Origin of the sequence: Nocardia sp. NPDC005998, from assembly GCF_040614395.1 — a bacterium.
Classification (GTDB): domain Bacteria; phylum Actinomycetota; class Actinomycetes; order Mycobacteriales; family Mycobacteriaceae; genus Nocardia.
Map to the genome: position 1 here is coordinate 57,672 of NZ_JBEXUI010000016.1, position 115,343 is coordinate 173,014.

The following is a 115,343-nucleotide window of genomic DNA, read 5'->3' on the forward strand; positions in this document are numbered from 1 at the left end:
CACCAGACGACCGGCTGGGCAGTCGCAATTCTCGCCATCTGCGTCCCTGGGTCCATGCGCTGGTGTGCGAAGCCCAAGGCCGTCCGGATCAGGCGCTGGAAGCGGCGTCGGACATCTGCGATCAACTCGCCGAACCGGCGGCTTCCGTCGCGGTGTATCCGCTGTATCCGGATCTGGCGCGGCTGGCAGTTGTGGCCAACAGGCTTGATATTGCCAGCAAGGTCGCTGGCGCTGCGGAAGCGCTGGAGGCGCGTTACTTCACACACAGCCGCCACGCGACTGCGGTGCTGTGCCGTGGGCTTGCCGAGAGCAGCATCGAACTTGTAGCCGAGGCCGTAGAGTCATTTCGGCGTGCCGGTCGGCCTTGGTATGAAGGACAGGCGAACGAAAACCTCGCCGTCTTGCTCGCGAGCAATGGCCGACTGGACGAGGCTCGGTCGGCACTGGAAAGGGCGATCGAACTGTACACGCGCTTCGAGGCCGAATGGGACATTGCGCGGGCCGAGGCACGTTTACGCGATTTCGGGATACGGCGCGGTCGCCGCGGGCCCCGCAACCGGCCCAAGACGGGCTGGGATGCGCTGACGCCAACCGAGCGGAAGGTCGTCGCGCTGGTGGCGCAGGGACGGTCGAATTCCGATATCGCGACCAGGATGTTCCTGTCCCCGCGCACTATTCAGTCACACGTCTCCAGCATTCTGGCGAAGCTGAATCTGCAGTCGCGGGTCCAAGTGGCGATCGGCTTGGCCGGGCAGAGCTCGTAATACGCCCGACTAATCGCAAATATGTGGGCGGATTGCTCGGCGATCTGGTCGGGGGATAGGGGCCGGTCGTGGTCGAGCCACCGGACGATTCATTGTATGAATCGAGATCGCCTGCGGCGCAAGACCGCCCACGCAGATGCTCGGCCCACTCTGTAGTACGGGCAACAGCTCTCAGCTAGTGCCCCGTCCAGACAGATTGCTGCGCTACCCACTTCGGCTGCTCATCGAGCGTAGTCATTGGGCGGTCAAATACAGCCTGCGCGAACACCATTCGACTACGTTCGACAAACCCCGGCCCAGGGCTGGATACGGCAGGAGTTATCTGGACGCGGCACTAGTAAGTGGTAGATTCCGTTGGTTGGGCGGCAGTAACAGGCTCGCAACGGCAATCGCGCAGGCGAGCCCCGCCGCCAGAAAGAAGACCAAATTATAACCAGCAGCGACGGCATAAAGGGAGGTCCCGGCTTCCCGCGCCACTGTGGCCCCGGCGGCAGTGGAGAGTGCAGCCAGGCCGATCGAGCCGCCCACTTGATTGCCGGTGGTTGCGAGGCTGCTGACAATCCCGGTATCGCTGTCGAGGGCATCGACCGTCGCCGTAGCCATGAGCGTTGGAAAGGTCAGCCCGATACCGACCGCGACGAGCAACGTCGGACCGAGCACGCCGAAGAGGTAGCCGCTGGCGGTGTCGGCTTGGGCGAGCCAGACGAAACCGGTTAGGAGACAAGCGCATCCGATCAGCACCAGCGGGCGCGGCCCTGTTCGCGGTAGCAGCGTCGCAGCCGCTCGCGCGACAATCAGGAATGTCATCGCGGCCGGTGTTTGCCCGAGTCCGGCGCGAAGTGCGTTGTAGCCCAGCACGTTCTGCAGGAACAGCGGCGTGAAGCACCACATTGCGATGGAAATTCCGCCGAGCAGCGCCAGCATGCCGACCCCGACGGCTACTCGCCGGATTCGGAGGAGCCGTACGGGCATCAGTGGCTGACCTGCAAAGCGCCCCTCTACCACGACAAAGACCGCGAGCAGCAGGAGCCCCGCTCCGATCGGACCAAGTACACGGGGTGAAGTCCAGACGTGATCGGCGGTTTGCATCGCTCCGTATATCAGGGCGGCCAACCCTGCCGTTGCCGTGATCGCACCGCTGAGGTCGAGCGATTCACTCCGGCGGGTTTGTTTGTTGGACAATGTAATTGACGCGAGTGCGATCAGAACCGCGCCGATCGGCACGTTGATCAAGAAGACCCACCGCCACGACAGGCCAGTAGTGATGACTCCGCCCGCGAGCGCGCCCATCGTCCCGCCCACGCCACCCGCAGCAGACCAGACACCGAAAGCCCTCGCCCGCGCATGCTTTTCGGTGAACCTGGTGTTGACCACCGCCAATGTCGCTGGTGCCATCATCGCCGCACCGACGCCCTGTACCACGCGGGCTGCCACCAGCATCTGCGGCGCACCCGCCAGACCACCCGTCAGACTCGACACAGTGAACAAAGCCAACCCGCCGACCAGCATCCGACGTTGGCCGAACAGATCGGTGGCCCGGCCGGCCAGCAACATGAATCCGGCGACGGTGATCAGGTAGCCGTCCACCACCCAGGCCAAACCGGTGGCGGTGAAACCGAGATCATGTTGGATCGTCGCCAACGCGATGTTCACGATGGACGCGTCGAGGATGACCATGAACTGGCTGACCGAAACCAGCGCCAGAACCAACCGTATGTGATCGGTGCGCGGATCGGCCTGGCTATCGACTTCGACCGGGGTGTTGTTGGACTGGTACAAGTTCGGTCACCTGAGCTGGCCGGAAAGGTGGAATACTGCACTCGCCGGGATGCCCAGGCGCTGTGACCATGCCACGGCTTCATCCAGAGACGGGGAGTTTTCGATCAGCCGAGCGGCGGCGAGAATGGCGGGGAGTTTTCCGTGGTCCAGGAGTATTCCCACTGATATGGCCGCCGAATTGCGTAGCTCCGGCAGATCAGCCAACACTTTCAAGTCGCGGACCTCGGCATTCGAGAGATCTGAGCTGCGAAGGGTCGAGACGGTGCGCAGCGGTGTGATATCGACAGCGGCCGTGGTCTCCACGACCTCGGGATCGCCTTGTACATCGGATGCCCCAGCGTCCTGCCCGCACACAATCAGTTTGGTTGGAGCTGGTCGACCGGTGCGGACCTCTGCGAGGTCAACTCGGGGTTCCGGTGGCCGATCACGAAATGCCTGCGGACGGTCTGCGTGGGACTTGATGTCGAAAGGTTTGAGTTCGCCGCGGTTTTGCGCATGATCCGGAGGATGCCGGGCTTCGTCCTCGACGGTGGGTGATAGTGGTCGATGTCGTCGACAATCCGACCGACCGCGTTATATGCGACCCCGGCCCAAATCATGGAGCGAGGACCCATTCCTTGTGCGGTCAGTCTTTTCGCGGACGTCCGGCACGAATCCAGCATCGGGCAGCTGAGGCAAGTGCTGATGGCCATATGCCAGGCCTTCTTCGAACCGACGTCGAGATCCCAGTTGTCCGGCCGCATCGAGCAGGGCGGCTGGTGGGCTGGTCGCGCGGAGTCTGCTGGTGTGATCGGAATACCTGGCATCGCAATTCTCGGTTCATGGACGGTTATGCAAATGCTATGAACGAGGCGGAGGCCGAAACATCCGCGAACATACGTAGATTCGCCGGCTGGGTCCGGTCGGACCCAGGTCACGGCGCTTCCCAAGTTTGGGGACAGGGGAGTCGCGGTCTCGGCGGATGTACCGTTTCGGACGTGAGCGAGCCGAATCTTCCAGCGGCGGATAGTACGGCGTTGTTCGTGGTCACGGCCGCGGGCGAGATCGTCAGTCCGGAACATCAGGTATGCCTCGACCCGGCCGAAATCGCCTTCGGCCGCGCGTGCTGAAACGGCGGTAATGCTATGGCCAAGAACAATCCTGTCGGCCAGATGGGGAACCAGTGGGCGCAGCTCGCCGAGAAGGCGGGTAATGGGGAGATCCGATTCGACCCCAAGGTCGCCGCCACCGTGGCGGCGAAGATCATCGCTGTTCTCGAACAGGTGGCACACGTCGAGAGTCAAACGGCCGCAGGTAGATTCGCCCTGCAAGACCGCTCCTTCGCCCTGCAAGCCGGCTCCTTCGGACTGCTGCCGTACGAGGCGGGCGATCGGCATCCCGGTGACTATCAAGGCGGCGGGCCGAGTCCCGGCGAGCAAACGCGGCTGATCTACACCACCCTTGCTTCGGACATCCTGAAGGACGGCCTGCTCAGCCATGCGAAGGTGCTCAACGAGATGTTGGACACCTATCTCAATATCGGCAAGATGTACCCGTCCACCGACGGCGCCTCGGCGGCGATCTTCGACGATGCCGCGAAACGGCAGGCGGCCCTGCTGAATCCGTCGGCCTCGACTGCCCCCGCCGGCGCGGTCACGTTGGACACGAATGCCCCTACCGAAAGACTGACGCAAGACCCCGGGCCGACGGCCAATTCGCATGACTACATCGACCGCATGGACCACGTCCAGATGGTGGCGGCGACCCTGCCCACGTACTACGGCGGCAAGGGCGACAACAAGACCGTCACGCCGCTGGACGCCACCCAGCTGAGCTATCACGATCTGTATTACCTCGGCCATACAATGGACCCGCAAGCCACGGCCTCGACAGCGGGGTTCTGGTGGCAGATGGCGGGCCAGCTGTATTCCCGTTTCGCGGAATTGAAGTCGGTGCTGGGCGACCAGAGTGTCACGCAAGCGTGGGACGGTGCGGGCTATTCGGCAGCCGTCAAGTCGATGTCCACCTACGGCGAGCAGCTCGATGCGCTGACCGGCGGCATGTACGGCGCGCACGACATGCTGATGCACGTGGCGAGCTGGATGAACGTCGTGAAGCCGCAATTGCCGCAGGATCCGGTTCCGCCAGAGCAGCAGAGCGTCTCCACCGTCGAGGTGCAGGCGCTGGGCACTGGGGACACTCGTCCCTACCTCGATGCGTACGAGAACGGATACGCGAAGAATGTCGTCACCGAACCGTCGTCATATGTGCCGCATATCCCGCCTGCCGCGCCGGTGACCTCTGCCGCGACGAAGGATCCGGGCCCTGCGGGTCCGCCTGGGCAACCGGTCGGCGGCTTGGACACCAGGGGCCCCGCTATCGGCGTGCTGCCGAACACCGGGCCCAGCATGACCGAGCGGCCGGACACGGGGCTGTTGGATGCGGACCAGTATCTCCACGACAGGCTTCGGGGCACGGACCCGAGTCAGCCCCCGCCCGCGGACCCGAGTCAGCCTCCGACCGCGAACCCCAGCGATCCAAGTAACCCGAGCCAATCGCCCTATTCTACGAAACCAGCGGCAAGTCCGTTGAGCCAGGCGGAAAACGGGCTGGGGCAGGCGAATTCGGCGGGACAGCGAGGGACGCAGCCGAATTCGCCGAGCGCGAGTAGTTTGGCGAATCTGACGAACGCTCATAAGGTGGCGGTGGGCAAGCCGAAAACCGGCGCGCTCGGTGGCGGTGGCGGGGGAGGCGGCGCGGGCATCAAGGCCGCCGAGTTGGCGAAAGAGACTGCGCAGGAAGCCAAGTTGTTTCCACGCGCCGCGGCCGAGGCCGAGAAGGACGCGCTGGCCGCGCGGGCAGGCATGGCACCGCAAAGCGGGTATGGGGGCTATCCGGGCGGCATGGGTGGCGCCAAGCCGGCGGGAGAGGACAAGGAGAAGAAGCGCGCCGAGTACCTGTCCTCGAAGCGGTATCTGGGGGAAGCCTTCGGCAAGCCGCCAGCGGTCGCGAAACCGGTTGTCGAACAATGACACTCGACACCGCACGGAAGTGGCAATGCGGCGATCTGGAGTTCCTGGAGCGGTGGCGGGCGTGCACGGGTGAGCGGTTTCCGCCGCCGCCGTTGACCTTCCGGACCTCGATCGTGAGCCCGGACGAGTTGAACCGGCTACGCGCGCAGGCTCGCGAGCGCGCACGGAAGTTCCCGGACCCCGTGTTGGACGAGGTGATCGATAGCATCGCCCGCCCCGACATCCGCGTCACCGCGCACGCCCTCGGCGCCGACCCGCTGGACACATCGCGGTGCCTGCGCATCCTCGCGACCCGGCGCGGCGGCTATGGCTACATCGTCACCCAGCGTTTGGGCGAAAGCATCTGGCACACAACGGGATACACGATCACCGAGTTTCCGGCGACAACCTTGGCCGACGTGGTGGTCGGGCACCTGCCGAAGGTCGAGCGGGGCCGCCATGCGGAGATCGACCTTTCACCGGTGGTGAGCCCGGACGACGTCGACCACTCCTACCGTCGTCCAGTGGCGACCGACTCCGTCGACGACTACGGCAGCGACACCGAGCGCGCCCGCTCGTTTGTCGAAGCGCCGGTGGATTCTCGCGGACTGATCGAAGTAGAGCAGGGAATCTCGAAATTCGGCCCACGCGGCCAGCTCCGGCTCCGGCTCGGCTGGCGCGACCTCGTCGGCGACGGCCGCTACGCGTTGCTCGACGAGACCCCGCCACTTGCCGTCGCCGTCGACGTGCCCCGCCTGACCGCCCTCATCAACAGCCGGATCATCACGGTGATCGAGACGATTAAGGACGAGAACCATGGCTAACGACGGCACGCCGCCCAGCACACCCGGTGACGCGACGTCGACCGCCAACGGAGCGCAATCGGGCTCGGACGGCACGTTCCTCGACAACGCGCCAGATAAGAACCCGAGTTTCACCAACCCTTGGGACGGTCTGGCGGCTCAAGGCAAAAGCAACACCTTGACGGTATCGCACGGGTCCGCGACCGTGTGTGCGGGCGTAGCGAAGGAGATGTTGGCTCGCGTCAGCCAAGCGAGGAGCCATGTGAGCGACCTGTTTTTGAACCCTACATCGACCGGATACCCGCCGACCGGGTGGCGTCAATCCGGAGCGGACTTGGCGGCAGCGTTCAACGGTCAGGCCGATCATTTGGACAACTGCTTGGCTGGGCATGAACATGCGCTGCAAGGGATGGTCGATACCTTCAAGCAAGCGGGTAAGGCCTACAACGACACCGAAAACGCCAACGCTGCAGCCTTCTACGCAATCGCACCGTGGAATGACGCTATGACCACACACAGCGTGCTGCCCGCGGGCGAGTATCTGTCGGCGGGCGACGAGGCACCTTTGACATCAGCTGAACAGTGGATTTCCTCTCGCCACGGCGACGCATACGCCTACAGCCACCAGCTCCCAGGAGTGGTATATGACCACGGAAGTGTCAACAGACTGCACGACGACCAATACGCGAAGGGTGTGTTGTCGTCGATGTCGACGGCCTCCCAGCAGATGGGAGCCGGGTTCAAGCCGACCAGGCCCTGGTCGTCAGATAACACCTATACGCCGTCAGTCGCCCTCGAACACGGCGATGCTTTCACCAATGACGGCTTTTACACATTCTATTCCACGATCGACTATTGGCCGGTGATGCAGGCGGGAGCTAGCTGGTTGTGGCTGGCCAAGGAGTTGGACGAAGGTTTCGGTGCGCTGCGTGGCGCATTCAACGCGGTGCTGGGCGGCGGTTCGACGGACGGAACCGGCGTCGCGTGGACAGGAAACGGAGCCGACGCGGCAAATCAGGCAATCGCCAACTATCTGAAGAGCGCACAAGACCTGACCTATTGCATGGGTCAGGTGGCATCGCGGCTCGCGTTTACCGCAGACTGGCTCAACCAATTCAAAATCGTGCTGCCGACGCACCCTGAGCCCGACGAAGAATTCATGAACAGATGGCGTGAACGGTACGACAATGTCTATTCGCAGGGTGCAAAACAAAGCGTCGCGAACATGCCTCAGATGCCGCTCGCTCTCGCCGTTACGCCGACATCCACCGGCAAACCGACCGACCCGGCCGCTGCTGCCGCCGCGGCGGCAGCAGCCGGATCGGGTTTTGACCAGAACACCCAAGACGCCCGCAAGGCCGTCGATGATGAATTCGCGAAGAAGCTGAAAGACAGTGGGTTGGACCAGTATCTGGCCGATGTCAAGAAGAATGCCGCTGGCGATGGGCATTACGGTGCGGCGACTGGTGGTGCAGTAGGCGGAGCGCTCGGCGGTAGTACGGGCAAGGAGGCGTCGGCGGGTCAACCAACCCCATGGGAGCAGCAGATTCTCACCAAATTGGACAAGCTCGAAGCCCAGGCGGCGCAACAGCAGAACTCCAATTACAAAGTGCCCACTGCGAACCCACCCGGCCCACTGGAGCAGATTGCTCAGCCAATTCAGGGAAGGCCGACCTCGCCGCCGGACGGGCAGACTCAATCTGGCACTGGCACAGCCCCAGGCGTGACTGGTAACGCCGGGGATCCGGTGTATCCGGCGAACTACAACCCCTATGCGGCGCAACAGAACCAGGCCGAGCTGAGTGCGTTGGCGAATATCGGGCAGCAGGTGGCCGGTGCGTTCCAGCAGTTCACGAATCTCCTGGCGCAGGAGGTTCAGCAGCTGACGCCGTCGATCGAGCGGGCACTGGACGCGGCGGCTCACCACGACATGATGGACCACGACGCGCAGGGACCGGGCGGACACGACCATGCTGGGCCGGACGAGCCTCCGCGGGCGCAAGCCCGAATGTTCCCACGCGACGGACTTCTCGACGACACGCCGATCGCGGCGGCCGAGCAGGCAGTAGACACAGCGACCGGTGGCACTGGTGCCGAGGATGACGCCACCGCGCTGGCCGACGCTACGGCGGAGCCGTCGGTCGACGCATGATCCGCACTTGGAACCTAACCGATTTCGAGCTCAATGTTCGATGGCGCGAGCTTTCCGCGGAGCGGCATCTTCCCAAGCCGTTGTACTTCACGTCGCGGATCATGATGGAAGACGACTACCAGCGGGAGATCGCGATCGTGAGCGATCAGCTGAAGGGCAGACTGGACCTGTCCTTCGACTCCGCGCTGAGCATCATGATCGACCCGAACGTGCGGTTGGGAGTGCACGGATTCGACGGTAGGGAGCCGCGCAACGCGGCGGGGCGTATCCGGGTAGCCGCGGCGCGCAAATGGGAGCGGTGCGTGGTCATCACCCAAATACCTGGCGAGACGATCTACCACAGTGGCGGCTATGCCGTGAGCGAATGTGAGTCCACGGAACTGGCACGGCTGCTCATCGAGCAGCTGCCCGACGTCGATGCGGGCAAGCGTGGTCGGGTGGAGCTATCGGGTGGCGCGGACTATTCGTTCGGCCGGTCGGTCGCCGCCGAATCGTCGGACGCCGATGAGTACGACACCGTCGCGGACCGCTCCGAGGCATTTCGCAGTACCCCGGCCACCACGATCGGCCAGATCGAAATCCGCCAGGGCAGTTCGCGTTTCGGGCCGCGCGGGGTGTCGCACCGCACACTGGAGTGGCGGGACCTGGTCGATGACGGTCGGTATGTGATGGATGACAATGGCACCGTCGCGGTTCCGGTCGACCGGGATCGGCTGCGCGCCATGGTCGACACCGACATCGGCATGGTGATCGGCGCGATCGAAGACGAGACCGGAGTCAGCGGGAGCCTGCACCTGCCCGACGACACGCGACGATTCTCGGTCACCGAAGAATCGTGGTGACCAGCCCACGTCGGCCGTGACGCGCCTCGCCGAGCCAATTCTCAGGATTGGGAACATCAGGCGATATCGGTAAAAGCCTGTCGTACCTTCCCTTTTGAAGGGCAGGTGTGAGATGTCAGCCTCGGAAATGGGACTCCTCGTCGGCACCGCCGAATCCGCCGCAGGCCGGATCTCGGTGGAGACAACGGAATTGGGATTGCCACTGTCGGTAGCCGTGGACCGAGCCGAGTTACGACACGATCCGGCCGGTTTGGCGGCCGAGATCGTCCGGTTGTGCCGTCAATCAGCGAATCGTGCCCGGCTGGCGCGGCGGGCGGAACTGGCGGAGGCCGGTGTGGCGCACGACGTGCTCGATCGGATGGGGCTGCCGACCGCGGACGAGGTCGCGCAGGCCGAGCTGGCCGAGGAGACCGAATACGAGTACGCCCCGCTGAGTTGGCTGAGGAGTGGCGGTGACTGAAGCGAATTTCGGTTATTTGACGGATGTTTCGGCCGCGGTGGACGCGTTACGGTCGCATGCCGAGCGAATGCTGGAGCTGAACGAGCGGATATGTGCCATCCGGGTGGAGGAGACATCACCCGACGGCGCGGTGACTGTAATTGTGGACGGTGAGGGCAGATTGGTGGATATTCATCTCTCCCATAGCATTTCCCGTTTGACACCGACCGAGTTCGGCCAGTGCCTCGTGGATACCTCGCGTGCCGCCGCGCGTCGCGCTGTGGAAACACAGGCCGCTCTGGTGGCGGCATTCAACGACACCGACGCGGATACCTCCAACTCCTCCTAGAACCCCCATGCCACGTGGCGTCGACGCAAAGGACAACCAGATGAATCAAGTAGCGGTCATTCCCGAGGCTTTCCGCGCGCACGGGGACATCAACGCGACCCAGGCGGGCATGGTGACGGTTGCGGGCACGGTGGACCAGGTCGCCGCCATCCAGGCAGCTTCGGCGGTGCTCGGGCCGATCGCGGCGGAGTTTCTCGCCGCCTTCGCGGTGGCGCAAGCCAACCACGCACAGGCGGTGGCCGAACTCGCGCACGTGCACGCAGCCACCGATGTGACATCGCATGCGGCGGCCGCCAGCTACGAATCGGCCGACGCCGGCTCCGCCGCCGGTTTCGACGGCCTCGCCTCGTTCGACAGCACGCCGGCGTTCGGCACCGACGATGGCGCGACGCCCGGCTCCGAACCGGAGAACGACACCATTTCCGATACCGCGCCGCAGCCTCCTGGGGAGAACATGTCGCCGGACGCTGCGTCGAGGTCCGGCGCGGTTTCCTCGGACTCGGTGCCGCTCCAGCAGACTTCCGTCGCCGCGGTGGCCGAGCACACCGTCGCACAGCCGCTCGCCGCTCCGGTCAGATCGGCAACGACTGGTGTGGAGACGATATGAATCCCTCATCCCTCGGTGTGCCCCCCGCTCCCGCTCCACTGCACCCTGATGTGTTGGACGTGTTGCGGCACAACGCAATCGCCCCACCAGGAAACCAGTCGTTGGATCAGATCCTGGCAGGTCTCGGATTGCCGCCGCTGCCGGACTTTCCGCCGCTGCCGCAGTTGCCGGACCTGCCGCCACTGCCACCGCTCGACCCGGCCGCGTTGATGCGGCCGATCACAGACATGCTCGGGAACTTCGGTACCGGCAATCTCGGGATAGGACCGCTCAACCCGGTCCAGTTCTTCTCACAGGTCCTCAACGGTCTCACCCAGGTGATGGCCCTGGGGTCGACGGCGATCAGCGCGTTGTCGGCGTTGCAGGGTGCGGGCACCCAAGCGGCGTTGACGAAAGCGTCGCAGGCACAAGACAATGCGGGCGCCATTACACAGCAGGCAGGCCAAATCCATTCGCTGCTGGCGGCTGCTGCGGTCGCAGTCCAGACTGGCAATGCCGAATTGGCTGCCATCGCCGCGAAATTGGCTGTCGAGATCGCCGCCGCCGCGGCGACACCGGGCGGACAGGCATTCATCGCAGCGGCTACGGCCGAGGCGGCGACCGAAGCGGCGGCGGTCGTGGCGCTGGTGCGCGCCGAACTGGGCGCGCTGACCAGTCAGATGACGGTGGCAGGACGACCGGTGCCGATCACGGCCGCGCCGAATCCCGCTCCCGCGCAGCTGCAGAATGTCGCCGGGCAGGTACCTCAGATGCTGGAACAGGCCGTGCAGCCGGTGACACAGTTGCTGCGTCAGGGCGAGAAGGCCATCGATCGGCAGGTGCGCTTGCGCCCGGAGCATCACGGGTATGTCGCCGAAGCCACCGCACACGGGACTGGTACCGGCGCGATAGGTGCGGTCACACCGATGGCGTTCGCCGCCTCCGGCGGTGGTGGGGTCGGGGTCGCACGGATGCCGCTGCAGCCGGTCGTCACCGAGACGCCTCTCGGCCCACCTGCCGAGGCGGTGGTGCGGGCAAGCGAGATGGATGCCGCTGCGGGCGCGGAACTGACGGCCGAGGAGTCCATAGCGGCGCGGGCAGGCACGCCGATGATGCCGATGGGCGCGGCGCTCGGCGCGCGTGCCGCCGAGACTTCGGTGGCCGCCCGGGAGTACCTGGTGAGCGCCGAGCACGGCGACGAGGTCGTCGGCGAGCTCGGGGATGTCGCGACGCCGGTGGTCGGCGGCGCGGCGGCGCGCCCGGCGGATTCACCGGACAAGGCATTGACGCTGTAGCCCAGTACCAGCACGACCAGGAAGAAGTCATGAACGGACACGTCGAATTCGATTCGGTGGCGGCCGATCGGGTTGCCGCGCGGCTGGACGCGTTGGCCGACCGGCTCGACCACACATTGAGCGGAACGCATTGCGCGCTCTCGCCTGCCCCGGCCGGGGTGGACGCGGTGTCGGCCGCCGCCGCAGAGACCTTCGGGGACGTCGGCGAGGGTTTCGGGCAGTCCTATGCCGGTGGCGTATACGAGCTGCGAAAGCTGGCCGCGCAGATGCGTTCTCATGCGCAGTCCTTCCGGAGCATGGACGCGCTCAACGTGACGTTGTTCGACGGATTGTGCTGAGCGGGTAGGAGATTGGCGATGGTCGAGCCGAACGGCTTCACCGGGCGGGTCTGGGAGGCGACGCCCGCAGACCAGCTTGTGCGCGATCTGGTCACTGGCCCCGGGGCGCTGCCCATGGCCGATGCGGGCGTGGCCTTCGGTCAATTGTCGGCGGTACTCGTCGAGGCCGCGGTGGAGTATCACGCGATCCTGGGCGAGCTCGGTAGCGCGTGGCGGTCGGCAGACAGCGATCCGGGGGTGCAGCGGCTCGCGGCGTTGCGGAACTGGATGGTCGAGGCCGCCGAAGCCGCCGCGACCAATGCTGCGCGCGCGGAGGCGCAGGCCATCGCGTACACCGTGGCGGCTGCCGCGATGCCGGGAGAGGCAGAGCAGGCCCTGTGGCAGGCGTTGAAAGACATGACGGCACAGGGTATTCCGCTGGGCGGACCAATGGTGGGCGCGGCCGCGACTCTGGAGGACCAGGCGCATGCGGCGAAAGCGCGTGCCGCGCAAGTCATGCAAGACTACGAGGCAGCGACCGCGCCGGTCGCGCAGCCCTGGACACCGCCCCCGGCGCCCGTGCTCATCAGCGACGCCGCACTGCTGGCTGAACAACAGCACGACGTGCCACGCTCGCCGATGACCCGTCCAGGTCCGGCACCGCTGCCCGCGTCCGCTGGATACCGCGGTCCGTCGATATCACCCGCGCTGCAGACGATTGCGCCCATCCCCGCCGCCGCGCTGGGCGAGACTGTGCTCGTCGACGAGCAGATCGTCACTGATCAGCGGATTATCGGAACAGCAGCTCCGGCAACGCAGGTCACGCAGGCGCCGATGGCACCGGGAACTATGGCAGCCGCGGCCGCGGCGGATGCGGACGAATACACCCCCGCACGCCCCGCCGCAGGGCCGGGCGGGGGTGCGGAGTTCGACGCGCTGGCTCCGGACGCCGGGTGGGCCGCCACGCCGCCCGTGCTCGGTGGAACCTCCGCACCTCAGGTACGGACGATCGGCGCGCGGGCGGAGCAGATATGACAATGATGACCGAAGACGCGCTCGAGGCCGCAGTCGACCTGCTCCAGATTCCCACTCTGCCAGTGGTATTGGCGCTCGAGCCGCGCCACGAGACGATCGCGGCGGCGCGGGCCGCTCACGAGGCGGCGCTCAGCACATTGCGGGAGCGTGGTCTGGTGGACGAATACGGCGATGTGGCAACCGAGGTGGCATCGGCCTTGTTCACCCTCGCGCAACCGGACCGGCAGTTGGTCGCCCGATCATTCGGGCAATCGGGAATTCGGCGCGTGTGCTTGGCGCGGCGTGGCGGTAATCACGCCCTGGCTGTCCGCGACGGCGACGATGTCGATATCCGGGAGGTGTGGGCCGACGATGACCCCGCCACGCTGGCGCGCACGTTGGGCTCGGCATTGGGTAGGCCTCCTGCCGCCGACATCCCGCCCTTTCGAGCACCGGCTGCCGAGATCGGCGAAAGACTCAACGCCGCAGCCGATTCAGCCGACTTCACGGACGTGGCCTACCACTTCGGCGCAGCCGGTCGGGAGGCCGTCGACTTCGGCATCGCGATGTCGAAGTGCCGCACGCACACCGAAATCGTCTGCTACGGAGAGGATTCCACGACCATGGTCGGCGCGGTCGCGGTGTACGACACCGACCGCGGCCGGATCCTCGCGGTCCCCGATCGGTCGCAGGCGGACACCCAAGCCTGGATTACCTTCGCGCCCGGCTCCGATCATCGCCTCGGCCAAGCGATCGCGACCCTGATCGAAGCCCTGCCGGGAGGAAGGTGGATGCCTTAGTCCCGCGCATCGACATAAACGAAGAAGCGAATACCGACAGTATTAGAAAAGAGGTGGCCACCGATGGCCCAAGATGTCTCCGTTGATCATGGCGCGTTCCTCAAGGCGACGGGCCAAATGCGGGATGTGATCCCGACGCTGGACCAGACCGCGAAGAAGCTGGACGCCAGCGTTCAGGCGGCCGAGGCAGGATGGAAGGGCGAGGCGAAGACCGCATTCGACCACTTCGCCACTCGTTTGCATGGATCGATCACGAATCTGCACAAGTCGCTGATCGACCTCACCACCGCGCTGGAGCAGGGCAACAAGCACCTGGGCGGAACCGACTCGGAGAACACTCAGCTCTTCGGCAAGATCGACACCGAGCTGTCCTCGCAGTCCTACACCAATCTTGTCTGATCTGCTTCACCGACCACTGTAAGAAAGGGACTTCGTCATGAGCTACGCGACAGACACCAGCGGCATCATGCAGTACAGCCCAGGGCACATCGAGGCGCTGCTCGGTGAACTGCAGGACTTCAAGACCGCGCTGCAGAGCTCGCATAGCGATGCGAACACTGCGGACACCGCGATTACCAATGTCTGGAAGGGAGCCTCGGCGCAGGCTTATCACACCGCCTTCGGCGCTGTCTCCCACAACCTCGACGACGTGATCAACGTGCTTCAGCAGGGCATCAACGGGGTGGAACAGGCACACAACAACGCCCAGACCACGGACAAGAAGGTCATGTCCATGTTCAACGGCGGTTGATAGCCAGTCGAGCCGGACGGCCGAAGCGCTCGCACCCCTCCACTTCGCGGCACACGTTGCAGAATCCGCGAAGAATAGACGGGTGCGAGCGCGTGCGGCTCGACAACGCGCGCAACACGATCGAAGTAGTTACGTGCGGTATGGAAGTGATCCTAGTGACGCTGCGGCCGGGTCTGCTCCATGCACAGACCGATGCACCGTTTGACCGAACACTCTGCGCCGCTTCCGGATTCGGCGGCCTTCGCTGACGGACTGGCATGCTCGGCTGGTGCGGTGATTGAAGCAACCTCAGCTGACTGCCCTGGCCGTTCGTCGGCATTCCTTATGACGATCGACTCGAAGCGCGGCGGTCCGACTGCCCGGTAACTGGCCGATTACCGACGTTGAACGGCGTTTAGATCACGCGGGTAGCACGCGGCCACAGTCGTACATCTTTCTCCAGCTCACGGACCTATTGGAGTATGTCAGGCGCCGCGCAGCCTCCGACGACCGCGCCAGCATGCGACCCACCCGGGGTGCCGTCGCCACCACGTCAGCACCCACACTGTGTGCACGCTGCCGAGAATGAGCAAGACGACGACGCTGTCGAGGTTGGTGATCAGCGATTGACCCAGGCCAATACAGGTGATCGCGCGCGAGATCAACGTCAGGTCGGCGGGGACGGTGAACATGGCCATCATGCCGAGACAGAGTGCCGTTCCGACGACCACGACGACGCTATAGATCCGCACCGCCCGGCGTTCGTGGTGCGGCAACCCGAGACTGGGGTCGACCGTCGCGGTAGTCGATCCGAAGATGGTGTGTCGCACCCGGTTTCCAAGGTAGCGGGCATACGCAGTGCCGTCACCGAACAGGTTGCGGCAGGCCAGGACGTCCTGCAGCACGTAATAGACGTCGGTGCGCATGAAGACCATGAACTCGAACGGCAACGACATCAGCGCGATCACCAAGGTCGCGGCCAGGATTCTGTGCACAGTGGTCGCTGGGCTCGTCGTCGCTTGGATCAGGACCGAGACCGCCGCGACCGACAGATTCGTCGCCATACCTGCCAGATATGCGGTAAGCCGATGCCTGCGGGGGGCGAATTCGATACCGCTGATGTCGGTTTCGGCAATCAGGAACTGCAGCCGCGTACTCAGTTGAATCCGGGCGTGCACGCCTGCCGCCCGGGCCGTGATGAAGTGAGCCAGCTCGTGGACATAGACAAGCAACCATCCAGCCCCTGCGCTCAGCGCCAATACCGCACTTCCCCGCGAACTCCACAGCAGCTCATGGAAACTGGGCAGCAGGCCGGGCCGGAGCACGAGTGCCACGGTTGCCACCAGCATCAAACCAATTAACAGGACAGGAAAGACCGGACTCAGTGCGAATCGGGCGTGTTCGGGCCGAATGCGGGGAAACGACGCCGGAAGCGGTGGCGCAGAGGCGACCGGACGGCCATCGATGTCGGCGACGAAACCGAGCGCCGCCAAATCCCGGGCGAAAGAGAGCACATCGAATACACAACCTTCCGTGTCAGCCATCCGCGTCGCGGCCTCGTCGATGCTGTGGCCGGCCCGGAACAGCTCGATCGCGACCGCGCCTGCACGGGGCAGCGCCACGAACCGGCGGGTGTCGAGTCTGCCCGTGATCCATTCATCGCCGTCCTGCCGAATCGCCATGTCGTGCAGACGCACCCGGCTCTCCGGAAGCACGACGGGCACGGGTTCGGTCACGACCGGTCCCCGCAGATCGCGCATTCCGCCCGGCGCCCGAGCCGAACCAGATTCGATTCGCCGGGAACTGCGAGATTGACCTCGTAGCAGAAACCCACCTCGATCGGTGGTGCGCCAGTGAGGACTGCGAGCACAAAATGTGTGACGAAACTGCCCGTGATCGCGGCCGACACGATGTTGACGGGATTCCAGGGCAATCGCGGGTCCAGGTCCTCGATGGACGTTCCCGGCGGCATACGCATGTCCGGTATGTCGGCTGCCTGATCATGCAGGCACTCCCAGCACGCGCCGGATTCGGGTCCGTGCACACCCACGGAAGCAATCGGGCCATGATAACCGCCGACCACCCACGTCACGCCGGCCTGGTGAAACGCCCGGTTGGCCCACCGGCGGATCACGCGCGGCTTGTCAGCGCACAGCGCCACGACGTCGTAACCTGGCTCGAGCAGAGCACCGAGATCGGCCTCACTCGTAATCCATAGTTGCTCGCCGCTGATCTCCACATCGGAATTGAGGTCACGCAGATGCTCCGTTGCGGCATCGATTTTCGACCTGCCGATGTCGGCCTCCCGATACAGAATCTGTCTGTTCAGATTCGAGAGCTCGACGAAATCCGCGTCGACACAGTGCAGGAAACCCACACCCGATGCGACGAGCCCTTGCGCAACAGCTCCCCCCACACCACCGAGACCGATCAACAGAACCCGGGACCGCCGCAACCCGATCTGGATATCCCACGAATTGGCACGCGGCGCCCTATCCATCCAGCGAAAAAACGGGATGCCACGAGAGTAGCGATCGCGCTCCCGGTCGGACAATTCCACCGGCACCGGCGCGCCGCAATCTTCCAGCAAGCCTGCATCGAGCAATTGCTGCATCGCATCGGCTATTTCTCGCGGTGATACGTCCACATGATCAGCCGAAACCGCCGAGATTATCTCGGCGGGCGATCTTGTTCCGTCGAGCGCGCCGACCAGGGCCTTGATTCTGCCGTCCGGATCGTCGATCTCAATCCCCAGCCCATACACCGTGGCACCGATTCTTACGGCGCGGTCGACCGTCACGTAGGGGCTCAGTTCCGGCTTGACCCGCGGCCTCGCCATGTCCACAACCTGGATTCGGCCGTTCATCGAGCCTCCAGAAATCAGCCAAGCGATCAAAGCGCAGCATTACCGGCGAATGATTCGCCTCCACCGAAAACATTCTCAGTGGAGACGAACCACACGCTACAAATTACTATCCGTTAGGCGCCGTTCCCGTTGCTGGGCATGCCAGCGGTCTCTTTCTTGTCCAGTGGGCGGATTGAAATCGGACTCGGACGCTTATCGGAGGAGCGAACTGTGGTTTCGATCTTCTTCATGACTGCACTCCTTAACTGAGCACTCGCAACCACCAACCAATTTCGGCGGGCGAGCGGGCCACTCGGCCGACACTACCGAGTCGTAACGGCCCAAATATCCGCCATAGTGCCCATATCTCGGGGTGGGCGGCCTTCGGCTTCCTCCGCGCTCGTTGCCTGGGCGAGTGCGGCATCCCCGCCGAGAAGATCTACATGGACAAGAAGACCGGGGCCATCCTCGACCGCCCTGGCATCACCGAGCTGCTGCGCTACGCGCGCCCCGGCGACACCATCGTCGCCGTCACTCTCGACCGGCTCGGCCGTAACCTGCGCAAATGTCTCAACATCGTGCACGACGTGTGTGAACAGGGCATCGGGATCGATACGCTGAAGGATCCGATCCCGATCGACACCAGCGATGACTCGGCTGTCGCCGAATTCGCCGCCACCATGCTCGTCTATTTGCGCACATGGAGCGGGTGTTCATGTGCGAACGCGGCGCCCACGCCTGAGAAGTTGGCATCCTGAATGCAAGGTGCGCTCAGCGCGATGAATCTTTGGCATTCCCAATCATGGGAATGTTCTTCCGGTCAGTCGTGGGTGAAGGCCGAGGTGAGGTAGCGCATTTCGTCGGCGATGGAGATCATGCGGACGGTGGTGGAACCGGTGGGGGTTCGGATGGTGACGATGTTGGCAGCCTCGGATTGGGTGAGAGTCACCTCGGCGTCGGGGTAGCGGGGTGCGGTGCCGCTGGGGTGCACGTGGACCGTGGTGGCCTGGGAGGCGTGCGCGGTCGGCGGAACACCGTCGTAGACAATGACATTCGGGGCGATCTGGGCCGAGCCCGCCGCGCCTGCGAGGCTGAGCGCGGCGGGCTCGGCGACTCCGGATACCAGGGAATGCCATGCATCAGGACGTGAGGTGTACACCAGCACGCGTGCGCCGGCCGCCAGGGCGCGCAGGAGCACCTGCTGGGCCAGTGGCACGCCGATGATCTCCACGCGACGCAGGCCCGGAGCGACTACCGGGATCGCGACACCGCGGCCGAGATCGTCGGCGCCGATGAGTTGGCCGACTCCGCTCGACGGAACCGCCAGCGCGGCAAGGGATTGTGCCGGGCCGAAGCAGACACTGGTGGGCGGGCCGAACTTCTGAGTGGTCAATGGCAGCGTGGCGACGAGCGCGCGGTACTGGTTGCCCGCGAGCGGGCGTAGTCCGGGCATCGGCGGGTGCTCCAGCGGCTGTCGAGTGTTGAACCGGACGAGCGTGGTGAGGGCGAAGTCGCCTTCGCGGCCGCCCGCGAGCGGCGCGGGGCGCAGTCGGAGCATGAGTGTGGTGGATACGCTCGCCACGGTCCAGACTTCGGCGAGGGCGGCGCTGTCGAGACGGGCCGAGTCGAGTTCGTAGGTGGTCAAGTGGATTCCGTCTTGCTCGGCGCCGCGCCAATGCTCGACCAGCGATTCGCCGCGTACGCCATCGGCGAGATGGCGTACGGCACGGTCGATTTCGTGTGCGGTGAGCACCGTGACCTCGAGTCCCCGCGCGGCGAGCCGGTTGGCGACTCGACAGGTGGCGATGGCGGCGGTGCGGGTCATACCCGCCTCGCCGCCGCCGCGGCCTGCGATGGCCTCGGCGTTGGTCAACGGGTTCAGCCGGAGAGTGAGCCACACGGTGAGCCATGACGGTGACGGCAGCGGCCCCAGCACCTGACTGTAGAGCCGGGCGATCGGGCCGCCCTCACCCGTCGCGCGGCCGCCTACGCAGTTGACGTCTATCGCGTCCAGGCCGATGTCGAACTGCGTGAGGCAGCGCGCGATCTCGTCCAGTGGCACGGCATTCTCGGTCGTGAGCACGCCGGGGCCGAGCAGGTTCACGCCGCGGGCGGGGCCGTCGATGCGCAGCATCGTGAGCAGACAGTCGCCGTCCCACCGGATTCCGTACTGACTGCCGTCCAGATCGGGTTGGGCGATATCGAACGGGGGGTGATAGCGAGTGGTTCTGAGATGGCGGCGGTTCCACTGATACCGCGCACGCGCGCCGATGTGGGCCGGAATGCCGCTGCCCCGGACCGGCACCACGCCGAGCAGGAACACCGTTGCGCCGACGGCCGCGACGACCAGCGGCTCGCTGTCGACGACGGCCGCGACCAGTGACGAGGCGAACGCGACTACGGCGGCCGAGAGTACGACCGGCAACGGCCATCGGCGGAACAGCCAGAATTCGGGTGAGCGCAGGGCACTCGCGGGGCGCTGCTCTTGGCTCGCCGAAGCCGTGTTCGGCCAAGCAGTCGGTTGGGTGGCCACCATTGGGGACTCTTTCCGTACCGGGAAATGTGGCACTACGGTACCGTGTCGAAAGCTTTGCAGTAACCACCGAATACGGTTCGCCGCGTCGAGAGTTGAATCACCCCAAGATAACTCGTCGCATCGAGAATCAAAATTGCCGAGGAGCGTTGTCGTGGCTTCGCAGTTGACAACTCGAGCGCAAGTCAACGGATATCGTTTTCTGATTAGGAGGCTCGAACACGCGTTGATCCGGCGGGACGTGCGGATGCTGCACGATCCCATGCGCGTGCAATGGCGTTCACTTGTGGTGGGTTTGGTGTTGGGACTGCTCGGGGTGGCGGGGGCCGCGATCCTGAGCTTTCTGCATCCGCAGGGTGCCGTGGACAATAATGCCGTCATCGTCGGCAAGGACAGCGGTGCGCTCTACGTGATGCTGAACGGGACGCTGCATCCGGCGTTGAACCTGGCCTCGGCCCGATTGATCGCGGGCGCCGATGCGGCACCGACGTCGGTCAAGGAATCCGAGCTCATGGGCTACCCGCGTGGCCCGATGCTGGGAATTCCGGGTGCGCCCGCGACGTTGCCGGGTGCGGCGGAGTCCGATTCGGACTGGACCGCGTGCGATACGACGACACCGGTCTCGGGCGCGTCGACGCTGGTGTTCGCGGGGCGGCCGCGACAAGATCGGTCGGTGCACCCACTGGGCCGCGATGAGGCGGTCCTCGTGTCCGTCCACGGCACAACCTATCTGCTGTACGACGGCAAGCACGCCCAGGTCGATCTCACCGACGACGTGATCGCCCGGTCATTGAAGCTCGCGGGCGCACAACCGCGCGCGGTGGGCGCGGGATTGCTCGACGCTACCGTCCCGGTGCCCGCGATTGCCGTACCCACAGTGCCGATGGCAGGTCAGCCAGGGCCGGTGATGGGCGCCAAAGTCGGCTCGGTGATCAAGGTCAATGGCATCAATTCCAGCGAGCTGTACGTGGCGGTGACAACCGGGGTGCAACCGATCTCCCCGTTCGCGGCCGAGGTGCTCCGCAACGCCAACTCGGTCGGGGACAGCGACGTCATCCAGGTGACACCGGACGCGCTGAGCGGTGTTCCGGTAGTGAACACGCTGGCGCTCAACGACTTTCCGGTACAGCGGCCGAAAGTGCTTTCGGCCGACGACTTCCCGGTGGTGTGCAGTTCATGGTCGAAGCCCGCTGACGACCGTGACGCGACGATCGGCCTGACCGCGGCCAAGACCTGGCCGCTGCCCGCCTCCGCGACACCCGTGCCGATGGCCAGCGGCGGTGTCGGTCCAGACCGAATCGACGCCGCCTACGTTCGCCCCTCGTCGGGCGAGTTCGTGCAGATCACCGGCATCGTGCCGGGCAGCGTCCGGCGCGACGGTCTGTTCTACATCGCCGACACCGGAATCCGCTACGGCATACCGGATCTGGGCACCGCGAGAATGCTCGGCATGCCTGCCGAGCCCAAGCTCGCCCCGTGGGAGATCGTCGGCCTGCTCATTCCCGGCCCCGAACTCACTCGCTCGGCCGCCCTCGTCGCTCACGACACCCTCCCCGACCCCCGCAAGTAAGCCCCAGGGCCGGTATCACGACACTAAGTATTGGGAGTCGATCGGTAACCGAACACCGATAGTTCATAGTTCCAGGATTCTTGGTCTGTGAGCGGCTGGCCGATGAGCACCGCGCACAAGGGAACGTTGATCGATTCCTGGCTGGTGCCGCGTCCAGCTGACTCCTGCCGTACCCACCCCTGGGCCGGGGTCTGTCGGACGTAGTCGAATGGTGGTCGCGCAGGCCGTATTCGACCGCCTGATGACACTCGGCGAGCAGTCGAAGTGGGTAGCGCAGCAATCTATCTGGACGGGGCACTAGGAGAGTGCTGAATAAGCGGGTTTTGGGGCGGGAAGAGCGCCGACAAGGCCGTCTGTGCGGTGTGTGAGGTCAGGCCCTCGTGAGGGTCGACAGAGTGGTCGTTCTTCCCGCCGGTATCAGTATGACGTGCGGGGCTGGTCGGGGTCGCGGGTTCACCGCCCTCAGGCGATGGCCCAGGTGTTGTTGATGCGGTCGAGTCCGAGGTTGAGCAGTCGGCGCAGGTTCAGAGCGGCCATGCGGGTGTGCAGCCATTGGTTGTTGGCGGGTATGCCTCGGTAGCGCAGTTTGAGGCAGCGTCCTTTCGGGCCGATCAGCCAGGCGATGGACCGTTCGACCATGGGCCGGTGGCGGCGGTAGCTGGTGACGAGGTCGGTGTTCTCGCGCCAGTCGTGGCGGGCTCGACGCAGGTGGGCGTCGTGTTCGTGCAGGTTGAGGGTGCGGCCGTCTGTTCGGGTGGTGCATTGCTGGCGCAGTGGGCAGCCGCGGCAGGCGACCCCGAAGACGACCTTGTGTTTCGAGGTGATCGAGCGTGTGACCCCGCCCGGGCAGGTCGCGGTGCGGTCGTGGTGGTTGAGGGTGAAGGCATCGAGGGTGAACCCGCCAGGGACCGCCGGGCGCAGCGGAAAGGGTTTGATGATCGCGGTGTGGCCCTGCCCGGCTAGTTCGGCGCGCATGTCACCGGTGCCATATGCGCTGTCGCCCAGCACCTCTCGTGGCTCGTTCTCCTCGGCGAGCAGGTCCAGGCCGATGACGGATTCGTGGTTGTCGTTGCCGTTGCCTTTGGCGAGGCGACCGTCGGTGAACAGTCCGGTGTCGGGTTCGACCGCGACGTGGGCCTTATAGCCGTCCTGTCGTTTGTGGACGGTTTTGTGGATGTGGCGGGCGTCGGGATCGACGACCGAGATCACCCGGTCGGTGGTGACCTTGTCGGCGATGCGCCACCGGCCGTCGGTGCCGTCGGAGTCCTCGGCGGGTTCGACGTCCTGGCCGGCGATCAACGCCAGCAACGCCAGCGCCTGCGATGCCTTGTCTCGGATATCTTCATCGAAGTCGTTGCCGGCCAACGTGTTCACGACCGCGTTCGCGTCGTTGACCAGCGCCGAGACCAACGCCTCCCGAGCCGCATTGTCGTCCCAGGCGATTGCGGGTTTGCCGGGATCGTCGTAGTCGTGGGCGCTGCACTGCGTGGCGATGACCGCCGCCGCGCCCGGCACCTCGCGCCGCACCCGCCGGATCGCCGCGATCAATTGGGTGACCGTATCCTGGGTGGCGACCGCATCGTCAAGGACCACCGAATCCAACGCCCGACGTGTCTTACCTTGCAGCACACCAGTTTCAGCGATAACGGTGCGGACCGCGTCGAAGATCCTGTTCGGGTTGTTCGACTTCGCCAACCGCCGCCGCCAATAGGTCAACGTGGACGGATCGAAACCCTCATCGTCCAACGCCAACCCGCAGGCCACTTTCCACCGCAGATCACACCGCAACGCCTGCACCGTCTCCCGGTCGGACAGATCACACAGCGCCTGCAGCACCATCACCGATGCCGCGACCTCGCACGGCAGGCTCGGACGCCCGGTCCGGCTTGGGAACAAGTCCTCGAACATCCCCGCAGGGAACAGCGAACGCCGATGCTCAGCCAGGAACGCGAACACACTGCCCGCCGGAACCAAATGCCCAACCAGCGCAGCAGCATCCATCAACTGCGGATCCGAACCACCCTCACCCTGCACCCCGCCATCCTCGTTGACCCAGCCCTGCGGGCCGGGTCAACACACCGAGTTATTCAGCACTCTCCTAGCCACCGAGGGACGCGAGGACGGAGTCGAGGGCGTTGCGCATGTCGGTGGCTTCGATGCGCATGAGTGCGGTTTCGTCGAGGTCGGATAGATCGAGTTCGGCACCGCCATCGGTGAGTCGGAATTCGCGTTCTTCTTCAGCGGTTTCGATGACGTTGCGGATGAATCGGCCATTGCCCGCGAGATCGATCGCGCGTCGGGGTGTGCCGGTGGCGTCGGGGCGTTGTCGTTCGTAGAGGTCTCGGCAGGCGTGTTCGAGGAGGGTGAGTGCGTCGGGGGAGAGCATGGAGTCGCGTTTGCGGGCGACGACTTGGCCGATCTGCGCGAGTTCGGTGGGGGTGTAGGACTCGAACTTCACCCGTTTGGCGAATCGGGAGGCGAGGCCGTCGTTGGCGGTCAGGAGCCGGTCGATTTCGCCGTCGTAGCCTGCGATGATGACGACGAGGCGGTCGCGGTCGTTTTCCATACGGGCCAGCAGGGTGTCGATGGCTTCGCGGCCGAAGGCGTCGCCGCCGGAGAGCCCGGTTTGGATCAGGGTGTAGGCCTCGTCGATGAACAGGACGCCATCCATGGCGGTGTCGATGAGGGCGGAGGTTTTGATGGCGGTGCCGCCGAGGTTTTGGCTGACGAAGTCGACTCGTTTGGCTTCGATGACGCGATCGGTGTGGAGCAGGCCGAGTCCTCGGTAGATCTTGGCGACGACGCGGGCGACGGTGGTCTTGCCGGTGCCGGGCGGTCCGGTGAAGGCAAGGTGCTGGCCGCGGGGGATGCTGGCCAGTCCCTTCTCGGCGCGGAGCTTGGCGATCATGGCGGTGGATTGGATTTTGGCGACTTGGGTTTTCACCGCGGTCAGGCCGATCTGCTCGTCGAGTTCGGCGCGCGCATCCAGCAGTGTCCGCTTGGCGATGTCATCCTGCTCCTTGCGTTGCGCTTCGGCTTCGGCCTTGGCCAGGTCGGGCGCGGAGTCGGGGTCCCATCGGTCGGTGCGGCTGTCGATCTGCTCACGAGAGGTCAAGGTGATGCGGAACTTCGGGTCGCGCATCGCGGCCGCATTCGCTTCGAAATCGGGGGCCTCGGAGTAGACCTGCTCGAAAATCTGCCGTGCCTGTTCTTCATGGCCCTGTTCGCGCAGACAGAGGCCGCGGCAATACATCGCCGCGGTGCGAGCCGCGGGGATCGGGCCTGCTTCGGCCTTCTCCAGACGGCGGGTGGCCTCGCCGAACAGCCCCAGCTGCGCGCACGCCGATCCGACCATGATGTTGGCGCCCGCAGCCAGATAGGCGTCGTCCCAGTCAGCCGAGCCCGCGAACACCGTCATCACGTCGTTCCACCGCTGGGTGGTGAAATGCAGGTGTGCTCGCACATAGGCACTGATCCGGTCGTCGAGCCCAGTGTCCGGCGTGGACGGCTGTGTGCGGCGGTGTGCGGCCAGTTCGTCGAGTACCCGCTCGGCTTCGTCGTATTGGCGTTCGCCGACGAGCTGTGTCGCCTGGGCCAGCCAGACCTCGGTGTAGCTGGACAACGGGTAGTCGATATAAGGCCCCACGACGAATCGACCCGCCAGTTGTCGCGGCCGCAGGCCCAGCCGACGCTGTTCGCGTCCCAGCGTCGATCCGCTGGTCCGATGGAGATTGAACAAGATCTCGCGCGTGACTTCGCCCGCGGCGGTGCGGCCGAGCCACGCGTCGGCCATGCTGGGATCCCACTCTGTCGCGCGTTGGAAGGCCTTCTTCGCGTATTCGAGGTCGGGCGTGCTCTGCTGCCCGTTGACGGCCAGCCCCAAGGACAACACACCGGCATCGAAGACTTGCTGTGCTTGCCGGACACCGGACATGTATGACGCTCCCATGAATGTGCTCGCCGGACCTCCCTGTGCCGGCAATATTTGACAGCTTAACCATCGGTGTGCCGATACACTTCCCAGGACCAAAATGTATGAGTATCACGGGATTTGACGATGACCGAAGCTTTGACGTCGGATCCGGTCGCCGCTGCGCCGGATCTGTGCCGCGTTTCCGTGGTGGGGGGCAACACGCAAATAGACGTGGGACTACCCGCGACCGTGCCGGTGGCCGAGTTCATGGCCGACGTGGTCGACATGATCGATTCGCGCGACCACGACCCCACCGAGTCCGAAGACGCGCCCGTCCTCGCCAGGCATTGGACGCTGGCGCGGTTGGGCCACGATCCGATTTCGCCGGACGCCACCCTGACCGACGCCGGCGTGTTCGATGGCGAGTTGCTGGTCTTGCGGGCGGCCGGTACGAGTGACGCGCCCGCCTTGTTCGACGACGTCATCGACGCGGTGGCGCGCCTGACCGAGAGCACCTTCCGTGGATGGAACGCGGCGTCGGCCGCGGTGATGGGCCAGGCCGCGGCCGTGCTGTCCGCTGTGGGCGCACTCGTGCTGCTCGTGGTGGCGAAGCAACGCGGCAGCGGTGTCGTCGCGGGGTCCGTCGCGGAAGCGGTTGGCGTGGCGGCCTTGGTCGCGGCGCTCATCATGGCGCGAAAGTATGCGGCGGGCACCTCGGAGCGAGGCAACGGCATATTCGCGAGCGCATCTGTCGTGCTGTCGTTGTGCGCGCTGGCGCTGGTGGGACCTGGTGCGGCACTGTTTGTTCCGGACGCGCTCGGTCCGCCGCACACTGTGGTGGCAGTGTCGGTGACATTGGTCGTCGCGGTAGCCGCCTATCGGCTGACGGGCGTCGGCGCGACGGTGTTCGCCGCGGTCATCACACTGTCGGTATTCGGCGTCGGCTTTGGTTTGGTGACCATGCTGTGGCACAACCCGCTCGCGAAGGTGGGCGCGGGATTACTGGTGGCAGCGCTCGCGGCGGTGTCGGCGGCCGCGCGGGTCGCGATGGCCGCCGCGCGGCTGCCGGTACCGCCCGTCCCGACAGCCGGTGGCGCGATTGATCCGGCCGATCACGAGCCGCGTCCGACGATCGAGGGCATCGGCGCGATCGGCGCGACCGCGTTGCCGTCGGCAGTGGGGCTGGCCGAGCGGGCCAGGGTCGCCAACGAGTATCAGTCCGGCTTTGTCATCGGCGCGACAATCGCCGCGGTCGCCGGTGCGGTCCTGGCTGCCGACCCTGCCGGTGAACCTCGTTGGCAGGGTGTCACTCTGGCGCTGGTCGCCGGAGTGCTCCTATGCCTGAGAGGGCGGGCGTTCGCGGACCGAACACAAGCATGCGCGCTGATCTCGGGTGGTTGTCTCACGCTGCTCGCGGTGCTGCTCGGCCTCGGATTCGGCAGCGGCGCGGGCCCGATCACGGCCGCTGGCGTATTGCTGGGTGCGGGTGCGATCGCCATGGTCGTCGGTTTCGGCGGGCCGTTGTTCGAGATCTCGCCGGTCGCCCGGCGATCCGGGGAGATCGTCGAGTACCTGATGATCGTGGCCATCGTGCCTCTGGTGTTCTGGATCATGGACTTCTACGCGGCGGCCCGCGGGTTATGAAGCCCCAGCGCTGGGTGGGCGCGGTGCTGGCGATCGCGGTGGCGGTCTTCGGAGTTCCGGTGGCGGGGGCGGTGCCGCCGCCGGTCGTCGATCCGGGCGCGGCGCCCCTGCCGGGGCTGCCCGCGCATCCACCGGAGGAGGCCGTGCAGCGCTCGCAGTGCGCGAAACCGGTGTTGACCGGCGGGCTGCCGAAGACGGCACCGCGGGCGCAGCGGATTCTGGACCTGCCGTCGGCGTGGAAGTTCAGCACCGGTGCGGGGCAGACGGTGGCGGTAATCGACACCGGCGTCAACCAGCATCCGCGGCTGCCGGCCTTGATTCCCGGCGGGGACTATGTCTCCGGTACCGACGGGACCCTCGACTGCGACGGGCACGGCACACTCGTCGCAGGACTGATCGCCGCGCAGCCGAGTCCGGACGACGCCTTCTCGGGCGTCGCGCCGGACGCGGCGATCCTGGCGATTCGGCAGCTGAGCCTGGAGTACGAGGCGAAGGACTACAACAACCGGCAGGGTCCAGTGACCATGTCGTCCGGTGGATTCGGCAATGTCTTCACCTTGGCTCTCGCCGTCGAGCGAGCGGTGGATCTACACGCCTCGGTCATCAATATCTCCGAAGTCGCCTGCGCGGCAGCCGGAACGGACCTCGGCGACGGCGCGCTCGGGGCGGCGGTGGAGTACGCCTACGAGCACGATGTGGTCGTTGTGGCCGCCGCAGGCAATGTGCAACAGGACGGCGCCTGCAAGACGCAGAACGACGGCACCGGCTGGGATGCGGTGAGAACGGTAGCCAGCCCGGCGTGGTTCAGCCCCTACGTCTTGTCGGTCGCCTCCACCGATGACAACGGTGAGCCGTCGTCGTTCTCGCTCGATGGCCCATGGGTGAGCGTGGCCGCGCCCGGCACGAATCTGTATTCGCTCGACAGCACTCCAGGTGGTACCGGACTTGTCAACGGCATCGCCGCCGCCGACGGAGCCACCAACGGCATCAACGGCACGAGCTTCGCCAGTGCCTATGTCGCGGGCGTGGTCGCGCTGGTACGGTCGCGATTCCCGAATCTGAGCGCCGCACAGGTGATGGAGCGGGTCGTGCGCACCGCCCATGCGCCCGGCCCTGGACGCGATGACCGGCTCGGGTACGGCATCGTCGACCCGGTCGCGGCGCTGACCGCCCAAATCCCCGACCTGTCTGCGGCCGACGGCGCGAGTCGCGCAAGAGCAGTAGCACCTCCGCAGGTCGCGCGTCCGGTCGACCCCCTCCCACGCCGGATCGCCCTGATCGTGGCGATCGCGTGCGCAGTGGCCCTCGCCGCTGGGGCAGCGCTGGCGGTCGCGTTCCGCGGTCGCCGCCATCGCCGACTCACTGAAGGCGTGGACTACTAAAGCGTGTCTCCCAACCCGGTTTGAGGGTTGGTGAACACCGTCCTTCTCGGACGTCCTCGACTCACACTAGTGCGGTATAAGTGTTGGTTTCCGCGTCACTCGGGCTGGTTTCACCCACACGGATGTGTGGGCCAGCGCCTTCCCGTCGGCGGACATTGATGACCGGGGCTCGCGCTTCGGGCGCCCGAGCCTGGGTGTTGTGATGTTGTTCGCCCCAGGCGGCGAGGTTGACCGCGGCGTTGTGATCGCGGTCGAGTCGATGTCCGTTCGTGCAGGTGAAGGTCCGGTCGGCCAGGGTCAGTTCGGTGTTGCGGTCACCGCAGCACGAACCGATCTGACTCGACGGAAACCAACGATCAGCGACGACAATCGAGCCGCCGCGCCAGGCTTGCTTGTAGCTGAGTATGCGCGCGAACTCGGCCCAACCGGCGTCACTGATCGCGCGCGCCAAACAGCGGTTGCTCAACATGCCAGCCGTATTCAAGTTTTCCAGAACGAGCCGGTCGTGGGTTTTGACCAACTCCGTGGTGACCTGATGCAAGAAATGACGACGAACATTGGCGACCCACGCATGATGACGACCCAGTCGCGCGACGGCTTGTCGCCTGTTGTTGGAACCCTTCACCTTTCGCGTGACCGATTTAGCGAGGCGACGTTGCTTGCGCATCCCCGCAACCATCGGCCTCGGTGGATCATCGACACGGGCGACTTCGGTGCCGTCACGCGTCGATGCGACCAGAAACGCCGACAACCCGCGATCCACCCCCCCCAACCGCCCCGATCGGTGGCCTGCCGAGCACTGTGATGCAGGCGCAGGTGCAGATCGGCCGCCTTCACATTCAGCGTGACCCACCACCGACCCGCCCGCGAGCTGATGGTGGCGAACAAGATCTTCGCCCGTCCCATCGAGAGCATCCGCCGCAGTCGGCGGGTGTCATCGTGGACCGCGACCGTACCGATGCCGGGCAACGTCACCGATCGCGGACGGTCGTTGTCACCGACCCGGATGGCGGGTAGACCGCTGCGAGAATGCTTGTTACGCAGCCGAAAAGACCCATACCCGGAGGTCTTCTTCTTGAAGCGTGGGAATCCCACGCGGCGACCTCGGCGAGTACCACGCCGAGAATCCGACCACGCCGCCAACGCACGACCACAATCCACCGCGGCCTCTTCGAAAACCTGCTGGCACACCCGGTCACGCCACACCAACCCGGTTATCGACATCGTGGCACTGCCGGTGGTGTCGACGATGAATACCCGCCCGGCCTGCTCGGATTTCTTCCACCGGTTGAAATGGTTGATCAAGTCGAAACCCGACCACGGCACTGATGTCTCCGGATCGGTGCGGCGAGCGGTCAACGCCGACTTCACGACGTGCAGGCACTGATTGAACGCAAACCGGGCAGCACCGACGTGACGTGACAGCACCGCTCGCTGCTCGACCGTAGGGTCCAAGCAGAACCGAAACGATGTATGCCGCACCACCACGACAGCATCCCACTAGCCACCGACAGAAATACCCTGACTGCGACGACCGGACCATCGCCGACAAAGGTCATAGGTGCAGTCTGAGCGTGAGGCCCGAAGCGGCAGCGAAGCGTAACCATAAGGGCCAAGAGAAAGCCACTATTCAACACGTCGTCCTCAGCGCCACACTCGTGGCGACAACGCACTCGGTATTCGACGAACTCGCGGGTATCTCGGATTTCTCAGGGTTGGGGAGATACGTCGACCTCGGAGGAGGGGCAGGCAACGATATGGCCCGCGGGTAGGGCGCTCGAGGTGAGGTGGAACGGGCTTGGCGACAGAGGGATTCGTGCGGCTGCCGAGGATCGCGCCACCACGCTCGCCCGGTGGGGAACTGGTGCTGAACGCGCCGCCTGAACTGTCGCGCACGCTGCCGGGCGGCCTACTGGGCAAGCTGATGCCGGTCGTCATGGTGGTCGCGATGGTCGGCATGGTGGCGATGATGGTCACCACTGGCGGGCGGTCGCTGCTGAGCAACCCGTATTCGTTGATGTTCCCGATGATGATGCTGATGTCGATGGTCGGCATGTTCGCCGGTGGCGGCCGCGGCGGCGGAAAGAAGGCCGCGGAGCTGAACGAGGAACGCAAGGACTACTTCCGCTACCTCGAACAGTTGCGCCATGATGTCCGCGGGACCGCCGCGACACAGCGTGAGGCTCTGGTATGGAGCCATCCCGCACCCGACGATCTGCTGTCGCTGGTGGGCACGCGGCGGATGTGGGAACGCAGGCCGACCGACCCGGATTTCGGGCACGCCCGCATCGGCGTCGGAAGTCATCGCATCGCAACGAAATTGGCCCGCCCGGAAACGGGCCCGTTGGAAGATCTGGAACCCGTCTCGACCGTCGCGCTGCGCCGCTTCGTGCGCACGCATTCGGTGGTGCACGGGCTGCCGACGGCCATCTCCTTGCGCGCATTCCCGGCGGTGAACCTCGAAGGCGAACGCTCGGGGACACGGGCGGCGGCGCGCACGATGATCATGGCGCTGTGCGCATTCCACGGCCCCGACAATCTCTTGATAGCGATCGTGTGTGCCGATCCTGACGGCAAGGTCTGGTCGTGGGCCAAATGGCTTCCGCAAGCGCAGCACCCGACTGCCCGCGACGGCATGGGCAGCGCCCGAATGCTGTACGCGTCACTGTCGGAGCTCGAGGCGGCGCTGGCGGACGAACTGCTCGAGCGCGGCCGGTTCATGCGCAACGCCCCGCCGACGCCGGGACGTACCCACCTGATCGTGGTGATCGACGACGGCTATGTCGACGGCTCTGAGCGGACGGTGGCCGAGGCGGGCCTGGACTCGGTGACGGTGCTGGACCTCACCGCGCCACCAGCGGGCCTGGCCGTGCGGCGCGGTCTGCAATTGGTGGTGTCCGATGGCACGGTGTCGGCGAAATCGGCGGGTGGGGTGGAGAAATTCGCGACCGTCGACAACGTCACACATGCCGAGGCGACGGCTTTCGCACGGCATCTCGCCAGATACCGCATCGCTACCGTCACGCAGATCGTCAACTTGGGCGACGAGACGCGCACGGATCCGGGTTTGATGAGCCTGCTGAAGATTCCCGACGCGGCGCAGATCGATCCGGACGTCGTATGGCGCCCGCGCAGTGGGCGGGAGCGATTGCGCGTTCCGATCGGCGTGACACCCGATGGCACGCCGGTCGAAATCGACATCAAGGAAGCCGCCGAGAACGGCATGGGTCCGCACGGGCTGTGCATCGGCGCGACCGGCTCTGGCAAGTCGGAATTCCTTCGCACTCTGGTGCTTTCACTGGTCACGACCCATTCGCCGGATCTGCTCAACCTGGTGCTGGTCGACTTCAAGGGCGGTGCCACATTCCTCGGCTTGGACCCGCTGCCGCATGTCGCGGCGGTGATCACCAACCTCGAGCAAGAGCTGTCGATGGTGGACCGAATGCGCGACGCGTTGGCGGGCGAACTCAATCGCAGGCAGGAGTTGCTCCGCTCGGCGGGCAATTTCGCCAATGTCACCGAGTACGAGCGCGCTCGCGCGGGTGGAGCGGCGCTCGATCCGCTGCCCGCGCTGTTCATCATCGTCGACGAGTTCTCCGAGCTGTTGTCCCAGAAGCCTGATTTCGCGGAGCTGTTCGTGATGATCGGCCGTCTGGGCAGGTCACTGCGGGTGCACCTGCTGCTGGCGTCGCAGCGGCTGGAGGAGAACAAGCTGCGTGGCCTCGACTCCCATCTGTCGTACCGGATCGGCTTGCGAACCTTCTCGGCCACCGAGTCGCGCCAAGTGCTCGGTATCTCCGATGCGTACCACTTGCCGAGCGTGCCCGGTTCGGCCTTCCTCAAGAGCGACGCGGCCGACCCGTTGCGGTTCAACACCACCTATGTCTCGGGACCGTATGCCTCGCCGCGTGGTTCGCGCCAGGCCGGTGGCAAGGCGATCGGCGGGCAGTCGGCGCTGCGGTTCACCGCCCGGCAGGTAGCGGCCGTCGAGAATGCTGTGCCCGCCGCTCCGGTGCGGGTGGAGTTGCCGGATCTGGACGCCTTGGTCGGCCCGGCGCCGGTCGGCCCGGAGCAAACCCTGCTGCAGGTGGTCGTGGAACGGCTCACCGGACACGGCAGGTCTGCGCACGAGGTGTGGCTTCCGCCGCTGGATGTCTCGCCGAGTGTGGACAAGATGCTGCCGAACCGGGACCCAATGGCGGAGTCGAATCGGCATGGGCGCTTGTGGATGCCGGTCGGCATCGTCGACAAGCCCTACGAGCAGAAACGCGACGTGCTCACCATCGATCTTTCGGGTGGCCTCGGCAACGTCGCCGTGGTCGGCGGGCCGCAGTCGGGCAAGTCGACCGCACTGCGGACGATCATCATGGCGGCCGCCGTGACGCACACACCGGAGCAGGTGCAGTTCTACTGTCTCGACTTCGGCGGTGGGACTCTGGCCGCGCTGAACGGCCTCGCCCATGTCGGTTCGGCAGCGGGCAGGCTCGAGGGTGACCGCGTCCGGCGCACCATCGCGGAGCTGATGACGCTGATGCGTCGCCGTGAGGAGCGGTTCTTGGCGCTCGGCGTCGAGAACATGGTGGAATTCCGCAAGCGCAAGGCCGAACTCGCGCAGCTGCCCGCCGTGGAGCGGGCCGCGCATCCGCTGTCGGAAGACCAGTTCGGTGACGTGTTCCTGGTGGTGGACGGCTGGGCTGCGTTCCGCGAGGAATTCGAACCACTCGAGTCGAGTGTGAACGCCATTGCCGGGCAGGGCCTTTCCTACGGCATCCATCTGATGCTGGCCGCGTCGCGGTGGCTGGAGATCCGTCCGGTGGTCAAGGACCAGCTCGGCACCCGGCTGGAGCTGCGCCTCGGCGACCCTGGCGACTCCGAGATGAACCGGCGGGCGGCGGTGCATGTCCCGGTGGGGCGGCCCGGCCGCGGCATCACGCCGCAAGGCCTGCACATGCTGATGGCGTTGCCGCGGTTGGATTCCGACACCGACGCGAGCACGTTGTCCGAAGGCGTGACTGCCGCGAAGGAGGCGCTGGCCGCAGCGTATCCCGGCAGGCGTGCGCCTGAGGTTCGGATGCTGCCCGCCCGGATTCCCCGTGGAGACATCATCGCCGCCGCGGCCGCGGCGGGCGTGGATCTAGGTCCCACCCGAGTGGCGATCGGTTTGGGAGAGTCCGAACTACAGCCGGTGGTCCTGGATTTCGATGCCCAGCCGCACCTGATGGTGTTCGCCGACGTGGAATCGGGCAAGACGACACTGCTGCGCACCATCGTCACCGGTGTGGTCGAGCGAAGCACGCCCGAGCAGGCGCGGGTCGTGCTCATCGACTACCGGCGCACCATGCTGGGCATCGTCGAGGGCGAGCACCTGGCCGGGTACTCGACCTCCGCGCAGACCTCTCTCGGGATGCTGAAGGAGGTCGCCGGGTACTTGGCCAATCGCATTCCGGGAGCAGACATCACACCGCAGCAACTGCGCGAGCGCAGCTGGTGGACCGGCCCGGAAGTCTATGTCGTCGTCGACGACTACGACATGGTTGCGTCCAACAACCCGCTGCTGCCGCTGCTGGATCTGCTTCCACAGGCCCGCGACATCGGCCTACATGTGATCGTCGCACGGCGGGCGGGCGGCGCGGGCCGAGCGTTGTACGACCCGGTGTTGGGGCCGCTGAAGGATCTGTCGGTGGACGCCCTGCTCATGAGCGCCCCGAAAGACGAGGGCGTCTTGCTGGGTGGGGTCAAGTCGACGAAGCTGCCGCCCGGCCGGGGCACGTTGGTGTCGCGAAGCCGGGACAACGAAATGATCCAGGTGAGCTATCTTCCGCCGTTGTGACGGTGGCCGGTTCGAACAGGAGCGACCATGCAGGACAGCACCGAAGACGGCGGCGTGCCGAGTCTGGCATCGGGCACCGAAGACGGCGGCGACCAGCCGGACGTCGGCGTCATACTCGGCCGTGGCGATCGTCGTGATGGTGCCGCCGATGCGGAGGTGAATGCTGACGAGCCGTTCCCTGAGGGGCAGCGGCTGTCGCGGCAGGCGTATCTCAATGGTTCGACATCGGCGGTGGTGAGCGCCCCCCACACAGCGGCCTCGGCCATGCTGCCCTGACGAGCGGCGGTATGGCCGCGCCTGTACCGGTGATTGCAACCGTCATGACCGGCGCGCCGGTGTCGTCGGTGCAGTCATCTTCGTCGCCTCCTGGCCGTCTCGGATCGACCTCTAGTCTGCCCAGGAAACCAGTGTCGAATGATCCGTGGTCTCACGGAGATACGGATTGTGATGCGAGACTTCTCGATGGTCGGTTGTGTTAAGGGCTTCGTCGAGCCGGAGGTTCGGGTGGTTGGAGGCAGGGCAGGTCGGTTTCCGATCAGCTCGGGATCGGCGGCGGGGTTCGGGTTCGATTCTTCGCAGGTGATCGGACGAGATGAGGAGCTCGGGCGGATCTCGTCGGTGGCGGAACCGGCCATCGCCGGCCGCGGCGGCATCGTGATGCTCAAAGGCGAGCCGGGCATCGGCAAGACGGCAATGCTCACGGTGATCTCCCGCGCCCTTGCTGAGCGAGGGATGCGGGTATGCCACGGCAGCGCACGGGAATTGGAGCAGGCTGTCGGGTTCGCGGCGATCGGTGCGTGTCTGGGATTGGAGCGGCCGTCGTCCGAGCCGATGCTGGAGCGGGCCAGAACGATATTGTTCGGCCAAATCGGCTCCGCGATGCCGCAATCCGGTCACGACTATGCCGTCGTCGAGACACTACTGTCGCTGATCGACACCTGGTGCAGCACCGGACCGGTCGCTGTGATCCTCGACGACGCGCAGTGGGCGGATCCGGCGAGCCTGATGACACTGCAGCGACTCGGCGAGATGGCGTTCGATCTGCCGCTGTTCGTCATGGTGGCCACGCGGCAATGGTCGGCCGGTCACCCGTTGGCGGCTTTCTGGCCGCGGCTCGAGGCCAAAGGGGCGGTCACGGTGCGCCTCGGCGCCTTGAGCGAGGCTGCCGTCTCGACATTGGTGGAGCGGACACTGGGTGCTCGCGCCGATCCATCGCTGATGGCAACGGTTGCCCGCGCTGACGGCAACCCGTTGTGTGTCGAGGTGCTGATGTCCGGATTGCTCGAGGACGGTGCGATCGCTGTCGTCGACGGAGTGGCGGAACCGAGCAGACAGATGTCAGCGGCGCGGCTGCCGAAATCAGTGACCGACGAGATTCGGCGCAGACTGGACTCGCTACTGGTGGGCGACCGGCATCTGTTGTCGATGGCCGCGGCGCTGGGAGCCAGCGTGGAGGTGGTGGAGTTATCCTCGATCCTGGGCGAGTCGGTGATCACGATCTGGAGTGCGATAGCCGCGGCCATCGAGGTGGGGCTCCTCATCCGGGATGATGAGCGCATCGCCTTCCGACACGATGTGTTCCAGCAGGCAATTGCCGATCGGCTGCCCGTCTCGTCCCAGGACTCGTTGCGTCGGCGCGCGGCGATCACCCTGATGTCGATGGAAGCTCCGGTCGAACGGGTCGCCGCGTATCTGTCGGCGGGACCAGGCCCGATCGAACCGCGAGGGATCGTCTGGCTGGCTGAATCGGTCGACGCCCTGCTGGTGCGTGCGCCGGAGACGGCGATCGGATTGCTGGAACGCGTGGTGAATACCGGCGGAATCGACACGTCCACATCGCAGCGACTCGAACTGGGTTATGTGCGGGCGCTGTTGCGCAGCGGCCGCCTGGTGGATGCCGAGTCCTTTGCCCGTCAAGTGTTGGCGCAGGATCGCGCGGAGGCCGATGAACCCACCGCCGTACATCTGGGTCTGTTGCGATGGCTGTTGGCACAGGCATGTTTCGCCCAAGGACGGATGGACGCCACGGCGGAGGTAGCCGAGGCCACCTTGGCTCGGCCGGGCATGACGCCCGAGGCGAAGGGGCGGTACCACGGGTTCTTGGCGCTGACGTATCTGTCCGGCGAACGGTACGACGACGTGGAGCAGTTCGGGCAGTTGGCCGTCTCGGTCGGAGACTCGTACGACGACCTGATCGCGACCGGCATGGGCTGCACCGCGCTGAGTGGATTGCGTTATGCGAAGGGCTATCTGGACGACGCCCTCGTCTTCAGCGATCGGGTCCTGGCCGCAGCGGCGAGGCAGGGCGGCGGCGCGGCGGATCAATTCGACGTCCACTTGATCCGCGGCAATATCCTGATCGAGCTGGATCGGCTCGACGAAGCCGACGGCACATTCACCGCGGCGGCCCGCGATCGCGAGCTGGTGTCGCACATGAGACCGGCACACCAGTTTTCGCGGGCACGCACCCGATTCGTGGCCGGCGAATGGGATGACGCCATCGCCGAAATGGCGACGTTGCAGGACTTCTCGGACAGCTACGGTTACGCCGCGCCGATGCAGAATCTGCGTGCGCTCATCGCGTTGCGTCGCGGCTCGGCCGTGCCCGACCTCGCTGTGCACGACGAATCCGATCGGCGTTTCGGCAACCGGACGTATCTCCATCTGGGCGCCTGGGTGCGGGCCGTGACGAGTGAGGGGCAAGGCAGACCGGACGAGGCCCTGCAGATCCTGGCCGAAGCCGTCCATCAATATGCCGACACATTATGTTCGGCAACCCTTTACTACATCTATCCCGACCTCGCCCGGCTGGCCGCGATGGGCCGCGACCCGCTGATCGCCGAGCAGGTGGCGGTGGCCTCCGAGGAACTCGCGCGCAGACAGCCGACCGCGAGTCGGCGTGCCACGGCCGCGTTGTGTCGAGGATTGCTAGCAGGCCGATCCGATCTGCTCGGCGCGGCCTTTGAAGCGTTTCAGGCGGCCGGGCGGCCGTGGTATGCGGCTCAGGCCCTGGAAAGCCTTGCGGCGCAGCTTGTCCACGACGGACAGGGGAGTGAGGCCAACCGCACGCTGGACCGGGCGCTGGGGTTGTATGCGGATCTGGGCTGCGAATGGGACATCGCCCGAGCCGAGACGCGATTGCGGGGGCTGGGCCTTCGGCGCGGTCGCGGTGGCCGGCGTAATCGGCCCAAGCATGGCATGGCGGCGCTGACCGTCACCGAACGGAAGGTGGCCGAGTTGGTGGCACAGGGCTGTTCGAACTCCGATATCGCCGAATCCATGTTCCTGTCTCGACGCACCGTGGAAACCCATGTGTCGAGTATTCTCGCCAAGCTCGGGCTGAATTCCCGTGTCCTCGTGGCCATCGCATTCAGTGCTGATTCGCGTAACTGACCGCGCGACGGCAGGTCGAGCTTGCCCAGGATGCTGGAGACGGTGAGCTCAGCGTACGACCGCGCTCGCGCCGAGGGGCCACGATGTCTCCATTTTGACTGCCGCACAGGTGATGGAGCGGGCCACCCGCACGTCCCACGCTCCTGGTACAGGTCGCGACGATCGGCTCGGGTATGGAATCGTCGACCCTGTCGCAGCACTGACAGCCCAGATCCCTGGCCAGGCGCCGGTCGACGGTTCGAGCATCGCCCATGCGGCCGCGCCCCGCACCCAGCGGCCCCGGTCGACCCTCGGCCGCGTCGGATCGCGGTGATCGTAACGATCGTCTGTGCAGTTGCTCTCGCGGTCGGCTCGGCTCTGGCGGTCCCGTTTCGCGGGTCGCCGATTCACCGACGGTGTCGACTACTGAATCGCGCCACACCCTCTCGGCTTCTCGCCACTGGGGAGATTTGTCGACGTGTGCAATTGACCGACCAACAATGTGGGTCTTGCGATGGGCACTAGCGGTGAGGTGGAACAGGCTTGGCGACAGAGGGTTTCGGGCGGCTGCAGAGGATCGTGCCGCCACGTCCGCCCGGTGGGGAGGTGGTGCTCAATCCACCGCCTGAGCCGACGCGCTCGCTGCCTGGTGGCCTGCTCGGCAAATTGATGCCGGTGGTCATGGTCGTCGCGATGGTCGGCATGGTGGCGATGATGATCACCGCGGGCGGGCGATCCGTGTTGAGTAACCCGTTGTCGCTGACGTTCCCGATGATGCTGATGTCGATGTCGGTATGTTCGTGACACCCCAGCAGCTGTGTGAGCGCAGCTGGTGGACCGACCATGAGGTCTGCATCGTCGTCGACGACAACGACATGGTCGCGTCGAACAATCCGCTGCTCGATCTGCTCCCGCAGGCTAGCGACATCGGTCTGCACGTGATCATCGCCCGCTGTGCGGGTGGGGCGAGCCGGGCACTCTACGACCCGGTCCTCTGTCCACTCGCGGAACTGTCGGTCGATGCTCTGCTGATGAGCCCATCAAAGGACGAAGGCGTGTTGGTGGGCGGGGGCAAGTCGACGAAGCTCCCGCCCGGACGCGGCACGTTGGTCTCGCGCACGAGAACGAGATGAATTCAGGTCAGCTACCTTCCGTCACTGTGACGGCGGATGGTTCTATTCAGGAGCCACGATGCAGGACACCCCCGAAAGCGAACTGGACGACAAGCCGGATGTCGGTTTCACCCTCGGCTCCGGCAGCGCCTCCAAAGACGGAGCTAGAGCCGAGCCGCCACACTCACCTGCGCCCGAGGCGCCGGATGAGCTGGGGGAGACAGCGGGTTCGCTTGAACAGCAGGCCGAGGAATTGGCCTACGACATCGGTAGGCAACTCGCGGCGGCCGCACCTCGGGGTTGGACGCGATTGGACGCGGTGTTCTCCGTGACGTTCACGGAGACGTTCCAGCGAGTGTTCTACATGGTCGCCGATGGGACTGTTGTTGAGGCTGTGCCAAGTGAGTTGCTGGTGATATCGGTGCGGGCCCAGCGGGAGTTGGTGGCCGAATTCGAGGGGGAGCCGTGGTGGCGGATGATCGTCGGTCTTAGTGTGGATGGTGAGATCACGGTCGACTACGACTATGGCGACGAGCCGTTTCCGGACGGGCAGCTGTTGTCGCAACAGGCGTATCTCAATGACCTCCAGGTGTTTCCACGCGAACGGGTGCCGCTGTGGCTGGCCGCCTACATCGCCGATGACGGTCGGCAGACCCGGACTGCCGAGCGGGCGGCGTTTCAGGCGGAGTTGGACCGCGTCGCTGGTGCGCGGGCCACGCTCACCGAGAACGAGTTTCCGCCGCTGGGTGTCTTGTGGGCGCGGTGGGCGATGTTGGCGGCGGTGTTCATGGCGACTGGATCGCGGCGAGGTCCGCGGATTCTCCCGTCGTTGGGGTGGTTCGAGGGGGCGGCGCGCAGTGGCAGCACGTTGTTTCTGGTGCCGGGTGGCCGTGCGGTGTTGTCGGGCGGTTTGTGGAACGCGCCCGAGTTGGAGGCGGCGTACAACGGCGTGGGTTCGATGCCTGAGTTGTATCGCGGTGCGCCGTATTGGGTTGCCAACCAGGTGCTCAATCCGCGTGCATCGCAAGGCATTTTGTCGTTCTGCTATTGGTGGGACGGAACCGGCTGGTACCGAGGCGATTCGCCGTCTGCGACCGAGTTCGCGTCAGCTATTCCCGGCATCTGGACGGCGGAGACGGTGGTCGATCTGGTTGCCGCGAGATTCGGCGACGAAGCTGACCAACGTGTCCGTGCCGCAGCGGGTGCCTTGTTGTCGGCGGCGGAACGGGCAGAGGTTGGCCGCGCGCATCTGGTGGATCTGCTCGCTGAGGACTCCGAATTCGACCTCGACGGTGCCTATTACCAGTTTTGCCTCGCGGGCCTCACTGCGCCCGAGATAGCCACGATCACTGCGGACAATGCCAAACACCTTGTGCGCCAATACTTCACAGACGCGGGGTTGGACGCTTCGGACTATCCGCTCGACGACCTTGTCGCCGAGCGGATCGATGTCGGCTGGATGCTGTGGGCGCCTACCCGCCCCGGTGAGATCGTGCTCGGCCGCGCGCTGTTCTACGTCGCGGACGACGGCATCGTCGACCGATCTTCCTCATCGCAGCCACCGCAGGACTACGCCGCCGAATTCGCCGAGAGATACCGCGCCCGTCTCGCCAGGGCGATCTAGTGTCCTGGTCCTGAAATCTTCGCCATATATTTGGCGAGGGAGTCGAGGATCTCCTCGGAGGTTTTGCGCCAGACGAACGGTTTTGGGTCGGCGTTCCAGTTGTCGATCCAGCTGTTGACGTCTTTTTCCAGTGCCGCAACGCTTTTGTGGACGCCTCGGCGCAGGAGTTGGTCGGTGAGGAACCCGAACCAGTGCTCCACCTGGTTCATCCAGGAGGAGCCGGTCGGGGTGAAATGCATGTGGAAGCGGGGGTGTTTGGCGAGCCAGGCGTTGATGGCCGGGGTTTTGTGGGTGGCCAGGTTGTCGCAGACCAGGTGCACGTCCAGTTCGGCAGGCACGGCTTTGTCGATCGCGACCAGGAATTCTTGAACTCGGCTGCCCGGTGCTGCGGGTAGAGTTTCGAGATCACGGTGCCATCAGCGATATTGAACGCTGCGAACAGGTCACTCACACCGTGACGTTGATAGTCGTGGCTGCGGCGTTCGGGCATGCCGGGCATCATCGGTAGCACCGGCTGGGAGCGGTCGAGGGCCTGCATACCGGATTTTTCGTCCACGCACAGCACGACCGCCCGCTCCGGCGGGTTGTGGTAGAGACCGACGACGTCGACGACCTTGTCCACGAATTGCGGATCGGTGGACAGTTTGAATCCGTCGACCAGGTGTGGTTTCAACTCGAATTTGCTCCAGATCCGTCCGATCGTCGTGCGCGAGAGGCCAGTTCGCTTCGCCATCGACGACCTGGTCCAGTGCGTGGCGTTCGGTGGCGAGAGTTCCAGGGTGGTGATCAGCACGTCTTCGACCTGGTCGAGCAGGATCGACGGCGGCCGCCCGGGACGGGGCTCGTCGACCAGGCCCGCGAGACGTTGCTCGACGAACCGGCGCCGCCACCGGGCCACGGTGGACTCCATCACCCGCAGATCGGCGGCCACCTGCTTGTTCGAACCGCCCGCGGCGCACGCGAGCACGATCTTGGATCGCAACGCCAACGCCTGCGCGGTCTTCGCCCGACGCGACCAGCGCGTCAACTGATCGCGCTCGTCATCGGTCAGCACCAACTCCGCTTTCGGCCGCCCCGCCCGCTCGCCGTCGCTCAATCCATCCAGCCGTGATTCGCGAAACCGCTTGCGCCACTTGCCCACCGTCATCGCGGTCACACCGACATCGGCGGCCAACCGCTCATACACCACGCCGGGTTCAGCGCACCCGAGCACAATCCGCGCCCGCACCGCCACCCGCGCCGACCCCGCCCGCGACCACGCGACAAGCTGCTCCCGTTCGTCATCGGTCAGCTCGAACTCGACATCGTCACGCCCGGAACCCGCCACCCCAACACCATCGATAATTAGAAGTCGAATTTCAGGACCGACACACTAGTCGACTGTTCAAATTAGTTCGTGGCAATACATACCCCCAGTGATATTCCCGCAGCCGGGAAGGTACTTCAGGCGTTTCCCGGGGTTGGGAACATCCGGTGACGCCTTTCGGACTGTTCGAGCACTGCGTCCGCATCGGATCGGCGTGATCGTGGCGCCTGCGGGGTTGACTCTCACCATCGGCTCGGCGCCGGCGATCCCGTTCCGCGGCCGCCTCCCCCGCCGGCTCACCGAAGGCGTCGACTACTGATTGCTTCTCAGCGGTGGGGAGATATGTCGACTTGGGGGAAGGCGTGGCCGACGATGGGATACCTGCGGACGGGCGCTCTAGGTGAGGTGGAACGGGGTTGGCGACAGAGGGTTTTGCGCGGTTGCCGAGGATCGCCCCCACGCGCGCCCGGGCGGGGAGGTGGTGTTGAACGCGCCGACGGAGCTATTCGCGGACGCTGCCCGGCGGCCCGCTTGGCAAGTTGGGCCCGCTCGTCATGGTGGGCAGGCGGCGATGATGGTCACCGACATCGGCGTGCACGTGATCTTCGCCCTGGGCCGCGGGCGGTGCGAGCCGTGCGCTTTGTGATCCGGTGCTCGGTCCCCCTTGAGGACTTGTCGGTCGGCACCCTCATGACGAGCGTTCGGAAAGACGAGGGTGCTGCTGGATGGAGTGAAGTCGACGAAGCTTCCAGCGGCCCGCGGCACGTTGGTTTCCGGCAACCGGGACAACGAGATGATTCAGGTGGACTACCTTCCACCATTGTGGCAGTGGAAGCTTCGAACGAGGAGCCACGATGCAGGACACCCCCGAAGACGACGGCTTGGCGAGTCGAGCATCGAATACCGAGCAGGGTGCTAAGCCGGATGTCGCTTTCACTCTCGGCTCCGACAGTGGCGCCCACAAGCAGTCACCGGCGCCGAAGGCGCTGAGTGCTCCTGGGAAGACCGAGGCTTCGCTCGAGGAGCAGGTGCAGGAGCTGGCCGTGGACATAGGTCGGCAGCTGGCGGCAGCTGCGCCGGAGGGCTGGACGCGGGTGGATGCGGTGTTCTCGATGACTATCACCGATGCCTTCCGGCGGGTGTTCTATGCGGTTGCCGACGACGAAAGGCACCCGAGGACTGTGGTCGAGGCGGTGCCCGACGACTCGGTGGTGATGACCGCACGGGCGCAGCGGGAGTTGGTGGCCGAGTTGGAGGGCGAGCCGTGGTGGCGGATGATCGTCGGGCTCAGCGTGGACGGTGAGATCACGGTCGACTACGACTACGGCGACGAACCTTTCCCCGAAGGTCAGCTGCTGTCGCAGCAGGCCTATCGCACCGATCTCGAGGTGTTTCCGCGTGAGCGGGTGCCGCTGTGGCTGGCGGCCTACATCGCCGGTGACGGCGGACAGACTCGTCCGGCGGCGCGGGCCGCGTTCCACGCCGAATTGGACCGCGTCGCCGGATCCCGGGCCACGTTGACCGAGAACGAGTTTCCGCCGCTGGGTGTCATGTGGGCGCGGTGGACCACACTGGCGGCGGTGTTCGTGGCGACCGGATCGCGTCGAGGTCCACGAATCCTCCCGTCGTTGGGATGGTTCGAAGGGGCGGCGCGCAGCGGCAGCACCCTGTTTCTCGTACCAGGCGGCCGTGCGGTGATGTCGGGTGGCTTGTGGAACGCGCCGGAGTTGGAACAGGCGTACAACGGCGCGGGAGAGTTGCCGGCGGTGTATCGCGGTGCGCCGTACTGGGTCGCCAACCAGGTGCTGAACCCCCGTGCGTCACAAGGAACGCTGTCCTTTTGCTATTGGTGGGACGGAACCAGCTGGTACCGAGGCGATTCGCCTTCGCCGTCCGAGTTCGCGCCCGCGGTGCCGGGCATCTGGACCGCCGAGACCGTGGTCAACTTGGTGGCTGCGCGTTTCGGCGACGAGGCCGATCGGCGCGTCCGTAGCGCGGCAGCTCGACTGTTGTCGGCGGCACAGCGGGCGCAGGTGCGTCGGGAGCATTTGGTGGATCTGCTCACCGAGGAGTCCGAATTCGACCTGGACGGCGCGTATTACCAGTTTTGCCTCGCCGGCCTTACCGCACCCGATATTTCGACCGTCACTGCGGATCGGGCGAAGGATCTCGTACACCGATTCCTCACCGACGCTGGCGTGGATGCCTCGGATCATCCGCTCGATGAGCTGGTCGCCGAGCGCCTCGACATCGGCTGGATCGTATGGGCGCCGACCGGCGACGACGAAGTCGTGCTCGGCCGGCCACTGTTCTACGTCGCAGACGACGGCATTGTCGAACGGTCTTCCTCGTCTCGGCTGTCGCAGGATTACGTCGCCGAATTCACCGACCGGTACCGTGCCCGCCTCGCCAGCACGGTGTGACGGTTCTGGCCGACCACAATTGCGGGAACAGTACGACGTCCAGCGTGCGGCGCAGGTACGGAGGTCTCGACTCAATCTCGGCGATGGATTTGCGCAACATAATCAACGAGGCCACCGGGATTCGACCCTCGATCGCCGCCGTGTTCGAACACCGTGATCTCGCCGACCTGGTGGCTTAACGTTTCGCAGGTTCGTCCACACTCTCGGCGACTGACGCAGCGCGACCTACACACGGCCGGCTGGATCGCAAGAATTTCCAGGGTTGGGAAGATCTGGTGACTGCGGGGGTTGGGTGTGTGACCGTTCAGAGAGTCGTTGTCAGGAGGCGGAGATGAGTGAGTACATCGGTGTCGATGCTGCGGGGGTGAAGCGCGCCACAGGGGAACTCGAGCAGGCCGATGAGGGGATCGGTGAGGTGCGCACGAGGTTGAGCGACGCCCGGAGTCAGTACGAGAGCCCCCCGGTGTGGGGCACCGACGAGATCGGCGATGGGTTCCAGAAGAACTATCAGCCGTTGGCCGACCGCCTTACGCAACTGCTCGAGCACTACCACGAGACGCTCACCGGCAAGGATGGTCTTCCGTCGCTGATGAATGATTCGGTCGACAAGTTCGGCAAGGTCGACCAGGCGTCGGCGGACGGCTTCGATGCCGCCGCGCGCACGTTGGAGGCATAGACCGTCATGTTCGAAGGGGCCGCCGGCCGTGCCCGGTTGGACGAGTTGATGGACGCGGTCCAGAAGGGCATGCAGTCGATCGCCGAAGCGCAGGAAGAGCGCGTCAAGCTGTCCGCGAGGGCGTCGGAAGCGGGCGGCCGCGTCACGGTGACGGTGAACGCCGACGGCATCGTCGTCGAGACGCGGTTCGGCGGTGACATCGACGAACTCAGCTACGACGAGATCGCCACAGCGGTGACGAAAGCCGCGCAGACCGCGGCTGCCGATGTTCGGGCGCGGTCGGAAAGCGTCATGGCCGCCGCGAGCCAGGGTTTCGGAGCTATCCCCGAGTTCGACGAATTGGCCGACGACATCCCCGATTTCACCAAGCTGCTCCCGCCCGCGCCTGAAGTGCCGCTGGCACCGCCTCCGGCATCGTCGTCGCCGGTTACCGATGACGATGCGTGGTGACCGGGCCCGCAGCGCGCCCCGGTAGGAGTGCTGTGTGAGTTGGGCGCGTTTGCCGTCCTGGTTGTGGCCGACCGCGAAGATTCTGAACTTCGGCCAGACGTATCCGAAGGGCAATCCGGACGAGGTCCGTGAGTGCGGTGATGTGTGGGCGACTAATGCCGACGATTTGAACGGCAAGATCGCGGAGATCCGCGGTGCGGTGAAGAATGTCGGGAACCACATCCATGGCGACGGCCAGAAGGCGTTCCAAAATCTGGTCGAATACATGGTCGGTGGCGGCGACACCAACCTCGAAGCCACCGTCGCGTCGATGCGTCAGGTGCAGGACATGGCGCACAAGGCCGCCGCGAGCATCGACTACACCCAGGCGCAGCAAGATTTCTTCTGCGCGATGGCCGCCTATCAGGCGATCCAGTTGGCGCAGACACTGGCGGGTGCGTCGGCGATTCCGGGGATGTACGCGGGGTACCGGTATGTGGTGCAGTTGCTGTCCCGGGATTGCGCCGAGGTGGTGGCGCGCAACGCCGGGGTCGACGCGCTGAAAGCGATGTTGGATCAGCAAGCAGCGAAGATCCTCACCAAGTTCGGTATCGGCGACCTGACGCGGGCTGGTGCCCGGGATCTGTCCGAGCAAGCCGCGAAAACGCTGGCGCGCGAAGGACTTCCGACGGTCGGTCGGGATGTGGCCGAAGATCTGGGTGCGGGCGCGGCGCGCGAGGCGGGTGAGGGCGCGGCACGCGAGGCGGGTGCGACGGCCGGTCGGGAGGCGGCCGGCGATGCTGCGGCGCAAGCGGGCGCGAATGCCGCCGGGCAGGGGTTGCGCGGTGCGGCGAAGCGGGGCCTGGGCAGGCTCATCACCAAGGTCGGCGGTGATGTCGCGACTGACACTGCGGGCAAGCTGCCGTTGAAGGTCATCGCCAAGAAGGCCGCGCTCGAGGGCTTGAAGATGTCCTGGCACCAAGCCAGGCAGGGCATGGTGATGGAAGGGACCATCGACGCCTACCAGAAGTTCATCTCCCATGACTGGGACGGACTCGACGCCGAGCGGTTCCTCGCGACCGGATTGTCATGGGGCGCTGGTGTCGTACCTGGGCATGTGCTGGGCGCGGTGGTGGGGGAGAGGTTGGCGGAGCGGAGCATTGCTACTCGCCTCATCTTCGGCACCTTGGCGGCCGCGGCGGGGAACGTGCCGGGTATGGCTGTGGGAGATATGGTCGGTCACGCGTTGTGGGAGTCGGGCGAGGCGCTGTTCGGCGACGCGGACTGGTCGCACGTGACGTTCGGGTTGAATCCGCAGCAGTTCTTGGCGATCGGCGTGATGCACTTCGCCGGCGTGGCGAACCACGACTTGGCCGTGCACCGCAACATCATCGCCAGGGATTTCGGTCAGGTCGAGGAGATGTTCGGCAACCTCGCCGCCCGGAACATGCCTACCACCGATACCGAGACCGCGGCGCAGCGGCAGGAAAGCCAGGCGTTTCAGAACGACCTGGCCAAGGCGTATGAGAAGGCGTCGCACCAGGCTGCGACCACGCCCCGACAGCCCATCAAGCTCAAAGACTTCAATCAGCTGCTGAAAAAGCTCGACGTCCGGCTGGGCGAGACCTCCGACCGTCGCACCGGCGCGGCGCAGCAGGAGAAGGTAACAACGCCCGGCGCCGCGGCCGGATCTGCGCCTGCGCGGCCGGCGAACGGCGCCGGCTCGGGGACCGGCGGAACGACCACTGGCGCGGGCGGTCCGGTGGTCGCGGGCCATACGAGCTCGGCTGCGCCCCAGAGCCATACATCGACGACCGAGAGCCAGAATGCCACTCAGGTCGCCGGGACGACAGTGCAACAGGTGGCGAACCCGAAGACAGAAGGCCCGCCAGCAGGTTCGACGGCGACGACCAACGGTGCCAATGGTCATGTCGGCGACACCGGTTCCGGCGGTGGCCCGCACAGCAATCCCGGCGAGCCGTCGGCGGCACCCGACGGTTCGTTGACGGTGCCGGTCGGTGACCACGCGACACAGTTGGATGGGATGGCGCATGCGGTCACCGCCCGCGCCAACGCACTCCACAGTGCGGAAGACGTTGTACGGCAGGCCGAAACGGCCGCCGGATTTGCGCCCGGCACCGCCGATCACGCGAGTATCGCCGACGCCAGGGCGCAAGCCTTGCGCGATCTGCTGCCCGGGCCCGACGGCGGCGGTGATCCCGAAACCGCGCGCCGTGCAGCGGAATACGACGACCACATGCGGCATCTGGACCAGCTCGAGGACGCCGTCGCCACCCGCGACCGAGCGGCGCGGGATTGGGATACCGCCTCGTCCTACGCCGCGGGCGCCGCTCGCGACGTCCTCGTCAGCGAGGCGTCCGACAGCGCGCTGATGATTCCCGGTGGGGAGTTGATCAGCAGCGATTCGACGAGAGCAATCGTCGTGGTGCGCGGCCCGGATGGTAGCCCCGAGCGGCTTGTGGTGCTGGTGGGCCGGACGCCACCGGATCCGGCTGTGATCGAAGCCGATCCGTCGGTCGTCGCGGCGCTCGGCGAGGCGGCGGGCAAGGACGTGCCGGTCGAGTACTGGCGACCCATGCCGAATGGTGCGCACGGGATCGTCCTCGACCGCGTCGATCCGGTCGCTGCACCGGTTGATCCGCAGGCTGCTTCCGGCGCGCCCCTCACCGATGTTCCTGCGCAGCAGCTTTTCGCGGCGAACGTGCTGGGTGTCGCCGACGCCGCGCTGAAGAGCGAACAGGCTGATCCTGTCGAGTCGCTGCGGTCGCTCGCCGAGGACGCGGTCACCGTGGGATGGCCGGACCGGCCGGTGCAGACCGGGCCGCGCCCAGCCGATCCGCGGTCGACGGACCCACTAGCGGGCTGGACCGTGGATGGCGCCAAGCCCGAACTCGAGCCATTGCGGGATCAGCTGCAGCGCCACAGCGCGCCGCACCGGAAGGAAGAAGTCGTCGCGGCGCGTGCGAAGAAGCGCGCCGAGGACAACGACCGCGTGGCGCAGGCGGCAGCAGACGAAGCGAAGGGGCTGGCCGGCCCGGCCTCGGGTGGTGTCGGGCCGACACCCATGGATCGTCGCCTCGACAACGCCATCCGAGCAGGCGCGGTGTTGGAACTGCGCAAGGCCATCGAAGCCGGCGATACGCAGGGCACCCAGGATTGGGCCGCCCGTTTGGGTATCGACCCGAGTCTCGACCGCGAGGCTCTTCTCGCCGAGGCGGACCGGCACACACAACTGATCCAAGCTGAGCATTCCCGCTTGGACAACGTTGCCAGGGCGCGACTGGATTGGCGAAGGGCGCTGGACAAGCAATCCAAGCACCACGACGCCGCCGCGGGCGCGGCCGCCAAGGCGTATGGCGGCGAGGCGAATTCGCGTGGCGGCGTCGCGATCGTGGCCGGCGACGACGGTCGCAACACGGTGACGGTGTTCGTCGGCGCCAAGCCGGCGGCGGAAGTCATCGCCGACGCGACCGCGGGCGACAGCGCGCAGGCGCGGCGACTGCGGGCGGCCCTCGAGGCGGGCAGCTCGGTCGATTACGTCGCGGTCCGGCTCCACGACGGCGAGGCGAGTTTCGAGGGGGTGCGGCCCCCGGCCGACTTCGATCCCCTCGCCCACGTCACCGGCCACGAGTCCGAACCCGGCGCGGACGGATCGAACGCGTCGGGTCCTGGCACGGGTGGTGGCGCTGGAAAAGACGCCGTGGCAGTGGAACTCGACGCGCTGCAGGACGAGGTGACAGCTGCGCACCAGCGGGCGGTGCAGCGGTGGCGTGACGTGCTGCGGACCATGGGCGTCGACGTCGAGGCAGGCCTGGACCCACTGCCACACGACGCGACGGAGGAAGCCAAGCAGGAGCGTGACGCCGTCATCGAGCATCGGCTGCGCGAGCTTCAGGAAGCCGCGTTCGCCGATCACGCGCTGATGGGGCACCGGGGGCTGACCGATGCTGCCAGGCGCGACGAGGAACACCAGAAGTTGGTCGAGGCTGCCGCGGCGGTCGGTGTGGATCTGACCAAGGTCGGCGACCCGACGCTGCGCGCGCTGCGTGACGCGGCGGTGCGGGAACAGGAACTACGGCAACAGCTCTACCGCTTGAACGCCGCCGCCGAGTGGGCCGACGACCAACCGTCCCTGCTCGACTACGCGCGAGCTGTCGCCGTGCACGTTCGTGCATCGGAGGCGTTCGATCTGGCGACGGCCGACTTGCCGGAGAAGACGGTGTGGCTGCTGCGCTCCGCTGTAAATCAGGTCGAGACGTTCAACACGCTCCGCAGACTGCTGGGCGGTGGGGATCCGGAGGTGTCGCTGACGCCCGAGCAGCGACTTCGCATTTACAACGCGGTTGCGGCTTTTCACGACACGGGGGCCGAAACGCTCATCACCCGCCGTCAAGCCGACGCTGAGCCTGCCCGTGCGACCGACGACGGTTCCGCGACCGGAGCGCCGCCGAACCCACCGGAACGCGTCCGGCGCCGGTTCCGTCAGCTGCTGCCGTGGCGGAGATCGCAGCAGTCGGACGCGACCGGCCTCACCCCCGAAACCGCGGCGGCGCGCGATGCGGCGTTGGCGGGTCTAGAGGCGAAAGCTGCTGCCGCCGAACAGAAGGCAACAGAGCAGGCAAAGACCGAGGCCGCCGAACCGTCCACACCCAACAAGGTGTTCGCTCGTCGGCTCGAGGAGATCGAGACCGATGAGCGGCAGCGCGGCCTGTACACCCGACCGAGTCCCGAGGTAGCCGCACGCAATGCGCTGCGCGCCGCGGCGGAGGTAGCGGGCGACGAGAAAATCAAGCTGCGGGTGCAGTTCGACCGCTTGGTGTCCGAACACGAGATGCCACTGGGGGAGACCGAGTGGAACCGTCTCGTCGACAGCCGCGAGGAAGCCGACGCGCTCATGCGCGAGCTGGGTCCGGGACCCGCATTGGCGGAGTTCCGGGGCCCGCTCGATCGGTATCACGCCGCCCGCGATGAGCTCGATGCCGCAGTGGCGCAGCATGTTGTGCTCGCCGAACAGGCCCGCGCGAACCTCGAGGAGCAGGCCCAACAGGCCACCGCCCGCGCGACCGCAGCCGCAAACGGGGGCACCGGAGCCGACGCCGGCGATGGCTCGTCGGCACCCCCGCCGCCGGACACCACACCGGAAACCTCCGACGGCGAGACGTCGGCCGAGAAGGATGCCACCGAGAGTCAGCCTGCTCATGACGACGAGGCGGCGGCTGAGGTCGAGCCCGCAGAGCAGAGCGAGCACGAGATCGAGAAGCGTAAGCAGCTGAAGGCGGAGGTGGACGCCGACGTCGAGTCGGTCCGGGAGGCGCGTGTACGCGCGGAGAAGGCGTGGGCCGATTACGTCGAGGCACAGTCTCGCCTCGATGTCGCCGAGCAGGCGAATGGGTCGACCGAGGGTGAACCGACGCAAGATGTTTCGCAGTTGCGGGCTGCCGTGGCGGAGCACAGTCGGGCGGTCAAGGACGCGCTGGACGTCTACCAGGCGTTGTCGGATGAGGCGGTGCAACACAAGTACGAACAGGAGCAGGCGGCCGCGCAGGAGTCGATCGAGGCTGCCGACGCCGCGCGCGCGGAGATGATCGCGCGGACCGACATTGTGTTGGATGACGCCGTGCAGCGCATGCACAAAGCGAAGGAACGGGTATGGCTGGCGAGGATAGTGAAGGACAACGCGCAGGCTGCGGCGGAGGCGGTGATGACTCACGACCTCGTCGAGAGTGTCGGGGCGCAGCGGAAGTCGGTGGAGCGCGCGGAGAACGAGCTCGCCACGAGTCGCCAGGACCTGGCGAACGAGTTACGGGAAGAGCCTCGGGCCGACAAGGTTTCGCAGTTGGAGGAGGAGATCGACGAGCGGCAGCGGAGACTGGGCAACGAGCGGATGGAGTACGAGGCGCGGCTGAAGGCGGCGCATGAGAACGCGTTGAAGGACACGTCACCGCAGGGGCGGGTGCGCGCGCAGGCATTGGCGGACGAACTCGAGCAGGCCGTAGGTGATCGCACCAGCCTGTTGCGGGATGAACATGCTACGGCGTCTGAACCGGCGCAGGGCTGGCGAGCGCGCAGGCGTGCGAACAGGGAGTTCGAGGATGCCGTTCGTGCATTCGAGAAGCGGGTGGACGAGCGTGCGGCGGAGTTGGGTAAGGCGTTGCGGGAGGCTACGCAGGGGCAGATTGAGCAGAAGCTGGCTGCGGCGGAGAAGGCGCTGGCGCAAGCGATCACGACGTTCCAAACCGAACGGGACGCGGTGGAACAGGCCATCATCGAAGTCATCGACACGCGGCGCGAGCACATGCTCGACGCGGCCGCGGCCGATTCGGCTGCATACGACAACGGGTTGGCCGGTCCGGACGCGCTGGCGAAGGGGGCAGCGAAGATGGTGGTCGCCGGCGAGGCGCTGGTGAAGGCCATCTACAAATACAGCGATACGCTGCTGCATGACTCCGGGGACGAGGATCCCGCGACGAAGGCGCCGTCGCTGGAGGAAGTGCGCGAGTTGGTGGCGACCGGCTCGGTGGCACAGCGTTTGGGGGCGATGGGGGAGTTCATGTATCAGAGCGAGAAGGTGACCAACCCCGACGACCCACGTACGCCGAGGGAGACGCAGATGTTGGCGTTCGTGTTGTTGGAGGACGCAATCCCCAATATGTATGGCGGGGAGGGCAAGACGATCGTCATGCACATGACAGCCACGCGCAAGGCGATCGAGGAGGGGACGGTGCATGTCACCAGCGCCAGTGATCTGTTGGTGGTGGCGTTCCTCGACGAGTACACCCAACGGTATATCGCCCCAGAGCTTTCCGATATCGGAGTCGACGCGCAACGGCTGAACCAGGACGGGTCTACCTCGATCAACCCGAACCGACACAATATCCTGGTCGCCACCCGGGAAACTATTGCGACACTTCACGCCCGGGCGATCTCGAGCATGCTGGAGCGGATCCGGGAGGTGGGCGCGGACGGCGCGTCGCCGGAACGAGCAGCGGCGGTGCGCGATAATGTCACGCAGGTCGTCAAGTGGATCAACGAGAAGAGGCCCAACGCCGATCAGGTCAAGGATGTTCTCGACGGGCTGGCCGACGAGTACGGGGTGACAAACGAAGACGGTACACCGCTGCGGTACAAACCGCATGCGGAGGGCGAACGTATCGATGACGAGAGCGACGCTCGACGCCCGCAGGTCGTGGTCACGCCGCCCGGTGATCAGACCGAGGACGAGTCGGTCGTGCAACAGCGGAACGAGCTCAAAACCGGGTTTTTGAAGGCTGTGGTGCGGCAGGGTTTGACTGCGGAGGATGCGGGGCGGCCTGCGAACACGAAGGGGCCGTGGCCCGGGCACCTCACACCGGACGGATTCCGTAAGCTCGAGGCGGAGTTGGGTGAGGATGTGGTGCGGGCGAACGAGCAGCGTCTGATCCAGCTCGCGGTGGGTCATTGGGGTGAAGACCGCAACAGCGACTACTACCAGCCGCGCACGGTCAAGTCGATCTCTGTCGAGCACCGCGACTCGCGCACTCGTGACCTGGCCGGCATCGTGTACAGCCAGTTGAAAGACACCGGGCAGCTGGACGAGCAGGGCGAGGCCGCCGCAGCGGAGTTGAAGGCGTCCGGCGTACTGCACGAGGTGTGGAGTCCGGAGCTGGAGCTGCAGCACCTCGAGGGCAAGATCATCCTGATCGACGTGACTGGTAGCGGCAAGCTGCAATCCGATCCCACCAAGGGCACCGACACCCGATTGCAGGATGTGGGGTGGGCGATGGAGGTGCTCAACGGCGAGCGGGTGTTGCGGGAGCATCCGGACGGGTCGGTCACCTTCTCCGACGATCAGATCGTCGGCACCAGGTTCGCGAAGCGGCCGGTGGGCATTTCGGCCACCAACAAGGGCAAGCGCCTCGAGTTCTACGAGGCCCTCAAGAAAATCGTGCCGGAGATCGACCGGTTCTACGAATCGAAACTCGACGAACGCCCGGAGATCGAATTCGACACCGACGAAGGCAAACTCGACTGGTCCGCCCAAAAGGCGCTCGAAACGATGGATATCGAGTTCACCCACGAGGACGACCAGAACGGGAATCCGGTGATTTCGTGGTCGTTCAACGGGGATCCGGTGATGTTGGAGATGCTGGACAACGTGGAGATGTCCGGCGCCGATATCCGCGAAACCATGTGGATCGACGAGAACGACGAACTGCACGTGAAGCGGGATTGGCTGGAGGATCTCGCCGCTGAGCAAGGCGTGCCGTTGTGGCAGGTGAAGACGGACGCTGAGAAGGGGGTCTACGACTGGGTACAGCAGCGGTTCCACGAGCAGGCGCAAAGCTACGCGGCCGAGCATGGCCTCGCGATCGACGGTCATGCGCATCTGGAGGTGGAGAACCTTGACGCGCGCTGGTACTGGGAGCACGGCAATGGTGACGATGCCGAGCGCGCGGCCAACCACATTATCGAGAACTTCGCGAAGAAGCGGGGCGGTATCCTCATCACCGGTCTGCAACACCATCGCGGCGCCGACCCGAAACTCAGCGCCGATACCCGCGAGCGCGAACCGGATTCGAAATATGTCGGCGGATTGGTGAACATCGTCAGCGGTGGTGCGGACTTCGACGAATCGACGATTCATCAGGCCAGGGTGCGGTCCGGTCGCGGTGGCCGAGGCAGAGACCGGGTCAACGGCGGCCAGGCGGGCCGCAGTTACGTGGTGAGCGGCCCCAGAAACCGAAACGTGCGAGTCGGCGACAACGGTATGGCCGTCGCGACGTATGTCCATGCGCAAGAACACGCCGACGCCGTCGCCACGTGCAACGAGGTCGCGAAAGAGCACGCCGAAAACGCGACCGAGGACACAGCGACCAGGTTGGAGAAGGCCGAGAAGAACGTCGTGGCAATGCACGACAAGCTGCGCGAGCACACTGTGAAGCTGCAGCAGGATGTGATGCGGCAGCAGCGTGACCAGCGCCGCGCGCACGCGCGCAGCATCGGGCGGGTGGCCAGCCCGTTCGTGGCCGCGAGCACGACCGAATCGACCGCTCCGTCCGGTCCGCAGTCGACGCTGCCGTCGTGGCTGCCGCAGCGTAGCGCGTTCGATCCGTCCGGCGCGGTGCGGTCGGCTGCGCAGGCGGTATTGACGCCGCAGGCGTCGGCGCTGGTCGGCGGCGTCGGGCGGACGTTGGTCGACGGGTCGACGGTCGAGCAGCCGGTGCTGGATTGGCTTGTCAAGCAAGGCCGCGTCGCGGAGGCCGCCGCGCGGCTCGGTGTCACGGGCGATCCGGCGGTGCTGTTCGGCAACGACCCGCGCGCCGACGGTGACATCGCTCGTTTGATCACGGGTCTTGTCATCGGCGAAGGTGGTCGGGATGTCGAGCAGCCGGTGCTGTGGCGGCTGCTCGCTGGCATCGGCGACTTCCGCGCTGCCACCCAGGCACTCGAACACGCCGCGGCGACACCGGAAACGACCGCGGCGCAACCGGTTACCCGATCCGAAGTGTCGGCGGCGCGCACTCGGACGCGAGATGCGGTCGAGGCGCTGGGCGCGGCATTCGACGCCCTTCCGGGTTCCGACGCAACCGAGGGCGACCCGACCGATGCGACCGACGCTGCGGTTGCCGAGGCCGAGGATGCTGCCACCGAGATCGACACCACAGCGCTGGAAGCTGCCGTGCGCGAGTTCCTCGCCGCCTTCACGAATCTCGGCGTGCTCGATGTCCGCCTGGCGCAGCAACAGAACCAAGCGCAAACACCCGCACCCGACGAGACCGCGACGTCCGCCGCCGCAGCCGTGCTCCTCGGTCTTCCGACCGGCCCCGCCGCACCCGGGTCCGGTCGAGCCGCGCCCTCTCGTAACGTCGGCGAAAACCGGGCGCGGTTCGTGCCCGACCGGTCACAGCTCGAGGCCACGATCGCTGCGCTCGAGCAGATGCGGGGCCAATTCGACCGTGCGACAAACAAACTGATCGATGATCAGCTGACGCTGCTGGGCCGGCTCGACCAGCCGGATCTCGATCCCGAACTCGCGCTGGCGCTGTGGAACCAGGTGGCTGCCGCGTCGGCCTTGGTGCGCGCATCGACCTCTCTCGACGCGACTGCCCGCGTCATCGACGCTACCGCGACAGTGGTACGCAAACCGGTGCAAAGCTACGTCCATGAGCTGCGGTCGATGGCCGGCGGCGCGTTCTTCGGGATTCTCGACAATCGTGGTCTCGACGACACCGAACGCCACCGCCTCTGGCGCGCGGTGACGACATTGCGGGCAGCGACCCGCGATGTCGAAGCCGGTCAACGCGCTATAGCGGCCCTCGACGCGGGCGATGTGACCGAACGCCGCAACGCCGTCGACGCCCGCTTGATGACCTTGCCTTACAAGAACAGCAAGATCCCCGCGAGTGGCCGCCGTCAGGTGGGCGGACCCGACGCGGTGGTGGTCGCCGACGTCGGCACGATGCCGGCCACCCAATACCGGGACGGCGTCGAGGATGTCGTGCTCGACGACGGCACGACATATCGCCTCGTCGTGATCTGCGGCGGAGTCCGCGACGGCGACACGAATACCGCAGTGCACGAACAGTTCCTGCAAGCGACGCGAAAGGCGTTGACCGCTATGCGCGCCGCGCTCCGCGACGGCGCCGCACCGGCCGATGTGCTCGACACTGTGGTCGGGGCGGTCGGCGACCTGTCGGTATCCCCGGACGGCGAGGCCGGGCCGACGCCGTTTGTCGCGGCCGTCATCGGGCCGAATCACGTCGACGCGGTCACTGTCGGCACCAGCCTCGCCTATGCGGTCGACAGTGAGGGTGTGCTGCACGAGTTGTCGGAGGTCGACGACGAGGATCTGCTGCGCCCGCAGAAAACGTCGCAGGCCATCGGCGAAGGCGGCGTTGTGGTGCTCCACACCGACGGCCTGTCCGAGGTGCCGACCGAGACGGTCGCCGCCACCGTGCGCACCAATTCCGACGACCTCACCCGCGCCGCCCATGCCCTGCTCGACCTCGGTCTCGGCCTGCATGCCGACAAAGAGCAAGCTGACAGCGAAACCGTCAGCGCCACAATCGCTGTTGTCCGTACCCCCGAAGTCGTCGGCCCCACTCAGGGTTCGGCCATGGCGAACCCCGCCAAACCGCCCGCGCACGGTCCGGCAGGCCCGGTCGCGCCCCGCGCGCCACCGGCCCGCGAAACTGCCGCGCCGGGACCGCTTACCCGGGCCGCTGTCGATACGCTGCGGCGCGAGCTCATCACCAGGCACGACAGCCATGTGAAAGCCCTTCGGGAGGCAATTGCCGATGCCGATACACCCGATACAGAGGACTCTCACGACCCGACGATGACGGCGTTGCTGCCGTTGATCGACGCCGGAGATATGGTCGGCCTCGCCGCTGTCGCCGATGAGCTGGACCTGCCCGCCGTCAAGAGCACCGCCGACGGCCTCCGCGTGATCTGGCGTGCACTGGATCTGGTCGACTACGCGCTCAACAGCGACGACGCTTCGCTGGAAGTCGCTCGCCCCGCAGTCGAGTGGCTCACGGTCCAAAGGAATCTCGAGCAAGCCCTCACCCCGCTGGCTCTCGATGACAACGTCGACGTCGAGCTGATTTTCCGGCTTCTCACCGCCGCCGGCACCGAAATCGCCGACATCGTCCAGACTGTGGCCGCCGCTACCCCGCAGCAACGCGAAGACGCGCAGCAGTACCTCCCGCTGCTCGACGCCCTCACCACCGTGCACGCCGCCGCTCGCGATATCGAGAACACCGAAATCCCTGCCACCGCGAATCTTTCGCGCCCCGCCCGGCAACCGCGGCCGGACAACGTTGCGACGGGCGCATCCGAACCTCGGACCGGGACCGAGCGTCCCGTCGCGCGGGTCGAAACCAATGAGCCCGTGTCGGGAGATATCGAAAAGCTGGGCGAGGGTCTCTACCGCGGTGGTGGGTTCCTGATCGAAACATCCGCGGATGGGCTTCGCCTGCATCAGGACTTCACGTCGCGGGCCAACCTGACCGGCCGGACCGGTGTCTCGGTGGTCGTCGAATCGGACGGCGACGTACGGCGGGTACTGTTCCGGTCGTCCGCGCCGGGTGGTGGCGTGCGGTATTCCAGCGTCTCGCTTTCCGGTAGTGGCCCTGTGTTGTCGGGTGTGAACTTGCCCGCGGTCGCCGCGCTCGACCCGGCGGCGACGGAGGGGGTGCCGCTTCGAGAGCAATTGGAGCGGGCCGGTTTCGAGCCTGTCGTGGACAACATCATGCGGTTGCGTCACGGCAACCACGAACTGTTCGCCACGATCGGTCCAGACGATGCGTTGACCTTGCACACGCCGCTGCGTGGCGCGCACGTCGATCTCGTGACGCGGTCCCAGATCATCGGGGTCACCACGGTGATCAACCGCCCCCGGCGAACCATCCCTGCGCTGCGGTTGACCGACGGCCGAGTGGAATACACGCTGACCAACACATCCCAAGAACGCTTCGACACCCGGACCGTAGAACTGCCGTCATCCACCCCGGACCCCACGAAGAACGCGCCGAAGGATTCATCTGACACCGCACCGCAGTCTCCGCGGGTCGTGCCGGTTCCCGAGCCAGCAGCCGCCGGTGGTGGTGCCGGGGGCGGTGGCACCGGTCGCGGTGGTCGCACGGCCGCCACCGCGACACCGGCGTCGACCAATGGCACGCAACCGCTGACACGAGCCGACCTCGAGGACTTGCGCGATCAGCTGACGGAGATTCACCATGAGGCAACAGCGGCGCTGCGGTCCGCCATCGAACACTACGCCGGTACCAAACCGCTGGATGTCGACGCGCTTGCGGACCCGGCGTCGTTCGAGGCAGGTCTCAACGCGTTCGACACGACGGACCCTGCCTTCGCTGGCATCGGCGACGCCGCAACCGAAGTCGTTCTCACAAGTTGGCAGCTGGATATCGTCGAACTCGCGTTGCGTGGCGAACCAAGCATGTCGGAATCCGCGCGCCCCGTCGCACACTGGCTGGCGGCACGGAACGGTCTCGCCGAAGCCGCCGCGCCACTGGCATTCCTCGACGCGACAGTCGGCCCCTACAGTGCGGTTTTCCGTCTGGACGCCACCGCCGATGCCCAGATCACGATTTTCGCCGACGCCTTGCAGGCCACGCCACCTTCCGGCGCGGACGGTCGCGTGGTCCGCGCCGCGCTATTGGATGCCGTGGATCGTTATCGCGGCGCGAGTAGAACCATCCTCGGTGCCGGCGAACGAGTCACGGTCGACGTCCCCGCGTTGGCTGACTGGCTGGCCGCCGAGAGTTCGGACATCGCCGAAACCTTCGATGTGGCCGTGGCGCGGTACGAAGCCGCTGATATGGCGATTCCGGTCGATCGGGACGCGTTGGCCGACCCGGACCGGTGGGCGCGCGAAATGGCTCGCCTCGAGGCGGCGGGCGCTGGCGGCCCCGAGTTCGACGAGCTTCGAGCCCAGACGCTGGACTACATGATGATGCATCGTGGAGGCGAGCTGGTCGACGAACTTATCTCGACCGGACCAGGTACCGACACCGAGCGAAGCGACATGCTCGATGCACACGCACACCACCTGGCCGACTGGTTTGACGCGACGGAACAGCTGGTCTCAGCAAACGACGCGCTGGACGCCAGCGACGGCAGCGACCTCACATTGCTGGCCGAAGCCTTTGTCGCGGCTAGCAGATTCGCCGACGCCGGCCGTGCCGTCCTGGCCAGCCAGCGCGAGCTGGCGGCCTCGGTCGAGTCACCCGAGCCACAGCCCGCCGCGGCGGGCGGTGGTGGTGCCGGGGGCGGTGGCACCGGTGGTGGTGGCACCACGGTGCGCGGTGGTGTGCGGCAGGGGCCGCCGGTGTGGGCAGGGGACCCGTCGGTGGAGTCTCGGGTTTTCGAGGTGTTGCGTGGGCAGCCGGTGGTGCTGGTGAAGGACAGCGACCTGTGGCGAGTGGCTCAGCCGGGTGAGTATGTGACGGGGGCCGAGGGCGACACCGTGGCCCGCAGCGCCGTGTTGTGTGCGGATTTGACAGCGAGCACCGTCGCGGGGCTGCAGAACTCGGTGGATAAATTGTTGAAGCGTGTGTGGGAGGGCGACGTTGCCGCGGGCGGTGTCGAGGCGCCTGCGTGGTGGGATCCTGCATCAGGGGAGCCGCCGGTGATGTGGGAGGAGATCCGGCTCGCGCAGGGGTGTGGATGGTTCCTGCTGCGGGGTGGCGACGGTCAGTGGCGGGTGGCTCAGCCGGAGCAGGTCCGCCCCAAGTTCCATAACACGTGGTCCGATCTGGCTGCGGTGGCGGGCGCGGACTTGGCCGCCAAAAGTGCTTTCCCTGTGCAGATGCAAGTGTTCCGTGCGGTGCGCGCGGCGTCGGCGCAGGCGAGCACCGCGACGGCGGCACAGGCGCTGGCGCGGGCCCGTGCCGCAACGGCAACCAGCGCCGCGACGGCAACGACTGCAGGGGCCGGCGGGTCGTCGACAGGCGGAGTGACGGTGGTGGTGACGGACGGGCCGAGCGTGGGCGTGGGGCCGGGTGTGGTGTCGGTGTCGACAGTGTCCCCGGACGGGGCCGATGTGTGGGCAGACCTCGAGTCGTTACCGTTCGACGACGGGTCGGCCGGGCGTGTGGTGGTGGAACTTCCAAGAATGTCCGAGGCGGCGATGCCGTTGTCGGGGGCCAGTGGCGACGCGGCGGAGTTGTTCCGGGTGCTGGGTGCGGGTGGGCATTTGGTGGTGCGGTTGCGGATCGACGAAGGCGAAGTCCTGGCGGGAGTCCTGGTGCGTTTGGATGGCCCGGTGAGCTCCCGTCTGGCGGCAGCGGGTTTCCAGGATGTGGCCTCGCACACCGAAATCGACGCGGACGGCTCGACGTATAGGGTCTTCCGTGCCTCGGTCCCCTCGCGAGCCGACACCGGCGACGTTTCCAGGGTTCCCGGTGCTGCGTCCGGTTCCGGTGCTGCGTCGGTCACCACGGCCTCGGCCGGACCTGCCCCAGCTCCCGACGACGGCACGCGCGCCTGGCGCGACTCGTATTTGGCGGAGGCGCGCCGAGCCGTCGCGGCTGAGCTGGCGCAAATCGCCGAGATCGTGGCCGGGGTCGAGGCCGTTCTTGCTCAGTTGCGGAAACTGCCGCAACAGCGACGCGAAGACTATCTGCGGCACATCGCCGAGGGTCGTCTCGACTTGGCGGACGCGACGGTCTCCAACGACCCCGTGTTACGTCGGGGGTGGGGTGTGTTGTACATGGATAGCCCGGCGAAAGCGCTCGCGAAGCTGGTTTCGACCACGCCGTCCGTACACGGCGCACGGGCCGATGCTTTGGCGGTGCTCCCGTCGGTGCCACTCGCTGCCGCGTTGACGCTGCTGCCCAAGGATCAGCTACGCGAAGTCTTACTGTTGTTGGCCGACGGCAGCCGGTTCGAAGAAGCACTGAATCTGCTGTCTCGACGGTTGGGGCAGGTCCCCACGCTGGACCAGCTGCTGAAAACCGGGTCCCAGCAGCGGTACCCGATCGCCTCGATACCCTCGCTCGCCGGTGCGCTCCGCACCTACCACAACGAGGTGGACCTCCGCGCGCGCGACAACGCCGAACCACCGGCCGTGCCTGCTACTGCCAGCACACCCCCCGGCCAGAAATCCAGTCGCGCAGCCGAATCGGCGACCCCCGGCCCAGCCCGCGTCGGCGCCGCGACCACACCGGTCGCACAACCGCACAGCAACTCCACGAACCAGGCAACACAGCCCGACACCGCCACGTCCGACACAGCCAAGTCGGACAGCGCGGTGGACGAACCGGCAGTTGTCCTGAACGAAGCGGCGACGACGGCGCAGAACCCGGCCACCGATGTGCAGGAGCTGATCGCCGGTATCCGGTCCGCGTACGACGGACTCGACTCGGCCACCGCCGAACTGCTCGATCGGGCGTTGGAACTGCTGCAGCGCCAGACCGATCCGCACGCTCCGCCGAAGCGGCGTGAACTTCTGGCCGCGCACGCGGCTGCAGTGCAGGGCTGGCTGAACTCATTTGCCGCGTTGAACGCGACCGCGGAGCGGGTGGCCGGCGGCGTCGAGGCGATAGCGGGTTACCTCGTCAAGCTGCGGTCCACGCAGGGCGGCGGCCACTACAGCGTGTTCGACGCGGCATGGATGGGTCGTCCGAATGCGAACTCTGCCAGGCGGGCTCTCTGGTCTGCCGCGGTGTGGGTCCGGGGTGCTGCCCGCGAGCTCGCCGCGATCCAGTCCGCGATCGACGTGCAGGAGGCAGGCGAGACGAAGCCCACGGACCGCCCACAAGGCCCGCTCATCACCTTGGCGACCGACGACGCCGAGATGCCCGCCGACGGTCGGCTTGTGCTCGGCGGCCCGGACGCGGTCATCGTCACCGACATCGGACCGAAAGACCGCCAAGAGGATTGCGCCGCTTACGAAGAGTTCGAGCACGACGGCACCCGATACCGCGTCGGCGTGGTCTGCGACGGGGTGAGCAGCGCGCCCGATTCGCATCGTGCCGCGCGGCGCGCCACCGCCACGGCCCTGCGGGTGCTGCGGGCGGAGCTCGGCCGGGGGATATCACTAGACCGGGCGGTCGCGAGAGCCGTCGAGGCGGCGAAGGGCGAAGTCCATGCGCTCGACCAGCAGGAGTACTCAACACGCTCGAGTGCGCCGACGACCACCGTCACCGTTGGCGCCTTCACCCACGACCGCGGTGCTGTGGCTGTCGTGGGCGACAGCCCGGGCGAGGCCATCGACCGCGTGTCGGGTGATGTGCAACCGTTGACGCCGCCTGAGGGTGTAGGGGTTCATGACGCTTTTGTAGGTCGACACACGCCTGCCCAGGTCACTATCTGGGAAGGCGTCGTACGGCCGGGCACGGTCATCGCGTTGCACAGCGATGGTGTCATCATCCGCGGCGAGACATGGTCTCAGGTGCTGCGCCGCTACTCGGGCAACCTCGAAGTCGCTGCTCACTTTTTCGTCGAGGCATCGATGAAGCGCGCCGACAACAGCACCCTCATCCTGTTCACTCTCCCGGAGCCCGTCGCCGAATCCGGCGATGTACCGGCCGCGGAGGAGTCGCCGTCCGACACGCGCACGTCCGAAACTCGCGCGGAACCGGTCGGCGCATCCGATGCTCCGTCCGATGCTGACAGCGACGCTCCGGTCGAGCCGGTGGTTGTTCACGTTGACGTAGACACGTTGCTGGCCCGGTTGGCGGAGTTCGGCACAACGGCGACCGATACGTTCGAGCGAGCGTATAGCGACTATCTCCGTGACCACCGCGACGTACCCGATGACCGGCTGCCCGATCCGACCGGCCTGGCCGACCGCGGCCTGATCGACAACGAGCTCGAGCACGTCGACACCAAGTCGGAATCCGGCAAACGGCTGCGGCGAGCGGCGAAGTTCACGACATCGGCGCTCCACTCGTTCGAGCTCGTCAACGAGCTGTGGTCGCAAGAGCCCGCACCAGGCTCGACAACGGCCGGCTTGTTCCAGAGCCTCCTGCTCCGGCTGTCGGCATGGCTGGACATCGTGGAGCAGTTGGGCGCGAGCGAAGTTCTCGACGCGCAGCACGTCGAGCTCGGACTCGCCGGCCAGGACCTGACCGAGATCAAAAACGCAATCGTCTGGCACCTCCGTCAATCCGCGCAGACAACACCGGTCACGGAACAGCCGAACGCCGAGGATGCGGCGAAACTGGACGTTGCGGCGGAACAACCCGAGGAACCCGTGGGTCATGCGGTCACCGCCGCAGCCGCCGAGACACCCGCGCAGGAACAGGCCACTCCCGCCCGCCCCGACACTGCGCGGGCCGTCTTCGGACCGACGGCGGCGCAGTCGGAACAGTTGGTGGAGCGGTTGGTGGGGCCGTCGGTCGCGCCGCAGGCGGCCGCCCCCGCTGGCCCGACCGGCTCCGACTTGATCGACCCGAACTATTGGATGCCGCACAACTACCCGGAGCGCGACGACCTGACTTATCAGGATTCGAGGCGCGTGCGGACCAATCTGAGCGTTCCGACACCCGAAGACGCGGCACGCACACAAGCCGCGGCGGCGTCCGAGGCCCTGAAGAATATTCGTGACAAGGTGCTGCTCGACATGCAGACTGCCGTGGCGCAGGCGATCGACGATGCAGCATTGACCGGTCCGTCCGACGCGCTCGAGCGTGCGCTCGCGGAACTGCGCGGCGAGTTGTCGGCCGATCAGCGTGCCATAGTGCGGGTGCGCAACGCCGCCTATAACGTGGCCGGGGAGCAGTTGCGGCGGATAGGTCAGCTCGTCGCGTTGTCGAGCCGACCGGACACGCCAGGCGAGCTCAACACGTTGGTCCGGAATTACCTTGCGGCGTCGATATTGTGGAGCGAAGCGCTGAATGCGATGCGCACCGGTCAGGGCCCGCACCAGAAGTACGTCGATGCGACCGATCGGGTTCACCTGTTGGAGGGTCGGCTCGTCGCATGGGAACGAGCGAACTCCCCCGGGGCCGTCCACGAGGTGTCGGTGCCGCTCGCACCGGAGGGGGACGTGCTTTCGGCTGTTCCCGCTCGGGCTCCCGTCGTGGTCGCAATGCCCGCCGCGCCGGAGCCGGAAGTGTCCTCCCGGCGTGTCGAGGAGTCCGACGACGCAGGCGTGCCACCGGAGTGGCTCGAGAGCTGGTCTGCTCTGCGCGCGGCGCATCGCAGGACAGGCGATGCACTGCGGGCGGCGGTCGAGCAGGCTAACCAACACGGCGCAGGCATCCGATGGGAAAACTTCATGATGGGTGTCATCGCCACGAAAGGCCGCATCGGCAACCTGCGTATCGACACCAGTGCCGCGGGCCTCGACCGGCTGCTCGCAGAGATTCAGGCTGCGGCCGAAAGTTACTACTGGACTTGGCAGTTGCGGCTGTCGGTGGAGAAATACCGCCAGGGCGCCCACGATCCAGCGACCCGCGATGCCGCCCGTAGCGCGATCGACTGGGCGATCGCCGATGTGACCTCCCCCGACAGGGCCGAAACGCGCGGTGCTCGGGATCGGTTAGGTGACGGGACTGCGGCCGGTCCGGTCGAGCGTGCGCCTGTCGTCGTCCCTCCGGTGGCGCCCGAGGGCGATGTCGTACAGGGTGATTCGACGCCACATCGCCTGCAGCCCGAGCCGCTCGAGCCCGGCCGACCGAGTGCCGACGGCTCGGCCGCTGGGCCCGAGGCACGCCAGAAGTGGGCCGAATTCGAGGAAGATGTGGTGACCGCCTTGGTGGCGGTTGTTGGCGCTGCGGATCGCGAGGCGCTGCTTGCTCGGTTGGATAGCAGGCGCGAATATGAGCAGCAGCGGCTAGAGCAGATTGTGGCCGGCTTTATGGTTTGGGAGGGCCAGTCCGGCCGCGATGTCGCGCGACAGCTGGATCGGAGGGTTGTCGAGGCCAGGCTGGGTCGGCTCGACGAATTGCGGCGCATGGTCGAGGCGGGTCCGTTCCGCGATGCGGTGACGGCTCCGACGACCGATCTGTGGGCCCCGGAGCCGCTCGAGCAGGGCTCATTTGCCGGGGAATCGGATCGTGTGGAGTCAGGTGCACCCGCAAACCTGCCGCAGGTGCCACCACACCTGCGGCAGGCCGTCGATCGAGCGGTCGCGGATTTTGCTGATGTGTTCGCCCAGTCGCGGGACACAGACGAATTGCACGAGAAACTGTCGAGCGGCACGTCGTTCGACGATCTTCTCGTGATCAGGGAGCTGTCGTTTCGGTTGAACGGTGCGGAGCCGCCTTCGCTGTCGCGGGAGAGCCTGGAAGCTTTCCTGCGGAGGGTGTGGGACAACAGGGATTCCATTTCCGACTTCGTGGACGTCTACGAAATGTATAACAGGCAGGATGTGGGCGGCATTGTCGATGATCCAGATGCCTTTATGCGCAGCATGGCGCAGATATCGGAAGAGCGTGGGCCTGCAATTCGACGGTTACCGAGGTTGCGGGGAGGTGAGGTTCTTGTGCTGGAACCAGATAAACTCGACGCGATTGATCCCACCCGCATCAATTTCGTCCAGTTCGTGCGTGAAGGCCCGCAAGAAAATGCGGTCCGGTATCGCCTGTATGTGAATCCGACGAGGCGGGCGAGGTCGGATCTGGCGCGAAGGATCATGCATGAGATTGTGGGTGATCCGCAGCGATTCCCCGGAGTCCATATGGCGAAGGTCGCCGGGCCGTATAAAAAGCGGACCGACGGGATTGTGATCTATGTGGATGATCTCGGGGCTGCAGGCCGGATTGTCGAGTGGCTCAGAGTGTGCCAGCAGGACAATCCCGATGCGTTCGGCTGGGCGGTGCCGATCATGTCGCATCAGGTATTGCCCGGAGTGAGCGTCGCTGCGGAGGCCCCGGACACGATGGCGAAGGGCCACAGCTTCGGGTCGACGCGAGCACACCTCATTCGCCAGGCGCTGGACGAAACAAGAGGCGGCGATTTCGCCGATTTCCTCGCCGCAGTGCTGGCGAAGTTCCGTGCCGCGGGTATCGATACCGATCGTCCGTACCGCAATGCCGGCGACGAGTCGATCGAACCGCCCGCCATCCGATCCGCCAGACTCGAAGACAGCCCGAGCCAGGGCGTTCCCGATCGGGTGCGCGTGGTCGAAGCGGATTCGGCGCTACCGCCGATCGACCTGCCCGAGCACGGCGACGCCTCCGCGGCAGCGGGCGGTGGTGCGAGGCAAGACGGATACGATGCCGTACAAGAAGCCGCGCAAACCATGTCGGGAAAGGCGGTGCGCCCGGAGAATTTCGGCGAGACAATTCGGCGATTGATGCGCGAGCGCGACGTCGCGCTCGCGGCGGCGGAACGAGCGATCGAGGCGCTTCCCGTGCGTTGGCCGTATCGGTTCGCCGGATGGCGGGAAGATTCACAAGGCGCCGATGCACTTCTGGTTCAGTTGCGGATGGCTTCCGATGACTGGTTGTTCGCGGCGGTTGACGAGGCGGTTCGGCGATACCGTGCGCTGGAGTCGGACCTGGAGCAGGCGCGGGAGCGTGTTCGGCAGGGTTTGGAGGTCACGCGTAGCCGCGGATGGGTGGCGATCCTTGCTGCGGCCAACGGGTTACCGGTCGATTTGTTGGTGCTGCAGGCTCCTGGTTTGGTGGCGGTGGAGGCGCTTCGAGATCGGGTTACTGAGGACCAGCATGACGCGCTGTGGGCGCGGAAGGTGTCCTACGACGAGTCGGTCGTGCAGTTGGGCAGGCTCGGGCAGTTCGAGCGACTGCTGGCCGATCCGGATGCGCCGGTGGAGTTGGTGGACCTGCTCGCCGACCATGTCGTGGCGTTGGCCGGCTTGGTTGCGACGCTGGAGCAGATGCACCCGGCCGATGTCGAGAATGCGGCCTACAAAGCCGCGATTAAGCGAGTGCAACGCGCGGAGCAGCGTATCGCCGCCTGGGAGCAGGCCAACTCGTCGGCACGCCCCGTGCAGTCGGTCGCGCCGCCCGAGGCGCCGATCGCCGAGGAGCTGGGGGGGCCGGTGAGCGAGGTCGAGGCGGAGATTCCGGCAGCCTCCGTCGAGCCGAGTCCGGCGGCATCGGTGGATCGTATCGAGTCGGCGCTGCCGGTCAGTCCTGTCGATCTGTGGACGCCGAAGCCTGTTTCGTCCGATACCGACGATGGTGGTTTCGGCCCGCCGATGGGCACCATCGTCGGGGCGTTCGGTGGTGTCGACGGCGAATACCACGGGCGTTTGGAGGTTCCGACGCCCTCCGCTGCCGGCGGGCGGGCGACTCGAGCGACGCAGGAAGCGTTGGCTAGGGAACGCGACATGGCGTGGCGGCGGGTCACGGAGATTGCCGGTGCAGTCCAGGTCGATGTCGCGGCGAGTGCGGCGGGGGCGGAGGTGGCTGCGGAGGCAGCGTTGGCCGGAGCGGGTGACCTGCCGACAGGGCGGCGCGGGCCGCTACTGGAGGCGCTGCGAATCTACTTCGAGGCCGATGCACAGATGTCGGTGTTGACGCGGTTCGAGCAGGAGTCGATGGTTCCGTACACGTCTCCCGACCTGCTCGCACTGCTCGAAGAGTACGTTGCGGCCTCGGCAGTGTGGGCGAAGGCGCGGGCGAGCGTCCGAGGGCCGGTACCGGGCGACACCATGACTCGCTCTCGGTACGTGGCCGCGACGGCCGCGGTGCATGAGGTCGGGCACCGGATCGAGGCATGGGAGGCGGCGCATCCCGAGCAGATGCGGTTGGCGCGGGCGGTGGTACTCGGTGCACAAGACACCGCGATGCGGCGGTGGTTGGATGCCGTCGGGGCGCTCGGCGTCGACCTTTCCGCCGTCGATTCGGAGCAGCTGACGAGGCTCCGCGACGCGGCGGTTCGCTCCCACATGATGGTAGGCCGGCGTAAATGGTTCGATCGGGCCGAGCACGACGCGGCGGAAAGCAGATTGCGCGCCCAGATTCTCGCGTCGAGTGGCAACGTTACCGATGACGTGGCGATGCGGGAGCTGCGTGACGCGGCGGTCCGGGAGCACGAAGCCGCCGACCTGGCAGCGCGGTTCGTCGAGGCCGAGGCGGCGATCGGTGGCGGGGGGCTCGTCTCCGACGACGACTTGCGCGCCTACGCTGTCTCGTTGGCCGACCGGACTGCGGCATCGCACGAATTCGATACTGTCACTGTGGATTTGACAGAGCAGCAGGTATGGTTGTTGCGCTCGTCGGCCAACCACGCCGACGTGCACCGGACGTTGGGCAAGCTGTTCGCCGACGGCTCGCTACCCGACGGGACGCCGCAGGAGCGGCAGCGGCGAGTGAAGCTGCCCGACGCGGTCGCCCGCTTCCACGGTGATTGGCCCACCCCGCCGGCCGCCGATCGAGACGGCGAAGGACTGCGCGGCCGGCTGCGCCGAGCACTGCGACGTGTCGTCCCGTCGTTGACCGAGACCCAGTCTGCAGCCGAAATCGCCGCCGCCCAACAAGCCTCCGCTGCCCCGAGGACTACCCCGGTGGAATGGGAATTCGACCGGGCTGCGGAGGAGATAATAGAAATCCTCCTGCAAATCAGAGACATCACCGACGGCTTCGCCTCGGGCGACCTGCCGGACGAGGCAGACGTGCGCAGGAAGATCGACAACCTGCGCAACCTCGCGCGGCGTTTGCCAATGCAGGAGTACGAAAACCAAGAGCGACTCGAGCTGGTCACCCATCTGCGCAACAACCTGCGAAACCTGCTGATGCCCATTGACGACGGGCATGTCGAGAACCCGTCCCCGGCGCAGCTGGACCGGCAGCGCAGGATCGAGGAGTTCGCCGGCATGTACGGCGCGAAGGGCCCACGCACTACCGTGCAGGGGCTCCTGAACGAGGACATCTCAGAGCGAACTTTCGGGGAGATTCTCGCGGCGGCACAGATCGCGGCCGACATGACCGGTGTGCCGGTGTCGCGGCTGAAGGTCGGTGGGATGGCACACAGGGCTTCGGCCAGCGTCCAAGTCGTCACCGACGGTGAGGGGCGTCAATCCCTGTTCGTGACCGTCAACGTCGAACGGGCGCTGCATCCGGGCGAAGACGCCGACTACTTCCGCGATGTGGCTCTGCCACAGGGGATCAAGAAGCAGGGCGTGCGAAACATCTGGTTGGCGAGGATGCTTCACGAGATACTCGGGCACGGCGAGACCCTTCTTGGACACCAGCCCGATGGCTCGATTCTCGACCGCGGCGCTCGGATTGTGCAACTCGAAGACCGGGTCTTCGCGCACGAAGAGGGCGCGCACGCCGTCCTGGTCGATGCGGGTGAGGTCACCGCCGACGCGGAAGCGTGGTGGGAAAGCCAGGGGGGTTACGCGAAGACCAATCTTCTCGAGGGCTTGGCTGATGCCGCGATGGTGGTCCGCGCGAGCGAGTTCTCGACGTGGCGGTCTTACGAGTACGCGGTGCTGTACCGGGCGTTGATGAATCTGCCGGTGCTGACGGTGGAGGACGTGGAGCTGTTCCAAGAGGCCGAACGGCTCGGTATGTGGTACCCGCACCTGAAAGATCCAGTGCGGTTGCGGGAATGGGTTGATGCGGGTGGCCCGCGCGACGCTTTGGTCGGCTTTCCGGAGAACCGCGATCCGCAGCGGGTGGTGGCGCGGTTGTACAACGGGCAGCCGGTCGTGCCGGGAGATCGAGACGACCAGCGGCAACTGGCGCGCATCGCGCTGGAGATGATCGGCGAGGCTCGTCGACGTCAGATCGAGGCCGAGTCGCGGTCCGGCAGTGCGAGCCTCGGCGCGAGATCGCAAGCCATCGATACCCAAGTACAGGCACTTCTCCTGCTGGCTCGAGTGGATCAGCAAGGTCCGAGTCGCCGTGATATTCGCGCCCTCGACGCCATGGATATCTCGGACGAGGACCGCGCGGACGCCGACGACTTGGCAACCGGAGCGATGCATGAATGGTTGACCGCAGAGGCGGCCGAGCTCGCCGAGCTGCGCGCGGCCCAGCGCGACGGACCCTTGTCCACGATGGAGCGACTCGCTCTCGCGCAGCGCTTCAACCGCTACCTCAACCGCCGTCGTCGGCTGGTTCATTTCGAGTCGCTTCTCGCAGGCGAAGCTGTTCCGGACGTGGACGTGAGCGCGATGACCGTGAGCCTGATGATCGCGAATGTGCTCGGCGACCGAGCCGTGGCCCGAGCATCTCTCGAAGCAGTGTCCGCTACAACGCATCTCGCGGTGACCAAGCGCGCCAGGGCGGATGCGGTGTTGTCGTCGCGTCCCGAACGGACCCCAGAGGACCGGCTCGAGCAGTTGCGTCTCGAACTGATCGCGATGGGTGAAGACAACCAGGCGGCACGTCGCGCAGATCAAGAGCAGGCGTATAGCGCGGGTGGACATGAGGAGGAGATCCTCCAGAACGAGCAGCGGGCGCTGGATGCGGAGGCGACTCAGGAACGGCAGCGGGCGGAGCGCGCGCGGGACAAGGCGGAGAAGGAACTCCGCAAGCTTTTCAAGGAGCTCGGGAAAGAGCATGGCTTGAAACTCCGTGGCTCCGTGTGGGTCCGGCTCACTTCCGGTCGTGAAGCGGCCGATCGCGTGGTTGCCGGTCTGCCCCGCGGACCGGCGTTCGTGCGATTCGCCGAAGCCGTCGACGTGTATTACACCGCTAGTGCGGTCGTATCGGATGTGCTCGACAGCCAGTCCGCCCGTCGCGCGCAGCAGCGCGTGGCCCTCGAGGAACAAGCTCAGCAAGCCGCGGCCCGCGCCGCCGCGATCGCAGCCATCGACAGTGCCGAACGCGAACCCGCGCAATCGGTTCCGAGCGACGGGTCCGCCGCCGACCCGAGCGACACGGGCGGCGTGGCGGAAGACGACGGCGAGCTTCCCGATATGTCGGCGGCGTTGTCGGAACTCCAGGGTTTCGGACAGTCCCCCGGGGATCCGTCGGCGACTGTCGGACCCGAGGGCCGCCGCGCCGATGCGCTGCCGCCCTCCGACAAGGTGGGTGACCGGGACGGTGGGCCCGACCGCGATTCGTCGCGGGAGGACGGGAACGCCTCGAACGACGGCGCGACGGGCGCCGAACCGCCGTTGCTCGCAGGCGAACCGGGGGTTGACGTGCAGGTTAGTCGTGACGAGCTTCCGGCGGTCCCACCGCGGGACGATGCTGTCTTTTCACGGCAGCCGCCTGCCGGTGGTGTCGAACGGCCCGCAGGGCCGGCCGAATCCCCAGACGCCCCCAGCCGCATTATCGATGACACGAGGCCTGAATTCGGCCGCTACGGTCCGGGTTACAGCTCGGGCGAGGACGCTTTCCCCACACCCATCGTGACTGGAGTCGCGGCCCTGCGGGCCGCGTTGGGCACCGATTTCAACGCGCTGGTGTCCGGGCTGTCCTACCGGGAGGACATGCCGCGCCGCACATGGTCGTCGCCCGACGGTAGGCGGGTCGTCGGACTGCCCGACATCTACGCGGCATTGCAGGAGAGCGGTACCGCCGAGAATCTTGCCGCGGCACACGCGGTTCGGGACCGACTGCTCGACCCCACCCGACCGCCGTTGCCGGAAGACGTCATCGCACGCGAAATCGAGGACGTCCGTTCGATTCTCCCTGAGCATCTGCACCACGGCCCGCTCGTCCACCTCATCGCGAACGGCTTGCACATCGTGCGCACCCTCTACGGTCACAAGGACATCGGCCGTGCCAACGCCATCTATGGCCTGTTGGAGCATGGCTGTCCCGCGACCTACCACAACGGGTTCGGCATCCTCGAGGACCTGGAGAAGCTGTTCCACGTCATGCACGACGCTGGTGTCAGCGAGCGTGAGATTCTCATGGCGCTGGCGGCGGAGTCCTACAGCGACTCGGTTTACGGCAACGGCCGCCGCAGCAACGTCGAGGTCAACCACGGGCGGTACGACGAGTTCGTGTCCGCCGGACTTGCCCACGCGCACGCCGAGAAGCTCCGTGTCGATACGGAGGCGGCGGAACGGATCCGAAACGCCGTGTTGGGCACGACGTTCGATGAGGAGACCAAACAGCAGCTCGGCCGCGACGACCCGGACCCGGTGGTGCGGTACCCAGTCAACTTGGACCTCGATGCCCTCCATGAGGCGAACTTCGATCTGCTACCGGAGGATCTGTCGGCCGCACGTGCACAGTTCGGGCAAATCTTGTCCCTGATCGCGGCCGAAGCCCGTGAGACCATCACCTCGACCGTTGCTGGGCTTGGTCTCGTCGACCAATACGGTGACCGGTATCCGCAGCTGCGGGAGGCGGCGGTCAAGTGGATGCGCGGCCAAGCCGCGTTCCGCGAAGGACATCGGTACGGCGAAGGCTGGCCAGACAATTTGGCTCGCCGTCGAGCGATCGCCGCCCTGTACCGGGCGCTGGCCGACCAAGTCGAGGCGAAGACCATCACGATGGTGCAGGCCGCTGAGCTGGCGCATCGGTTCAACAACAGCAACATCGAGTTGTCCACGATCTTCTGGGCCGGGCCGCTCAGTGCGGTACGGGAGTGGCTGCGCGACCAGTACGGTCTGGTATTCGACGCGGTCGGGCCCGACGCGGAATTGCTGGTGATGGCGCGGGCGATCGCGCGCTGGTACCACGATTTCCGGGGAATGCCGCTGGCGCGATTCTCGACCGAGGACATGAGTGCCGCCGGCGAGGGCGTTGGCGGGTCGCTTAGCTCGGCGACCGGCGTATCGTTACGCCCTTCCCGGTTGACTACGACATTGGGGACGGTCATTTCGTCGGCCGCGGTGTTCGGCAATCTCGACACGGCTTGGCGTGGCGCGATGGACGCGCTGACGTTCGTCCCTTATGCGGCGAGTGTGGGCAGGCAATACGTGCGGAATCGAGCGTTGACCCGCGGTGGACGGCCGCCCTTGCTCGCCCCGGGGGATAGGCACGACGCCCCGTACCGCACCGTGCTCAACGATCGCTTGATGAAGGACGAGGAATTCCGCGAGCAATGGCAGAAGCATGGGTTCTCGGGTGTCGACCCAGCAGAGGCCGGCACCACGGCTCTCCTCGCCCGCGTGGCGTGGAGGGTCGCCGGTTGGAATCGGCATGAGCTCGTCGAAGAGAGGCTTCGCAAGTACTACTTCGCCAACGTCGTGCAGGCTGAGGACCACCCGTCCGAGGAGCCGAGGTTCCGTGCTTGGCTCGCACAGGAATTCGGCGAGGACGCGTTTCCGCTCGGCGCGAGTCTCGACCACGGCACCAGTATGTTCACGCCGGAGGTCGTCGCCCACCTGGTCCAAAGGTCGGCGGTGGCGGTTCAGCATCGACCGCAGACCGCGTCGGTCGGGCAGCACCTGGTCTATGGGGTTGTCCTGGACACGTGGCGCACACACCTGGCCGTTCGGCGGAGGTTCTCGACGTGCATGATCGGTGCGCTGCAGTTCCAGCGCGATCGGTACGGTGACCGGACACCGGTCACCACGCCTGCCGAGGTGCTCGGCGACGACGCCGTGGAGTACCTCGAGTTGGCCGACAGATGGGGGCTCACGTTCCGTTCGGCGGCGCAATATGCGCACAGCCTGTGGAAGGACGGCGAACCGGCGACCGGTGTCATCGATTTCGCCAACCGCGTCGTGGACCCGAACAGTGGGGTACGCGATGTGATTCTGGCCGTGCAGTACCCGCCGGCAGGTGGTGTCCATGTCGAACCGGAGGACGAGGACTGGGGCCCTGTCGACGGACACGTCGTCACGTTGACCACCGACGAACGCGGCAGGCTCCTGCTCCACGAATGGAACGTCCCCCCAGGCGGCGGGAAGCCCCGCGAGCGCACCTTGAAGGGCCACAAAGCGTGGAAACACGTGCGCCAGTTGCAAGCCCGCAGCATCGCCAACTCCGGAATGGAGATCAAAGACGACGGCACCGCGGCCCGTCCCCTCGAACCTGGCCAACACGTCGACTGGTCGACCGAACAGAGCATCCGAACCCGCGTAGGCAGCACCGCCGCCGAACCCACCGACCCCGGCGAGACCGGATCAGCATTGGACGCCGTTGCCAAGGACGCGTTCGAAGGCCAGTCGGTGGTACCAGTTGACGCGGGGCTCATCGCGGCGGAAACGGCTCGAGCGAAGCTGGAGGAGTTGCTCACGGTGCGATGGTCGCTGGGCGAGAACCGGTATCGCGCGTTGTGTGAACTCGCCGAGGGCGGCGATATCGACGAAGTCGAACTGTACGACATGCCGTGGGATGTGGAGCGGCTGCGGCAGTGTCTACGAGACGTGGAGTCGGAGCTCGATGAGCCAGGCGCGCGCGAGTGGTGGGTTCAGTTGAACGGTGCCGTCGATAGGGTTGAGGCGGACGGCGTCGCGGCGATGCAGCCGGTGCTGGCGCGGGCTGCGGCGATCGTGGCGGGGGATCCGGAGGCGATCGCCGGTACCTGGCTCGAGGAGCTCGGGCAGCTCGAGAATCCGTTCTGGGAGCTGATTGAGCGTACCGAGGCGTTCTGGACCAACCATGACGAGCTCGGATCGCGGGCGGCGATAATCGAGAGGGCGCTGCTGGAGCGGGCCCACACCCTCGCCCACCGGGTCACTGTGTTGATCGCGCGGGTAGCGAGCCTGAGTTATCGTGCGGCCGAAAGTGATCCGGCGGCATACCTCGAGTTGGCCACCGCGAGAAACATGCTGGACGCGGCGATTCACCGGTTTACGCCACACCTGGCGGATCCGGTTGGCCTGCATGTGCGTCGGCCTGGTGAGGACGACGGGCAAAAGGTGCGCGCGGCGCTGCAGGCCGCGAATCATTGCTTCCCCACGCCGGTGTTCGGGTTACCGCATATGGCGGCGAGCCTCAGCGCAGGGACGTTGGCGAATGCGATCGACGATGGTCAGTACCACAAGGTGTACACCAATGAAGAACGCAACCAGGAGGACGTGTTCCGCGATCTCAGCGACCGGCCGGGGCCATGGGTCGCGGTGGTGGAGGAAAAGGGAATCCCGGTCGCGGTGTGTGTCAAGACGGATGGCGGGCCGGTTTTCGATGTCATGAGATCGGTGGTTCTGCGTTCCGCCGCAGAGTTGGGCGAGGCATCGAAGCTTCCGTGGCGGCTACTGCTGCTCAATGGTGCCGGCGTCGTAGTGTTGCCACACGGCCGGCCTGCCGTATCTGAGGAGGACTCTCTTCGCGCGAGACTGACGAAGGTCCTTCGGTCGTGGGATGGTCCGCGAACGTTCGACGTGTTGCAGGCGCTCGCGGACGGCGCGGATATGTGGGCGGTCGACGTCGGGAAGATGCCGTGGCTGTACGACGCAGCGCACCGAACGTATGGTGACGTGCTAGCTCTTCGCCCGCGATTCGCGTTGGCGCGCCGCACAGAGTGGTTCGACCGGCTGCTGGTCTCGATCGACCGGCTGCTCGAGACCGGGGCAATCGTCCGGTACCAGCACCGGCTGCCATCCGGTGAGCGGATCGACGCGTTCGTGAATCCCCTACATGAGCTGTGGTTCACGATCACCCGTACCAACGAGACACGCCAGAATGAGCTTTTCGACGGCATGATGGCGAAGATCGGTGCTCAGGTGTGGACGATCAAGGTCGACACGGACATCAGGGGATTCGCTCCGCTGGATCCCAGCGACTATTTCTCGTCGTCACACCGTCGGTTTGCCGCTCGTGCCGGGTACACCGTCGAGCGAATCACGCGATCCGCACATCTCGGCGGGCAGATCGAGAGGTACGACGTCACCTACGCAAGGCCACCAACTGCAGGCGAGATCGACGGCGGCGCAGAGAATGTGGAGCCCGAGCTGGTATGGGCATGGGCCGGCGTCGACCCGCGCGAGGTCGAACTGCACTGGGCGCCCGAGTTCGCCGCGGCGCGCGCATTCATGGAGTCCAGGGGTGATGGCAGGGAACCCGCGGAGGTGCTGGCGGCGATGTCGCTGAGCCGTGGGCTCACGGAGTCTGCGTTCGCGGATGGCTTTGTGGCGGTGGAGGTCTACGAACACTCCAGCGGCGTGGATCTGCGGTTCCATCGACCCGAGTGGATCATCGAAGGAATCGCGGAGGTGATGCGCGACGCGGAGGATTATGTCGGAGGCTGGCTCGGGAGCGACCTCGCCGAGCTGTTGAGGCACCTGGCTGAGCTCGAGGCGGCGATGCTTCCTGGTCCGCTCGATGCGGACGCGGACTGGTTCGCAGCGGTGCGCGCCCGGCTGCGCGAGCAGATCGCCCGGCTGCGTGCGGTATTGGATACGTACCACGCCGTCGAGTCCCTCATCGGCGTCGCCGCGCTGGATCCGACGGAGGAGGACAGCGGTTCGGATGGCGATCTGTGGGCGCTGATGACGCGGGGCATGGTGTTGTGGACGGTCGCCGGGCTGCTGAAGAGCATCCCGAGCCAGTCGCTCGAATCAACGGTGTCGCTGCGCGTCGATGAAGCACTGCTGGTATCGGTCGATTTCCCCGGCCGCGCAGCAAGCAACCTGGAGGAAGAGCTGCGCCGAGCGGGGATTGAGACCACGATTTCCGTCTCCGGACATGGCGTCGATATCAGGACGACACTGGACTGCGTCTTCCCTCACACGGACGTGGTCTTTCGGGACCTGCCCGAGCCGGAGGCAGGCACCGCGACCGGGCCGGTGTTGTCGCAGACGCTCGGCGGCAACGGGCGGAAGTTGACCGTCGAGAATGTGGAAGTGGTATCCGGCGAGCTGATCGAGCTGCTCGCACGGTACGCCGACGAGTGGACGATTGTGTCGGCTGATACGGACTGGCGGGTGATCGCCGAGTTCCACGCCGGACGCGACAACGGACGTGGGCCGATCGAGATGGATTCCGACACTGCGGAACTGGTGGCCGAGTTCGCCACCACGGATCCGGAGGCTCGTACCGCGCCGCCGACCCGGAACCTGGTCGCGGTCCGCGAAATGTTTGTGACTTTCGAAAACGAGATCAGGCAATTCGCCGTCGACGTGGCGTACTCGGTTGGCCTCAGTGGGCGAGTCGATCTGCGGCCCCTGGATAACGCTGCGCAGGAACTGTTTTCACGATCCATAACCAGTGTGTCGTTCCGGGCCACGCTGCTGCGCCCGGGAATTGTAGTGGTGGACGCCCAGTCGAGCAGCGGGCGCGATATCGGCTCCGCTATCGTCCGCCTCGATGTGACACCACACGAAGACACGCAGGAACCAGCCGAAGGGCCTGCGGCGCAGGACTCTTCACAACGCGACGCGCTCGTGAGCCTCGTCATACAAGCCCGCGCCCAACTGGTCGCGCTGGCCGCGGTCACCGACCCCGACGACCAGCCCAGTCCGGCGCATCGCCGGGACGCCTTGGCCATGTTGGAGCGCCTCGTCGACGCGGAGGTAGCCCACCGCGGACAGCCGACACCGATCGGATCCACCGACCGGGCCGACCTGCTGGACGCGCTCGACGACGTGATCGCGTCACTGCGGGACTGGGTCACCGAGCACTGGTGGCGGCCCGCCGAAATCCCGGCTGCCCCCGCCGAAATCCGGCCCGTCCGCCGCGGAGTCCCACTTGACCCTGCCGCTGAAATCGATCGTAAACTGGCGGAACTGATTTCGGTTCCCGCGTTGTGCGCCATGGAGATGGAAGACTTCCTGGCCGCGCTGTTCGACATCGCCCGACCTGATATTGACTCCGAGCTGGCGGCGGATATCGCACGAGTGCGCGCCGCCATCGGCACGGGCGAGGCGGGATACCTGCGGCGCACGCGCGCGAGATTCGAAAACCCAACCAAGTACGGGTCCGCCGAGGATCTTCCGGGCTTGCTCGACAGAATCGCGGCGCAGATCCCCGGCGCGTACGCGGTGGTGGTGACGATGGGGCCCGAGGACGCGGTCGCCGGTGCCGACAACGAATACCGGCCCCTGGCTCACGTCGCCGCGTGCCTGATACGGACCCCGGGCGGCAATCTCCGCCTGCATGTCACTACCGACCCGAACCAAACGCCGGAAGCCGGACAGTCACCGGTACCGCCCGAGGTGCAGGTACGAGACCTCTACGGGCAAGAGGCAATCGACGAGTTGCCGAAGTTGGAGAACGAGCGCAAACGGCCCGGTGTGCGAACCCGCGTGCAGGTGTATCTCGCCGACGGCACCCCCGCGCATCCGATGACCGCCACGACGCCTGCTGAAATACACCGCAGCGAACGCCACTTCTTCACCCGGCTCGGTGCCGCCATACCCGCTGACGAACCTTCTGTTGCGAGCCACTCACACCGGACACATCCGCTCACCTTCCCGCGTGGTGCTCAGCAGGCCTTGACCGTGGGTGCCGCGCGCATCGCGGCCCTGACCCACGGGTGGGCGAACCCGGATATCGAGCTCGCTGTGCGGCAGACGGTGTCCGGCCTGACTCAAGTCGGGTGGCGCCAATTCGGTGCAGCAGAGGTAGCTGTCCGTGTGACACGCGTCCAACAGCCTGGGGGACAGGTGCAGTTGCGGCTCGCCATCGCCTTTCACGGCGTTTCAGTCCAAGAGGCAGACACCCGGCTTGCCCAGTTGAAGGCAGGCATCTTGCAGTCGGCGCACGACTACACGGTGGCTATCAGCAAAGGCCGAATGGTCTTCGAACTGCGCTTCCGCGATAGCGAATTCCCTACCCGGAATACCGGTGTGTCGACCCTGGAGCGGCGCGTGCGCAAGATGCATGCCAGGTCCATGCGCGGCTCGCCGACGTTGCGCAGCGTGCTAGCGGAGAGCGGTCTCGGGTTCCGTGCGTTCGGCAGGGAGTTCGGGCTGACCAGGATGGTCCTGAGAAGAGTGTGGCAGGGTGCGCCGTCCGGTCACATGATCGATGAAGTCATCGAGGTGGCTATGCGCAAGGGCGGCGGGTTGGAACGGCTGCGACTCGAGTACATGGCCGCGCTGATGCGCCTATTGCAAGAGCGCACAACCGATTTGGGCACGTCGGTGAGATGGCAGGACGCGACCGGCGTGAGCGCCCGCACCTTCTCCGGCTACCTCACTGGTCGCCAGTGGCCCACCAAGGGGAACCTCGAGACGGTTCTGGCCGTCGCCACCCGACACGGCAACCGCGACAATGCGACCCAGCGCCTGCTGCGCAGCTTTGTCGAATCGCACTGGGTCAGGGCCGATTTGCTCGGCACCCGCGGTCCTCGTAGAACTCGTACCCGTGCGGAGCATCTGACCCATTCTCGCCCCGAATCGGTGCCCAGCCTCACCGCAGCCGCAGACCCGAACTATGTCGGCTTGCAACTGCAGTCGTGGCGGCGGTCGACGGGACGGAGTATCCGCAACGTGGTGGGTGCCCTGCGGGGCGTGGTGTCCAGAGACGCGTTGAGCAGTTACGAGCGAGGCACGGCTTTCCCAACGCCGAAGGTGCTGCGCTCCGTGGCCGAGGAGCTGGGTATTCCGGCCGAGGAAGCGGAGTGGTTGATGCCGGTGCTGTGGCAGCACGAGGAACGGGCCTACCGAGCTGGATTGGCGGAGCGCGGCGTTGTCGTCGAACCGACGCTCGCGGCGGTGGGCCTGATGCTGCGCCGGATGCGGCGGGAAGCCGGGCTCCAGCAGCAGGATCTCGCTGACGCCATCGGTATGAGTCAGGTCTTCGTGGCCGAACTGGAGTCCGGCCAAGCCGTCCCAGAGCCTGCGATCGTCCATGCAATCGTGGATGCGACCAATGCACTTGCACAACAGGGTATTCGGGTGATTACGCAGCTGTGGGAGCGTGTCGAGCGTGAGCTGATCGCCGACCAGCGGGATCCGGATTCCGAGCTCGCGCGCATCGGCCGCGCGATCAAGCGGCTGTTCTGGGCAGAAGGACTGAGCGACCAGGATGCGGGGAGCCGGGCGGGCATGTCCGGTCCAGCCCTACTCAACTACGTCATGGGCAACGGGGTGAAGATGCGGCCCGGGATGCTGCTGCGGCTCCTCGACGCGTTCGATGCCCCGCCCGAGTTGGCCGACCTGCTCCTGAAGTGGCTCGACACGTCCGCTCGCCGGCGGAACATCGCCGGACAGCGCGCGCGTGGTGTCGATCCGGATTCCGTACCCGGTCGGCTCGGCCAGATCCTCTTCGGGCTGCGGTGGGACCGTGATTTGGACCAGACTGCACTGCCAGGCCACCCAGACCAATACGAAACCGGCCAGAGTCGTCCGAGCGTCGAGATGCTCGGCCGGATAATGACGGTATTCGGCTACCAGCTCGGCGACGACGAACTCCGTCACCTCCACAGCACCGGCACCATGCCGCGTTCGGACGTGACGCCGGACGCAAAACCCGCCAAGAAGGCTGGCACGCCACCAACACTCGCCAACGCCGACCGTCGGCATGTCGTGAACGCCCGCTGGGAACCATCCGAGGAGAAGTCCGGGGTCGCACGCATCCCGGAGGCCGACGAGGCCCAGGCCCAAGAGCAGCGGCGGCGAGAATTCGCATATGTTGGCCAGGCGGCGCAGGAAGCGTCGAACGCGTTGGCTCACTGCATCAACCGACTCACCGATTTAGAGCGAGCCTTCGCAGTGCTGCGTATTCTCGCCGAGTGGCCGTCCGAGCGCGTCACGGCCGCGCTCGGGCTCGACCCCGACGGATACAAGCGTCTACAACTGAGCACCGTGAGTCGATTGGTCGATGGGCTGGTCGCTCACGTTTCCGGGGCAGGCACCGGCTATGCGGCTCCCGAGGGACATTTGCGCGACGCGATGATGGCCTCCGTCCTTGCCGAGTTGGACTGGCTGCGCAACCTGGACGTCTCCGGGCTCGTCGCGGCCGCAACAGCGGGCGAGGCCGGTGCGCTGGATCTGCTTCGGATGCGGTTCGGGGCACAGCAGTACGGGTTTGTCCTGACACAGGTGGCCGATCGCGCGGCGGCAGGGTTGCTTGCCGCGCAGGCGTTCGAGGAGGCCGCAAATCGCATTGGCGAGGCCGTCGGCGCCGCCGATATTGGCGAGTGGTTCATCGCCATAGCACGTGATGTGTTGTCGCGGCACGAGTCTCGCGTGCCGGACTCCGCGTACGACGTGGTGGCGCGGGCTCTGCCAGTGGTGGACTGGCTTGGTCGACAGGACGAGGCCGCGATACGGGCGATACTCCGGGCGCTCGATCCGATCCTGGCTCGATGTGCGGCTCTGCGGATTGCCGGCCTGGAGCCGGCCGATATCGCCGCCGAAATGGTAGCGAGCCTGGACGAGGTGCTGCAGTGGTTGCGTCAGATCGACGTCCGGATAAGCCTGGCCGATGCGAGACAACGAGGCCTGCCGCCTGCCATCATCGAGCGGCTGGTATTGGTGACGCCCGACGAGGCAGCGAAAGTACATGCGGCTCTTGGCGCGCTCAAGCCGCAACGACGGAACGCGGCATTGCTCCGCATGCTGGGTCTGGCAGACAACGCAATCGCCGCGGTGCTTGCCAGGCCACTCGACGGCCTTGCCGATTCACTGCGCGTCGCGGCGCGCGAGATGGCGGACTCGCTGGCCGGCACCCCAGTGTTGGAGCGGGTTCAGGCCGTCCTACCGCCAACCTCGGTAACACCGACCGGACCGCCACAGCGTCGACTGCTGTTGGACCGAGTCCAGGCTGCGACCCAACGTTATTCCGCTGAGGCTCGAGTGATATTGGCGGATGGCACCGGCACCCGGGCGACCATCGCGCGGCTCCGCTGGCTGGAAGGGTGGTCGGAAGAGGGGATAGCGGCCGAGTTCAACATCAGCCGGACGCGAGTTCGTCACGAACTGGCAGCGGTGGCCCCGCGTATCCTTCGCCAACTCGCGTCAGCGGTAGGCGATCCAACTATCGCCACCGAGGGGCAGCTACCGCCCACGACCTGGGGCAACGCCAGGCGCAGGCGTGTGGTGCACGCTCTGTGGCGGCGGGCCGAAGGGGAGTCTGGGAACAGCGAAACGCAGCTGCCACGTGCCGACGAGCCCGGTCTCGAAGATGCTGAACGAACGTTGCCCGCGATCTTTTGGGACGGGCCGGTCGATGTGGTGCGGGAGTGGTTGCGGGAGCAGTTCGGGCTGGTCTTCGATGCGGAAGGACCCGACGCGGATCTGCTCGCCGTCGCGCGGGTTATCGCGGGGTGGTACCTCGACTTCCGAGGGATGCCGCTGGTCCGGTTCTCGACTGAGGACATCGACAACCCGCCCGCGAATGCTTCGTGGGCGGCACCAGGCGAGGCAATGGTCTATTGGGCGCGCCGCAGTGATGTTGGCCTATCCAGGCGGGAGCGGCTGGCATCCGCCATTGGGTCGACAGCGTTGCTGATCGGTGTTCATGACCCGGTGTGGCGTGCCGTGACCGCGTCGATGCCGTGGCTGATTGGCGTGGCGCGTACGGCTATGGATAGTCGGCGGTACTGGGCGTTTACGGCCGGTGCGCAGCCGGACACCGACCTCATCGGGGACCCACGGGACTTCGTGTACCGCATCACCCTCTTCAACCACATAATCGCGAATCGCGAACTGCGGAATCGGGCGCGGCAGGAGTCCGGCGCCGATCCGATGGAAGCGGCCGCGACCGGCGGGCTCGCCACCGTAGCGTGGATGGTCAGTGGTCAGGGTGGGCACGAGGCAGTCGAGAAGGCACTGCGTTCGTACTACTTCAAGAATGTCGTGGAGGACGAGGACCACCCGGCGTATGAGCCGAGGTTCCGGAAGTGGCTGGTCGAACAATTCGGTGAGGACGAATTCTCGGCCGGCGCCCGGATCGACCTCGGCACCAGCCTGTTTACGCCGGAGACCGTCGCGAACCTGGTGAGAACGTCGACCGTGGCCGTCCGGCACAGGCCGGGAACGGCGTCGGTCGGCCAACGCACCGTCGCCCGGATCGCGAACGAGGCGTGGCGCAGACACCTTGCCGCCAAACGCCGATTCACGACCTGCGGGCTCGGCGAATTGCAATATCACAAGGACGAATACGGCGACGACACGCCCGTTACTACGCCCGCCGAGGTGTTCAACGAGGACGCCGAGGATGTCCACGATCAACTCAACAGATGGGGCCTCACCAGCCGGTCGCTGGCCCAATACGCCCACTGTCTGTGGGAGGACGGTGACCCGAAGACCGGTGCCATCGACTTTGCCAACCGCGTTGTGGACCCCGACAGCGAGGTTCGTGACGTCATTCTGGCCATCAAATACCCGCCGAAAAGTACTGCGGCACCGGAACAACAGGGCTGGGGCCCCATCGATGGACACGTCGTCAGCCTGAAGGCCACCAAGCGCGGCGAACTCCTGCTGCACGAATGGCACGTGCCTCCGGGCGATGTGACGGCGAAGCCCCGAGAGCGCATCCTCACGGGACGCAAGGCATGGAAGCGCGCCCGCCGGCTACAGGCCCGAGGAATCGCCAACGCCGGCTTGGTCTTCCTCAAGGAAGGGGGTAGAGCCGCTCGACCACTCGAACCCGGACAGTACGTGGACTGGTCCAACGAAGCGGGCATCGACGTCCAAATCGGCAGCACCGCAAACGAACCGGCGGACGACCCGAGCGGTGAGGAGTCCGCGACGACAGAGCCGGAACAAGCCGAGGAATGGATTTGGATTCCCCTGGACGACGAAGCCCGGAGGGGATACTCGATGCCGTTGCACACAGCCACTGCGGCGGACGCGGTCCGGGGCATGCTCGGACTCTTGGCGGGGTATTGGCCAGAAGAGAAAACGACGTGGGCGATGCGCGAGGTTGTGCCCGCGTTTGTGCACCGGCCTTCTGGGGATGTGAAGCAGTTTACGGTGTGGATGGAGGACCGGGACGACGGCCAACGGTGCCTGATGCTGTCGGTAGGCGCTGTGAATAAAGATTGGTCCGAGGAATGGGCCGTGTTCGTCGATCAGAACCGCTTTTCGGTCCGATACCAAGGTAATTCGCTGGAGGCGGTCAGCGCCGCGTTATCGTCCATGACACGGCACGCCTCGACCATCACCTGGTCGGTTGATGCCATGGTTACGAAACTTGCGGACCGTTACGTTCCGGTGGGCCATGACTTGTTTCGCGCCTTGGTGACGGGAATTCAGCACTATTTAGTGGAGCAACGGGCTGAGTGCGTGCTGGATGTGCGGATCGAGGTTGGGGACGGCGTTCCGATTGCGGTGGTGTCAACGGCCGGCCTGCGCGATGAGTGGTCCGTACAGTGGATCTGTTCTGCGGACCAGCTTTCGGTCCGGTGCCAAGGTGAAGCGCCGGAACGAGTCGCCACGGCCTTACGGAATACGACGTCGGTAGTCACCTTCCTGCTTAAACGCATAGGCCTCACGGGCCCAGGCAGGTTGGACCACTACAACCTGGGTGCCTTGGAATCATTTCCCACGGGGCGGCTGCGGCCCGGCGACCATGTGGAGTTGGCAGTCGAGGGTATATCCACTACGGCACGCGTGGACGCGAAAGTCGTCGACTCCCATGGCAGCGTATCGGCGCAACGGACGTACACGCCAGGCATCAATACGCCAGGCGACCCATGGGATCACCTGGCGGACGGGTCCGAGCAATGCGTGGTTGGTGCGGCGGAGTTGGTGGCCGGGTTGGTTGGCGACGACGCGATGCTGAGGAGGGCGACTCGCCGTATCGGCAAGGGGGCGTTGCGGGTTGCCGGGATGCAGCGCATCTTTGGTGCAGGCCTGCATCCGGGTGGATGGGATTCGATCGACAAACGATTCGGCTCGTCCGCCAAGGAGCGGGACCGCACAGTCGAACGCTGGATGTCTGCGCGCCCCAACTCCATTGTGGGCTTGATCCTGCAGCGCAATAAGGAGCCGCGGCGCAACGAGGTCGCCAGCCATGTGATCGTCCTGCACAACCGGAGCACGGTCGCGCATAGACCGGACATCTGGGTGTCCTATGACACCAGTGACCCAACGCGGCGCCGGGACTGGCTGCGGCTTTCGCGATGTATGGATTGGCTGCTCGAAGCGCAGGTCGACCTGGACGCGCTCGGACCGTTCGCGGGCGTCGCGTTTGTTGATGGTGTGCCAACGCGCCGACTCGGGCGCGGGGTCGCCGCCCAGATCGCAGGTTGGCGCGCCGGGCGGCGCGTCCCGGGCCTGATCGGCTCGACCGACGCCGTCTCCGAGCACGACGACAACAACGGTGGGCAGGCATCGGATTCCGAGGATGCACATGCCGCGCTGCAGCCGATGGAATTGCCGCCGCCCGCAGCGGAAGTCGACAATTGGCTGGAATGGGCGACCGCTGGGGTTGACAGGATCGAGGTCGGCGCCGAGGGACCGAGTTCCGACGACTTGCGGGCCGGTCTCGATGACTTGGCCGACAAGCAAGGTCAGCTGCGGAGTCAGCTCGCAGGCGGCGCCATGGTGCTGGAAGGCCGTAAGGTACTCAGGCTGGCGGACGTCGTCGCCCGACTGGACAAGATCGACCGGTTGCGTGATCGTCTGAACGTCATCGCGCCTGACCTGAGAACCGAAGAGCACTGGGATTACTTCGAATCGCTGGTGCCGCCCCAGTGGCGCGCAAGTTACCGCGCCTGGTGCGCCGAGCAGGGCGCGGCGCTCCAGGAATTGGCTGAATTGGCTTCGCGGTTACCGTCGGCCGATCTGACGCAGTTGACCTCGGAGCCGATGTGGGCACAGGAGGAGCTGGCGCGGATTTGGCGACCGGACAACCCATTACATGATGCACTCGCTCTGGCAGTAGCCCGGTATCGGGAGGCCACAGTCAACAAGCAGCTGTTCGACGAGTTGGCGGCGTTGTCGCTGATATCCGAGCACTCACTCGAGTACTATCGGCTGCTGAGCGACCACGCCGACTCGGCGGCCGAAGCTATCGCGGTTTTGGGCTCTTTGACCGAGGCCGCCACGGCGCAAGGTATCGACGTGACGGTCTTGCGATTCGCAACGGAGTTTGCCGAACCCGGCGACTCGAATCGTGCGCCGCTGAATACAGCGCTCGTTCGGCAACGCGATATCACTCAGCGCCTCGAACAACTGCGCGCATCCATCGCAGCTGCCCGCTCGACCACTGCGTTGCCCCCCGCGCTGGCCGAGGCGCGGCAGGCATACGCCGCGGCTGTCGAGGAGTTCGGATCCGTCATGCGCCGAGTGCAGGACGGCGCAGCGACACCTGAGCAATACCAGGACGCGCTCGACCGGCTACGGTCGGCCACCGATGACATCTTCGGCCCCGAGCCCATCCCAGACCGACCGCAGGGCGGAATCTTCGAGCTGGAGCATGCCAGGGATTCGGCAGAGGCACATGGCGTTTCGGATCGGAGCACGCCTCATGATGCGCTTCCGGCCGTTGCTGAATTGGACGATGAGGCTCGCCGTGGATTCGAGATGCCACTGGAGGGGGCGCGGGCCGGTGACGCGCTCAAAGCCATGGTTGGGCTTCTGGGGGGTTACTGGCCGGAGAACGCGACGCTTTGGGCGATGCGTGAGGTTGTGCCCGCATTCGTGGTCGGGCTTTCGGGTGTACTGACGTTCGGTGCCCGGATGGAGGATCGCGTTGGTGAACGGCGCCTGGTGTTGTCGGTGGGCGACCAGGACGGTCAGTGGTCCACCGAGTGGACCTTGTTCACGGACCGTGCCCGGGTCTCCGTCCGGTGCCGAGGTAACTCGCAGGCAGCCCGCATAACGGCGATACAGTCCATGACGGGGTTCGGTGCATCTGCGACTGGGTCCGTTCATGCCATGGTTGCGGAGGTCGCGGCCATGTCCTTGCCTGTGGGCACGGAACCGTTGCCCGCGGTGCAGTCGATCCTGGGCGTGCTCGAGGAGTTGGCGGTTGAATGTTCGATCAATGTGCGGGTCGAGGATCGCGACGGCGAACCGGCCGTGGTGTTGTTGGTCAGTGGTCTGGACGGTGAGTGGTCCACAGAATGGACCTTGCCCGCGGACCCGGCCCGATTCTCCGTCCGGTGTCGAGGTGATTCGTCGGAAGGCGTCATCCCGGCGTTGCGGCACATGACATCGGGAGCAGACCTGCTCCTTTATACCTATGGTGAGTTGAGCCAAGGCAACCTCCGCGCTATCGAGGCATTTCCGACTGAGCGGCTGAGTCCTGGTGGTTTCGCGGAGTTGGTCGTTAAGGGCTTGCCCTCGTCGACACGCGTGTACGCGAAGGTCGTCGAATCCGGTGGTGGCGAGTCCGGTGACGCTGTGCGGACGTACACCGAGAGGTTCGGTGCGTTCGGCGTCATTGACCCGATACCGGAACTGTCGACGGACGGTCCCAGTGACTGGGCAGTGGAATTCGCCGACTACTTGTGCGGGCTGGAGGGGCCGGCTGCGGTGGTCAGAGCGTGGCAGCAGGTGGTGTTGCAGGGTCGCGCCGAGGAAGCAATAACTGATCCGCGGATCGGCGAGCTTGCCGGCGTGCCCGTGATGTGGCGGTCCAAAGCCAACAAGCGGCGGCTCGTGCAGGAGCTCGATGGGTCCACGGTGCATCTTGGGCCGAGTCCGGCGGAAATGGCCGCAAAGACCTTGAAGCACCTCGCGACACTATTCCCTGGACTACTGGTAGACCTGCCGTCGTTGGAGCCGATCACATTTTCGGTGGGCTCGGTAGACATCACCGGCCGAATCCTCGCCGGGGCCGTACCGATCGCCACGTATACAGCGGCTGTCGCCGAGCACGACTTGTGTACCGAGCTGGCAGGCCATCCGGATGAGAGCATCTCATGGATAGCGATGTCCCAGCTGACGATGAACCCGCAGCGGTCCAAGATAGATTCTTTCCTGTCCCTGCTGGGCGGAGTCATTGCGAGTCGAGGTCACTATGCGAACGAAGTGATCGGGGAGCGAGTCCCACGTGTGCTGTGGGCCTCTCGTGCAGGGGAAATGCTGGCCGATTCGATTTCGATAGACCCGCAGATTTGGCAAGACTCGCTGAATAAGCTGGGTGTCGAAAAGTCGGTTCGTGACGACGCCGCATCGGATGGCAACGATCCGCTGTCCGCCGAAACCTGGCTGCGGCTGCAGCGCATGCTGTCGGCCGCTACCGTTGCCGCCACCCACTTGGAATTGGCGCGCGCACTCGAAGGGCCGCCCGCCGCAGACGACACCGGGCCTCCACCTCCAACAGGTCGAACATCCGAAGGTGACCAGCCGACCAAGCACGCCTTCTCCCAGCCGTTCGAGGAACGAGAGGCGACGTATGGCGGCGCTGAGCCAGGCTCGGAGACCAGTGCGCACGACAGTAGCGGCCTCCTCAGCGAGAAGCAGATTCGCGGTTACATGTTCGACCCTGATGCCGAGTTCGAAGGCATCAGCTGGGGAACCCCGGACCAGGTCGGACCTGCTCAGGATCGTGGCGATGCTGCGGCCGATCCCGCCCAGCCAGACCCGGATATCGGCCCGTTGTCCTTCGGCCGATTCCCGTCCAACGATCACGGCCGGTTCGACGCCGCGGCGGGCGCTGTCAGCCCGATCGTGGGTCCGCAAGACGTGCCAGACTCCCACCGGATCATCGGCGGCACCGACATCTTCTCGACATTGGCAGGCCAGCCAGACTCAGAGGTGTCCGACCTGAACCTGCGGAGTCGATCCGCGGCGATGCTCGCGGGTCCTCGATCCCGAGGGGACGCCCTCGCGCAGGAGTTATTTCGCGTGCTCCGACCCGGCGCAGTCATTTCCGGGGCGAACGTCTACGGAGGAGCGCAGTACATCGGCGGCCCCGCGCGCATCCGGAATGCGTTGCGTCGGGCCGGGTTCGTTGTGGTGACAGTCACTCAGCACGAAAAGCCGGGCATGGGGCCGGTCTCGTTCAACGCGGTGAAGCCTCCCGTCGATGCCACGCCCGCTGCCCGACACGAGAGTGCCGACCCGAGTCCCGGCGAGCGGGGCGGCGTGCCGCCGTCGGTACACACGATGGAGTTCGACGGCGAACCATCCGCCGACCCGACGATCGTGGCGCAGCGAAGCGCGGCGGCCGAGGAATTCGTCCGTGGTGCGCTGAGCGGAGTCCTTTCGCGCGGTCATATCGATCGAGCCGTAGAGATGGTCCGGACGCCGAACCGGGTCGCGGCCGCGCATGGCGCGGGCGGCCGGTTGGCGATCACGGCCAGCATCGACAGTGCCGAGGTCCGGGTTCGGGTGGCTGTCACGGTGCCGCGGTCGGCGGCGAGCGCCGAGGAATATCGCGACGGCGACGCCGGACGCCGACTCGCCGACTCCTGGCACCACGTCACGCAGGACGATGAGGTGGCCATGGTGCACGATCTGCACGAGCGCCGATATGTCTCGCCGAGGGGAGCACTGTACGCGATCCGACGGCTGAAGGTCACGGCGTTCGAGCCGGACGACAACAGTGACGTGCGCCTGCTCGCCGAACTCGACCAGACGCTCGCGGGGGCGCTGGACCTCGGCGACTCGGATTTACGGCAGCTGTTCGACGACGACAACATGATCGGTGTAGTCGTCGAGCCCGACGGCGACCACGTGTTCGACGGATTCGCCTGGGCGGTCGGCGGCGGCGAAACCTGGTCGATCCAAGGCTGCGGGGTGCGGGCGGGCCCCAGCGACGACCGGTTGGAGCGACAACTGCTTGACGCGGTACTGACCCGCGCGCGGGCAGACGGTGCCACAAGCGTGACGGCAATGGTCTCCGCAGGAGCCGAAGAGTTGATCGCTGTCTACGAATCCCTGGGATTCCGCGTCACCAGCACCACCCGCAGGTCCGACGGTGGATACGAATACCGACTGGCGACAACCCTGTACGAGCCGCCCGCCGCGCCGACCCGGCTGACGTTGGGCGAGGATCTGACGTCCGACGAGGCATTGTCGGCCCTCGCGTCCGAAGCGCCGGGCACCTACTCCGTTGTCGACGCTCCCGCGAGCATTCTGGACGGTGCGTCATCCGAGTTCGATCGGATCCGCGCAGCAGCCGAGTTCGCGCGGGTCCTCCAACATGGCGAACACCCAGCAACGTCCGTCCGGTGGCACTACCGGGGTGTGCTTCGCCTCCACGACGTTCCGTTAGGCGACGAGGTGAGGGCGGCGCTGGCCGATTGCCTTCGTCGCGCCGGATTCACCGATTTCGCGACCGAGCACAACGACGCGGCCGAGGGCATCTACACCGTCGCGCTGAACGAGCATCAGACGCGGCACGTTATCGATCCGGATCGCGGGGCCTCGCAGGTGGCAGCCGTCCGGCCGTTTGTCCAGCGACGCCTCGCCCGGTGGATGGGACCCGAAAATCGGGGTCGGGCCGCCGATATCGCCGCGGACGTGGCCGACCGGCTGCTGACGGACGGCGTCGGCGGCTGGATCGAGGTGAGCGTGTTCGACGACAACGGCATGGTGCGAGCCCACGTCCGGTCGGAGACACCTGCCGGTATCGTCGCCACCTCCGAGATTGTCGAAAACCGAACTCCCGCACCTCTTTCCGGGCCCGACCGACTGTCGTTCGACATTCCCGCGGCCGCAAGCGGCAATGAGCAGGCGGTCGACGACCAACTCGCTGCAGTGGAGCAGTTCACCCGCGCGAAACTCGCCGGGGTGCTGGGCCGCTGTGACATCGACTCGGCTGTGAACACAGTCGTCACCTTGAGCCGCAGGGCGTTTCGTCACGGTCCGGGCGGCAGGCTCGAGATCGCCTCCCATGTGGTTGGTGACGAGGCCCGCGCGCGGTTCACGGTCGTCGACCCGGGAAGCGATGCGAGCGTATACCGCCGCCTTGCCGAAGGTCTCGAGCGCGGTGCCGATGAGTCCGGGCTGACCAGCGACGCCGAGGGCGTCAAGATCTGGTTCGAGTTCGCCGAGACCCGCCACATTTCGCGGGCAGGTGCGGTGTTCATCGTTCGTAAACTGCGCAAGTTCGACCGCGAATGGACCGGGGAAATCGATCCGGAGCGCCTGGTATCGCTCGATGGCGTGGTGTTCGGCGAGCCACCCAGGCCCGGCTATCGGGAGCTCATGGCCGTGGTCAGTCCTTATTACCGGGTCGCCGAACTGCTCGAAGACGACCGCTTGGCCGCATTCGTGAACGTGCCCGTGAGCCCCGGCGGGGAGCACACCTATATCGAGGGCATCGGCGTCCGTCCCGACCTGCACGCCCACGGCCTCGGGCGGGTCATGCTCGCCACAACGCTCGAGGACGCGCGTTCACATGTTGGGGACACTGCGGGTCTCACTGTCTCTCCGGGCAACGAGCAAGCGATCAGGTTGTACGAATCGCTGGGATGGCGTGTCTGCGGCTATGCCGGCCAGGAAGGAGACCTACCGCGATACAACATGCGCGTGAACCTGTTCGAGCCGGACTTGCGACCGACCAGAGCAGTTGTGGGCGAATTGCCGGGCGGCGCGCGACTCGGATCCGGACAACACCACATCGACGTCTCGACCGACCCCGCGACCGCCTTCGCCTCGGAAGCCGACGAGACGTATTGGGGTGTCGACGTTTCCCTGAACTTGGCTGTCGAATTGGCAGGCCCTGGCGGCCCGGCATTGCTGAAACCGCTGCGCCGCATACTGCACACCTACGGTCTGCTGCGCATCCCAAACGTTCCCGACACTCTCCTGGACCCGCGCGCGGTCGATCGGATCCGGAGTGCGCTGGCCCCGAGATTCCACCTGGTGCGGGTAGAAACCGACGAGAACACGCCGGACGGCCCCGTCCACACCATCACCGCGATCAAGGCGAGCGACGAAGAATTCGACGACCACCTCGACCAGAACGAGGGCCTGCTGGATGAGGAGCCTCACTGGCTGGTGATGCGGCAGGACGCAGCGTCGGATGTGGACCCGGACAACGCTGCCGCGGAGGCATGGGATTGGTTGGTCGAACAACTGGACCGATGGCCACCGAATAAGGTCGACGACGCGGGTTCGACACTCGCAGACCTGGTTCAGCATGCCCTCACCGGCAGCGACGGTGAGGTGCGTGTCGGTGTGCGCCGCGAAGGTGTCGCGGGCGCCCGGTCCGTCGAGATCACGGTCCGATTCAACGGTTCTCCGCCAACAGAGTCCATGGATGACGATGGCGATCACGGGCCGATAGCCGTATCCCCACGTGCGGACGGCGAGTCCGGGGTGGACGTGTCGTTCACGCTTCGGGAAGCGCCGGACATGCCCGACGCGCTCGCCGAGATACTTGTCGGGTTCCAATACGTTCGGCTGGCAAAGCCCGATGAACTCGCGATCGCGGTGTCGGTCCATGACAGGCGACGAATTGCGTCGGCGCTCGTACCGCTCGACGGCAACGCAGGTGACCCGACAAAGCGCCGGGGCGGTTTCGAGCGCGAACTGCGTCACCGCGCGAGGGTCAACCAGCCTCGCGCGCGCAGCGGGCAGGACTTCGACTTTGCGTCCTACCGCCTGCATGTGGGCGACGAGGTCGTGGATCTGACTATCTATCCGATGTTCCGGCCCGACTTTGCCGCCGCATGCGACGGTATGGGAATCGCCGACCGCAACGGTTTGACCGTGCCGATGGCCGACTTTGCACACGCGGCGTTCACCCACGTAGAGCGTCGCGCGCCGCAGGAAGACGCCCCGGCTCCGACGGAGCCTGCCTCACCCGACCGAGTCGCTGATGTGGAGTCGGAGCACCCCACCTCACCGGAATTCGAGGCGGACGCGGATAAGCAGTCGCGAGTTCTCGGCGTCACCACCACCACCGACGTTGGAATGGCGGCGGCCACAGGCGCAGAGCCGAACATCGTCGCGAAACAGCCAACCGCGCCGCAAGGCCGCGAGGTGTTCAATCCGGCACGGTGGGCGTGGGCGTGGCAGGGTGCTGAGGAGCGTGCTGGACACTCTCCGTGGACCGCAGAGCCGGAGCCGCATTCTCCGATCGATCCGCGCAACCTGTCGGTCAATCGTTTCAACGAGGGTGTGCCGGAGGGCGCGCCTGTGGACGGTGAGTCAGCAGTGTCCTCGCCGCTGACGAAGCAGGTACTGGCGATAGCGCGGGGCGATCGGGACTCGCTGCGTGAGGTTCAGCGCGGTCTGCGGTCTGCGTTGGGACGCGCGGGGATTGCCCAGGAGTCGGCGACTGCGGTGTTGGTGGCTGTCACGCGTGTCGTGGAGGGTTTCGCGTGGAAAGTATCCGGCAGCGGTGCCCAAGCGCGGGTGGTGTATCTCGAACGCGGCGCGGTAGCGATGGACATTGTCGTCCACAAGGTCATGAATACGAAGGATTTCGCCATTGTCAACAGGGGATTGGCGAATGTGGCTGCTGTGCAGGTTATTCGGTGGCCGAGCCGGGGGCGGACGTTGCTGCGCTTGCACATCGGTCCGACCCGCGATCCGTTCCGGGCGGGCGGCGTGGAGTGGATCGACCCGGACGAGTACCTGCTGGCGTTGTTGGATCGCGTGGCGGTGGACGACGGTATGCGACCGCAAGAAGTGTTTGCTCGCATGCTTGCCCGGCTAAGCCGAGCCCAGGGAGCGTCGATCAGTTCGTTCGGTCGGGCGCTCGGTAAGAACGAAACAATGACACTTCCTGTGGTGCAAGGCGCTCCTCGCGAGAGACTGCGCTGGATGCTGGTCTCCGCGATCGCGAATGTCGAGACCCACCACCGGGCCGCCGCCGTTATCGAGGCAATAGAAGAATTCGCCTACGCCGCATTGCCCGCGGCGCGACTCGCGGCAGAGTTGCGGGCGTTGCGCCAGCGCGCGGGTCTGACTGTCGAGGAGTTGGACGTGCGCCTGGACGTCTCCGTCGGCGAGGTCGAGGAGGCCCGGATCGTGCCGAGCGAGGCCGCGGTTGGCTCCTGGGTCTCGGCATGCGGTGGCAATCTGGACGGCGAACGGCGATTGCTTGCGCTGCGGAACCTCGTCGTGAACCGCTCTGCGGCGGAGGGCGCGGATACCCGAGTTGCCGTTTTCGCACGGCGGCTGCTGCGCGCGGCCCGTGTCGAACCGGCCGACGGAGACGACGCCGAACGTGTCGAAGAAGACTGGGCCGCACTGGAAGCCGATCTCCGCGTGCTCGAGGAACAGTTGTCGGGTGCCGAGCAGCCAGAGCGCGCGCGGCTCGCCGAAATGCGGCAGGCCATCGATGCGCACCTGCGTTTGGAATCGGCCGCCGCCGACCGAAACGTGCATCAGCGCAGGGGCATGCACACCACGCTCGAACTGGTGAACCTGTCGCTGCCATCCCGGAACGGCCTCGAGTTCGCGGTGTCGCGTAATGAGGACGGCACTATTACCGTGACTGTCACATACGCCGGATCTCCGCCTGGTCAGGCGCAGGCGATGTTGGACGACCATGGTCTTGCTCCGTCGCACGTGGAGCTGGTCGATGGCGAACGCCAAACGCTCACCTGGACATGGCCCGAGCCGGTCCTGACCATTCGCCCGACCGAACCGCGAGACCTGACCGGGGTGGGTGGCCTCTCGACGCAGGAGTGGACCGACGACCGCTACACCCCAGTCGTGATCGACAAGGAGGGTGTGCCTGCTGCCTTCGGTTTCGTCCCGTCCGCCGAGACGGAACAGGACGGACCGCCCCCACCGGGTCCGCTGTGGCGAGGTGTGCTCGACGATGCGGGCGACTCGATCGCCGTCGAGTGGCACCTCGATACGGCGGTGTTCGCCGATTTCCTGCACCGCCTAGAACTATCGGGCGATGTCGTGGCGGACCCGGCCAGCGTGCTCGATACGATGCCTGATTTCCAGCGCATCCGGGACCTCGCGGTGTCGCGCGGGCTGACCGAGGTCGACATCGCCGCAACCGGATCCACCGTCGCCTTTACCTTCCACCGTCCGCCGGAAGGTTCGGCCGAGGACCCAGCCGAAGGTGGCATGCCCGAACCGGAAGCGCCCGAGCCAGTCAGCGAACGTGCTCCGCCGGTTGCCGCGTCTACCCAGGCGGCGCTCACCCATGGACAGCGTCGCGCGCCGCAGGAAGACGCCCCGGCTCCGACGGAGCCTGCCTCACCCGACCGGGTCGCCGATGTCGAGTCGGTGCACCCCGCCTCACTGGAATTCGAGGCGGACGCGGGCAATCCTCCTACCGGTTTTGACCACCGCTCGGCTGTGGTGGGGGGTGAGGCGTTTCCGATGCCCGCTCGTGCGGATGGTTTCGCGCGGCCGTTGGGTGACTCTGATCGGGTGAAGCTGGACAAGCTGCGGGAATTCGCCGGTTTGCAGGCTGCGGAGGCGAATCGTGTAGTGGCAGAACTGGGTGCGCATGCGAGTGAGCCGACTGCTGAGGATTGGGCGGAGATTTACGCTGCGGTGACCCGCTGGCGTGCAGGTCTCGAAGCCACACGTTTCGGACAAGGTGTGGCGGTGAGCCGGGAAAGGTTGCTGATCCCGATAACCGATGACGCGCCGAATCGTGACGCAATCGGTGAGGTGGGTCGGTTGCGTGCCGGAGCAGAGTGGAGTGAGCAGCTTCAAACCTATGTCGGTGGTGACGAGACGCCTGCTAGCCGCGTCCTTGCGGACGCCGGTCAACGGGCGGAACTGCGATTCGAAGCCGAAGAAAATGACGGCGACCTGCTGCAGAACACGGTGCGGCTACCAGCCGGTGCCTTGGTTGATGGCAACAGCATCGTTAAGGGCCGCCTAGCGTCTGAGACGGCATTGGACGTGAAGCGCGGCGTTGAGGCGCGGGCCGGTACAGCCAGCAAATTCGACATCGGCGGTGACAAGACGTTCACGGTCAGCGCGAGCGAGCAGAACCGCGCAATGATATTCAGCGCTGCCATGGACGAACTGGCCCGGTACTCCGCTGGCGGCTGCACTACCGAGGTGATGGCCAACGTCGCCTATCTGCTGTATCAATCGCCCCAGATCAAGCGTGGCTCTGATGCGGTAATCAGAACATTCCTGATTGCGGCGTCGGTCTATCTCATGGGACGGCCCTTGGTCATTCCCCACGATATCGATCTGCGCGCCTACACCATGTCGCAAGACGACTTCGTGCAATACCTCCTTTCCCTGCAACCAGATTGGTCGTCCGATGAAGGCTCGTCACCGACACCCGACGATCAGCCATGGCAGGCGCTGACCTCCGCCGTCATCGCCGCCCGGCTCGCCGCACCATCGGAAGGCCATACTTCGTTCCCAGGCGGTCAGCACGTGCGGGCACCAATGACACCGGAAATGCAGGAATTGCTCGGCGCATTGGGAGGTGAGTCAAGCGCCACCGAAGAATTGACAGCTCTACTCGTAGAGCACCTCGGTGAGCCGTTAGTCGAGGCATTGCGTTCGGCCGAGGGTTCTGGGGATGTCAGGTTGATTCATCCGCAGGTATTGCAGTCCGAAGCCCGGATGATGCGGGAAGTCCTGGCTCTCTTGTGGCCGCGATTCGATGCGCTCGGCCGGGGTCGTTGGCATGGTCGGCTCATGCGACTGCTGGATGAGATCGCAGAGTTCGGCTTACTGGCAAGGTACACCGAGCGGTACAACCCGACGGCGGGTGCCAAGACCGAAGTGGACCACGATGGCACCCTCACCATGGAGATCTACAGTTCGCCCGACACGCCATCGGGCACAGAGATGTTCGACCGTGGCTGGGCGGCCGTGCAGGAGCACGTACGGCAATTCATGGCGGTATGGTTGTCGCACACCGGGATGAATGCCGATTTCGATAGCTTCAGCAAAGCGGTCCGGGGCGGGCGTTCACCAGAAGATGCGGCCCTCAACGCCACCTTCTCCGGAAAGATGGCCCGCCGCAAAGGATTCACAGACGTAGTCGTAGAGGCTTCCGGCAATCGCGTGATCGCCACGTACAGCAGGCCAGATGCGATTATTGGACCACCCACCAACGCCGGTTCAGTCGAGGGACCGGGCGATGGGGCGATTCTACTTCAACCGCCGTGGCCGCATCGCTACGACGAGGCCGGAGGCGACTACGGTTCGCAAGCCGTGGAGACCGGCGCGGCCAAGCCTGCGGTTCGGCGGGAATTCACCAAGGACGATTTCATCGCATTGTGGGCGCGCAGGATCGGCCGAGGGTTGACAGCAGCCGAGCTGCGCCTGGTGGACAGCGGGTGTATCGGCATACCCCAGTTGGTTCTCGGCTTGGTCGACGCAGGCGATCGCCTGCCGATGAACCTTGCATTCGGCGACTTCAAGGCGCATCGGCGTGTGATGGTGGCGGAACGCGAATTGGCCCCCGTGGAGATCGCCGAGGAGGTGGTGAGAACGGCCCGCATCGTACTGGCGCGGGCTCAGCGGCTGTTGGCGGTGGCGAGGCAGCGTCCGCCATCCGGCGAAAGTGCCGAGGCGGTGCGCGAGGCCGAAAACGAGGTCGATCGGGCTGCGGCCGCAGTCGTAGCGGCCGAAGGCCACGCTGCGCCAATCGTGTCCGGTCTGGCCGCCGACTATCGCCATGAGTTGGAGAATGTACGAACCGAAGCGAAAATTCGCGGTGGCGAGCGGACATTAGCGCGCGTACTTCGGTGCAAAGCCAAGCTTGAGGCGATTCTCATGGCGCGGCCTGCCGACGCAGTCGAGTTCATGGACCTGGTGCGTCGTGACGACGAGCTGATGTCGCTGTCGAATGTCGACGCGAATCTCCCTGTCTGCGCCCCGGAGGGGTGGGAGATCAAGATATTCGCCAAGCAATTCTGGTCGGCGCAGGACACTGCGAATGTCGCAGACGTGGGCGGCGTGTCGGTCGAGGCGATGACACCGAACGACAGTGTCTTCGTGCCACAGCCGGGCACCGGCCAGGTCGATATGACCGGAGATGATCATCTCGCGAAACCGGGTGGATTCGCCAATTACAACTACGCCTGGTTTGACGAGCAAACCGAGACTTGGTGGCACGCAAACCACAAGGATTACGCAACGTTTCCCGAGGAGGGGATGGACTCCCCGGGGGAAGTCACCTTCTACCAGAGCCCGAGCGCCGACTTTTTCGGCGGATACCCCGACTTCGATAGCACCGTCATCTGGATGGCGTTCGTGCCACGGACCGAGTTGGGCTCGCCTATAGCCGTTTCCGGCCGTTCGGAGGTTGGTCCGATCGTCGGGATCGACCCGGGGAATGCGATGTTCTCGTCGTTCGGTGACGAGCACATCGCCAACAATCACGATCCAGATGACGGGGTGCGTGGTGCGATGGAGGACGGCGGGCGGCTGCGGCTCGAGGTGCAGGGGGTGACGCCCGCCGAAGCGCGCGTGCAGTTCGAGCGGCTGTGGGGACAGCACGGCGCGGAGGTGCGCGTGGTCGCCGTGACGTGGGCTCCCGATTCTCCGGCGGCCCGGCGGCTCGCCTTGCGCGGCGCGGCGAGAGGCGATCAGCTCGAGGTCTCCTGGTCGTATACGGAAGCGCTGGTGCAGGTGCCGGAAGGCCGCCTGCTCGTGGCTTTGCTGCTGCCACACGGATTCGGCGCGTTCGAGGTGCGCGTCGACCGAACCACAGGCGTCGTTGAGCTGATGTTTTATCCGTCGATGCCGTGGTTGACCGAACGCCTGGACGCCGCCGCGGACGACCTGGCCTCCTACGTCGACGGTTCCCCGGCGCAAGCTCTGGCCGAATTGGCAGAGCGTCTCGGCGAGATCTACGCGGTACTGAACGCTCACTTGCTCCCGAGCAGCGACCCATCCATGTCGGATAGGCAAGCAACTGAGCCATATTGGCGGTTGAACCAGAGATTAGGAAGGCTGCAGGCGGAAACGGCTGCCTATCGCGAAATCGAACTCCATATCGGGCCTGCCGACGGGAGGCGAGGCAGACTCGACGTAGAAACAGAGCCGTGGAGCGCCACGGACCTGCAGCAGGTGCGCCGCACCATGGCTGAAGTATTCGCGCTGATCCCGATTGGAATACTGGTCGAGACGGATGTGCGGTTGCTGGAGCGCGAGGGGCAGCTGCGTGTGGTTGTTCTTTATGAGGGCGATCTGCCAGCGGGAGCGGTGGATGCGTTGGGCCGGTTGGAATTCCGCGCCGCGCCCGCCGGACCGACTAGTGGGCACCCGAATTCGTTGGAACGGGTCTTCCGTTGTGCCGACACGACCGAGGTTACCGACACATCCAACACGCAGGCGACCCGTACCGGGGCCGTATCCGTGGTCCGCCGTCGATCCGGCGCGACAGACAACACGGCCACTGAAATCGCGGATCGATTGATGAGCGTGCTCGGTGCCGAATCCGCGGATCGCGCGGGCCTGGATTCCGTGGCGGCTTCGCTGGAGGAGGAATTCGGCACGCGCGAGGGGAACGAGTCCCGGTTGGCGGCGATGCGTCAGTTTGTTGAAGCCTACCCGCGCCTGGCGTCCGCTGGCGCCGACCGAGCGAACGAGGTGCGTTCCACCCTGATTCGGGCGGTGGCCAGACTGTGCCTCGAACTCGGGCGGGACGACGAGATCTCACTGTCAGTCGACCATTACGAAGACCGTCGGATCGCGGTGGCCGTTGTGCACGGGCAGTCGGTGATCTCGAATGAACTCGCGGACGAGCTGGACCGGCTGGGTCTATCCCAGGCGACCGTCAAATTGTCCGACGCTCACGATCAAGTCGAATACGTATGGCGCCCGCACGACCTCATCCCGCTTGACGAGGCGAGCACCGAGTCGAAATCGCTTGCGGCGCAGCAGGCGAGACGGCGGGACGAACGGCTGAGATTGTCAGCCGCTGTGCTCGAAGCGATCCGGGAAACGCCGGACTACCAAGAACCTGCCCAGCGCGCGGCGACGGCGATACTTGCGGAAGTGCCACTTGGCAAGCAGGTCTCCTGGACGGTCCACTTCGAACCGGAATCACAGCAGCTGGAACTCCAGTTCCGCTACGACCAGCCTGAGATTCCGCCTGCCCGCCTGGCCTCAGCACTGCAAGAGCTGCCAGTCCTGTCGGCATCGGATTACAGCACGAGCGAGGGCAGTCAGATGCTCGACGTTGTCCTGCGGCTAGAGCACGGCTCTGGCGACACCATGGCCGACGATGCTGCGCTGCGCAAAGCAACCGACTCCGAGCGGCCTGCGATGGAAGTAGCGCCGGGCCCCTCGGAGCCTGGTGTCCAGGAGGGCATTCTGGAAAAGAAGGCCACTCCGGTGGATGTTGCGCTATCGCCGGAACCGCAGCCGCAGGCAGGCGTCCACGTGGTCACGCGCGCCGGAAATCAGGGTAAGGCGCAAGACGAATCCGCCGCCTGTGCCCAGGCTACGACTGCGGCGGGGGAGGCGAGGGTTGTCGTGGTCGCCGCTGGTGTGTCGTTCACGCCGCGTGCCGAGCGTGCGGCGGCTGCGGCGGTGAATTCCGCAGACGACATCGCGGAAGCCTTGACGCAAGGCCACACCGCCCTCGCCGCACAGCGCATCGGGTTCCGTGCTGCTGCCGATGCCGTTTCCGCCACCGCGACCGATGGTGCCGAGAGCGAGTTCTCGCCGACGACCGACTACACCTCAGCGGTCGTCGAGCCGAATGGGCGCATCACGGTGGCCTGGACAGGGCGCGGCGCGGTGTATTTCGTGCCGGAAGTCGGCAGCTCCAATCGCACCTGCCTTCTCACCAGACCTGATCGGGTCGGTCCTTATCTCACGCGCTCCATCGCCGCAGGCGAGGCCTATCGGCCGCATGAGCTGACGTTCACCCCTCCCATGGCCGGCTGGGTGATCGTGTGCAGCAGTGGTCTTTCCGAGTGTTTCCCCGATCCCGAGGTGATCTGGAAATGGCGGTTCGGCAGCTCCGACGCGGCCGAGGTCGCGGCGGCAGTGGCCGTTCACGCCGACAAGCCCGCTGTGACACCCGAGGGCGGCCGCCCCACCATCACCGTTGGTGTGGCGAAAGTGCCGGATCCACCCGAAAACCGGCCGTCATCCTACGCGGCCAACGTGCAGCCCGTGACCGCGGCGTCGATCGCCCCGCTGGTCGGGATGTTGCGCCGACTCGACCCCGCCGCCGATCCCGACGAATTGGCCTCCGCGCTGGTCGCGCTCGGCCTCGTGACCCCTCCACACGCGCCCGCGCCGGGTGAATCCGAGGTGGATCCGCTTGCGCCCGAGGCGTTTCCGGACGCGATTGTCGAGCCGCTAATGCGCCTCGACGGGCCGATGCTGAGCCTGAATGTGCGCGCCGACGAGCGCATGCTGTCCGGTGAGGCGATGTTCGGCCCCTTCCTGGACGGTCCGGACATGCGGGATGTGCATACTGTCCGCAAGACGTGGACTGCGGACCAGTACCAAAACGGGATAGCCGACGATTTCGTCGTCCGCATTCTCGCCGAGCATGGGTTCACGGTGATCGGCGAAACCGAGTACAGCGTTGACGGCTCCGTGACCGTGGCATTCCACCAGCCCAGCTGGACCGCATGGGCCACCACACCGACAGTTGCGCCCAACCCGCAGGAACCAGTCGGCGACAACCCGGCCGCGGCCGCGAGACGGATTGTGCGTGCACAGGTGTCGGGCTGGCCGCCGGAGCGTCGCGACGACGCTGAACTAGTCATGACGGAGCTGTTCGCGCTCGCGGACGAGCCGGTGACCGAGCAGGAACTCACGATGGTCGAACGTCCCCAACGCGAGCCGGTCTCGGTGTCCGGTGCGATGGTGGATGGTCCCGACGGACCTGCGCTGCGGTTGACGGTATCGCCGTTGGGTGAGCGCGCGGGTACCGCGCGCGGCGAGATGATGGCGTCGATCTTCGGGAGTCTGTGCAATCGATGGGGTGCCGACGAGCAGGGCGGGTTGTGGTTCGAGCTGGACCAGGATCCGCCGTCTGAATGGTCGGGGCCGCCGCGCACCACCGAACCGGCCGCGCTGCGCAAGCAGCAGGTGACCACCCTCGCCAGCATCCCGACGTGGAACGAAGTAGTCGAACGGCTCACGCGTGCCGACGATCCCGACCGACTCGACCTTCCCGCGCTCGCATTCGCGCTGCGGGCGCGGAAGGAGTTCAGGCGGAAGGGCAGGCAACCAGCACTCGAGCGAGCTGTGGCGACTGTCACCGAGCGGCTGAGTGTGGCACGCCAACGCGTATTGGAGATGCTCGCACCGCTATTGACCGGCACCTACGGCGACGGTCTTCGGCTCGCCAACGGCGACGTCGACATCGATGTGAGCTTCGAGGTGCTGATCTCCACCGAGAACCGACGCAAAATGCAGGTCCTGCCCGACTCGTGGGACGAGCCCGCGCTCACGATCAAGCTCTCCGCGAATGTATACGACGGTGACCGGGAGGTCGGCCAGGTTCGGATCGACCTGCGGCAGGTAAAGGACGATCGATGGATTGTTGACGACGGGCTGATCCACCTCGCGGAGGATGTGCGTGGGCGCAGGTTCGGGTCGGCCTACACCGGGACGACGTTCGCCTGGCTGCGCGCGTCCGGGGTGCACGCGCGGTATGTGCACACGGCGTCCGACGACCGCAACCGCGACGGCGGATTGTTCTGGGCGCTCATGGGGTACGACTGGGATCCGCGGCCCGCTCGAGTCGCCCACACGGTGCGCAACCTCCATGCCAGAATCGCCTGGCTCCTCGACAACGAAACCGACCTGTCCGACGACGACCGCGCCGACTTGGAAGTGCTGCGCATCAAGCTGAAGGGCCCGGCATCGGGGTACCCGAGCCTGCCCGACATCGCCGCAGGCATCTTCGACCCCGCCTCCGACCGCGCGCACTCTGCACTCGGGCACCACATCATGAATCGCTTGCGGTGGAACGGCGTCTTCTACCCCGCCGAGCAAGACCAGTCGCTGGCAGGTTCAGCCGGGAGCGAGGCTCCCGACGGCAGGACCACCGACGCCGCCACAGGTGAGCCGAGCATCGACGCGAAAGAATCATCCGCCCCGCAGGGGCGCGCGGTGTTCGGTCCGGCGTTGTGGGCGGGTGCCGAGGAGCGGGCCGGGCGCTCCCCGTGGTCCGGAGAGCAGGAGCCGCGTTCACTGATCGATCCGCGCAATCTGTCGGTCAATCGTTTCAACGAGGGTGTGCCGGAAGGTGATTCGTCGTGGTCGGAGCTTATCGCGGGTGTGCCGTCGGTGGATGCGATGTATGGCGAGCTGGTGGTGTGGGCGTACCGGGAGGCTGATCCGCGTGCATTGGCCGAGCGGCTCCATGACGACGCGGTGCGGGTGTGGAACGCATTCAAGGAGGGGAAGCCTGCTCCACCCGCGGTGGTGCGTGCCGTTGCCCGTGCTGTCAACGTCGTGTTGGACCGGCTGATTATGGATGTGTCGGACCGTCGGCCTCCCTGGCAGGAGCAGGTGGTCGGCCGGCCGGAGCCGCCTGCGCTGGTCAAGGGTGCCGGGGGTTACCTCGGCGGGGTCGCTGTCCTGCATCAGCTCGCGAGCGATGTGTTCAATCTGGCGGGGTCGTTGACCGTCGAGCTACCGCAGCGGCTGGACGTGGCCGACCCGAGTTGGCCGATGGGGTACCTGAGCGAGCTTCCCTACGCGCTGCGCATGTTGCTCGTCATGCTGGCCGCACAACCGGCGGGCGAGTCGGGATACGCACGGCGGAGCCGCCTGCGGCGCGATTTCTGGGTTGGCTTCAGCGACGTCGCTGCTTACTACACCAGGGACCGACGAGTCCACGGTATTAGCTGGTCAGAGAAGGCCGACGGGTATCTCGAGGAGCGCGTCGGTTACGACGATGGCACCGTGGCGGCGTTGGCGGCGTTGCCCACGGCCAGGTCGGACTTCGAGACGGCCACACGTGGGACGGGGCAGTTCGCTGCGGCGGCTTCCGACTTCATCGGTCACCTCGGGATTGTTCTCCGTCATGTCGTGCCTCATACGTGTGACGAGGATTTCGTCCGCGATGTGGTTGGTCAGACCAAGAGGGCGTTCGAAGAGATCGGCGAGCTCTTGGGGGACACACGTGTGCCGGTGGTAAGGGTGCTGGAGATGGTGACACCCTTGGATTCGGTATTGAACGGGGGAAAGAGCCATGAGAAGACGCTGCGCGAACTGTCTTGGGAACACCTCGGAAACCCCGAAGCAAGGTCCGATCTGCTGGCGTTTCTCTGGGCGAGCCGGATGGAACTCGACGAACTCGCACACGCCGCTGGTGTCTTTCTGTCGGAGGTCCAGGAACCTGCCGAGCACTCCCCGTCGACCGTCGGGGCTGCTCAGGCGGACGGGCACCCCGAAGACGACTCGCCTGCTGCCCGCCTCGACCGCGATATCGCCGCTTTCGCAGCGGATGTCGCCTCGACCGTCACGGAGCGGGTCACGGACCCTCGGGCGTCGGAGGTGATCAACTACTGGTTGTCGACGAGACTGCGCGGCCTCGAACGCGAATGCCGCAGGCAGTACGAGCTGTTGACCGATATCGGTAGTCTGGACCGACCTGACCTCAGCGCCGAGCAGATAGCGGTGCAATCCACCGAATACGCTGTCCGCGAGGGTGTGTTGCATTGGATGCGGGAAGGACTCGACGCCCGCATGTCAGTGGCCGATATGCTCCCTGACGCGTCGATCAGCCACGTGGTCCGCATTCAGCGGATCATTGCCGATGCGTTGGTCGTGATGCCCGATGACTCATGGCCTCGGGTTTACGTGGATCGTTACGAAGACGGTTGTGTCATCATCACTTTCGAGCACGATCACGGTGCCATCCCGGCGGAGACGGTGGGCGTGCTCGATCTCGCCGAGACCCCGTGGACCGACACGGTCGTCGAGGACGGGCAACGCTGCCTCGAGTTCGCTTTCACCTCGGACCGTGCGCACTTGTCCGAGTTCGAGGCACCTATCGTCGTGGCGGATCGTCGGATCCGCCGTATGGTGAACCGCGTTTCGCCGGTGCGCCGTCGTCTAGCGAACATCCGCCGTCCGCGACGCATCTACCCTGTCGACGCCGAAGTCGCTAAACTGCGCTCCGCGACGGTGACAGTTCGAGGCTCCCTCGAGGACCTACGCGTGCACCGATTGGATGAGCGGATACGGCTGTTCAAGCTCGTTGACGAGGTCACTGAAGCCTGGCCGAGGTCGCACCGGGACGTCGCTCAGCAGGCGGCCGCCACCATGCTCACCGCCATTCCGCTCAGTCGTCGCGTTACTTTCGGGACTGAAGAGCACATGGGACCGACGGGACCCGAGCTGAAGCTCACCATCACCCACGCCGACTACACAACGCCCCGTCACCGCCTTGTGACCACCTTGACGGCGCTGGGTGCACGCTGGCGGGAATTCACCTCAGACGAAGGCGTCGGTTGTTCCATCGAGGCCTACCTGCCGTGCGTCCCTCGCGCCGGTCCGGACAGCGACGGGAACGGCGATTCGGCAGATGGTCCCATTGGACCGCGGGATTCGCGCGGACCGGACGGTGTCGACGCCCCGCTTGCCCACGAATTCCGGGGCGATCTCCTGCCGCAAGGGCGGGCCGTTACGTCGGGTAGCTCGGCACAGCCCGAGGGGAGGTCCGAACCGGATGCCGATGACCCCGATACCGGGATCACCGAGCACCATCCGTCGGCCTGGTCCGCCATCAGCATTCACGGTCATGCCGCGAGTTCGCCGAACGGCCTCATCGGCACCACGGCGGTCAGGCAGGCGCTGCGCGGCCGGATCGCGGTGGCGGGGGACGATCATGAGCCAGAGCCGCCCGGGCGCGGCGGTCGTTCGGGCGCAGCCGATTTCGGCGTCGAGTCGAACGAAGACGCGGTAGCGGGCGGCGGCGCGGGCACACCAGGCGTGCTCTCGGGCAGCGGGTTCGCCGACGAGCCGAATGAGTGGCTGGGGCCGATACTCGCAATGCTGGATGAAACCCGGCTCAGTCGTGTGATTCTCAACTTCCTACGCGAAAAGCGCATCGAGATAGCACCGGATACGCGCGGTTTGTCACTGGTGCGTGCGGCGGACACTATTGGCCGCGGAGTGTATTTCGACCCGGAGCGCATGCAGGTCACCGTTGCGCGCGACGCACGCGACGAGAACGGCAACGTCGTAGCGCGCGACATTGCTGCTCAGGCCTTGGATTTGGTGGACGCGGCCGAACAACTGAGGGTGCATCTGGAATACGAGCCCGGTCCGTGGCAGCTGGATCGTGACATTTTCGTCGAATACGCCGCAGTCGGGATGCTGCTGGCGAGGCGCACGCGCGCGGCGTTCGCGGCCGAACTGAGCACGGCGGGCCACCAGGTTCCCATGGGCCACGTGGAGGTCGACGAGTCCGAAGTAACTCGATACCGGCAGTGGCTTGGCCGCGACTGGGATCGCGCACACGGCTTCACTCCCGAGTATCAGTACGAGGGCATTCAGGCGCACCTGCCGTCGCTTTCGACCACGACATCGTTGTGGCCCTTGGAGGAACGGCGACGCGCTGTGGTCAACGAGCATCGGCTGCTCGGTGAGCGGCTCGCCGAACTCGGCGCATCCGGAGTGGATTCGGAAATCGCCGAGCAGTGGCGTCGCCGCAGGATCGAACTCGCAGGCCACAACAGGCGACTGGAACTCGAGATCAGTGGTCTCGTTTCACGGGATGTGCTGCAACGCATGCAGGCCGAGAACCCGCTGGCACAGATCGTCGGTGACCATGTGCTGTGCTTGCCGGGCGAGACCATGGTCGTCGGGACGGAGGCGGACTTCCCTCGGATCCCGTCGTTCCTCGCCGAGCCGGGCGCGGCCGCCGAATGGGATGGCGTCCGATCGTTCCGACGTCTGCATGGCATGCTGCCGTTGGGTGTGTACTCCGAATCCCTCGCGCTGCCCTGGTCGTTGCACGCGGTGCCGGACGACACCGCGTGGAACGGTGAGCCGCGCAATACACGTCCAGGCTTCGAGTTCTGTCCGCAGTATGAGCCGGTGCTCGACGCGGAAATAGCGGAACTCGAGCGTATCCGGAACATGCTGCACGACATCCACCTGCAGATCCAGGCCGGTGTCAACCCACTTCTGCACGCCGTGCGGTGGCAGGACTTCACACCGCACCAGCGGCGGTTGGCCATACGAGGGTGCCCGCTCGAGGTGATGCGCTACCCGGGGCCGAACTGGGACGAAATCCGGTTCATGTCACTGCACGTCCTGATCCCGGAGGCGCAGGACGAAATCAAACGCGGCTTCGGTGATGTGCCTGACGCGGTGAAGCACGCGTGGGATCGCTTCCGCGACAACACGGTACGGGCGATGCGGCGCGCCATGGAGAAAATTGCCGCGCTGCCGGAGGGGACCGACTGTCCTGAGCCGCGTTTCGGGCGGTTGGTGTTCGATCCCCTCGACCCCGGCAGTGCGCGAGTGCCACTGCTGTTCGGCGCACCGGAGAACAACCTCAGGTTGTGGCGCTACGACGCGACCTCGCCCATATCGCCATCGGCCGAGCCGGAACGTGCCGTGGACGCGGTGCTGGCCATGCACGCCGTGGTCGTCGAAGATGGAGTCGATTCGATCACGAGCGTGATGGTGATGCAGGCGGAGGGGATCGTCGCCGATTTGGTTCGCGACTTGCGGGCACTGACCAATCTACCATTGCAGAGGCACATCCTGATCGGCGTCGGCCCGGAAGCGGCCATCGCGATGTCGCAAAGCCACGCGCTCGCGAACCGTCCCCGTGTCGCGGTCGTCCACCTCAATCCCGGGCCCGAACACGATGCGGCATTCGCGGAGATCACCAAGTCGTACCGAGCGAGCGGAGACCGCGGCCTCGGGTGGGACCCGGATGTGGCGGCGTGCGCCGTGCGGTGGCTTTCGTCCAACTACCCAGGCATGCCCGGCGATTTCGTGAACCCGCTGGACGTGATCTGGCAGCCCGACCCGGTCTTCCCGTGGCTACGTGCGTTCGCGCAGGACGATGCCGATCGATTCGAGGCGATGTACCCGGTGGTCGACGCGGTGCTGTCGTTCTACCACACGCGCAACGAGCAGGGATTCGCCGATCTGTGGCTGTCGTTGACGTTCGACCAGCGCACGTTCTTGACGCAGTGGTTCGGCTACGCCGTCGCCCAATTCGAGGCCGCAGATCTTGTCGCACGCAACAGCGCCATTCACAGTTTCGCCCACCCCGACCTTCCCGGGAACAGCCTCGCGTGGATCGAGGCCGCACCGGAACGGATCGCCGCGGTCCGAGACCAGCTGCGCCTCGGTCTGGAGGGCCTGCACACCCTTGCGGAACAGCAGCCGATCGGTGCGGTGTCCGGCAGACGGCTGAAATTCACCGGCATCGAGGTTGGTGCCACCGAAGCGGGTGACCGGCTAGAGGTGACCGTCGGCGACGATAGGGTGGCTCCGGGGGTTCTCGTGGTCGCGGCGCAACCACTAGAGCAGCTCACTGAGGCCGTCTCGACCGCACTCGAGATCCGCAGGGCGACAGTCGAAGCCGGTTGGCCTCGTACACTTGGCCTGGCACTGCAACGCAGCGGTTCCCCACGGCTCTTGCCGACGTATACCGACGCCGTGGCCTATGGCACGGACAGCGCGCGAATGCTGCTGGAAGCCCTGCGCCGCCCAGGTGCGGCAGCGGGCATCGCACGGATCGTGCTCGTGAACGCACATCGCCTGACCGCGGATGACGCAAGTGGAATCGATTCGGGATCGGTGTATTTCGTCTATTCCGGTGCGCAGGGAAGCGTCCCCGAGGGATTCGCTGCGGCGTCGGTCGCACACGTCGCCCCGGAGGACCTCCTCGCCTATGTCGGTCGAATCGTCTCGGCCGCACCTACTTCCGAGGCCGTGGCCGAGGTGGCCGAGCTGGAGGAGACGTTGGCGTTGGGCAGCGCACCATACGTGTCCCAGGCTGACATCGCGCGGCTGGGCGCGGCACGGGCATGCCCCGATCTCGTGCGTGACTTCCTCGTCGAGATGGGCGCTAGGTTAGGGGAATTCACCGAGAAAGGCGCGTTCGACGAGGTCGTCTTCGACCATTTCGAGCAGATATTGGACTGCGCGTTCCTCCCGCTATTGGCGTACCCCGGTAGGGCCGCCTTCGAGGCGTTATTCCAGACTCTGATCCCCGACGCGGACGACCCGCGCGAGGATTCGGTCGACGCGATCGTGTGGCTCGAAGAACTCGGCTTCGTGGAGGGCCGTCGGTTGCCCTACCACGCGGCGGCGGCACGATGGCACCAAACCCGCCACAGCGACGACGGAGCGGAGCTGCCCGCCGGGGTGTACGTGCACGACCCCGCCCGATGCGCCGATCCGAACGACGCCCGAAACGGTATTCCCTTCGACCGTTGGGACCCGCCTTCAAACCTGAGGGAGTTGGCGGTCAGCTCATGGCGGAAAGACGAATTCGGCGTGCTGCGTGCCCTCGTGCCCTACGCGAACGGTGCAGAGTACCCAGAGCGGATTCTGCTGCAGCGCGACGAGCCCGTCGCGCTGACCGCAGGCTACCTCCGCGTCCTCAGCCGATCCCGAATTCACCGCGCCCTCGGTTTTCCTCCGGCACCGTCTCCCGCCGAACACCACCCCTCGCTGCCCACAACCGACGTCCACGCCTCATCCAGCTATATAGCGGCAAAACCTGGGCGAGCCATCATGGGCCGGATCGACCTGAATGCTCCCACGCGTGCGTCGAGATCCGCAGGCTCGCCGGACGAAGGCACTTCAGAAGGTGCGTCAACGAGTGAGTCGAGGCCCATTGGTGAGCGCGCGCCGGACAGCGCGGCGGCTCGCGGATCCGGAGGCGGCGCGGGCGGGTCCCGGATCTGGGACGGCGGAGCTGCCGATGAGCGGCCGATGCCGTGGCAGAACGTTGATACGCGGCGGCGGGGGAAGTACGCGATCGGAACACCCGGCGGCGTCGACGAGTTGGTCGGTCGCTTCGTCGGCGGGACACATCGGCCGGTCGCGGTGAGCGACTTGCCGGACCTGGACGCGTCGGCACCGTATGTGCCGCAACGCGACCCGCGGCGAGGGTGCCCGGAAGACGCTCGCCAGGCGATGAACGCCGCAGGCGCGCAGATCATGCCTTTCACGGAAACCGGCGAGTTCGGGGAAGTGACGCAGATGCATTTCGAGGCGACGACCGCAGGAGCCTTCGTACCGCCAATCATCCACGAGTCCATCCGCGCGGCCTGCGACAACTTGGCCGCCGAGATCGACGACTCCCAGCGATCGGGTGCGATCCCGGCAGAGCAGCAGGTCGATGCCGCGTTCCTATTGGAAGAACTTCGGGTCGACGGTATCCCACTCGATCAGCACGTCAGCGTGATGCGCTGGTTCGGCGAGCGCGAATCCGACAGCGGCGAAATCCTTCCGGAGGGCATCTACGTTATCGACCTGCTTCGATACCCCGAGGAGGGGGCCGAAGGAGTTCCCTACGATCGATGGGAACCGGACGGACGGACGGTGTCGGTGGCGCGGATGGACTACGTCCGCACCGATCCCGACAACGCCGCTCTCGCGCCACGCTACACGCCTGCCGACGCGGATCGGTTGTTCCCACGGCAGCGTGCGTGGTTGTCGGACCGGCCGATCGCCGTGTCGCAGCGCAAGCTCGACGAGGGGCTGTTCGATCCACAGTCCGGCGAGAAGCAGGACTACGGACGAGATTTCGCTGCCCTCGAACGCGATCTGATCATGCTCGGCGATGGCGCGCGGGCCCATGTTTATGAGGACGCGGGCGGCACCACGATCCGGTACGAAATCCGCGTCGTGCGCGATCGTGTCGAACGCACCTCCCAAAGTTTCGGTACCTCCCAAAGTCTCGGCACGTCCACGTTGCACGCCGTCCTGTTCGACGGCCGAGGTCGGGCGATGAACCCTACGTCGGAATGGGTCGCTGAAATGGGGTCGGTCATCGCGGATTTGGCAAGTGGCGTCGGGCCGCTCGGCCATGGCTTCGATGACCCCTACACAGCCCTGTCGCCCGCGAATTGGCGACGGACGCTACGTATCTGGAACGAGCTGCTGGCCCACGACGAGGCAGACCTACGGGCAGCGCTCCGCGGTGCGGCGCTAACGGAGCACCACGCTCTGCTCGCGCTGTGGGCCCAGCATGCGGATAGCAGGTCGAGCAACCTGCCGTACCAGGAGATGCTGGCCGAGTTCGTCGATCGACGGGACCGGCTCGCCCGGCTGCAACGGCTGGTACCGCACTATCACGTGCTGTTGGATCGAGTCGGCGACCCCGATGCTCCCACGCGCCGAGCGTTGTTGGCCGAACTGGGCGGGCGTGACGCCTTGCGTTTCGGTCAGGTGGCCTGGGTCCGCGACCGGCCGAACCCGCCGCAGCTGTGGGTGGTAGCGGCCGAAGGCACACACATGGCGGTGCGGGACGCCGCAGTCCGGACCACCGACATGCCGCGAGATGTCCTGCGCGCGCTCATTACCGATGGCGTGGAGCGGCGCTACTTGCGGGTCGGTAGCGATGGCCGGACGACGTGGCTCAGCGCAGTGGACGTCGAACTGCCCTATCGGCCGCGGTTCCACGAGGCGGTGGAACGCGAGCTCGCTCTCGAATGGCTGGACTCCGACACGTCGCAGAGTTTCGGCGCCTGGCTGGCGACTCTCGGTGTGGGCGGCGACCTCTTTACTCCCTCGATTTCGGTGATGGCCACGCCGGTGCCGATCGTCGTGCCCGCCGCGCTGATAGACCATGCGAATGTCGAGGCCCGATTGCCCGACTTCATCGACGTGTTGCGCCGCGACCCGAATCTCACCGGGCCGGTCCGGGTGCTGGCGGAGTTGGCGCTGCGGCGACGGCCGATCCTCGAGGCGATTTCCGTCGAGCCCCCAGGCCGGAGTGATTCGGGACGGTACCGGACGATCCGTGTTCCTGGCCTCACCCATCTGACGATCCGCGTGCAGGACGACACGGCCGGGAACATCGTGGTTTTTCCGGCGCTAGGAGATCACGGCTTCGCCGACGCGTTTTCGCGGCGGTTCGCCGGTCAGGGCGCCGCGGACGAGGCAAGCCTCTTCGAGAAGTTGTTGGGCCGAGGACCGGCGCACCTGGCAGACGAGTCCGAGTTCGCCGTGGTGGCACGCGTCGGCGGCCGGTTGCTGCCTGCCGAAGCGGCACCTGACACCGACGGTCCGCTGCCGAGGAATCATCCGGCCGCGGCACACGCGCGGGAATACAACGGCCGCGCCGAATTCCTTGCTCACCTGGTGAAGCTGGGCCGAGGCCGCGTCGAGGTCGTTGAGCACGGGTCGCAACCGACCAGGAAACTTGTCGTATCCCGGAATGCGAGTGGCGATCTGGTAGCCGTCGACAAGAAGCGCGACGACATGTCGCCGTACGGTCTCGCCGAGAGCACTTCGCTGCGGGCGGTCTGGTATGAAGACCAGCCGCAGGACCCGACTCCCGCATACCGGGACAGTCTGCGAACGCAGCTGCTCGCAACTATGGCGGACATTTCGACCGAATTCCCGGAGCTGCTCGGTTTCGATCTGTCGGATTCGGACGGCGACCGAGCGCGTTGGCGGGCCGCCGTCGTGGACGCGACACTTGCCGCGGCGGCCGAAGCCGAAGCGGTGCGCCAGGATTTGGATCGGCACCGCGCGGAAACTGCCGCAGCCGGTCTCGATAGGTCGCCCGGAGCGGACGCACTAGCACCCATACTGGCCCGCCTCGCCGCCCTCAAACGGGCGCAGGAACGGTTGCGGGAATTGGCCCGGGTCGCTGAGTGGTATTTCACCGCAGAAGATCGAGTGACCGATCTCCAGGTTCGCCCGGGGGACGTGCTGGAGGGCCTCGGCCAGGCAGTCGACGAGCATGTGGTGATTGCCCCGAGCTCTGATGGATATGAGCTGCTGGTCGCGGCGACACCGGGAATGCACAAGCATTGGCTGCGCGAGCTGGCCCTCGAGCACCGCCGCGCAGGCTATGCCGACGCACTGTGGAACCCGCGGCCCGTCCGTTGCTTCGAGGTCGCGCTCGACGGTTCGGTGCGCGAGATCCCATCAGGCATCGTTCTAGGGCCTGCGCGCGACGACTTCCGCCGTCATGTCGAGGCGGAACTGGTGGAGGCGCTGCTCGCTACTTCGGAACCACTGCGTGGATGGCCGGGCAGCCTGGCCATGGACCGGCCTTACGGGATGGCCGGGATCGTCGCCCGGCGCGACGATCCGACCCTGTCATCGGTCGACGCGCTCGTGGCGCGAGCGTTGTTCGACGGCAAGCCACCGACGGACTGGGCCGCGGCCGACCTCAGGATCCAGCGCTGGCTGGCCGCGAGCGATAACCACGCCCTCATCGAGGTCGACGTCCCCGGTTTGCAGACCGTGACTGTGCGCGGCGTCAAATACGGTCGTAGGTGGGGGCCTTCGCCGCCGATCGGCGTGTCCGACGCCGCAGAATTCGTGTCACTGCACCGGCCCGGAATCAGAGCATCGACCCAACAACGTCTGGGCAAGAAGGTCGCCGACCATATCCTCGACCCAACGCGCCACGTCCGGCCTAGCCGTCCCCCAGCACGCCCGGCCGAACCGACGGGGCTGAACCTCACCGATCCGGACCAGCTGAAGGGCTTCTTTATTCCGCCGGGTACCGAATTGCTGGGCCACTCCCGCCGTTTCGGGCCGATTCGCTCGGATCATCCTCCCGCGAGCGCGTCGAAATCCCAGTCGACTGCGTCGCAATCCGACACGAGCCCGTCCACTGGAGGAGCGGGCGGCTTCGTAGGCCCGCCCTGGACCCACCCGAGTCGATCGGGTGACGAGAACGACCCGCTGCCTCCGCTCGATCCGCTGACGCCGGACGAATCGGCGCGAGCCGAATCGGAATGGAGCCGACTGGAGGCGATGCTCAGCGGCCGTCCCACGGCCGAGCACCCGGCCACCGTCGCGCGTTGGTGGGCGACGATAGGTGTCGTTGAGGGCCGACTCGGCGCTACGCCGAAAGTCGAGGAGTCCCTTCGGGCTCAGCGGCAGTACGAGGTGGTGCGGGGCGAATCGCACAAGATCGGAAATCTCCGAGGGATTTCCACTGGGGTCGCCGATTTCTCGAACCGCTACACGGCCCGGCGCATCCTTGCCGCCGACGGCGACGATCCGTTCACGGTGAGCGGGGAATCCGATACGGCGCGCGCGCTGCGCCGTCAACTTGCCATCGACATCGTGACCGCGTTGACCGCCACTCGTCGTCACGCTGCCGCGATGCCTGATTACGTCACCGCGCGCGAGGTCTACCTGATCCGATTCGACCTGACCGAATCCGAGACCGGCGGCGGCATCGCGATCGCCTACGGCGATCCGCAACGCTCGCTCACCGTCACCTGGGACGTGACCGGCCTGGCGATGGTGCTGGAGGGGCCCGATGGTCCGCTCAGCACCGTGCGCGAGCTCGCCGACCGGAGCGCGGCGGCGGGCGAGCTACATGTGCGCGCCTCCCGATCGGCGGCCGTGCGCGCCACCGTGATGTGGCGCCAACCTCGCGGCGCGCAGTTGCCCGCAGTTGCAGGCGACCGGCTGGCCACCGATATTCTCGCGACCCACGCCGAAATACTGCGCGGCTACCCCTTGCTCGTAGTCGACGCAGAATTGAATGGCATCCCGCCCCAGCATGCTTTGATCAGCGTCGAAGACGGTGCGCCGGTGGTCGGGTATGCCTTGCGTGATCCAGATGTCCACCACGTCGTCGACGCAGTGGCGTTGATCGCCGCGGGGGAGAGGCCGCACCGCTATCAGCCCGACGGCATGGACAGTTCGCGCTGGTCCGAATTCGGCGATCCCGACCCGACCGCGCCGTACCGGGGCAACAGCATCGAGGGGCTGGCGGACGTCGTATCGCGCCGGTGGATTTTCGGGAACACCGTGCAGGACGCCGGTCGTGGGATGCGCGCGAAATACCGACGCGCATACGCCGCGCAACGCCGCACCGAGGACGACTTCTCCTCGCCGCTACCGGTTTCGAACCACCGCTGGTCGGATGTGTCCCCGGAAGGCCGGTTCGCCGCGGGTACGGCGCCGGGTCCGACTGACTCGGTCGGTCCAGCCGCCGCCGAGCATGGCCACACCGACTACCGCCGACCTGATACCCCTGACCCCGCCACCGACCCCTATGTCCAGTTCTCGGCCGAACTCGAACAAGCAGGCGCCGATCCGGCGCGGATAGGGCTGGCACTGCGGACGCTGTGGGACTATTCGAGCGAAAACCCGGACCGGGACCACCGGTCGGGTGCCCCCCGGGTTCCCACGGACCCGCGCGCAACCGCGGCGGCGTTCCTGCGAGAAGTCCGTCGGCTGCATGATGATTCGCGCAAGGGCCGCATCATCGATGAGCCATGGCCCACGGATGTTCGCGTGACCTACCACCTACTGGGCCATTATGTCGATCCCGATTACAACCCCATGACGCACGACGTGCCGGTCTTCGCTCGGATTGTGCCACTGGGGACCGAGGAGGCGGACAAGCAAAAGGTCGGTGAGGTACGCGCCGTAGTGAGAGAGGCTGCGGCCGAAGGGGATTGGCTGCGAGCGGAAGACAGCCATCTCGGTGACTTCGTGCAGGCGGTCTCCGAACTGGCGGCCAACGTGGGCGAGCACGGTGGCGGCGGATTCGCGCGGGTGGAACTCGCAGGTCCGCCAGGTCGACAGAAACTGACCGTAACCTTCTCCGACAGCAATCATGAGCTACCGCGATACGGCACACTCGACCAGTCGGCGGAGGCTCAAAAGGTGCATCACCGCGGCCAGGTGATGCTGCGCTGGTACCTCCTCAACAATCCCGGCCTGACCTACAGCTTGCAAGACGACTCGGCCTGCAAGGCGATCAAGC

39 protein-coding genes and 2 pseudogenes (2 of these 41 cut by a window edge) are annotated in these 115,343 nt (G+C 65.9%); 31 read left to right on the plus strand and 10 right to left on the minus strand.

Going from position 1 to position 115,343, the window contains the following annotated elements; all coding sequences use genetic code 11:
* Nucleotides 1–764, plus strand: partial view of an AAA family ATPase gene (locus ABZ293_RS22225; protein WP_355183380.1) — the 3' end only. Its footprint begins 2,077 nt before the window's first position; the window shows 764 of its 2,841 coding nt (coding positions 2,078–2,841); the start codon falls outside the window, past its left edge; the stop codon is at nucleotides 762–764.
* 318 nt (nucleotides 765–1,082) lie between these two features.
* Here ABZ293_RS22225 and ABZ293_RS22230 read toward each other — a convergent pair whose 3' ends face one another.
* Nucleotides 1,083–2,474, minus strand: coding sequence for an MFS transporter (locus ABZ293_RS22230; protein ID WP_355183382.1), 1,392 nt, complete (start codon nucleotides 2,472–2,474; stop codon nucleotides 1,083–1,085).
* A gap of 75 nt (nucleotides 2,475–2,549) precedes the next feature.
* The gene (locus tag ABZ293_RS22235) at nucleotides 2,550–2,846 is read right to left on the minus strand and encodes a hypothetical protein (protein ID WP_355183384.1); all 297 of its coding nucleotides are present in this window, start codon (nucleotides 2,844–2,846) and stop codon (nucleotides 2,550–2,552) included.
* A 674-nt stretch (nucleotides 2,847–3,520) separates the two neighbouring features.
* Between ABZ293_RS22235 and ABZ293_RS22240 the strand changes: the two genes are divergently transcribed.
* From ABZ293_RS22240 to ABZ293_RS22305, 14 genes are all read left to right on the plus strand, one after another.
* A complete protein-coding gene (locus ABZ293_RS22240; protein WP_354953877.1) occupies nucleotides 3,521–3,652 on the plus strand; it encodes a hypothetical protein in 132 nt (43 codons plus the stop codon).
* A gap of 15 nt (nucleotides 3,653–3,667) precedes the next feature.
* Nucleotides 3,668–5,554: a hypothetical protein gene (locus ABZ293_RS22245; RefSeq protein ID WP_355183386.1), complete on the plus strand. Its 1,887-nt coding sequence runs from the start codon at nucleotides 3,668–3,670 to the stop codon at nucleotides 5,552–5,554.
* A 113-nt stretch (nucleotides 5,555–5,667) separates the two neighbouring features.
* Nucleotides 5,668–6,357, plus strand: coding sequence for an ESX secretion-associated protein EspG (locus ABZ293_RS22250; RefSeq protein WP_355183388.1), 690 nt, complete (start codon nucleotides 5,668–5,670; stop codon nucleotides 6,355–6,357).
* The gene (locus ABZ293_RS22255; RefSeq protein ID WP_355183390.1) at nucleotides 6,350–8,488 is read left to right on the plus strand and encodes a hypothetical protein; all 2,139 of its coding nucleotides are present in this window, start codon (nucleotides 6,350–6,352) and stop codon (nucleotides 8,486–8,488) included. The genes ABZ293_RS22250 and ABZ293_RS22255 overlap by 8 nt, the downstream gene beginning before the upstream one ends.
* Nucleotides 8,485–9,330 (plus strand): ESX secretion-associated protein EspG, encoded by an 846-nt coding sequence (locus ABZ293_RS22260; RefSeq protein ID WP_355183392.1) that lies wholly within the window; start codon nucleotides 8,485–8,487, stop codon nucleotides 9,328–9,330. The genes ABZ293_RS22255 and ABZ293_RS22260 overlap by 4 nt, the downstream gene beginning before the upstream one ends.
* Nucleotides 9,331–9,442: 112 nt before the next feature.
* Entirely contained in the window at nucleotides 9,443–9,790 is a 348-nt protein-coding gene (locus ABZ293_RS22265) for a hypothetical protein (protein WP_355183394.1), read from the plus strand.
* Nucleotides 9,783–10,118, plus strand: coding sequence for a YbaB/EbfC family nucleoid-associated protein (locus tag ABZ293_RS22270; RefSeq protein ID WP_355183396.1), 336 nt, complete (start codon nucleotides 9,783–9,785; stop codon nucleotides 10,116–10,118). Before ABZ293_RS22265 ends, ABZ293_RS22270 begins: the two co-directional genes overlap by 8 nt.
* A gap of 40 nt (nucleotides 10,119–10,158) precedes the next feature.
* A complete protein-coding gene (locus ABZ293_RS22275) occupies nucleotides 10,159–10,725 on the plus strand; it encodes a hypothetical protein (protein WP_355183398.1) in 567 nt (188 codons plus the stop codon).
* On the plus strand, nucleotides 10,722–11,999 hold the full coding sequence (locus tag ABZ293_RS22280; protein ID WP_355183400.1) for a hypothetical protein: 1,278 nt from the start codon (nucleotides 10,722–10,724) through the stop codon (nucleotides 11,997–11,999). The genes ABZ293_RS22275 and ABZ293_RS22280 overlap by 4 nt, the downstream gene beginning before the upstream one ends.
* A 29-nt stretch (nucleotides 12,000–12,028) precedes the next feature.
* Nucleotides 12,029–12,337 (plus strand): PE family protein, encoded by a 309-nt coding sequence (locus tag ABZ293_RS22285; RefSeq protein ID WP_355183402.1) that lies wholly within the window; start codon nucleotides 12,029–12,031, stop codon nucleotides 12,335–12,337.
* An 18-nt stretch (nucleotides 12,338–12,355) separates the two neighbouring features.
* On the plus strand, nucleotides 12,356–13,351 hold the full coding sequence (locus tag ABZ293_RS22290) for a PPE domain-containing protein (RefSeq protein ID WP_355183404.1): 996 nt from the start codon (nucleotides 12,356–12,358) through the stop codon (nucleotides 13,349–13,351).
* Complete coding sequence (locus ABZ293_RS22295; RefSeq protein WP_355183406.1) at nucleotides 13,348–14,130, plus strand: ESX secretion-associated protein EspG; 783 nt, start codon at nucleotides 13,348–13,350, stop codon at nucleotides 14,128–14,130. The genes ABZ293_RS22290 and ABZ293_RS22295 overlap by 4 nt, the downstream gene beginning before the upstream one ends.
* Before the next feature lie 63 nt (nucleotides 14,131–14,193).
* Complete coding sequence (locus ABZ293_RS22300; protein WP_355183408.1) at nucleotides 14,194–14,529, plus strand: WXG100 family type VII secretion target; 336 nt, start codon at nucleotides 14,194–14,196, stop codon at nucleotides 14,527–14,529.
* 37 nt (nucleotides 14,530–14,566) lie between these two features.
* Nucleotides 14,567–14,881, plus strand: a complete 315-nt coding sequence (locus ABZ293_RS22305) for a WXG100 family type VII secretion target (RefSeq protein WP_355183410.1) — start codon at nucleotides 14,567–14,569, stop codon at nucleotides 14,879–14,881.
* Between the two features lie 464 nt (nucleotides 14,882–15,345).
* Here ABZ293_RS22305 and ABZ293_RS22310 read toward each other — a convergent pair whose 3' ends face one another.
* Both ABZ293_RS22310 and ABZ293_RS22315 read right to left on the minus strand, forming a co-directional pair.
* Nucleotides 15,346–16,596, minus strand: coding sequence for a hypothetical protein (locus tag ABZ293_RS22310; protein WP_355183412.1), 1,251 nt, complete (start codon nucleotides 16,594–16,596; stop codon nucleotides 15,346–15,348).
* Entirely contained in the window at nucleotides 16,593–17,726 is a 1,134-nt protein-coding gene (locus ABZ293_RS22315) for a ThiF family adenylyltransferase (RefSeq protein ID WP_355183413.1), read from the minus strand. The genes ABZ293_RS22310 and ABZ293_RS22315 overlap by 4 nt, the downstream gene beginning before the upstream one ends.
* A gap of 416 nt (nucleotides 17,727–18,142) precedes the next feature.
* Here ABZ293_RS22315 and ABZ293_RS22320 point away from each other — a divergent pair, with 416 nt between their 5' ends.
* A complete protein-coding gene (locus ABZ293_RS22320) occupies nucleotides 18,143–18,463 on the plus strand; it encodes a recombinase family protein (RefSeq protein WP_355183453.1) in 321 nt (106 codons plus the stop codon).
* Between the two features lie 62 nt (nucleotides 18,464–18,525).
* On the opposite strand, the gene eccE is transcribed toward ABZ293_RS22320, so the two are convergent.
* A complete protein-coding gene (gene eccE, locus ABZ293_RS22325; RefSeq protein ID WP_355183415.1) occupies nucleotides 18,526–20,241 on the minus strand; it encodes a type VII secretion protein EccE in 1,716 nt (571 codons plus the stop codon).
* A 151-nt stretch (nucleotides 20,242–20,392) separates the two neighbouring features.
* On the opposite strand from eccE, the gene eccB reads away from it, so the two are divergent.
* Nucleotides 20,393–21,808 carry a type VII secretion protein EccB gene (gene eccB / locus ABZ293_RS22330; RefSeq protein WP_355183416.1) on the plus strand — a complete coding sequence of 472 codons (1,416 nt, stop codon included), beginning with the start codon at nucleotides 20,393–20,395 and terminating at the stop codon, nucleotides 21,806–21,808.
* Nucleotides 21,809–22,270: 462 nt separating this feature from the next.
* Here eccB and ABZ293_RS22335 read toward each other — a convergent pair whose 3' ends face one another.
* Together ABZ293_RS22335 and eccA are read right to left on the minus strand one after the other, a co-directional pair.
* Entirely contained in the window at nucleotides 22,271–23,809 is a 1,539-nt protein-coding gene (locus ABZ293_RS22335) for an IS1182 family transposase (RefSeq protein ID WP_355183455.1), read from the minus strand.
* Nucleotides 23,810–23,906: 97 nt separating this feature from the next.
* Nucleotides 23,907–25,742, minus strand: coding sequence for a type VII secretion AAA-ATPase EccA (gene eccA / locus ABZ293_RS22340; RefSeq protein ID WP_355183418.1), 1,836 nt, complete (start codon nucleotides 25,740–25,742; stop codon nucleotides 23,907–23,909).
* A 123-nt stretch (nucleotides 25,743–25,865) separates the two neighbouring features.
* Here eccA and eccD point away from each other — a divergent pair, with 123 nt between their 5' ends.
* Complete coding sequence (eccD, locus tag ABZ293_RS22345; RefSeq protein WP_355183420.1) at nucleotides 25,866–27,365, plus strand: type VII secretion integral membrane protein EccD; 1,500 nt, start codon at nucleotides 25,866–25,868, stop codon at nucleotides 27,363–27,365.
* On the plus strand, nucleotides 27,362–28,747 hold the full coding sequence (gene mycP / locus ABZ293_RS22350) for a type VII secretion-associated serine protease mycosin (RefSeq protein ID WP_355183422.1): 1,386 nt from the start codon (nucleotides 27,362–27,364) through the stop codon (nucleotides 28,745–28,747). The genes eccD and mycP overlap by 4 nt, the downstream gene beginning before the upstream one ends.
* Before the next feature lie 61 nt (nucleotides 28,748–28,808).
* Here mycP and ABZ293_RS22355 read toward each other — a convergent pair whose 3' ends face one another.
* Nucleotides 28,809–29,603 (minus strand): transposase, encoded by a 795-nt coding sequence (locus tag ABZ293_RS22355; RefSeq protein WP_355183424.1) that lies wholly within the window; start codon nucleotides 29,601–29,603, stop codon nucleotides 28,809–28,811.
* Between the two features lie 393 nt (nucleotides 29,604–29,996).
* On the opposite strand from ABZ293_RS22355, the gene ABZ293_RS22360 reads away from it, so the two are divergent.
* Entirely contained in the window at nucleotides 29,997–30,134 is a 138-nt protein-coding gene (locus ABZ293_RS22360; protein ID WP_355183461.1) for a hypothetical protein, read from the plus strand.
* Between the two features lie 20 nt (nucleotides 30,135–30,154).
* Here ABZ293_RS22360 and ABZ293_RS22365 read toward each other — a convergent pair.
* Nucleotides 30,155–30,235, minus strand: a pseudogene (locus ABZ293_RS22365) (helix-turn-helix domain-containing protein); the annotation flags it as partial.
* A 310-nt stretch (nucleotides 30,236–30,545) separates the two neighbouring features.
* Here ABZ293_RS22365 and eccCa point away from each other — a divergent pair.
* The 6 genes from eccCa (at nucleotide 30,546) to ABZ293_RS22395 (ending at nucleotide 40,685) form a co-directional block, all read left to right on the plus strand.
* Nucleotides 30,546–34,577 carry a type VII secretion protein EccCa gene (gene eccCa, locus ABZ293_RS22370; RefSeq protein ID WP_355183426.1) on the plus strand — a complete coding sequence of 1,344 codons (4,032 nt, stop codon included), beginning with the start codon at nucleotides 30,546–30,548 and terminating at the stop codon, nucleotides 34,575–34,577.
* 27 nt (nucleotides 34,578–34,604) lie between these two features.
* Entirely contained in the window at nucleotides 34,605–34,853 is a 249-nt protein-coding gene (locus tag ABZ293_RS22375; protein ID WP_355183428.1) for a hypothetical protein, read from the plus strand.
* 303 nt (nucleotides 34,854–35,156) lie between these two features.
* Nucleotides 35,157–37,970, plus strand: a complete 2,814-nt coding sequence (locus ABZ293_RS22380) for an AAA family ATPase (protein WP_355183430.1) — start codon at nucleotides 35,157–35,159, stop codon at nucleotides 37,968–37,970.
* Nucleotides 37,971–38,492: 522 nt separating this feature from the next.
* Nucleotides 38,493–38,753, plus strand: a complete 261-nt coding sequence (locus ABZ293_RS22385) for a hypothetical protein (protein ID WP_355183431.1) — start codon at nucleotides 38,493–38,495, stop codon at nucleotides 38,751–38,753.
* Entirely contained in the window at nucleotides 38,744–39,082 is a 339-nt protein-coding gene (locus ABZ293_RS22390) for a hypothetical protein (RefSeq protein WP_355183433.1), read from the plus strand. The genes ABZ293_RS22385 and ABZ293_RS22390 overlap by 10 nt, the downstream gene beginning before the upstream one ends.
* Nucleotides 39,083–39,140: 58 nt before the next feature.
* On the plus strand, nucleotides 39,141–40,685 hold the full coding sequence (locus ABZ293_RS22395) for a hypothetical protein (RefSeq protein WP_355183435.1): 1,545 nt from the start codon (nucleotides 39,141–39,143) through the stop codon (nucleotides 40,683–40,685).
* Here ABZ293_RS22395 and ABZ293_RS22400 read toward each other — a convergent pair.
* A pseudogene (locus ABZ293_RS22400) lies at nucleotides 40,682–42,012 on the minus strand (IS630 family transposase). The gene ABZ293_RS22395 and the pseudogene ABZ293_RS22400 overlap by 4 nt on opposite strands.
* A gap of 833 nt (nucleotides 42,013–42,845) precedes the next feature.
* Here ABZ293_RS22400 and ABZ293_RS22405 point away from each other — a divergent pair.
* The 5 genes from ABZ293_RS22405 to ABZ293_RS22425 all read left to right on the plus strand — a co-directional run.
* On the plus strand, nucleotides 42,846–44,414 hold the full coding sequence (locus ABZ293_RS22405) for a hypothetical protein (RefSeq protein ID WP_355183437.1): 1,569 nt from the start codon (nucleotides 42,846–42,848) through the stop codon (nucleotides 44,412–44,414).
* 44 nt (nucleotides 44,415–44,458) lie between these two features.
* Nucleotides 44,459–44,593 carry an acyl carrier protein gene (locus tag ABZ293_RS22410; RefSeq protein WP_355183457.1) on the plus strand — a complete coding sequence of 45 codons (135 nt, stop codon included), beginning with the start codon at nucleotides 44,459–44,461 and terminating at the stop codon, nucleotides 44,591–44,593.
* A gap of 152 nt (nucleotides 44,594–44,745) precedes the next feature.
* Nucleotides 44,746–45,090 (plus strand): hypothetical protein, encoded by a 345-nt coding sequence (locus ABZ293_RS22415; protein ID WP_355183439.1) that lies wholly within the window; start codon nucleotides 44,746–44,748, stop codon nucleotides 45,088–45,090.
* Between the two features lie 48 nt (nucleotides 45,091–45,138).
* The gene (locus ABZ293_RS22420) at nucleotides 45,139–45,540 is read left to right on the plus strand and encodes a YbaB/EbfC family nucleoid-associated protein (protein WP_355183459.1); all 402 of its coding nucleotides are present in this window, start codon (nucleotides 45,139–45,141) and stop codon (nucleotides 45,538–45,540) included.
* Between the two features lie 34 nt (nucleotides 45,541–45,574).
* Nucleotides 45,575–115,343, plus strand: the 5' portion of a protein-coding gene (locus ABZ293_RS22425) for a GNAT family N-acetyltransferase (protein WP_355183441.1). Its footprint extends 7,448 nt past the window's final position; 69,769 of the gene's 77,217 nt are visible here — the first part of the coding sequence; its start codon is at nucleotides 45,575–45,577; its stop codon lies off the right edge, out of view.

What these genes read in the sequence shown, in the direction of transcription:
- ABZ293_RS22245 (WP_355183386.1), top strand. Translation starts at nt 3,668, where the DNA reads ATGGCCAAGAACAATCCTGTCGGCCAGATGGGGAACCAGTGGGCGCAG.
- ABZ293_RS22255 (WP_355183390.1), top strand. Translation starts at nt 6,350, where the DNA reads ATGGCTAACGACGGCACGCCGCCCAGCACACCCGGTGACGCGACGTCG.
- ABZ293_RS22260 (WP_355183392.1), top strand. Translation starts at nt 8,485, where the DNA reads ATGATCCGCACTTGGAACCTAACCGATTTCGAGCTCAATGTTCGATGG.
- ABZ293_RS22265 (WP_355183394.1), top strand. Translation starts at nt 9,443, where the DNA reads ATGTCAGCCTCGGAAATGGGACTCCTCGTCGGCACCGCCGAATCCGCC.
- ABZ293_RS22275 (WP_355183398.1), top strand. Translation starts at nt 10,159, where the DNA reads ATGAATCAAGTAGCGGTCATTCCCGAGGCTTTCCGCGCGCACGGGGAC.
- ABZ293_RS22280 (WP_355183400.1), top strand. Translation starts at nt 10,722, where the DNA reads ATGAATCCCTCATCCCTCGGTGTGCCCCCCGCTCCCGCTCCACTGCAC.
- ABZ293_RS22285 (WP_355183402.1), top strand. Translation starts at nt 12,029, where the DNA reads ATGAACGGACACGTCGAATTCGATTCGGTGGCGGCCGATCGGGTTGCC.
- ABZ293_RS22290 (WP_355183404.1), top strand. Translation starts at nt 12,356, where the DNA reads ATGGTCGAGCCGAACGGCTTCACCGGGCGGGTCTGGGAGGCGACGCCC.
- ABZ293_RS22295 (WP_355183406.1), top strand. Translation starts at nt 13,348, where the DNA reads ATGACAATGATGACCGAAGACGCGCTCGAGGCCGCAGTCGACCTGCTC.
- ABZ293_RS22300 (WP_355183408.1), top strand. Translation starts at nt 14,194, where the DNA reads ATGGCCCAAGATGTCTCCGTTGATCATGGCGCGTTCCTCAAGGCGACG.
- ABZ293_RS22305 (WP_355183410.1), top strand. Translation starts at nt 14,567, where the DNA reads ATGAGCTACGCGACAGACACCAGCGGCATCATGCAGTACAGCCCAGGG.
- ABZ293_RS22315 (WP_355183413.1), bottom strand. Translation starts at nt 17,726, where the DNA reads ATGAACGGCCGAATCCAGGTTGTGGACATGGCGAGGCCGCGGGTCAAG.
- eccE (WP_355183415.1), bottom strand. Translation starts at nt 20,241, where the DNA reads ATGGTGGCCACCCAACCGACTGCTTGGCCGAACACGGCTTCGGCGAGC.
- ABZ293_RS22335 (WP_355183455.1), bottom strand. Translation starts at nt 23,809, where the DNA reads ATGGATGCTGCTGCGCTGGTTGGGCATTTGGTTCCGGCGGGCAGTGTG.
- eccA (WP_355183418.1), bottom strand. Translation starts at nt 25,742, where the DNA reads ATGTCCGGTGTCCGGCAAGCACAGCAAGTCTTCGATGCCGGTGTGTTG.
- eccD (WP_355183420.1), top strand. Translation starts at nt 25,866, where the DNA reads ATGACCGAAGCTTTGACGTCGGATCCGGTCGCCGCTGCGCCGGATCTG.
- mycP (WP_355183422.1), top strand. Translation starts at nt 27,362, where the DNA reads ATGAAGCCCCAGCGCTGGGTGGGCGCGGTGCTGGCGATCGCGGTGGCG.
- ABZ293_RS22360 (WP_355183461.1), top strand. Translation starts at nt 29,997, where the DNA reads ATGAATACCCGCCCGGCCTGCTCGGATTTCTTCCACCGGTTGAAATGG.
- ABZ293_RS22375 (WP_355183428.1), top strand. Translation starts at nt 34,605, where the DNA reads ATGCAGGACAGCACCGAAGACGGCGGCGTGCCGAGTCTGGCATCGGGC.
- ABZ293_RS22390 (WP_355183433.1), top strand. Translation starts at nt 38,744, where the DNA reads ATGTTCGTGACACCCCAGCAGCTGTGTGAGCGCAGCTGGTGGACCGAC.
- ABZ293_RS22395 (WP_355183435.1), top strand. Translation starts at nt 39,141, where the DNA reads ATGCAGGACACCCCCGAAAGCGAACTGGACGACAAGCCGGATGTCGGT.
- ABZ293_RS22405 (WP_355183437.1), top strand. Translation starts at nt 42,846, where the DNA reads ATGCAGGACACCCCCGAAGACGACGGCTTGGCGAGTCGAGCATCGAAT.
- ABZ293_RS22415 (WP_355183439.1), top strand. Translation starts at nt 44,746, where the DNA reads ATGAGTGAGTACATCGGTGTCGATGCTGCGGGGGTGAAGCGCGCCACA.
- ABZ293_RS22420 (WP_355183459.1), top strand. Translation starts at nt 45,139, where the DNA reads ATGGACGCGGTCCAGAAGGGCATGCAGTCGATCGCCGAAGCGCAGGAA.